This window comes from Pantoea sp. OXWO6B1, from assembly GCF_001641135.1.
GTDB classification, from domain to species: domain Bacteria; phylum Pseudomonadota; class Gammaproteobacteria; order Enterobacterales; family Enterobacteriaceae; genus Pantoea; species Pantoea allii.
Genome location: NZ_LWLR01000001.1, coordinates 368167 through 483509, shown reverse-complemented (window position 1 = coordinate 483509; position 115343 = coordinate 368167). Strand labels below are relative to the sequence as shown.

98 protein-coding genes, 3 tRNA genes, 3 rRNA genes, 1 pseudogene and 2 riboswitches (2 of these 107 only partly in view) are annotated in these 115343 nt (G+C 54.2%); of the genes and pseudogenes, 60 read left to right on the top strand and 45 right to left on the bottom strand.

The window, feature by feature from the left end; translation table 11 throughout:
* Nucleotides 1-69, top strand: the end of a protein-coding gene (locus A6A26_RS04595) for a bifunctional aspartate kinase/homoserine dehydrogenase II (protein WP_063877670.1). 2367 nt of this gene lie to the left of the window's left edge; 69 of the gene's 2436 nt are visible here — the last part of the coding sequence; its start codon lies beyond the left edge, outside the window; the stop codon is at nucleotides 67-69.
* A gap of 207 nt (nucleotides 70-276) precedes the next feature.
* Complete coding sequence (metF, locus tag A6A26_RS04590; RefSeq protein WP_063877669.1) at nucleotides 277-1173, top strand: methylenetetrahydrofolate reductase; 897 nt, start codon at nucleotides 277-279, stop codon at nucleotides 1171-1173.
* A gap of 152 nt (nucleotides 1174-1325) precedes the next feature.
* Here metF and A6A26_RS04585 read toward each other — a convergent pair whose 3' ends face one another.
* From A6A26_RS04585 to argE, 3 genes are all read right to left on the bottom strand, one after another.
* Nucleotides 1326-2963 carry a methyl-accepting chemotaxis protein gene (locus tag A6A26_RS04585; protein WP_063877668.1) on the bottom strand — a complete coding sequence of 546 codons (1638 nt, stop codon included), beginning with the start codon at nucleotides 2961-2963 and terminating at the stop codon, nucleotides 1326-1328.
* A 368-nt stretch (nucleotides 2964-3331) separates the two neighbouring features.
* Nucleotides 3332-5980 carry a phosphoenolpyruvate carboxylase gene (gene ppc, locus A6A26_RS04580; RefSeq protein ID WP_063877667.1) on the bottom strand — a complete coding sequence of 883 codons (2649 nt, stop codon included), beginning with the start codon at nucleotides 5978-5980 and terminating at the stop codon, nucleotides 3332-3334.
* 350 nt (nucleotides 5981-6330) lie between these two features.
* Entirely contained in the window at nucleotides 6331-7479 is a 1149-nt protein-coding gene (gene argE / locus A6A26_RS04575) for an acetylornithine deacetylase (RefSeq protein ID WP_063877666.1), read from the bottom strand.
* 168 nt (nucleotides 7480-7647) lie between these two features.
* Here argE and argC point away from each other — a divergent pair, with 168 nt between their 5' ends.
* The 5 genes from argC (at nucleotide 7648) to oxyR (ending at nucleotide 13429) form a co-directional block, all read left to right on the top strand.
* Nucleotides 7648-8652, top strand: a complete 1005-nt coding sequence (gene argC / locus A6A26_RS04570; protein WP_063877665.1) for an N-acetyl-gamma-glutamyl-phosphate reductase — start codon at nucleotides 7648-7650, stop codon at nucleotides 8650-8652.
* 14 nt (nucleotides 8653-8666) lie between these two features.
* Nucleotides 8667-9443, top strand: a complete 777-nt coding sequence (argB, locus tag A6A26_RS04565; protein ID WP_063877664.1) for an acetylglutamate kinase — start codon at nucleotides 8667-8669, stop codon at nucleotides 9441-9443.
* Between the two features lie 24 nt (nucleotides 9444-9467).
* The gene (locus A6A26_RS04560) at nucleotides 9468-10685 is read left to right on the top strand and encodes an argininosuccinate synthase (protein ID WP_063877663.1); all 1218 of its coding nucleotides are present in this window, start codon (nucleotides 9468-9470) and stop codon (nucleotides 10683-10685) included.
* Nucleotides 10686-10774: 89 nt separating this feature from the next.
* A complete protein-coding gene (argH, locus tag A6A26_RS04555) occupies nucleotides 10775-12148 on the top strand; it encodes an argininosuccinate lyase (RefSeq protein WP_063877662.1) in 1374 nt (457 codons plus the stop codon).
* A gap of 363 nt (nucleotides 12149-12511) precedes the next feature.
* Nucleotides 12512-13429, top strand: a complete 918-nt coding sequence (gene oxyR / locus A6A26_RS04550) for a DNA-binding transcriptional regulator OxyR (RefSeq protein WP_063877661.1) — start codon at nucleotides 12512-12514, stop codon at nucleotides 13427-13429.
* Here oxyR and sthA read toward each other — a convergent pair.
* Entirely contained in the window at nucleotides 13412-14812 is a 1401-nt protein-coding gene (sthA, locus tag A6A26_RS04545) for a Si-specific NAD(P)(+) transhydrogenase (protein WP_063877660.1), read from the bottom strand. The two genes, oxyR and sthA, sit on opposite strands and share 18 nt — an antisense overlap.
* Nucleotides 14813-15005: 193 nt before the next feature.
* Between sthA and fabR the strand changes: the two genes are divergently transcribed.
* Nucleotides 15006-15653, top strand: a complete 648-nt coding sequence (gene fabR / locus A6A26_RS04540; protein WP_063877659.1) for an HTH-type transcriptional repressor FabR — start codon at nucleotides 15006-15008, stop codon at nucleotides 15651-15653.
* Between the two features lie 14 nt (nucleotides 15654-15667).
* Entirely contained in the window at nucleotides 15668-16021 is a 354-nt protein-coding gene (locus A6A26_RS04535; RefSeq protein WP_063877658.1) for a YijD family membrane protein, read from the top strand.
* A gap of 34 nt (nucleotides 16022-16055) precedes the next feature.
* Here A6A26_RS04535 and trmA read toward each other — a convergent pair whose 3' ends face one another.
* Nucleotides 16056-17159, bottom strand: a complete 1104-nt coding sequence (trmA, locus tag A6A26_RS04530; RefSeq protein WP_063877657.1) for a tRNA (uridine(54)-C5)-methyltransferase TrmA — start codon at nucleotides 17157-17159, stop codon at nucleotides 16056-16058.
* A gap of 121 nt (nucleotides 17160-17280) precedes the next feature.
* A riboswitch (cobalamin riboswitch) is annotated at nucleotides 17281-17464 on the top strand.
* Between the two features lie 65 nt (nucleotides 17465-17529).
* Between trmA and btuB the strand changes: the two genes are divergently transcribed.
* From btuB to A6A26_RS04485, 8 genes are all read left to right on the top strand, one after another.
* Nucleotides 17530-19416 (top strand): TonB-dependent vitamin B12 receptor BtuB, encoded by a 1887-nt coding sequence (gene btuB, locus A6A26_RS04525; RefSeq protein WP_063877656.1) that lies wholly within the window; start codon nucleotides 17530-17532, stop codon nucleotides 19414-19416.
* Nucleotides 19361-20212 carry a glutamate racemase gene (gene murI / locus A6A26_RS04520; RefSeq protein WP_063877655.1) on the top strand — a complete coding sequence of 284 codons (852 nt, stop codon included), beginning with the start codon at nucleotides 19361-19363 and terminating at the stop codon, nucleotides 20210-20212. The genes btuB and murI overlap by 56 nt, the downstream gene beginning before the upstream one ends.
* A gap of 396 nt (nucleotides 20213-20608) precedes the next feature.
* Nucleotides 20609-22148, top strand: a 16S ribosomal RNA gene (locus A6A26_RS04510).
* Nucleotides 22149-22238: 90 nt separating this feature from the next.
* Nucleotides 22239-22313, top strand: a tRNA-Glu gene (locus A6A26_RS04505).
* Between the two features lie 210 nt (nucleotides 22314-22523).
* Nucleotides 22524-25430: ribosomal RNA gene (locus A6A26_RS04500) — 23S ribosomal RNA — on the top strand.
* Between the two features lie 208 nt (nucleotides 25431-25638).
* Nucleotides 25639-25754, top strand: a 5S ribosomal RNA gene (gene rrf, locus A6A26_RS04495).
* The 16S, 23S and 5S rRNA genes sit together here with 3 tRNA genes alongside, the layout of an rRNA operon.
* 235 nt (nucleotides 25755-25989) lie before the next feature.
* Nucleotides 25990-26066, top strand: a tRNA-Asp gene (locus tag A6A26_RS04490).
* 8 nt (nucleotides 26067-26074) lie between these two features.
* Nucleotides 26075-26150: transfer RNA gene (locus A6A26_RS04485), tRNA-Trp, on the top strand.
* 107 nt (nucleotides 26151-26257) lie between these two features.
* Here the strand turns inward: A6A26_RS04485 and hdfR are convergent.
* Nucleotides 26258-27082, bottom strand: a complete 825-nt coding sequence (gene hdfR, locus A6A26_RS04480) for an HTH-type transcriptional regulator HdfR (RefSeq protein ID WP_063877653.1) — start codon at nucleotides 27080-27082, stop codon at nucleotides 26258-26260.
* Nucleotides 27083-27203: 121 nt separating this feature from the next.
* Between hdfR and A6A26_RS04475 the strand changes: the two genes are divergently transcribed.
* Nucleotides 27204-27542 (top strand): MaoP family protein, encoded by a 339-nt coding sequence (locus A6A26_RS04475; protein WP_063877652.1) that lies wholly within the window; start codon nucleotides 27204-27206, stop codon nucleotides 27540-27542.
* A gap of 23 nt (nucleotides 27543-27565) precedes the next feature.
* On the opposite strand, the gene A6A26_RS04470 is transcribed toward A6A26_RS04475, so the two are convergent.
* Entirely contained in the window at nucleotides 27566-29086 is a 1521-nt protein-coding gene (locus A6A26_RS04470; RefSeq protein ID WP_063877651.1) for a YifB family Mg chelatase-like AAA ATPase, read from the bottom strand.
* A gap of 329 nt (nucleotides 29087-29415) precedes the next feature.
* Here A6A26_RS04470 and ilvL point away from each other — a divergent pair, with 329 nt between their 5' ends.
* From ilvL to ilvA, 6 genes are all read left to right on the top strand, one after another.
* A complete protein-coding gene (gene ilvL / locus A6A26_RS24610) occupies nucleotides 29416-29514 on the top strand; it encodes an ilv operon leader peptide (RefSeq protein ID WP_071785161.1) in 99 nt (32 codons plus the stop codon).
* Between the two features lie 150 nt (nucleotides 29515-29664).
* The gene (gene ilvG / locus A6A26_RS04465) at nucleotides 29665-31311 is read left to right on the top strand and encodes an acetolactate synthase 2 catalytic subunit (protein WP_063877650.1); all 1647 of its coding nucleotides are present in this window, start codon (nucleotides 29665-29667) and stop codon (nucleotides 31309-31311) included.
* Entirely contained in the window at nucleotides 31308-31565 is a 258-nt protein-coding gene (gene ilvM / locus A6A26_RS04460; protein ID WP_063877649.1) for an acetolactate synthase 2 small subunit, read from the top strand. Before ilvG ends, ilvM begins: the two co-directional genes overlap by 4 nt.
* An 18-nt stretch (nucleotides 31566-31583) precedes the next feature.
* Nucleotides 31584-32513 (top strand): branched-chain amino acid transaminase, encoded by a 930-nt coding sequence (locus tag A6A26_RS04455; protein WP_063877648.1) that lies wholly within the window; start codon nucleotides 31584-31586, stop codon nucleotides 32511-32513.
* Nucleotides 32514-32572: 59 nt separating this feature from the next.
* Nucleotides 32573-34423, top strand: coding sequence for a dihydroxy-acid dehydratase (gene ilvD / locus A6A26_RS04450; RefSeq protein WP_063877647.1), 1851 nt, complete (start codon nucleotides 32573-32575; stop codon nucleotides 34421-34423).
* Between the two features lies 1 nt (nucleotide 34424).
* Nucleotides 34425-35972 carry a threonine ammonia-lyase, biosynthetic gene (gene ilvA / locus A6A26_RS04445; RefSeq protein WP_063877646.1) on the top strand — a complete coding sequence of 516 codons (1548 nt, stop codon included), beginning with the start codon at nucleotides 34425-34427 and terminating at the stop codon, nucleotides 35970-35972.
* Here ilvA and ilvY read toward each other — a convergent pair whose 3' ends face one another.
* A complete protein-coding gene (gene ilvY / locus A6A26_RS04440) occupies nucleotides 35973-36854 on the bottom strand; it encodes an HTH-type transcriptional activator IlvY (protein ID WP_063877645.1) in 882 nt (293 codons plus the stop codon).
* A 161-nt stretch (nucleotides 36855-37015) separates the two neighbouring features.
* On the opposite strand from ilvY, the gene ilvC reads away from it, so the two are divergent.
* Nucleotides 37016-38491, top strand: coding sequence for a ketol-acid reductoisomerase (gene ilvC, locus A6A26_RS04435; RefSeq protein ID WP_063877644.1), 1476 nt, complete (start codon nucleotides 37016-37018; stop codon nucleotides 38489-38491).
* A gap of 74 nt (nucleotides 38492-38565) precedes the next feature.
* On the opposite strand, the gene A6A26_RS04430 is transcribed toward ilvC, so the two are convergent.
* Nucleotides 38566-39831 carry an MFS transporter gene (locus A6A26_RS04430; protein ID WP_063877643.1) on the bottom strand — a complete coding sequence of 422 codons (1266 nt, stop codon included), beginning with the start codon at nucleotides 39829-39831 and terminating at the stop codon, nucleotides 38566-38568.
* Between the two features lie 117 nt (nucleotides 39832-39948).
* Between A6A26_RS04430 and A6A26_RS04425 the strand changes: the two genes are divergently transcribed.
* Entirely contained in the window at nucleotides 39949-40902 is a 954-nt protein-coding gene (locus tag A6A26_RS04425; RefSeq protein WP_371558873.1) for a LysR family transcriptional regulator, read from the top strand.
* A gap of 61 nt (nucleotides 40903-40963) precedes the next feature.
* On the opposite strand, the gene A6A26_RS04420 is transcribed toward A6A26_RS04425, so the two are convergent.
* The 3 genes from A6A26_RS04420 to A6A26_RS04410 form a co-directional block, all read right to left on the bottom strand.
* Nucleotides 40964-42295, bottom strand: coding sequence for an MFS transporter (locus tag A6A26_RS04420; RefSeq protein WP_063877642.1), 1332 nt, complete (start codon nucleotides 42293-42295; stop codon nucleotides 40964-40966).
* Between the two features lie 277 nt (nucleotides 42296-42572).
* On the bottom strand, nucleotides 42573-43592 hold the full coding sequence (gene yhjD, locus A6A26_RS04415; protein WP_172823883.1) for an inner membrane protein YhjD: 1020 nt from the start codon (nucleotides 43590-43592) through the stop codon (nucleotides 42573-42575).
* A 38-nt stretch (nucleotides 43593-43630) separates the two neighbouring features.
* Nucleotides 43631-44530 carry a LysR family transcriptional regulator gene (locus tag A6A26_RS04410; RefSeq protein ID WP_063877640.1) on the bottom strand — a complete coding sequence of 300 codons (900 nt, stop codon included), beginning with the start codon at nucleotides 44528-44530 and terminating at the stop codon, nucleotides 43631-43633.
* 115 nt (nucleotides 44531-44645) lie between these two features.
* Here A6A26_RS04410 and A6A26_RS04405 point away from each other — a divergent pair, with 115 nt between their 5' ends.
* The 3 genes from A6A26_RS04405 (at nucleotide 44646) to A6A26_RS04395 (ending at nucleotide 46994) form a co-directional block, all read left to right on the top strand.
* Entirely contained in the window at nucleotides 44646-45404 is a 759-nt protein-coding gene (locus A6A26_RS04405) for an SDR family NAD(P)-dependent oxidoreductase (RefSeq protein ID WP_063877639.1), read from the top strand.
* Nucleotides 45405-45604: 200 nt separating this feature from the next.
* Nucleotides 45605-46258, top strand: a complete 654-nt coding sequence (locus A6A26_RS25190) for a hypothetical protein (RefSeq protein ID WP_082875152.1) — start codon at nucleotides 45605-45607, stop codon at nucleotides 46256-46258.
* A 1-nt stretch (nucleotide 46259) separates the two neighbouring features.
* Nucleotides 46260-46994 (top strand): Fic/DOC family protein, encoded by a 735-nt coding sequence (locus A6A26_RS04395; protein WP_063877638.1) that lies wholly within the window; start codon nucleotides 46260-46262, stop codon nucleotides 46992-46994.
* 78 nt (nucleotides 46995-47072) lie between these two features.
* On the opposite strand, the gene A6A26_RS04390 is transcribed toward A6A26_RS04395, so the two are convergent.
* Nucleotides 47073-47921: a PhzF family phenazine biosynthesis protein gene (locus A6A26_RS04390; RefSeq protein ID WP_063877637.1), complete on the bottom strand. Its 849-nt coding sequence runs from the start codon at nucleotides 47919-47921 to the stop codon at nucleotides 47073-47075.
* A gap of 105 nt (nucleotides 47922-48026) precedes the next feature.
* Between A6A26_RS04390 and A6A26_RS04385 the strand changes: the two genes are divergently transcribed.
* Complete coding sequence (locus A6A26_RS04385) at nucleotides 48027-48650, top strand: glutathione S-transferase family protein (RefSeq protein WP_063877636.1); 624 nt, start codon at nucleotides 48027-48029, stop codon at nucleotides 48648-48650.
* On the opposite strand, the gene A6A26_RS04380 is transcribed toward A6A26_RS04385, so the two are convergent.
* Nucleotides 48617-50107, bottom strand: coding sequence for an aminotransferase-like domain-containing protein (locus A6A26_RS04380; protein WP_063877635.1), 1491 nt, complete (start codon nucleotides 50105-50107; stop codon nucleotides 48617-48619). The two genes, A6A26_RS04385 and A6A26_RS04380, sit on opposite strands and share 34 nt — an antisense overlap.
* Before the next feature lie 135 nt (nucleotides 50108-50242).
* Between A6A26_RS04380 and A6A26_RS04375 the strand changes: the two genes are divergently transcribed.
* Nucleotides 50243-50830, top strand: coding sequence for a LysE family translocator (locus A6A26_RS04375; RefSeq protein ID WP_063877634.1), 588 nt, complete (start codon nucleotides 50243-50245; stop codon nucleotides 50828-50830).
* Here A6A26_RS04375 and A6A26_RS04370 read toward each other — a convergent pair.
* The 3 genes from A6A26_RS04370 to A6A26_RS04360 form a co-directional block, all read right to left on the bottom strand.
* Nucleotides 50827-53220 carry a phosphoketolase family protein gene (locus tag A6A26_RS04370; RefSeq protein WP_063877633.1) on the bottom strand — a complete coding sequence of 798 codons (2394 nt, stop codon included), beginning with the start codon at nucleotides 53218-53220 and terminating at the stop codon, nucleotides 50827-50829. The two genes, A6A26_RS04375 and A6A26_RS04370, sit on opposite strands and share 4 nt — an antisense overlap.
* A 115-nt stretch (nucleotides 53221-53335) precedes the next feature.
* Nucleotides 53336-54949, bottom strand: a complete 1614-nt coding sequence (gene mqo / locus A6A26_RS04365; RefSeq protein WP_063877632.1) for a malate dehydrogenase (quinone) — start codon at nucleotides 54947-54949, stop codon at nucleotides 53336-53338.
* A 625-nt stretch (nucleotides 54950-55574) separates the two neighbouring features.
* A complete protein-coding gene (locus A6A26_RS04360) occupies nucleotides 55575-55817 on the bottom strand; it encodes a DUF1158 family protein (RefSeq protein WP_063877631.1) in 243 nt (80 codons plus the stop codon).
* Nucleotides 55818-56122: 305 nt separating this feature from the next.
* Here A6A26_RS04360 and mntP point away from each other — a divergent pair, with 305 nt between their 5' ends.
* The 5 genes and pseudogenes from mntP to A6A26_RS04340 all read left to right on the top strand — a co-directional run bounded on the left by mntP (nucleotide 56123) and on the right by A6A26_RS04340 (nucleotide 59898).
* Nucleotides 56123-56695 carry a manganese efflux pump MntP gene (gene mntP, locus A6A26_RS04355; protein WP_063881056.1) on the top strand — a complete coding sequence of 191 codons (573 nt, stop codon included), beginning with the start codon at nucleotides 56123-56125 and terminating at the stop codon, nucleotides 56693-56695.
* A 109-nt stretch (nucleotides 56696-56804) separates the two neighbouring features.
* The gene (gene azuC / locus A6A26_RS26230) at nucleotides 56805-56882 is read left to right on the top strand and encodes a stress response protein AzuC (RefSeq protein WP_112900613.1); all 78 of its coding nucleotides are present in this window, start codon (nucleotides 56805-56807) and stop codon (nucleotides 56880-56882) included.
* Nucleotides 56883-57158: 276 nt separating this feature from the next.
* Nucleotides 57159-57520: pseudogene (locus A6A26_RS04350) on the top strand (fumarylacetoacetate hydrolase family protein); the annotation flags it as partial.
* 73 nt (nucleotides 57521-57593) lie between these two features.
* Nucleotides 57594-58514: an alpha/beta fold hydrolase gene (locus A6A26_RS04345; protein WP_241568215.1), complete on the top strand. Its 921-nt coding sequence runs from the start codon at nucleotides 57594-57596 to the stop codon at nucleotides 58512-58514.
* Nucleotides 58507-59898 carry a hypothetical protein gene (locus A6A26_RS04340; RefSeq protein ID WP_063877629.1) on the top strand — a complete coding sequence of 464 codons (1392 nt, stop codon included), beginning with the start codon at nucleotides 58507-58509 and terminating at the stop codon, nucleotides 59896-59898. Before A6A26_RS04345 ends, A6A26_RS04340 begins: the two co-directional genes overlap by 8 nt.
* A 1-nt stretch (nucleotide 59899) precedes the next feature.
* On the opposite strand, the gene A6A26_RS04335 is transcribed toward A6A26_RS04340, so the two are convergent.
* A complete protein-coding gene (locus A6A26_RS04335) occupies nucleotides 59900-61249 on the bottom strand; it encodes an MFS transporter (RefSeq protein WP_063877628.1) in 1350 nt (449 codons plus the stop codon).
* A gap of 168 nt (nucleotides 61250-61417) precedes the next feature.
* Nucleotides 61418-62320: a GntR family transcriptional regulator gene (locus tag A6A26_RS04330; RefSeq protein ID WP_063877627.1), complete on the bottom strand. Its 903-nt coding sequence runs from the start codon at nucleotides 62318-62320 to the stop codon at nucleotides 61418-61420.
* A gap of 161 nt (nucleotides 62321-62481) precedes the next feature.
* Here A6A26_RS04330 and A6A26_RS04325 point away from each other — a divergent pair, with 161 nt between their 5' ends.
* Nucleotides 62482-63510 (top strand): zinc-binding alcohol dehydrogenase family protein, encoded by a 1029-nt coding sequence (locus A6A26_RS04325; RefSeq protein WP_063877626.1) that lies wholly within the window; start codon nucleotides 62482-62484, stop codon nucleotides 63508-63510.
* 15 nt (nucleotides 63511-63525) lie between these two features.
* On the opposite strand, the gene A6A26_RS04320 is transcribed toward A6A26_RS04325, so the two are convergent.
* On the bottom strand, nucleotides 63526-64443 hold the full coding sequence (locus A6A26_RS04320; protein WP_063881055.1) for a nucleoside hydrolase: 918 nt from the start codon (nucleotides 64441-64443) through the stop codon (nucleotides 63526-63528).
* Nucleotides 64444-64679: 236 nt separating this feature from the next.
* Nucleotides 64680-64756: riboswitch (Fluoride riboswitch) on the top strand.
* A gap of 92 nt (nucleotides 64757-64848) precedes the next feature.
* Here A6A26_RS04320 and crcB point away from each other — a divergent pair.
* A complete protein-coding gene (gene crcB / locus A6A26_RS04315) occupies nucleotides 64849-65226 on the top strand; it encodes a fluoride efflux transporter CrcB (RefSeq protein ID WP_063877625.1) in 378 nt (125 codons plus the stop codon).
* A gap of 42 nt (nucleotides 65227-65268) precedes the next feature.
* Here the strand turns inward: crcB and A6A26_RS04310 are convergent, their stop codons facing one another.
* On the bottom strand, nucleotides 65269-65874 hold the full coding sequence (locus A6A26_RS04310) for an alpha/beta hydrolase (protein WP_063877624.1): 606 nt from the start codon (nucleotides 65872-65874) through the stop codon (nucleotides 65269-65271).
* A 198-nt stretch (nucleotides 65875-66072) separates the two neighbouring features.
* Between A6A26_RS04310 and A6A26_RS04305 the strand changes: the two genes are divergently transcribed.
* Complete coding sequence (locus A6A26_RS04305; RefSeq protein WP_063877623.1) at nucleotides 66073-67197, top strand: GNAT family N-acetyltransferase; 1125 nt, start codon at nucleotides 66073-66075, stop codon at nucleotides 67195-67197.
* On the opposite strand, the gene A6A26_RS04300 is transcribed toward A6A26_RS04305, so the two are convergent.
* Nucleotides 67194-69026 carry an ABC transporter ATP-binding protein gene (locus tag A6A26_RS04300; RefSeq protein WP_063877622.1) on the bottom strand — a complete coding sequence of 611 codons (1833 nt, stop codon included), beginning with the start codon at nucleotides 69024-69026 and terminating at the stop codon, nucleotides 67194-67196. The genes A6A26_RS04305 and A6A26_RS04300 overlap by 4 nt on opposite strands.
* A 71-nt stretch (nucleotides 69027-69097) precedes the next feature.
* Between A6A26_RS04300 and A6A26_RS04295 the strand changes: the two genes are divergently transcribed.
* The 8 genes from A6A26_RS04295 to A6A26_RS04260 all read left to right on the top strand — a co-directional run bounded on the left by A6A26_RS04295 (nucleotide 69098) and on the right by A6A26_RS04260 (nucleotide 78675).
* A complete protein-coding gene (locus A6A26_RS04295; RefSeq protein WP_063877621.1) occupies nucleotides 69098-69601 on the top strand; it encodes a GNAT family N-acetyltransferase in 504 nt (167 codons plus the stop codon).
* Between the two features lie 151 nt (nucleotides 69602-69752).
* Nucleotides 69753-70919, top strand: coding sequence for an HD-GYP domain-containing protein (locus tag A6A26_RS04290; RefSeq protein ID WP_063877620.1), 1167 nt, complete (start codon nucleotides 69753-69755; stop codon nucleotides 70917-70919).
* 109 nt (nucleotides 70920-71028) lie between these two features.
* Nucleotides 71029-71118 (top strand): K(+)-transporting ATPase subunit F, encoded by a 90-nt coding sequence (kdpF, locus tag A6A26_RS04285; protein ID WP_015699348.1) that lies wholly within the window; start codon nucleotides 71029-71031, stop codon nucleotides 71116-71118.
* Nucleotides 71118-72806 carry a potassium-transporting ATPase subunit KdpA gene (gene kdpA / locus A6A26_RS04280; RefSeq protein WP_063877619.1) on the top strand — a complete coding sequence of 563 codons (1689 nt, stop codon included), beginning with the start codon at nucleotides 71118-71120 and terminating at the stop codon, nucleotides 72804-72806. The genes kdpF and kdpA overlap by 1 nt, the downstream gene beginning before the upstream one ends.
* The gene (gene kdpB / locus A6A26_RS04275; RefSeq protein WP_063877618.1) at nucleotides 72803-74848 is read left to right on the top strand and encodes a potassium-transporting ATPase subunit KdpB; all 2046 of its coding nucleotides are present in this window, start codon (nucleotides 72803-72805) and stop codon (nucleotides 74846-74848) included. Before kdpA ends, kdpB begins: the two co-directional genes overlap by 4 nt.
* A gap of 10 nt (nucleotides 74849-74858) precedes the next feature.
* Nucleotides 74859-75428, top strand: coding sequence for a potassium-transporting ATPase subunit KdpC (gene kdpC / locus A6A26_RS04270; RefSeq protein ID WP_063877617.1), 570 nt, complete (start codon nucleotides 74859-74861; stop codon nucleotides 75426-75428).
* A 13-nt stretch (nucleotides 75429-75441) separates the two neighbouring features.
* Nucleotides 75442-78117, top strand: a complete 2676-nt coding sequence (gene kdpD, locus A6A26_RS04265) for a two-component system sensor histidine kinase KdpD (protein ID WP_063877616.1) — start codon at nucleotides 75442-75444, stop codon at nucleotides 78115-78117.
* 54 nt (nucleotides 78118-78171) lie between these two features.
* Nucleotides 78172-78675: a TIGR00645 family protein gene (locus A6A26_RS04260; RefSeq protein ID WP_063881054.1), complete on the top strand. Its 504-nt coding sequence runs from the start codon at nucleotides 78172-78174 to the stop codon at nucleotides 78673-78675.
* A gap of 62 nt (nucleotides 78676-78737) precedes the next feature.
* On the opposite strand, the gene A6A26_RS04255 is transcribed toward A6A26_RS04260, so the two are convergent.
* Entirely contained in the window at nucleotides 78738-79670 is a 933-nt protein-coding gene (locus A6A26_RS04255) for a LysR family transcriptional regulator (RefSeq protein ID WP_063877615.1), read from the bottom strand.
* Nucleotides 79671-79763: 93 nt separating this feature from the next.
* Here A6A26_RS04255 and A6A26_RS04250 point away from each other — a divergent pair, with 93 nt between their 5' ends.
* The 4 genes from A6A26_RS04250 to A6A26_RS04235 all read left to right on the top strand — a co-directional run bounded on the left by A6A26_RS04250 (nucleotide 79764) and on the right by A6A26_RS04235 (nucleotide 83855).
* On the top strand, nucleotides 79764-80972 hold the full coding sequence (locus tag A6A26_RS04250) for an MFS transporter (RefSeq protein ID WP_063877614.1): 1209 nt from the start codon (nucleotides 79764-79766) through the stop codon (nucleotides 80970-80972).
* A 61-nt stretch (nucleotides 80973-81033) separates the two neighbouring features.
* On the top strand, nucleotides 81034-82377 hold the full coding sequence (locus tag A6A26_RS04245; protein ID WP_063877613.1) for a cation:proton antiporter: 1344 nt from the start codon (nucleotides 81034-81036) through the stop codon (nucleotides 82375-82377).
* 30 nt (nucleotides 82378-82407) lie between these two features.
* Entirely contained in the window at nucleotides 82408-82746 is a 339-nt protein-coding gene (locus A6A26_RS04240; RefSeq protein WP_063877612.1) for a hypothetical protein, read from the top strand.
* A gap of 170 nt (nucleotides 82747-82916) precedes the next feature.
* The gene (locus A6A26_RS04235; RefSeq protein ID WP_063877611.1) at nucleotides 82917-83855 is read left to right on the top strand and encodes an alpha/beta hydrolase; all 939 of its coding nucleotides are present in this window, start codon (nucleotides 82917-82919) and stop codon (nucleotides 83853-83855) included.
* Between the two features lie 119 nt (nucleotides 83856-83974).
* On the opposite strand, the gene A6A26_RS04230 is transcribed toward A6A26_RS04235, so the two are convergent.
* The 7 genes from A6A26_RS04230 to A6A26_RS04200 all read right to left on the bottom strand — a co-directional run bounded on the left by A6A26_RS04230 (nucleotide 83975) and on the right by A6A26_RS04200 (nucleotide 91060).
* Nucleotides 83975-85054, bottom strand: a complete 1080-nt coding sequence (locus A6A26_RS04230) for a porin (protein WP_063877610.1) — start codon at nucleotides 85052-85054, stop codon at nucleotides 83975-83977.
* 211 nt (nucleotides 85055-85265) lie between these two features.
* Nucleotides 85266-86012 (bottom strand): glycerophosphodiester phosphodiesterase family protein, encoded by a 747-nt coding sequence (locus tag A6A26_RS04225; protein WP_063877609.1) that lies wholly within the window; start codon nucleotides 86010-86012, stop codon nucleotides 85266-85268.
* A 37-nt stretch (nucleotides 86013-86049) separates the two neighbouring features.
* Nucleotides 86050-87153, bottom strand: coding sequence for an extracellular solute-binding protein (locus tag A6A26_RS04220; RefSeq protein WP_063877608.1), 1104 nt, complete (start codon nucleotides 87151-87153; stop codon nucleotides 86050-86052).
* Nucleotides 87154-87184: 31 nt separating this feature from the next.
* Entirely contained in the window at nucleotides 87185-88021 is an 837-nt protein-coding gene (locus tag A6A26_RS04215) for an ABC transporter permease (protein ID WP_063877607.1), read from the bottom strand.
* Nucleotides 88021-88887 (bottom strand): ABC transporter permease, encoded by an 867-nt coding sequence (locus A6A26_RS04210; RefSeq protein WP_063877606.1) that lies wholly within the window; start codon nucleotides 88885-88887, stop codon nucleotides 88021-88023. Before A6A26_RS04210 ends, A6A26_RS04215 begins: the two co-directional genes overlap by 1 nt.
* On the bottom strand, nucleotides 88884-89993 hold the full coding sequence (locus A6A26_RS04205) for an ABC transporter ATP-binding protein (protein WP_063877605.1): 1110 nt from the start codon (nucleotides 89991-89993) through the stop codon (nucleotides 88884-88886). Before A6A26_RS04205 ends, A6A26_RS04210 begins: the two co-directional genes overlap by 4 nt.
* Before the next feature lie 293 nt (nucleotides 89994-90286).
* Complete coding sequence (locus A6A26_RS04200; protein WP_063877604.1) at nucleotides 90287-91060, bottom strand: inositol monophosphatase family protein; 774 nt, start codon at nucleotides 91058-91060, stop codon at nucleotides 90287-90289.
* A 304-nt stretch (nucleotides 91061-91364) separates the two neighbouring features.
* Between A6A26_RS04200 and A6A26_RS04195 the strand changes: the two genes are divergently transcribed.
* Complete coding sequence (locus tag A6A26_RS04195) at nucleotides 91365-92495, top strand: ROK family transcriptional regulator (protein WP_063881053.1); 1131 nt, start codon at nucleotides 91365-91367, stop codon at nucleotides 92493-92495.
* Between the two features lie 69 nt (nucleotides 92496-92564).
* Here A6A26_RS04195 and gorA read toward each other — a convergent pair whose 3' ends face one another.
* On the bottom strand, nucleotides 92565-93917 hold the full coding sequence (gene gorA, locus A6A26_RS04190) for a glutathione-disulfide reductase (protein ID WP_063877603.1): 1353 nt from the start codon (nucleotides 93915-93917) through the stop codon (nucleotides 92565-92567).
* Nucleotides 93918-94041: 124 nt separating this feature from the next.
* Here gorA and rnz point away from each other — a divergent pair, with 124 nt between their 5' ends.
* Nucleotides 94042-94953 (top strand): ribonuclease Z, encoded by a 912-nt coding sequence (rnz, locus tag A6A26_RS04185; RefSeq protein ID WP_063877602.1) that lies wholly within the window; start codon nucleotides 94042-94044, stop codon nucleotides 94951-94953.
* A 3-nt stretch (nucleotides 94954-94956) separates the two neighbouring features.
* Here the strand turns inward: rnz and A6A26_RS04180 are convergent, their stop codons facing one another.
* Nucleotides 94957-95772, bottom strand: a complete 816-nt coding sequence (locus tag A6A26_RS04180) for a CPBP family intramembrane glutamic endopeptidase (RefSeq protein WP_063877601.1) — start codon at nucleotides 95770-95772, stop codon at nucleotides 94957-94959.
* Between the two features lie 62 nt (nucleotides 95773-95834).
* Nucleotides 95835-96677 (bottom strand): 23S rRNA (adenine(2030)-N(6))-methyltransferase RlmJ, encoded by an 843-nt coding sequence (locus A6A26_RS04175; RefSeq protein ID WP_063877600.1) that lies wholly within the window; start codon nucleotides 96675-96677, stop codon nucleotides 95835-95837.
* Nucleotides 96678-97050: 373 nt separating this feature from the next.
* Here A6A26_RS04175 and prlC point away from each other — a divergent pair, with 373 nt between their 5' ends.
* Nucleotides 97051-99093, top strand: coding sequence for an oligopeptidase A (gene prlC / locus A6A26_RS04170; protein WP_063877599.1), 2043 nt, complete (start codon nucleotides 97051-97053; stop codon nucleotides 99091-99093).
* 7 nt (nucleotides 99094-99100) lie between these two features.
* Nucleotides 99101-99853, top strand: coding sequence for a 16S rRNA (guanine(1516)-N(2))-methyltransferase RsmJ (gene rsmJ / locus A6A26_RS04165; protein WP_063877598.1), 753 nt, complete (start codon nucleotides 99101-99103; stop codon nucleotides 99851-99853).
* Nucleotides 99854-99907: 54 nt separating this feature from the next.
* Here rsmJ and uspA read toward each other — a convergent pair whose 3' ends face one another.
* On the bottom strand, nucleotides 99908-100345 hold the full coding sequence (gene uspA, locus A6A26_RS04160) for a universal stress protein UspA (protein WP_063877597.1): 438 nt from the start codon (nucleotides 100343-100345) through the stop codon (nucleotides 99908-99910).
* A gap of 423 nt (nucleotides 100346-100768) precedes the next feature.
* On the opposite strand from uspA, the gene uspB reads away from it, so the two are divergent.
* Entirely contained in the window at nucleotides 100769-101104 is a 336-nt protein-coding gene (gene uspB / locus A6A26_RS04155; protein WP_063877596.1) for a universal stress protein UspB, read from the top strand.
* A gap of 36 nt (nucleotides 101105-101140) precedes the next feature.
* Here uspB and pitA read toward each other — a convergent pair whose 3' ends face one another.
* Nucleotides 101141-102643: an inorganic phosphate transporter PitA gene (pitA, locus tag A6A26_RS04150; RefSeq protein WP_063877595.1), complete on the bottom strand. Its 1503-nt coding sequence runs from the start codon at nucleotides 102641-102643 to the stop codon at nucleotides 101141-101143.
* A 241-nt stretch (nucleotides 102644-102884) separates the two neighbouring features.
* Here pitA and A6A26_RS04145 point away from each other — a divergent pair, with 241 nt between their 5' ends.
* Nucleotides 102885-104069: a BaiN/RdsA family NAD(P)/FAD-dependent oxidoreductase gene (locus A6A26_RS04145; protein ID WP_063877594.1), complete on the top strand. Its 1185-nt coding sequence runs from the start codon at nucleotides 102885-102887 to the stop codon at nucleotides 104067-104069.
* A gap of 211 nt (nucleotides 104070-104280) precedes the next feature.
* On the opposite strand, the gene A6A26_RS04140 is transcribed toward A6A26_RS04145, so the two are convergent.
* The 10 genes from A6A26_RS04140 to A6A26_RS04095 all read right to left on the bottom strand — a co-directional run bounded on the left by A6A26_RS04140 (nucleotide 104281) and on the right by A6A26_RS04095 (nucleotide 113490).
* Nucleotides 104281-104505, bottom strand: a complete 225-nt coding sequence (locus A6A26_RS04140) for an Imm74 family immunity protein (RefSeq protein ID WP_063877593.1) — start codon at nucleotides 104503-104505, stop codon at nucleotides 104281-104283.
* Nucleotide 104506: 1 nt separating this feature from the next.
* Nucleotides 104507-105100, bottom strand: a complete 594-nt coding sequence (locus A6A26_RS04135; protein WP_082875151.1) for a DcrB-related protein — start codon at nucleotides 105098-105100, stop codon at nucleotides 104507-104509.
* A 137-nt stretch (nucleotides 105101-105237) separates the two neighbouring features.
* A complete protein-coding gene (locus tag A6A26_RS04130; protein ID WP_063877592.1) occupies nucleotides 105238-106488 on the bottom strand; it encodes a D-amino acid dehydrogenase in 1251 nt (416 codons plus the stop codon).
* A gap of 73 nt (nucleotides 106489-106561) precedes the next feature.
* Nucleotides 106562-107512, bottom strand: coding sequence for an ABC transporter ATP-binding protein (locus A6A26_RS04125; protein WP_063877591.1), 951 nt, complete (start codon nucleotides 107510-107512; stop codon nucleotides 106562-106564).
* Nucleotides 107505-108491: an ABC transporter ATP-binding protein gene (locus A6A26_RS04120; protein WP_063877590.1), complete on the bottom strand. Its 987-nt coding sequence runs from the start codon at nucleotides 108489-108491 to the stop codon at nucleotides 107505-107507. Before A6A26_RS04120 ends, A6A26_RS04125 begins: the two co-directional genes overlap by 8 nt.
* Entirely contained in the window at nucleotides 108491-109384 is an 894-nt protein-coding gene (gene ddpC / locus A6A26_RS04115; protein ID WP_063877589.1) for a D,D-dipeptide ABC transporter permease, read from the bottom strand. The genes A6A26_RS04120 and ddpC overlap by 1 nt, the downstream gene beginning before the upstream one ends.
* 3 nt (nucleotides 109385-109387) lie before the next feature.
* The gene (locus A6A26_RS04110; RefSeq protein ID WP_063881052.1) at nucleotides 109388-110404 is read right to left on the bottom strand and encodes an ABC transporter permease; all 1017 of its coding nucleotides are present in this window, start codon (nucleotides 110402-110404) and stop codon (nucleotides 109388-109390) included.
* Between the two features lie 54 nt (nucleotides 110405-110458).
* Nucleotides 110459-112024: an ABC transporter substrate-binding protein gene (locus A6A26_RS04105; protein WP_063877588.1), complete on the bottom strand. Its 1566-nt coding sequence runs from the start codon at nucleotides 112022-112024 to the stop codon at nucleotides 110459-110461.
* Nucleotides 112021-112605 (bottom strand): D-alanyl-D-alanine dipeptidase, encoded by a 585-nt coding sequence (gene ddpX / locus A6A26_RS04100; RefSeq protein ID WP_063877587.1) that lies wholly within the window; start codon nucleotides 112603-112605, stop codon nucleotides 112021-112023. Before ddpX ends, A6A26_RS04105 begins: the two co-directional genes overlap by 4 nt.
* A gap of 18 nt (nucleotides 112606-112623) precedes the next feature.
* On the bottom strand, nucleotides 112624-113490 hold the full coding sequence (locus tag A6A26_RS04095; RefSeq protein WP_063877586.1) for a MurR/RpiR family transcriptional regulator: 867 nt from the start codon (nucleotides 113488-113490) through the stop codon (nucleotides 112624-112626).
* Nucleotides 113491-114103: 613 nt separating this feature from the next.
* Here A6A26_RS04095 and A6A26_RS25945 point away from each other — a divergent pair.
* The 3 genes from A6A26_RS25945 to A6A26_RS04080 form a co-directional block, all read left to right on the top strand.
* The gene (locus A6A26_RS25945; RefSeq protein ID WP_074180982.1) at nucleotides 114104-114301 is read left to right on the top strand and encodes a hypothetical protein; all 198 of its coding nucleotides are present in this window, start codon (nucleotides 114104-114106) and stop codon (nucleotides 114299-114301) included.
* Between the two features lies 1 nt (nucleotide 114302).
* Nucleotides 114303-115124, top strand: coding sequence for a hypothetical protein (locus A6A26_RS04085; RefSeq protein ID WP_063877584.1), 822 nt, complete (start codon nucleotides 114303-114305; stop codon nucleotides 115122-115124).
* Nucleotides 115125-115242: 118 nt separating this feature from the next.
* Nucleotides 115243-115343, top strand: the start of a protein-coding gene (locus tag A6A26_RS04080; RefSeq protein WP_063877583.1) for an SDR family oxidoreductase. Its footprint extends 580 nt past the window's final position; the window shows 101 of its 681 coding nt (coding positions 1-101); the start codon lies at nucleotides 115243-115245; its stop codon lies beyond the right edge, outside the window.

The following is a 115343-nucleotide window of genomic DNA, read 5'->3' as shown; positions in this document are numbered from 1 at the left end:
GGTGCGGGCCGTGATGTCACTGCCGGCGCTATCCAGTCTGATATTAATCGCCTCGCACACCTGCTCTGACCCCACTTTTCTTCAGGCGCTTCGGCGCCTGCCCTGCAATGAATCCTCCTACATGAAGCCTTTTCACGTTGCGTGAAGATTTGTCACCTGCAGTGATGATTTATATGTTGACGCTAATGCGGGAATCGTTCATTTTGAATGTCTGGACGTCTAAACGTATAGATGTGTTCGGGTGAATAGTTAACCGATGTGGTCGGAGGTAGCAGGATGAGTTTCTTTCATGCCAATCAGCGCGAGGCACTCAATCAGAGCCTGGCAGAGCTAAATGGTCGGATTAATGTCTCTTTTGAGTTTTTTCCGCCGCGTACCAGCGAAATGGAAGAAACGCTGTGGAACTCCATTCATCGCCTGAGCAGCCTGAAACCCAAATTTGTCTCTGTGACCTATGGTGCGAACTCGGGTGAGCGCGACCGCACGCACAGCATTATCAAAGGCATTAAAGATCGTACCGGCCTGGAAGCGGCACCGCATCTGACCTGTGTTGATGCCAGCCGGGATGAGCTACGTGGTATTGCTCAGGATTACTGGAACAACGGCATTCGCCATATTGTCGCGCTGCGTGGTGATCTGCCTCCGGGCAGCGGCAAGCCGGACATGTATGGCTCCGATCTGGTGTCTCTGCTCAAAGACGTGGGGGAGTTTGATATATCCGTTGCAGCCTACCCGGAAGTCCATCCGGAAGCGAAGAGTGCACAGGCCGACCTGATCAACCTGAAACGCAAAATCGATGCTGGCGCTAACCGTGCCATCACCCAGTTCTTTTTTGATGTTGAAAGCTACCTGCGTTTCCGTGACCGCTGCGTTTCCACTGGTATTGATGTTGAGATCGTGCCGGGCATTCTGCCCGTCTCTAACTTCAAACAATTGCAGCGCTTCGCCACCATGACTAACGTGCGTGTGCCGGGCTGGATGAATGCGATGTTTGCAGGGCTGGATGACGATCCTGAAACGCGCAAAATGGTGGGGGCGAATATCGCCATGGACATGGTGAAAATTCTGTCACGCGAAGGCGTAAAAGATTTCCATTTCTATACTCTGAACCGGGCAGAAATGAGCTATGCCATATGTCATACGTTAGGTGTGCGTCCTACACTGGCGGCCTGATAGTGGCAGACGCATACAAAACGACGCGGGTGCGTCGGTTTAGAAAGGCAGCAACAGAGAGATAAACCGCATTAAGGTATGAATAAAAGACGGGCAGAACCGATGGCCGCCCGCGTTTTATGCATAGTGTCTCCCACCGCGAGTGCCGTGCATTAAAAATGCGTCCAGCCCTCATCAGTCAATGGCTGATTCGATTTTGGCAATGTTGGTGTTTTACTCGTTTGCGGGACATGAACTCGCTTCTGATCGTAGTTGAGGCGGAAAACAGAAACCGCCTGCAACAGCTGTTTGGCCTGTTCCCTGAGGCTGTTAGCGGCCGATGCGGACTCTTCAACCAGTGCGGCGTTCTGCTGCGTCGTACTGTCCATCTCGGTTACGGCAATGCCTACTTGTTCCACACCTCTGGCCTGCTCAGCGCTGGCAGATGTAATTTCTTCTACGGTGTCACTGAGATGCCCAACGGCAGTCACAATGCTCTGCATCGTTGCGGAGGCATTGGCAACCAGCTCATCGCCCTGTCCTACACTGCGAGCATTAGCCTCAATTAACTGACGAATCTCGCCAGCTGCGGTGCTGCTACGTTGAGCCAGCGTCCGGACTTCGCTTGCCACCACGGCAAAGCCCTTGCCATGCTCACCTGCTCGCGCAGCTTCAACCGCAGCGTTTAAGGCAAGAATATTGGTTTGAAAAGCGATACTGTCAATAACCGTGGTAATTTCAGCGATTTTTCCCGAGCTGTCTTTGATTGTTCGCATCGTGCCAGTGATAGCTTCTGTCGCTTCGTTGCCTTTGTGCGCGACATTACGGACGTTAGTCGCAAGCTGGCTTGCCTGTTGCGCGTTGCTGGCATTGTTTTTCACCGTCATTCCCAGCTCCGTCATCGTGGCGGCGGTCTGTTCCAGCGCGCTGGCCTGTTCTTCTGTTCGCTGCGAAAGATCGGCATTGCCCTGGGCTATCTGGTTACTGGCAGAGGCAACGCTCTCCGCATTGGATCTGACCAGACTGACGGTTTGAACCAGTGCATCCTGCATATCACGTATCGCCGACAGCAGCTTGCCTGTCTCATCGTTGTGAGTCACCAGTACGGGCTCACTAAGGTCACCGCGTGCCACGCGCTGTGCGGCAACCAGCGCCATATTAATCGGCCGTGTAATGCTGCGGGTGATGAGCCAGGCGGATAACCCGGCCAGTACCAGAGCAATCGCACCGGCACCCGTCAGTAACCTCAGCGCGTCGGTCCTGTCTTCATGGGACGTTTGTTCAGCAACGCGCATCCGCGTTTCCTGATGCTGTTTTAACGCCTGCAACGACGCCATATATTCATTCTGAATCGTGTCTCCAGAGTCCGACAGCAGCTTCTCCGCTTGCTCTTTTTTACCCTGTTGGGCAAGCGCGACAACCTTGTCCATAAAAGGCTGATAAAGCGCAGCGTGGGACTGCAGCTGTGTAAAAAGTTGTCTGCCGGAGGCTGAAGCGACTTCTTTATCAAGCCGTTGAATAAGACTGTTGGCTTTGTTCCTTTGTGACTGATAGCTGGCGATGGTCTTTTCTACCTGCGCGGGATCATCCTGCTGGAGCACCGCAATGCGCGCAAGACGGCTCATGTCCTGTGTATAAAAGCCCAGTAAAGCAGAGGCCGAGGCTTTTGAGTACAACCCTCCGGCGATCTCGCTGTTTGCATCTCCCAGCGAACTTGTTTTCGTAATGCCAATCAGGACCATGAAGATGACGAGCATGCCCATGAAGCCAAATGCTGCCACGAGCCTTATACCTATTCTGATGTTATTCATAATTTTTTCCTGATATTAATCGCCAGCATGGAGAAGCTACGACACCTGTTCAGCCCTCAACAGAGAGGGCTGTAAAGAATGTTTTGGTATTTATTCATCGAACGGGTGTTTTTTAACCCGTAGAAAGAGTAACGACCTCAAAGCAGGAAGGTTTATATTTGAGTTGTAATTAAATTGTAATAATTGCTGAGTTAAAATCTCAGGTAAGAACGTTCTGTTGATACTGAAAGGTGGCCTGGGCTTCGCGGGGCATATCAGAGAAGTAAGGTGAACACGAACGTAAGAGTAACCTGCAGTGTGGTTTGCCCGTTTAAGGCCATCGTAAAAAAGGGCGGTCACGCAGCAACCGCAACCGCCCTGGCGGGTTTTTAGCCCGTATTACGCATACCCGCCGCGACGCCGGCAATGGTCACCATTAACGCCTGCTCGACGCGGGCATCGGGCTCATCGCCGCGCGCTTCCTGCGCACGTGAACGGTGTAGCAGCTCAGCCTGCAGCACGTTGAGGGGATCGGTATACACGTTGCGCAGGGCAATGGATTCGGCAATCCACGGCTGATCCGCCATCAGGTGGGAATCGTTAGCGATGGTGAGTACCGCTTTAATATCCGCATCTAACTGTTCACGTAGCTGTTTACCCAGCGGCCACAGCGATTTATCCACCAGGCGCTGGTCGTAATATTCCGCCAGCCACAGGTCGGCTTTGGAGAACACCATTTCCAGCATACCGAGACGGGTGGAGAAAAACGGCCAGTCGCGGCACATCGCTTCCAGCTGATCCTGATGACCTGCCAGCATTGCCTGCTGCAGTGCAGCACCCGCACCCAGCCATGCCGGGAGCATCAGACGGTTTTGTGTCCAGGCGAAGATCCACGGGATGGCGCGCAGAGATTCCACACCGCCGGTAGGGCGGCGTTTGGCCGGGCGTGAACCCAGTGGCAGCTTGCCCAGTTCCTGCTCTGGCGTCGCTGAACGGAAGTAGGGCACGAAGTCGGGATTTTCGCGCACATAGCCCCGGTACATGGCACAGGAATCGGCGGAAAGCTGATTCATAATGCTACGCCACTCCGGTTTAGGTTCCGGTGGTGGCATCAGGTTAGCTTCCAGTATCGCACCGGTATAGAGCGACAGGCTGGCGATGGTCACTTCCGGCAGGCCGTACTTAAAGCGAATCATTTCGCCCTGCTCGGTAACGCGCAGGCCGCCTTTCAGGCTGCCTGGCGGTTGAGACAGCAGCGCAGCATGTGCCGGCGCGCCACCGCGACCAATAGTGCCGCCACGTCCGTGGAACAGCGTCAGGGAAACCCCGGCTTTCTCACAGGTTTTAATCAGCGCGTCCTGCGCCTGGTACTGTGCCCAACTGGCGGCCATCACCCCGGCATCTTTTGCTGAGTCTGAATAGCCAATCATGACCATCTGTTTGCCCTGGATAAAACCGCGATACCAGTCAATGTTAAGCAGCTTGCTCATCACGTCATTGGCATTATTCAGGTCATCAAGCGTTTCGAACAGCGGGGCGACCGGCATAGCAAAAGGAATGCCGGCTTCTTTCAGTAACAGATGCACTGCCAGCACGTCTGACGGCGTTTTGGCCATCGAAATCACATAGGCAGCGATAGAACCCTGCGGTGCTTCGGCGACGACTTTGCAGGTTTCCAGCACTTCGCGAGTTTCATCACTGGGTTCCCAGCTACGCGGCAGCAACGGGCGTTTAGAGTTCAGCTCACGGATAAGAAATGCCTGCTTGTCGGCTTCTGACCAGCTTTCATAATCTCCCAGCCCCAGATAGCGGGTAATTTCCGCAATCGCTTCGGTATGACGGGTGCTTTCCTGACGAACGTCCATACGGACCAGCGGCACACCAAAGCATTTCACCCGGCGCAGCGTATCCAGCAGCTGACCGTTGGCAATGATGCTCATGCCACACTGCTGCAGGGACTGATAGATCGCGTACAGTGGCTCCCAAAGCTGAGCGTTAGAAACCAGTAAGTCAGCAGGGCGCGGTAAACGTTCGCCTTTGAGGCGGCGCTCCAGGTAAGCCTGTGTGGTCATCAACTGGCTACGCAGACGCTTTAAAATCACCCGATATGGTTCCAGTGCTTCAGGATCGCCACTGAGATCGGCCACTTCCTGACTGCATTCAGACATCGACAGTTCTGAAATTAAGACGCCAATGTCACGCAGGAACAGGTCAGTGGCTTTCCAGCGGCTGAGCTGCATCACATGGCGGGTAATGGATGCGGTAACATTTGGGTTGCCGTCACGGTCACCGCCCATCCAGGAGGTGAACTGCACTGGCACGAAATCCACCGGCAGCTTAATGCCAAATGTCTCTTCGACCTGCTCATTCAGCTCACGTAAAAACGCAGGTACGCCTTCCCACAGGCTGTTTTCAACCACGGCAAAGCCCCATTTGGCTTCATCCACGGGCGTTGGGCGATATTTACGGATCTCATCCGTATGCCAGGCCTGAGCAACCAACTGGCGCAGGCGGCGCATAATCTGGTTACGTTCGTAATCAGAAATATCGCTGTGGTCGAGTTGTTCAAGACAGCTGTTTACCTCACCCAGTTTATGAATCAGCGTACGACGGGTGATTTCGGTAGGATGGGCGGTCAGCACCAACTCCAGTGACAGTGATTCAATCGCGGCGTGAATGGCACTTTCACTGAGATTGTTTTGTTTGAGCGTTTCAAAGGTCTTTTTCAACAGTTCGGGATGGTTTGCGCCGTCGCCGCTGCGGGAAATGGTTTGATACTGCTCCGCCACGTTAGTGAGGTTAAGGAACTGACTGAATGCACGTGCCACGGGCAATAACTCGTCGTTTGACAGGTTTTGCAGTGTGTTCAGCAACTCCTTACGATGAGTGTCATTGCCTGCACGGGATGATTTAGAGAGCTTACGGATGGTTTCCACCTGGTCCAGGATATTCTCTCCCAGCGCATCCTTGATCGTATCCCCGAGCAGTTTGCCGAGCATACTGACATTACTTCGCATTGCGGAATATTGTTCGTTCATGTGACCCTGACACCCTTATCGTCTTGATAAACCTCTATACCCGGCCTTTTCAGGCAGCACAAAAGCCAGCAACGTTGTCCTCTCGGCTCTGACCGAGGTTCTTCAGTTGCTGCCTGTCGCAAGCTGAATAAAGTGGGATGATTGCCCTGCGGGTATAACATCGTCTTTTATCTAGCCACGTAATCTTCCGTTCGTCAATTGACTTAAAGTGAAGGAAACGTGCAGCTAACTGCCGGAAATTCATGGAATTTGATGGGGGAGAAGTGGGATAAGTTATTCTTATTATTAAATCCCGCAGAATGGCGGGGCATTTTGCTGTTAATTCAGTGAAATGCCCCGATTGATGACAATTAGTGACAGAAATGCTGCACAACCTGGCTTATCAGTGCGCGTGTTGGCTTAATAAATGCGGTATCGATAAATTCATCTGGCTGATGGGCCTGATTGATCGAACCCGGGCCCAGCACCAGCGTCGGACAGAGTTGCTGAATAAAAGGCGCTTCGGTGCAGTAATTGACCACTTCCGTCTGGATACCCAGCAGTGTTTCGACGACCTTGACCAGTTTATGGTCAGCAGGGCACTCGTAGCCGGGGATCGGTGGATGCAGCTCTTCAATGGTAATCCGTCCCGGCCAGCGTTCGCTAACGGGAGCCAGTGCCTCATTTAACAGGCCCTCGAGATCGCTCAGGGTCAGTCCCGGTAGCGGTCGGATATCCATATGCAACTCGCAGCAGGCACAAATACGGTTTGCCGCATCGCCGCCGTGAATATGACCAAAGTTCATGGTTGGGTAGGGGATCGCAAAGCCATCGTGGTGATAACGTGATTTGAGCGTATTACGCAACTGCATAAGTTCGGTGATCGACTCATGCATCAGCTCAATGGCATTGACGCCGCGTCCGGGATCGCTCGAATGGCCTGATTGCCCCTGAATACGAATCGCATTAGAAATGTGGCCTTTGTGCGCCCGTACCGGCTTCAGCGAGGTCGGCTCACCAATGATGGCGCAGTCGGGACGGAGCTGTGTGGATTCTGCAAAGTATTTTGCGCCCGCCATCGTCGTTTCTTCATCTGCGGTCGCCAAAATATAGAGCGGCTTACTCAGGGTTGTCACATCCACATCACGGAGTGTGTCCAGAATAAACGCAAAGAAGCCTTTCATATCGGCGGTGCCCAGACCGTACAGCTTATTGTCGTGCTCGGTCAGGGTAAAAGGATCGCGGGTCCAGCGACCATCATCAAACGGAACCGTATCGGTATGTCCGGCAAGCAGCAGGCCGCCCGCACCGCTTCCCGTACGGGCCAGCATATTAAATTTATGACGCGTTCCCGGTACGGGCTGCACGTCCACAGTAAAACCCAGGTCGCGGAACCAGCCCGCCAGTAAATTGATTAAAGTTTCATTGCTCTGATCGAGCGCGGCATCGGTTGCGCTGATTGACGGCGTTGCGATCAACTGGCGGTATAGTTCGATAAAAGGCGGTAATTTTGTCTTCACTGTTGACGGTCCTTGAGTTAGGATGTATCAATATTCATGCATTAATAGTGAATAAAAATACATTAACGTCGTGTGCATGTGAACCTTAAATCGCTGCAAACGACATCGTGGGCAACGGGGCAAGGCCGCGACCCGGAACGTGTGACTGTAATAAAGGTATACAGCCTGATGTTGAATACGCTGATCGTTGGTGCCAGTGGTTATGCTGGCGTAGAGCTTGCCACCTTCCTTAATCGCCATCCACATATCAACATAACCGCTTTGGCGGTGTCTGCGCAAAGTCCCGATGCGGGTAAGCGCCTGTCTGATCTTCATCCACAGCTGAAAGGCGTGGTGGATTTGCCACTGCAGCCGTTGAGCAATGCCGCCGAATGGGCAGACAAAGTGGATGTGGTGTTTCTGGCGACCGCCCACGAAGTCAGTCACGATCTGGCCCCTGAATTTCTCAAAGCTGGCTGTGTGGTGTTCGATCTGTCAGGCGCGTTTCGCGTCAACGATGGCGACTTTTACACGCAGTTTTATGGCTTCACTCACCAGCATGGTGACTGGCTGGATAAAGCCGTTTACGGACTTGCAGAGTTCCAGCAGGAAAAAATCAAAGAAGCCCAACTGGTGGCCGTGCCGGGCTGCTACCCAACCGCCTCCCAGCTGGCGCTGAAGCCCGTGTTAGATGCGGGTTTGCTGAATGACGCGCAGTGGCCGGTGATTAACGCCACCAGCGGCGTGAGTGGTGCGGGACGTAAAGCCAACATCGGCACCAGCTTCTGCGAAGTCAGCCTGCAACCTTACGGTATTTTTAATCATCGTCATTATCCTGAAATTGTGGCGCACCTGGGCACACCGGTGATTTTTACGCCGCATTTGGGCAGTTTCCCGCGTGGGATTCTGGCGACGGTCACCTGCCGTTTGAAGGCTGGTGTAAGCCGTGATGATGTGGCTGAAGCTTTTCACAATGCCTACCACGATAAGCCGCTGGTACGCGTTTACGAACAGGGCGTGCCGGCACTGAAGGCAGTGGTCGGACTGCCGTACTGCGATATCGGTTTTGCCGTTCAGGGCGAACATCTGATTGTCGTGGCTGCAGAAGATAACCTGCTCAAAGGGGCGGCCTCCCAGGCGGTGCAGTGCCTTAATATTCGTTTCGGTTTCCCTGAAACGCAGTCACTGATTTAACGGACGAGTAAACCATGACCAATCCATTGATTATCAAGCTGGGCGGCGTGCTGTTAGACAGCGAAGAAGCGCTGGCCCGTTTATTTGACGCGTTGCTGGCCTATCGCTCAGCGCATCAGCGCCCACTGATCGTCGTTCACGGCGGCGGCTGCCTGGTTGATGAACTGATGAAAAAACTGGCGCTGCCAGTGCAAAAAAAGAACGGCTTACGCGTGACGCCTGCCGACCAGATTGACATCATTACCGGTGCGCTGGCGGGTACGGCAAACAAAACCCTGCTGGCATGGGCAAAAAAATATGGCATTCATGCGGTTGGCCTTTGCCTGGGTGATGCGGGCCTGGTGAATGTGACGCAGCTGGATGAAGCGCTGGGCCATGTCGGTCATGCCACACCGGGTAATCCTGCGTTGGTCAACACGCTGCTGGCTGCGGGATATATGCCTGTGGTCAGCTCAATCGGCATCACCGATGACGGCCAGTTAATGAACGTCAATGCCGATCAGGCCGCAACGGCGCTGGCATCTACGCTGGGTGCTGATTTAGTCTTGTTATCGGATGTCAGTGGCATTCTTGACGGTAAAGGCCAGCGCATTGAAGAAATGACCGCTGACAAAGCAGAGCAGCTGATTGCGCAGGGCATCATTACCGATGGCATGATTGTGAAAGTGAACGCCGCGCTGGATGCTGCGCGCACACTGGGCCGCCCGGTCGATATCGCCAGTTGGCGTCATGCCGAGCAACTGCCTGACCTTTTCAACGGTGTGTCCATTGGCACCCGGATTCTCGCTTAACGACTCAGATTCAAGGATTACGAAATGCAAACGCAAAACATCAAAAAAATCGTTCTGGCTTACTCTGGTGGTCTGGATACTTCCGCCATTATTCCATGGCTGAAAGAAAACTATGGCGGCTGTGAAGTGGTCGCGTTTGTGGCTGATATCGGTCAGGAACGTAGCGATCTGGAAGGCGTTGAGAAGAAAGCGCTGCAGTCGGGTGCATCAGAATGTCACGTTGTTGATCTGCGTGAAGAGTTTATCAGCGAGTACGTTTATCCGGTGCTGCAGACCGGTGCGCTGTATGAAGGAACTTACCTGCTGGGCACCTCAATGGCGCGTCCTATCATTGCTAAAGCGCAGGTTGAGCTGGCGCTGAAAGTGGGTGCGGACGCCCTGTGCCACGGTGCGACCGGTAAAGGCAATGACCAGGTCCGTTTTGAAACCACCTATACCGCACTGGCTCCCCAGCTGAAAGTCGTTGCGCCATGGCGTGAGTGGAACCTGCGTTCACGTGAAGCGCTGCTGGATTATCTGAAAGAGCGCAATATCCCTACCACCGCCTCGCTGGAAAAAATCTACAGCCGTGATGAAAATGCCTGGCATATTTCTACCGAAGGTGGCGTGCTGGAAAGCCCGTCTAATGCACCAAACAAAGATTGCTGGGTCTGGACCGTTGATCCACTGGAAGCCCCCGATCAGCCAGAAGACGTGACCGTGACCGTTGAAAAAGGCCGCGTAGTCGCGGTGAACGGCGAGAAACTGAGTCCGTTCCAGTGCCTGGAAAAACTGAACGTGCTGGGCGCTAAACACGGTGTGGGTCGTATTGATATCGTTGAGAACCGTCTGGTGGGCATTAAATCACGCGGCTGTTACGAAACCCCGGGCGGCACCATTATGGTTAACGCGCTGCGTGCGGTTGAACAGCTGGTTCTGGATCGTGACAGCTTTAAATGGCGTGAGCAACTGGGCCATGAAATGTCGTATGTGGTTTACGATGGTCGCTGGTTTGCACCGCTGCGTAAGTCTATTCAGGCGGCGGCAGAGTCGTTGGCAGAAGAGGTGAACGGCGAAGTGGTACTGCAACTCTACAAAGGCCAGGCTACCGCGACCCAGAAACGTTCAGCCAACAGCCTGTATTCTGAAGAGTTCGCGACCTTCGGCGAAGATGAAGTGTACGATCATCGTCATGCAGGCGGCTTTATCCGTCTGTTCTCGCTCTCTTCACGCATCCGCGCACTGAACGAGCAGAAGAAGTAATAAGCAGGCGAGGATCGCCTCGCCTCTCGGTATGACATCAGGGGCGGCTATTATGCCGCCCCTGGTTTAACGACTTGAAGGAGATTCACATGGCACTTTGGGGTGGACGCTTTACCCAGGCAGCAGATCAACGTTTCAAACAGTTCAACGACTCGCTGCGCTTTGATTATCGCCTGGCTGAGCAGGACATCATTGGCTCTGTGGCCTGGTCCAAAGCGCTGGTGACCGTCAACGTACTGACCCGTGATGAGCAGCAGCAGCTGGAAGCGGCGCTCAACGCGTTACTGGAAGAAGTACGTGCTAATCCTGAGCAAATTCTGCAAAGCGATGCCGAAGATATTCACAGCTGGGTTGAAGGCCAGTTGATCGATAAAGTCGGCGCGTTAGGCAAAAAACTGCATACCGGTCGGAGTCGTAATGACCAGGTGGCGACTGACCTGAAACTGTGGTGTAAAGAGCAGGTTGCCGCGTTATTGGGCGCTACGCGTGAACTGCAGCAGGCGCTGGTGGCCACCGCGGAAGTGAACCAGGATGCGGTGATGCCGGGCTATACGCATCTGCAGCGTGCGCAGCCGGTGACCTTTGCTCACTGGTGCCTCGCCTATGTTGAAATGCTGGCGCGCGATGAAAGCCGTTTGCAGGATACGCTAAAGCGCCTTGACGTCAGTCCGCTGGGTTGTGGCGCGCTGGCCGGAACCGCTTATGATATTGACCGTGAGCAGTTAGCTGGCTGGTTAGGCTTTGCCTCTGCCACCCGTAACAGCCTGGATACGGTGTCCGATCGCGACCATGTTCTGGAGCTGCTCTCTGATGCGTCAATCGGTATGGTACATCTGTCGCGCTTTGCGGAAGACATGATTTTCTTCAACACGGGCGAAGCTGGCTTTATCGAACTCGCGGATAAAGTCACCTCAGGTTCATCCCTGATGCCACAGAAGAAAAATCCCGATGCGCTGGAGCTGATCCGCGGCAAGTGTGGTCGTGTTCAGGGCGCATTAACCGGCATGATGATGACGCTGAAAGGTCTGCCACTTGCCTACAACAAAGACATGCAGGAAGACAAAGAAGGGCTCTTTGATGCGCTTGATACCTGGCTGGACTGCCTGCATATGTCGGTACTGGTCCTCGATGGCCTGCAGGTAAAACGTCCACGCTGCAAGGAAGCGGCAGAGCAGGGCTATGCCAACTCAACCGAACTGGCTGATTACCTGGTTGCCAAAGGCGTGCCTTTCCGTGAAGCGCACCATATTGTGGGTGAAACGGTCGTTGAGGCAATTAAGCAGGGCGTAGCACTGGAAGCACTGACGCTGGCGCAGTTGAAGCAGTTCAGCACTGCGATTGAAGACGATGTTTATCCTGTTCTGGCCCTGAAATCCTGTCTGGATAAGCGTAATGCGCAGGGTGGCGTTTCGCCCGAACAGGTTGCCCGTGCTATTGCAGAAGCCAAAACGCGTTTAGCGTAAACGGCAGGCAAAAAAAGAGCGGGCATCAAATGCCCGCCAACCTCTAGCTTCAAAAACTACTTTTATTTTAGGCACATCATCAGAACAGCGGCGCTCCCGGCCGATGCTCAGATTCGTTACGTTCACCCTCTGCCTGTTATATGAAAGCCAGATAAGGCTTTCTGTCTTTTTGCGTTTTGCAGAAGGTTTCACGCGCGTTGAAAACAGGGATAAGCACTGCCTTCAACGTTCAGAAATACATTTCCCTGGGTGGCCATGATTCTGAATTTGATGCGGGCATTATTCCCATCCGCTCTTGATAGGGCCAATCGTTGGTTGCTATTCTATCTATCGCCACGAGCTATCGTGGAATGGAGGGTAATAATGAATATCCGTGATCTTGAATATCTGGTTTCGCTTGCTGAACATCGTCATTTCCGACGTGCTGCGGATGCCTGCCATGTCAGTCAGCCCACGTTGAGCGGACAGATCCGTAAATTAGAAGACGAATTAGGTGTCATGCTGCTGGAACGCACCAGCCGCAAAGTGCTGTTTACTCAGGCTGGCCTGTTGCTGGTCGACCAGGCACGTACCGTTCTGCGTGAAGTCAAAGTGCTGAAAGAGATGGCCAGTCAGCAAGGTGAAGCGATGTCAGGGCCACTGCATATTGGGCTTATCCCCACGACCGGTCCTTATTTGCTCCCGCAAATCATTCCTATGCTGCATCAGACCTTTCCAAAGCTGGAAATGTATCTGCATGAAGCGCAAACGCAGCAGCTGCTGGCTCAACTCGACAGCGGTAAACTGGATTGCGCGATTCTGGCGCTGGTCAAAGAGAGCGAAGCCTTTATTGAAGTTCCGCTGTTTGATGAGCCGATGAAGCTGGCGGTCTATGAGGATCATCCATGGCGTGATCGTGACCGCGTACCGATGTCCGATCTGGCCGGCGAAAAACTGCTGATGCTGGAAGACGGTCACTGCCTGCGCGATCAGGCGATGGGCTTTTGCTTTGAAGCGGGCGCGGACGAAGATACGCATTTCCGTGCCACCAGTCTGGAAACATTGCGCAATATGGTCGCGGCGGGAAGCGGGATTACGCTACTGCCAGCATTAGCCGTGCCCCAGCAGCGCATTCGCGACGGTGTTTGTTACCTGCCGTGTTACAAGCCAGTACCACAACGTACTATCGCGCTGGTGTACCGTCCCGGTTCACCCCTGCGCAGTCGTTATGAACAACTGGCAGAGGCAATCCGAACGCACATGCAAGGCTATTTCGACACGACGTTAAAACAGGCGGTTTAAGCCGTTTAATGCAGCAACGCGGTAGGCTTCGGCCATAGTCGGATAGTTAAAGGTGGTATTCACAAAGTACTCAATTGTGTTGCCACCATTTTTTTGTTCCATAATCGCCTGGCCGATGTGAATGATCTCCGCCGCACGTTCCCCAAAGCAGTGAATCCCTAAGATTTCTTTGGTGTCGCGATGGAACAGAATCTTCAGGCTGCCCACATTCATCCCGACGATTTGCGCACGCGCCAGATGCTTGAACTGTGCCCGACCGACTTCGTAGGGGACTTTCATCGCGGTCAACTGCTGCTCGGTTTTACCTACAGAGCTGATTTCCGGAATGGTATAAATACCGGTCGGGATGTCTTCTATCAGATGCGCCGAGGCTTCACCTTTCATGATCGCCTGCGCGGCAATACGGCCCTGATCGTAAGCGGCTGACGCCAGGCTTGGATAACCAATCACGTCGCCCACTGCATAGATGTGCGGCTGTGCTGTCTGGTACATGCTGTTCACTTTCAGCAGGCCACGTCCGTCCGCTTCCAGACCGACATTTTCCAGCGACAGTGAGTCGGTATTACCGGTACGACCGTTCGCGTAAAGCAGGCAGTCCGCTTTCACTTTCTTGCCCGATTTAAGGTGCATGATCACGCCGTCATCAACGCCTTCAATCTTCTCAAACTCTTCGTTGTGACGAATCACCACACCGCTGTTCCAGAAGTGATAAGACAGCGAATCGGACATCTCCTGATCAAGAAACGCCAGCAACCGGTCACGGGTGTTAATCAGATCAACTTTGACATTGAGCCCACGGAAAATTGACGCATATTCGCAGCCAATCACGCCAGCGCCATAAATAATGACGTGGCCGGGTTCATGATGCAGGTTGAGAATCGAATCGGAGTCGTAAATGCGTGGATGCGTAAAGTCGACGTCATGGGGATGATAAGGGCGTGAACCGCAGGCAATAATAAATTTCTCGGCGGTCAGTTTTTCGCGTGTCCCGTCGTGATGTTCCACCTCAACAGTATTGGCATCAACAAAGTGGGCATCGCCCTGAAAAAGTTCACAGCGGTTGCGCTCATAAAAGCCCTGACGCATCGCCGTTTGCTGGCTGATCACGCTTTCTGTGTGATTGAGGATATCGGCAAAGGATGAGCGAAGCAGTCGGGTATGGTCGCTGTAGAGGGGATTCTGGTTGAATTCGATGATGCGGCTAACGGCGTGACGGAGGGCTTTTGAGGGAATGGTTCCCCAGTGAGTACAGCCGCCGCCAATGTTGTGATAGCGTTCGATAACCGCGATGCGTGCGCCTTGCTTGACCAGTCCCATCGCCGCACCTTCGCCGCCCGGTCCTGAGCCAATCACTATGACATCGTAATCGTAAGACTTTTGCATACCGATACGTCCTATTATTTATACATTTTTACAACGAGATTCTAACATCTCGCCGCGCACTTCTAAATTCTAACAGCGATTTTCATCACGTTTTGCCTTTCAGTGGTGTTTAACAAGCCGTCACAAAGTTTGCCCGACTGTACGCTGAATATTTTGTTATAGTGCTGTTTCAGAACCTCACAAGGCAGACAGAATGGGCGTCAGAGCGCAACAAAAAGAACGTACACGGCGTACACTCATCGAAGCCGCTTTCAGCCAGCTCAGCGCCGAACGCAGTTTTGCCAGCCTGAGTTTACGTGAGGTCGCCCGTGAAGCCGGTATCGCACCCACCTCTTTTTATCGGCATTTTAAAGATGTTGATGAGCTGGGTCTGACGATGGTCGACGAAAGTGGGCTGATGTTGCGCCAGCTGATGCGCCAGGCGCGCCAGCGTATCGCCAAAGGCGGCAGCATCATTAAAACCTCCATCGCGACGTTCATGGAGTTCATTGAGAATAACCCTAACGCGTTTCGTCTGCTGCTGCGTGAGCGTTCCGGAACCTCTGCTGCCTTTCGCGCGGCCGTGGCACGTGAAATTCAACATTTTATTGCTGAACTGGCTGATTATCTTGAGGTCGAAAATCGCATGCCGCGCAGTTTTACCGAAGCGCAGGCTGAAGCGATGGTCACTATCGTTTTCAGCGCGGGTGCCGAAGCGGTGGACATCGATATTGAACAGCGACGTAAGCTGGAAGATCGTTTGGTACTGCAGTTACGTATGATCGCCAAAGGCGCTTATTACTGGTATCGCCGGGAGCAAGAACGTCTGGCGGTAACCCTGGATAAACCTGAAGAGTTATGAATAAGGACCCCGACATGACCCACCCAAGCTCCCGTGATAAAGGCACGATGTTGCTGGCTTTTATTACCGGCCTTGCTATGAACGGCTCGTTCTCCGTGCTGTTTAGTGCTTTTGTCCCTTTTTCTATTTTCCCACTGATTGCGCTGGGGCTGTCGGCCTGGTGCCTGCATCAGCGCTATCTGAACAAAAGCATGCCGGATGGCGTACCAGGCCTGGCAGCCGCTTTTTTCCTGCTGGGCATTCTGGTGTATAGCGCGCTGGTCAGGGCTGAATACCCTGAAATCGGTTCTAATTTTATCCCGACCATCCTGATGGTCGGGCTGGTGTTCTGGATTGCCCTGCGTTACAAGCGCAACCGCAATCGGTAATAACGAAAACGGGAACCATCAGGTTCCCGTTTTTTTACGCTTTACGCGTCAGCAGCACGCCGCATTCCATATGATGGGTGTACGGGAACTGGTCGAACAGCGCCAGTCGTGTCACATCATGCGTTTGCGCCAGCACCAGCAGATTGTCACACAGGGTTTGCGGATTGCAGGAAATGTAGAGGATGGCGGGGTAAGCCTGCACCATCTTAACGGTTTCGTCATCCAGCCCACTGCGCGGCGGATCGACAAAGATCGTCTCGCAGTCATAGCTGTTCAGGTCGATCCCTTCCAGCCGGTTGAAGCGGCGCACCCCGTTCATCGCCTGCGTAAACTCTTCGGCCGCCATTCGAATAATCTGGACGTTATCAATCTGGTTCGCCGCAATATTATATTGTGCTGAAGCCACAGAAGGTTTGGCGATTTCCGTTGCCAGGACGCGACGAAAATTTCTGGCCAGCGCCAGCGAGAAGTTGCCATTCCCACAGTAGAGCTCCAGTAAATCCCCACGAGAACCCGTGGTGACGTCCAGTGCCCATTCCAGCATTTGAATGTTCATGGCGGCGTTGGGTTGAGTAAAGCTGTTTTCTACCTGACGATAAATCATCTCTTTACCGGCCACCGGCAAACGCTCATCCACATAATCCCGATCGAGACAGATTTTGGTCTTGGTCGCGCGGCCAATCAGCTGGACATCTATACCTTCAGCCCGTAATTGATCGCGTAATGTGCTGGCGGCCTGCTGCCACTCATCATCCAGCTTGCGATGGTAGAGCAGGGAAATCACGATTTGATCACTCATCGTGGACAGATAGTCGATCTGAAACAGCTTGTGGCGCAGCAGACGGTTATCCCGCATGGCCGCCATCATCTTTGGCATCACCAGGTTGATCAATTCACTGGCAGCAGGAAACTGATCGACGCGTATGCGCTGCTTAGTCTCCTGATCGAAGATAATGTGGTAGAGGTCATCGCCATCGTGCCAGATACGGAATTCTGCACGCATGCGGTAGTGACTGACGGGTGAACGAAACACCTCCACGGCGGGCGCAGCGTACGGCGTCATCATCGTTTCTAACCGACTGACTTTTTCCGCCAGCTGCGCGTCATACTGTTCAACAGGGAGATGTTCGGGTGTCATGTTTAATCCTGGTTAAGAGCTTACTTGCCGGGCGATTGTAGGCATTCACCTGCCGATGTCCAGTCTTGTGCGCTGGCGCAGAGATACGATGTGTGGAGGTCTGGACTTGCCCATGCGCTCTTCGTAGACTGCTGGCACCGGCCTCAGCCTTGAGTTAATAGGGAATCCAGTGTGAATCTGGAGCTGACGCGCAGCGGTAAGGAATGTCAGGGTGATTGCAATTGCAGACACTGTCCTGCGGGATGGGAAGTCATCACCTGCTATGGTTCCCAGCCCGAAGACCTGCCGGTGTGACGTCGCCACTCGTACAGTCATCGCGTGCTATCGATTGTATGCCTGCGGCATCCTTTTTCTTTTGGATGCGATAAAAATGAGTAAAACAAAAGCCTCGCTGTTTGCCTTCAGCGCAACGGCGATTTCCCTCTGGGCGCAAAACGGTGTTGCGCAGGGAAGTGATGACACGCAAATCGTGACCGCCAACCGTTTTCAACAAGCGGTTTCGTCGGTGCTGGCGTCTACCTCAGTGGTGACACGGGATGAGATTGAACTGTGGCAAGCGAAAAACCTTGTCGAGGTCCTTCGTCGCCTGCCAGGCGTTGATATCGCGCAAAGTGGCGGTATTGGGCAGAGCGCTTCAATGTATGTGCGCGGCTCCGAAGCCCGCCAGACATTGATTCTGGTTGATGGCGTCCCTTTTGCTAAGCCTGGTATTACAGGGGTGGCAGACTTCAATCAGATTCCGGTCTCCATTATCCAGCGCGTGGAGTTTATTCGTGGGCCACGATCGTCAGTATACGGAGCGGATGCCATTGGCGGTGTGGTTAACGTCATTACCCAAAATCCAGAGAATCATAATGAACTTTCAGCAGGGATGGGTTCGAAGGGATACCAGGAGTACAGCGGAAGCGTAAACCAGAATGTGACCGATCAAACTCGTCTTACCGTCGCAGGGTCTTACCAGGCGACAAATGGCTATAATATTCAGCCAGATTCGACATCGCCAACTGATCGCGATCGTGATGGCTGGCGCAACAAAGCTTTCTGGGCAGGTGTTGAGCACACGTTTAATGGCCTGTTTTCCGGCTTCTTTCGGGGTTATGGTTACGCTGCGAATGCTGACTACGATGCCGGTTTTCCAGGCGGAACGGATGAGCAGCAAATTTATAACCATTCCTTCGATACCGGCTTGCGCTTCAATAAAGGTGATTATTCATCACAGCTGGTGGCCAGTGACCAAAAGTACAAAATTTATAACTATGTCGGTGCTGACGGACGTTACGCAGATTCTAATACGCTGGATGATATGGAGCAGCGTAACCTGCAGTGGGGGAACGCTTTCGCGATAGGTTATGGCACGGTAAGTGCTGGCCTGGACTGGCAGCGTCAAACGTTGAGTTCGGTCGGGCAGCTTTTTTCTGGTCAACCCAGAGATACGGACAGCTATAAGCAAGATAACACCGGCGCTTATCTGACGACGCAGCAGCAGTTGGGCACGGTTACCCTTGAAGGCGCTTTACGGGGAGACGATAACCAGGATTATGGTCGTCATGGTACGTGGCAAACGGCGGCGGGATGGGAATTTGTACCAGGCTACAAGGCTTCGCTCTCCTACGGTACAGGCTTCCAGGCACCCACTCTGGGTCAGCTGTATGGCCAAAAACATTTTGGCATTAGCGCTAATCCCGATCTCCAGCCAGAGAAGTCAAAGCAGTGGGAAGCCGCGCTTGAAGGGTTAAGCGGACCGGTTAACTGGCGCGTTGCGGCTTATCGTAATAGCGTCACGGACTTGATTGACTATGCTTCAGATCCGGTGACATTCCAGGGCGGCTATTTCAATCAAAAAGCGGTCACGCTAAAAGGTATCGAAGCAACGGCTGACTTCGATACTGGCTTCCTGCACCATCAAATAACCTTAGGCTACCTTGATGCCCGGCGGGATGCCGATGACGAAGTCCTGGCTCGCCGTGCTCGCCAACAGATGAAATATCAGTTAGGCATCACGGTTTATGAAGCTGATATTGATGTCATTTACCAGTATTTTGGCAAGCGTTATGACAATAACACCAGCCAGTACGCAAGCGAGCAACGTCGTTTACCGAGTTACAGCACAGTTGATCTCGCGGTATCGTATCCGGTCACATCACATCTGACCGTTCGTGGTAGAATCGCCAACCTGTTCGATAAAGATTACGAGACAGCGTATGGCTATCAGACTCCAGGAAGAGAGTATTACCTCAACGGAAGCTACAGCTTCTGACCTGCGTCCTACTGTGCTGGTGTTTGACTCCGGCGTAGGGGGGCTTTCTGTCTATGATGAGGTTCGGCAGTTACTGCCGAACCTGCATTATCTTTATGCGTTCGATAATGCCGGTTTTCCTTATGGAGAAAAAACCGAGACCTTTATTGTCGAACGTGTGGTCGCGATTGTTGATGCCATTACTCGCCGGCATCCCATTTCCCTGGTCATTATCGCCTGTAATACCGCCAGCACCGTAACCTTGCCCGCATTACGTGAGCGCTTTGCCTTCCCGGTCGTTGGTGTTGTTCCGGCTATTAAACCTGCAGCACGTCTTACGCGTAATGGTGTGGTGGGGCTGCTTGCAACCCGCGCGACGGTTCGGCGTTCGTACACGCATGAACTGGTGTCGCAGTTTGCCAGCACCTGCAAGATTGAAATGCTGGGTTCAGCCGAACTGGTTGAGCTTGCCGAGGCCAAGCTCCATGGTAATGATGTGTCGCTGGATGAAGTCAGGCGCATCGTGCAACCCTGGTTACGCATGGCCGAGCCGCCGGACACGGTGGTATTAGGATGCACGCACTTTCCTTTACTGCGCGATGAGCTGCAGCACATCCTGCCGGAAGGCACGCGTTTAATTGATTCCGGGGCAGCCATTGCCAGACGTACGGCCTGGTTACTGGAAAATGAAGCACCTGAAGTCCGATCGTCACAGCAAAACGTGGCGTTTTGTACCGAGCTTGATGGTGAGGCCGTACAATTATCACCGGTTTTGCAGCGTTATGGCTTCCCATTGCTTGAAAAACTGGCGCTTTAGCGGCTTTTCGCTGAAAAAAACAGCACTCGGAAAATTAATTGAAATTAGCCCTTGTCAGCCGAAAAGAACTCCCTATAATGCGCCTCCACTGACACGGCACAACGGAATACGAAGCGCCGGGTTAAGTAGGGTTCAGAACGATTCGAACCGGTCAGTTAAGCAAAAATAAGTGCTTGACTGATAAAGCGGAAAGCGTAATATATGCAGCCCGCGCCACAGAGAAGTGTGGCACTGCTCTTTAACAATTTATCAGACAATCTGTGTGGGCACTCGCAGGATTGATATCAGCGTCTCCGGACGTAAAAAATATCAAGTCTCACGAGTGAACACATAATGAAATTCATTATGACGTTTTACAGATGAGCACCGCTGAACTGGTTTCAGCAAATCAAACTTAAATTGAAGAGTTTGATCATGGCTCAGATTGAACGCTGGCGGCAGGCCTAACACATGCAAGTCGGACGGTAGCACAGAGAGCTTGCTCTCGGGTGACGAGTGGCGGACGGGTGAGTAATGTCTGGGGATCTGCCCGATAGAGGGGGATAACCACTGGAAACGGTGGCTAATACCGCATGACGTCGCAAGACCAAAGAGGGGGACCTTCGGGCCTCTCACTATCGGATGAACCCAGATGGGATTAGCTAGTAGGCGGGGTAACGGCCCACCTAGGCGACGATCCCTAGCTGGTCTGAGAGGATGACCAGCCACACTGGAACTGAGACACGGTCCAGACTCCTACGGGAGGCAGCAGTGGGGAATATTGCACAATGGGCGCAAGCCTGATGCAGCCATGCCGCGTGTATGAAGAAGGCCTTCGGGTTGTAAAGTACTTTCAGCGGGGAGGAAGGCATTGTGGTTAATAACCGCAGTGATTGACGTTACCCGCAGAAGAAGCACCGGCTAACTCCGTGCCAGCAGCCGCGGTAATACGGAGGGTGCAAGCGTTAATCGGAATTACTGGGCGTAAAGCGCACGCAGGCGGTCTGTTAAGTCAGATGTGAAATCCCCGGGCTTAACCTGGGAACTGCATTTGAAACTGGCAGGCTTGAGTCTCGTAGAGGGGGGTAGAATTCCAGGTGTAGCGGTGAAATGCGTAGAGATCTGGAGGAATACCGGTGGCGAAGGCGGCCCCCTGGACGAAGACTGACGCTCAGGTGCGAAAGCGTGGGGAGCAAACAGGATTAGATACCCTGGTAGTCCACGCCGTAAACGATGTCGACTTGGAGGTTGTTCCCTTGAGGAGTGGCTTCCGGAGCTAACGCGTTAAGTCGACCGCCTGGGGAGTACGGCCGCAAGGTTAAAACTCAAATGAATTGACGGGGGCCCGCACAAGCGGTGGAGCATGTGGTTTAATTCGATGCAACGCGAAGAACCTTACCTACTCTTGACATCCACGGAATTCGGCAGAGATGCCTTAGTGCCTTCGGGAACCGTGAGACAGGTGCTGCATGGCTGTCGTCAGCTCGTGTTGTGAAATGTTGGGTTAAGTCCCGCAACGAGCGCAACCCTTATCCTTTGTTGCCAGCGATTCGGTCGGGAACTCAAAGGAGACTGCCGGTGATAAACCGGAGGAAGGTGGGGATGACGTCAAGTCATCATGGCCCTTACGAGTAGGGCTACACACGTGCTACAATGGCGCATACAAAGAGAAGCGACCTCGCGAGAGCAAGCGGACCTCACAAAGTGCGTCGTAGTCCGGATCGGAGTCTGCAACTCGACTCCGTGAAGTCGGAATCGCTAGTAATCGTGGATCAGAATGCCACGGTGAATACGTTCCCGGGCCTTGTACACACCGCCCGTCACACCATGGGAGTGGGTTGCAAAAGAAGTAGGTAGCTTAACCTCCGGGAGGGCGCTTACCACTTTGTGATTCATGACTGGGGTGAAGTCGTAACAAGGTAACCGTAGGGGAACCTGCGGTTGGATCACCTCCTTACCTGAAGATACCTTCCCGCGAAGTGCTCACACAGATTGTCTGATAGAAAGTTAAAGAAGCAAGACGGCTGCGAAGTCGAGACACGTCCGTGTCCCCTTCGTCTAGCGGTTAGGACTCCGCCCTTTCACGGCGGCAACAGGGGTTCGAATCCCCTAGGGGACGCCACTTGCTTGGTGACAGGTGAAAGGTGTTGCCCACATATCTTAAAGATGACTTACGAGTCGTGTTTAAGATATTGCTCTTTAACAATCCGGAACAAGCTGAAAATTTGAAACGACGCATTGTCGTGTTCCTCCGTAATAAGGAACACAGGACAACGCGTTCGAGTCTCTCAAAAGCTCATGACACGCAGCGTAAAACGCCTGTGGGTTGTGAGGTTAAGCGACTAAGCGTACACGGTGGATGCCCTGGCAGTCAGAGGCGATGAAGGGCGTGCTAATCTGCGATAAGCGCCGGTAAGGTGATATGAACCGCAATAACCGGCGATACCCGAATGGGGAAACCCAGTGTGACTCGTCACACTATCATGCAGTGAATACATAGCTGCATGAGGCGAACCGGGGGAACTGAAACATCTAAGTACCCCGAGGAAAAGAAATCAACCGAGATTCCCCCAGTAGCGGCGAGCGAACGGGGAGGAGCCCAGAACCATCATCAGCTTGTGCATCAGTGGAAGCGTCTGGAAAGTCGCAGGGTACAGGGTGATACTCCCGTACACAAAGGTGCACAGGCTGTGAGTTCGATGAGTAAGGCGGGACACGTGGTATCCTGTCTGAATATGGGGGGACCATCCTCCAAGGCTAAATACTCCTGACTGACCGATAGTGAACCAGTACCGTGAGGGAAAGGCGAAAAGAACCCCGGCGAGGGGAGTGAAACAGAACCTGAAACCGTGTACGTACAAGCAGTGGGAGCCTTCTTTATGGGGGTGACTGCGTACCTTTTGTATAATGGGTCAGCGACTTATATTCTGTAGCAAGGTTAACCGTATAGGGGAGCCGCAGGGAAACCGAGTCTTAACTGGGCGTTAAGTTGCAGGGTATAGACCCGAAACCCGGTGATCTAGCCATGGGCAGGTTGAAGGTTGGGTAACACTAACTGGAGGACCGAACCGACTAATGTTGAAAAATTAGCGGATGACCTGTGGCTGGGGGTGAAAGGCCAATCAAACCGGGAGATAGCTGGTTCTCCCCGAAAGCTATTTAGGTAGCGCCTCGTGAACTCATCTCCGGGGGTAGAGCACTGTTTCGGCTAGGGGGCCATCCCGGCTTACCAACCCGATGCAAACTGCGAATACCGGAGAATGTTATCACGGGAGACACACGGCGGGTGCTAACGTCCGTCGTGAAGAGGGAAACAACCCAGACCGCCAGCTAAGGTCCCAAAGTCATGGTTAAGTGGGAAACGATGTGGGAAGGCACAGACAGCCAGGATGTTGGCTTAGAAGCAGCCATCATTTAAAGAAAGCGTAATAGCTCACTGGTCGAGTCGGCCTGCGCGGAAGATGTAACGGGGCTAAACCATGCACCGAAGCTGCGGCAGCGACACTATGTGTTGTTGGGTAGGGGAGCGTTCTGTAAGCCGTTGAAGGTGTGCTGTGAGGCATGCTGGAGGTATCAGAAGTGCGAATGCTGACATAAGTAACGATAAACAAGGTGAAAAACCTTGTCGCCGGAAGACCAAGGGTTCCTGTTCAACGTTAATCGGAGCAGGGTGAGTCGACCCCTAAGGCGAGGCCGAAAGGCGTAGTCGATGGGAAACAGGTTAATATTCCTGTACTTGGTGTTACTGCGAAGGGGGGACGGAGAAGGCTATATCAGCCGGGCGACGGTTGTCCCGGTTTAAGCGTGTAGGTGTGTGTTCCAGGCAAATCCGGTTCACTTTACACTGAGGCGTGACGACGAGGCACTACGGTGCTGAAGTGATAAATGCCCTGCTTCCAGGAAAAGCCTCTAAGCATCAGGTAACACAAAATCGTACCCCAAACCGACACAGGTGGTCAGGTAGAGAATACCAAGGCGCTTGAGAGAACTCGGGTGAAGGAACTAGGCAAAATGGTGCCGTAACTTCGGGAGAAGGCACGCTGGCGCGTAGGTGAAGGGACCTGCTCCCCGAGCCGAAGCCAGTCGAAGATACCAGCTGGCTGCAACTGTTTATTAAAAACACAGCACTGTGCAAACACGAAAGTGGACGTATACGGTGTGACGCCTGCCCGGTGCCGGAAGGTTAATTGATGGGGTTAAGCGCAAGCTGAAGCTCTTGATCGAAGCCCCGGTAAACGGCGGCCGTAACTATAACGGTCCTAAGGTAGCGAAATTCCTTGTCGGGTAAGTTCCGACCTGCACGAATGGCGTAATGATGGCCAGGCTGTCTCCACCCGAGACTCAGTGAAATTGAAATCGCTGTGAAGATGCAGTGTACCCGCGGCAAGACGGAAAGACCCCGTGAACCTTTACTACAGCTTGACACTGAACACTGAGCCTTGATGTGTAGGATAGGTGGGAGGCTTTGAAGCGTGGACGCCAGTCTGCGTGGAGCCAACCTTGAAATACCACCCTTTAATGTTTGATGTTCTAACGTAGGCCCGTGATCCGGGCTGCGGACAGTGTCTGGTGGGTAGTTTGACTGGGGCGGTCTCCTCCTAAAGAGTAACGGAGGAGCACGAAGGTTGGCTAATCCTGGTCGGACATCAGGAGGTTAGTGCAATGGCATAAGCCAGCTTGACTGCGAGAGTGACGGCTCGAGCAGGTGCGAAAGCAGGTCATAGTGATCCGGTGGTTCTGAATGGAAGGGCCATCGCTCAACGGATAAAAGGTACTCCGGGGATAACAGGCTGATACCGCCCAAGAGTTCATATCGACGGCGGTGTTTGGCACCTCGATGTCGGCTCATCACATCCTGGGGCTGAAGTAGGTCCCAAGGGTACGGCTGTTCGCCGTTTAAAGTGGTACGCGAGCTGGGTTTAGAACGTCGTGAGACAGTTCGGTCCCTATCTGCCGTGGGCGCTGGAGAATTGAGGGGGGTTGCTCCTAGTACGAGAGGACCGGAGTGAACGCACCGCTGGTGTCCGGGTTGTCACGCCAGTGGCACTGCCCGGTAGCTAAGTGCGGAAAAGATAAGTGCTGAAAGCATCTAAGCACGAAACTTGCCCCGAGATGAGTTCTCCCTGACCCTTTAAGGGTCCTGAAGGGACGTTGAAGACGACGACGTTGATAGGCCGGGTGTGTAAGCGCAGCGATGCGTTGAGCTTACCGGTACTAATGACCCGTGAGGCTTAACCTTACAACGCCAGAGGCGTTTTGGTTGAGAGACGATTAAATTTTCAGCATTGTTTACCGGAAAAGAATTTGCGGAAACGACAGATTTTGCGGCATGAGAAGGCGCAGAGCGATGACGTCAGCGGGAGCATACTGAAGTATGTGACCGTTGCGGCAGAGCGAATGCAACGCGTTCATGGCGTAAAAGAGTCGTTTCGTGCACAAAGAATTTGCCTGGCGGCTGTAGCGCGGTGGTCCCACCTGACCCCATGCCGAACTCAGAAGTGAAACGCCGTAGCGCCGATGGTAGTGTGGGGTCTCCCCATGCGAGAGTAGGGAACTGCCAGGCATCAAATTGAAAACCTGCACGTTACTTCGGGCAGTTCTCTACTCAAAGAGAGTAGGACAAAAGCGAATGCTTTTGAACGCTGCAGAGCAGCGGCCCGAAGGGTGAATCACCGCGTGATTCATCAACTGCCAGGCATCAAATTAAGACCAGTACGCTGGTCGTGACCTTACCGGTGACGCGGAAGGGCGAAACACCTGATATCAGAACGTTTTTCTGACGTCAGTACAGAATCGGTGGAGCGGTAGTTCAGTTGGTTAGAATACCTGCCTGTCACGCAGGGGGTCGCGGGTTCGAGCCCCGTCCGTTCCGCCACCCTTTTTAGGGGCGTAGTTCAATTGGTAGAGCACCGGTCTCCAAAACCGGGTGTTGGGGGTTCGAGTCCCTCCGCCCCTGCCAGAAAGAGAAAAATCCTTTGCTTCGGCAAAGGATTTTTTTTTGCCTGAAGAAAACTAAAAAAGAAAATCAGCCAGCAGAAACTGGCTTAATCCTCTCCCCTCATACCTTTAGTTCGGCACGACAGGAAACTTTAGCAACTGACGAATGTACGTTTGCTGATCGCTGTTTTGTAACCACACCGCATAAAGGGGGCGCACTGCGACAGAAGTATCAGGCATCACCATCAGATCGCTGTACAGGCTTTGCCAGAAATCGGGCAGGAACGCGCAGGCTCCCGTGGTATGCAACAATTCCCGCGTAACCTGCGCTGATGTCGTTGTTAACACCGGCACATCATCTCCGCCGGAGAGATAGCTTTGATGCTGATGAAAGTCTGCTCCCCATTCCACTTTAATGTAGTCATATTTCTCACGCTTTTCCGTCTGCCGTGAGCGAAAAAGCGCCAGTGAAATATGACCGATCTGCTGGCTGGTTAATTCATCCATCTTCGGTGCTTCAGTCGTAATCAATAAGTCCAGCTGACGCTCATGTAGCTGCTTAACCAACAAATGACGCTGTGCCACACGCGCTTCCAGATGCAGGCTCTCACGGTTCTCATAGAGCGTCTTAAGCCAGGGGGTTAAGTAGGCCTCCCATAGCGAGGCACTGGCACCGATAGACAGCTCATGGTGCTGCTGCGTATGTGACACTTCTTTCTTGGCCATCAGCCATGTATTCATCAGACTTTCGGCATAGGGCAGCAGGCGCTCTCCTGCAGAAGTCAGACGTATATTGTTGCGATGTCGGGTAAAAAGATTAACCCCTAGCTGGTTTTCTAACTGGCGGATGCGAAAACTGACAGCAGACTGCGTTAAGTAAAGTGCTTCTGCAGCGCGCCCGAAATGGCGAGTTCTGCTCACTTCCAGGAAAGTTTTCAGTAATTCCGTATCCACATCGTTCTCCCAAAATTTGTTTGTCGTATAGATTTAAATGTTTTGTTTTACACTCTGTCAAGCCTATCTAATACTCCGCGCCATAAATCGCACGGCCATAAGAGAAACAGGAGCGTGTAACATGGCGGAAAGCTTCTCAACGGAAAATCGTTTCTTTGATAACAAACATTACCCACGCGGTTTTTCGCGTCATGGTGACTTTACGATTAAAGAAGCACAGCTACTTGAACGCCACGGTGTTGCTTTTAATGAGTTGGATCTTGCTAAACGCGAGCCGACGACAGAAGAAGAACGTTTGTTCATTGAGGTTTGTCGTGGCGTGCGTGAGCCGCAAACGGAAGCAGAACGTGTATGGTCCAAATACATGACACGTATCAAGCGTCCTAAGCGTTTTCACACGCTGTCAGGCGGTAAGCCACAGATGGACACCGTTGAAGACTACACCGAAAGCGACGATTGATGAGAAGGGGCGAAAGCCCCTTTTTACTGCATGCTTTTATGAAGATAGATCATCAGCCGGTCAATGCTACGATAACTGACGGCTTCCTGAAGATGGTGACGCGTAATCGTCTCTTCACCCGCTAAATCGGCCACGGTTCGAGCCACTTTCAGAATACGTTGCCACGCCCGTACCGATAAGCCCAACTGATTTAAAACCGACTCAAGCCATTTGGCATCCGGCGGGGTAATCTCACACCACTGTAGTACATCCGGATTCGCCAACTGGGCATTGATCTTTCCTGAGCGCGCCATTTGTATCTGACGTGCGGCGAGTACCCGTTCACGCACCTCCGCAGAGCTTTCCCCGGCATGACGTTGCTGACTCAACATTCCGGCAGGAAGTAAGGGCACTTCCAGAGACAGATCAAAGCGGTCGAGGAAAGGACCAGAAAGCTTGCCGAGATAGCGCAGAATCTGCTGCGGCGACGTACGGTTATGCTGGCCTTGATAGTGCCCGGTTGGGCTGGGATTCATCGCGGCGATTAACTGAAAGCGTGCGGGATAAACAACTTTTGCCCTGGCCCGTGAAATCGCCACCTCACCGGATTCAATGGGTTCACGTAATGCATCCAGAACGCTGCGCTGGAATTCAGGCAATTCATCCAGAAACAGCACGCCATTATGGGCCAGCGAGATCTCCCCTGGACGGGGTAACGCACCGCCACCGATGAGAGCATACAGTGAAGCACTATGATGTGGCGCTCTGAAAGGCCGCTTACGCCATTGCTGATGCCAGGGTCCGGCATTGCTCAGGCTGGCAATGGCTGCGCACTCTAAGGCTTCCTGATCGCTTAACGGCGGCATGATGCCGGGTAAGCGCGTGGCGAGCATGGTTTTGCCTGTTCCTGGCGGCCCAATCAGCATCAGGTTATGTCCCCCTGCGGCGGTAATTTCCAGGGCGCGCCGACCCTGTTCCTGACCCACAATATCGCGGAGATCGTCTGTGATGATTTCATCGTGTTCCGTATGGGCGGCTGCAACAGCTAACTCACACTTACCGTGTAAAAAGGCACAGACTTCGATCAAGTGCGCAGCGACTAAGGTCGCACCTTTGCGGATCAAACCCGCATCAGCCTGGTTTTCTGCCGAAAGGATGAGTTGTCGGTTGCCCTCAATCGCCGCCAACGCCGCCGGAATGGCACCCTGAACGCCGCACAGGGCACCGTTAAGGGCCAGTTCACCCAGAAACTCGTGCTGGTCGAGCTTGTCCGCAGGAAGCTGTTCAGAGGCCACCAGAATGGCGATAGCCATGGGCAAATCATAACGACCGCCTTCTTTAGGTAAATCTGCCGGGCCTAAGTTGATGGTGATGCGCCGGGCAGGGAAGTCAAAACCGCTGTTTATGATGGCGCTACGAACGCGCTCACGCGCTTCTTTGACGGTGGTTTCGGGTAAACCCACCAGTGTCAGTGCAGGCAACCCGTTACTGATATGCACTTCAATCGTAACCAGCGGTGCTTCAACACCGATGGCTGCCCGCGTCAGCACCTTTGATAATGACATCGCCGCTCCCAAATACGGCAATTCTGCATGCGGGATTCAGGTACGGCGAAGGGTAAAACAGCGAAATGTACCTTCCCTCGCAAACTTTTTCTTCGTCATACATTGGATTTCTTATTTTGCAGAAGCGTGCTGTGAAACGACGAGGATGCGATCAGCGTCATTTTTTGTCAGCAGCAGCACCTGATGAAATACTCTTTTAATAACAAATTGATAACGAAAGAGTGCAGCCTGACGGAATAAAAAACCTGATAAAAAATGTTGTATTTAGCCTGCTAACTATGATAACTCTGTAGGCATTACTTCGAACGAGTGAAATAATCGAATACGTTATGAAAGCCCTTCTACTAGTGATTAGCCTTGTCGTGATTAGCGTGGTGGTGATTATTAACCCACTGTGCGGGGCAACGCTTGGAGCAAGAAAGGCTTAAAAATCAAGCCAGAACTCTAAAAAACCCCCCGCACCGAAAGGTCCGGGGGTTTTTTTTTGACCTGGCAAAAACTTAGTAAATCTGCAAGGAACAAACAATGAACAGTAGCATAAAATTCTGTTGTTCCCCTAAGGACACAGGAGAATAGCGATGACAGGTGCACAATGGGTAGTTCAGGCTTTACGCGCACAGGGCGTTGATATCGTATTTGGTTATCCTGGCGGTGCAATCATGCCAGTATACGATGCGCTATACGACGGCGGCGTGGAACACCTGTTGTGCCGTCATGAGCAGGGCGCCGTCATGGCCGCTATCGGCTATGCCCGTTCAACCGGCAAAACGGGCGTTTGCATTGCAACATCCGGTCCCGGCGCGACGAATCTGATTACCGGGCTTGCCGACGCCATGATGGACTCCGTTCCGGTTGTCGCGCTAACCGGTCAGGTCTCTTCCGCGTTTATCGGTACAGATGCCTTTCAGGAAATCGATGTTCTTGGCCTGTCATTAGCCTGCACGAAACACAGTTTTATGGTTGAGTCGCTGGACGAGTTGCCTTCCGTCATGGCTGAAGCCTTTGCTATCGCTCAGTCCGGTCGCCCCGGCCCGGTTTTAGTGGATATTCCAAAAGATATCCAGATGGCAAAAGGCGAGCCTTCACCACAGTTGATGCCGGTCGAGGAAGTTATGTCGATGCCGCATCAGGCGATAGTGGAAGCACGGGCGATGATGGCTCAGGCCAAAAAGCCGATGTTATACGTGGGCGGCGGCGTGGGAATGGCGCAGGCAGTACCGGCACTGCGCGCCCTGGCGCAGGAAACCGGCATACCCGCGGTCGCCACGCTGAAAGGGCTGGGAAGTATTGATGCAGACAGCGATTTATATCTGGGTATGCTGGGCATGCACGGCACCAAGGCTGCGAATCTGGCTGTACAATCTTGTGATCTGTTAATTGCGGTTGGCGCACGTTTTGATGACCGTGTAACAGGCAAGCTGGACACCTTTGCACCGCTGGCAAGTGTGATTCACCTTGATGTCGACCCGGCAGAACTGAACAAGCTGCGCCGTGCGCATGTCTCGCTGCAAGGCGATCTTAACCACGTTCTGCCCGCCCTGAGCCAGCCTTTAGAGATTCAGGCATGGCGTGACGAAGTGACCGCACTGAAGGCACAGCATGCATGGCGCTACGATCATCCCGGCGAAGCGATCTATGCGCCGTTGTTATTGAAACAACTGTCCGACCGCAAGCCTGCCAACACCGTGATCACGACCGACGTCGGTCAGCACCAGATGTGGGCGGCCCAGCATATCTCCTGTGACGCGCCTGAAGATTTCATCACCTCCAGCGGATTAGGAACCATGGGCTTTGGCCTGCCCGCGGCGATCGGTGCGCAGGTTGCGCGTCCCAACGATACGGTGATCTGCGTCTCGGGCGATGGCTCAATCATGATGAACATCCAGGAGCTGGGTACGATCAAACGCGGTAAGCTGCCGGTAAAAATCTTACTGCTGGATAACCAACGCCTGGGTATGGTCCGCCAGTGGCAGCAGCTGTTTTTTGATGGCCGCTACAGCGAAACCATCCTGACCGATAACCCCGACTTTCTTACCCTGGCCAGCGCGTTTGATATCCCCGGCCAGCGCATCACCCGTAAAGATCAGGTCGACGCCGCGCTCGATGCTCTGCTGAGCAGTGAAGGCCCTTACTTCCTGCATGTTTCAATCGATGAGCATGAAAACGTCTGGCCATTGGTACCGCCTGGTGCCAGCAACGCCAACATGATGGAGAAAACCGTATGAACCAGCATCAATTGTCTATCGAAGCGCGCTTTCGACCTGAAATATTGGAACGTATTTTACGTGTTGTACGCCATCGTGGCTTTCAGGTGTGTTCCATGAACATGGCCACTGTCGCTAACACTGAAAACATTAATATCGAAATGACCGTTGCCAGCCAGCGCTCTGTCGATTTACTGTCTTCCCAGCTAAGAAAACTGATGGATGTCGCCTGCGTCCAGATTCAACAACAGACATCACAACAAATACGCGCGTAGTCGCTATAGGAAATAATAATGAGCACGAAGAAAGCAGACTTTATTTGGTTCAACGGCGAAATGGTTAAGTGGGAAGAGGCAAAAGTCAGCGTGATGTCTCACGCGTTGCACTACGGCACATCGGTATTTGAAGGCGTTCGCTGCTATGACTCCCATAAAGGGCCGGTTGTATTCCGTCACCGCGAGCACATGCAGCGCCTGCACGATTCCGCCAAAATCTACCGTTTCCCAATCAAACACAGCGTTGATGAACTGATGGAAGCCTGCCGTGAAGTCATTCGCGTCAACAACCTGAAAAGCGCCTATATCCGTCCGCTGGCTTTCGTCGGTGATGTGGGACTGGGCGTGAACCCGCCGGATGGCTTTACGACCGACGTGATCATTGCGGCCTTCCCGTGGGGCGCTTATCTGGGTGCTGAAGCGCTGGAAAACGGCATCGACGCCATGGTTTCCTCATGGAACCGTGTTGCGCCAAACACGCTGCCAACCGCGGCGAAAGCAGGCGGCAACTACCTTTCCTCACTGTTAGTGGGCAGCGAAGCACGTCGCCATGGCTACCAGGAAGGGATCGCGCTGGATACCAATGGCCTGATCTCAGAAGGGGCAGGCGAAAACCTGTTCGAAGTGAAAGACGGTGTGCTGTTCACCCCGCCGTTTACCTCATCTGCACTGCCGGGCATCACCCGCGATGCCATCATTACGCTGGCGCGGGATATGGGCATCGAAGTGCGTGAACAGGCACTGTCTCGTGAATCGCTCTACCTGGCCGACGAAGTCTTTATGTCCGGCACCGCAGCAGAAATCACCCCAGTACGCAGCGTGGATCGTATTCAGGTCGGTGCAGGCAAATGTGGACCGGTGACCAAACGCGTTCAGCAGGCCTTCTTCGGCCTGTTCACCGGCGAGACTGAAGACAAATGGGGCTGGCTGGACCCGGTTAACGCATAACCAGACCTGCGCGGATGTCGCTGGATGTCCGCGAACTTATTTTCACTGGAGTAAAGAGCATGCCTAAGTACCGTTCCGCTACCACCACCCACGGCCGCAACATGGCCGGTGCCCGTGCCCTCTGGCGCGCAACAGGAATGACCGACGATGATTTCGGCAAACCGATTATCGCCGTCGTGAACTCCTTCACCCAGTTTGTACCGGGCCACGTTCACCTGCGTGATCTGGGTAAGCTGGTTGCCGAGCAAATCGAAGCGGCTGGTGGCGTGGCCAAAGAGTTCAATACGATCGCGGTGGATGACGGTATTGCCATGGGCCATGGCGGCATGCTGTATTCTCTGCCTTCCCGGGAACTGATTGCTGACTCCGTCGAGTACATGGTGAATGCACACTGTGCCGATGCCATGGTCTGCATCTCAAACTGCGACAAAATCACCCCAGGCATGTTGATGGCGTCACTGCGCCTGAACATTCCGGTTATCTTTGTGTCCGGTGGCCCGATGGAAGCCGGTAAGACCAAGCTGTCCGATCAGATCATCAAGTTAGATCTGGTTGATGCGATGATTCAGGGCGCCAACCCGAACGTCAGCGATGCCGACAGCGAGCAGATCGAACGTTCCGCCTGTCCGACCTGCGGTTCCTGTTCGGGCATGTTCACTGCGAACTCCATGAACTGCCTGACTGAAGCGCTGGGCCTGTCTCAACCGGGTAACGGTTCTCTGCTGGCCACCCACGCCGACCGTAAAACGCTGTTTATCAACGCCGGTAAGCGTATCGTTAGCCTGACTAAACGTTATTACGAGCAGGACGATGCCAACATGCTGCCGCGTAACATCGCTAACAAGGCCGCGTTTGAAAATGCCATGACGCTGGATATCGCCATGGGCGGCTCCACCAACACCGTGTTGCACTTGCTGGCTGCCGCGCAGGAAGGCGAGATCGACTTCAATATCTCTGATATCGATCGCCTGTCGCGCAAAGTGCCTCAGCTGTGCAAAGTCGCACCCAGTACCCCGAAATATCACATGGAAGATGTGCACCGTGCCGGTGGCGTGATCGGTATTCTCGGCGAGTTGGATCGTGCCGGACTTATCGACACCAGCGCACGCAACATCCTGCAGCAAAGCATGCGTGAAACGATCGATCAGTACGACATCATGCTGACCCAGGATCAGGCAGTGAAGGACATGTTCCGCGCGGGCCCGGCCGGTATTCGCACCACACAGGCGTTCTCACAGAATTGCCGTTGGGACACGCTGGATGATGACCGTGCTGAAGGCTGTATCCGTACGCGCGAAAACGCGTACTCGCAGGACGGCGGTCTGGCTGTGCTGTACGGCAACATCGCCGAAGATGGCTGTATCGTGAAAACGGCGGGCGTAGACAAAGAGATTCTGACCTTCAGCGGCCCGGCCAAAGTGTATGAGAGCCAGGATGATGCAGTCGAAGCTATTCTCGGCGGCAAAGTGGTTGCGGGTGACGTTGTGGTGATTCGCTACGAAGGGCCTAAAGGCGGACCGGGCATGCAGGAAATGTTGTATCCCACGACCTACCTGAAATCAATGGGGCTGGGTAAAAGCTGTGCGCTGATCACCGACGGTCGCTTCTCAGGCGGTACGTCCGGCCTGTCAATTGGCCACGCCTCACCGGAGGCCGCGAACGGCGGCACCATCGCTCTGGTCAAAGATGGCGATACGATTGAAATCGATATCCCGAACCGCGGTATCAAATTGGCCGTGCCGGATAATGAATTGCACGCGCGCCGTGAAGAACAGCAGGCTCGTGGCGACGACGCTTACACGCCGGTGAATCGTCAGCGTGAAGTGTCGTTTGCACTGCGTGCCTATGCATCGCTCGCCACCAGTGCCGACAAAGGTGCAGTGCGCGATAAGAGTAAGCTGGGAGGCTAAAATGGCTGAGGCTCAACCGCTACCCGAGGCGCCCTGCGGCGCCGAGTATTTGCGCGCTGTATTGCGTTCACCGGTCTACGAAGTGGCTCTGGTTACGCCGCTGCAGAAGATGGAAAAAATCTCTGCGCGCCTGGGCAACACCATTCTGGTAAAGCGAGAAGATCGCCAGCCGGTGCACAGTTTTAAAGTGCGCGGTGCTTACGCGATGATCGCCGGACTTAATGAAGAGCAGAAAGCCCGCGGTGTCGTCACCGCGTCTGCCGGTAACCATGCTCAGGGCGTGGCGTTATCTGCCACGAAGCTAGGGATTAAGTCACTGATCGTGATGCCGCTGGCTACCGCCGACATTAAGGTGGATGCCGTACGCGCATTTGGTGGAGAAGCCTTCCTGTTTGGTGCAAACTTTGACGAAGCCAAAGCCAAAGCCATCGAGTTAGCGTCGCAACAGGGTTACACCTTTGTGCCACCCTTTGACCATCCGGCGGTTATCGCCGGGCAGGGCACGCTGGCAATGGAGCTGCTGCAGCAGGACGCCCATCTTGATCGGGTCTTTGTCCCGGTGGGCGGTGGCGGTCTGGCGGCCGGCGTGGCGGTCCTCATCAAGCAGCTGATGCCGCAAATTAAAGTGATTGCCGTAGAGTCCGAAGATTCAGCCTGCCTGAAGGCGGCGCTGGATGCCGGTGAGCCGGTAGACTTACCGCGCGTGGGATTATTTGCCGAAGGCGTGGCGGTAAAACGCATCGGTGATGAAACCTTCCGTCTGTGCCAGGAATACCTTGACGATATCGTCACCGTGGACAGCGATGCTATCTGCGCGGCAATGAAAGACCTGTTTGAAGATGTGCGGGCCGTGGCAGAGCCTTCAGGCGCGCTGGCGCTGGCGGGCATGAAGAAATACGTTCAGCAGCATGACATCAAAGGCGAGCGTCTGGCGCACGTCTTGTCAGGTGCTAACGTCAACTTCCACGGCTTGCGCTACGTATCTGAACGCTGCGAACTGGGAGAACAGCGCGAAGCGCTTCTGGCCGTCACCATCCCGGAACAACAGGGCAGCTTCCTCAAGTTCTGTCAGACGCTGGGCGGTCGCTCTATTACTGAGTTCAACTACCGCTATGCCGATACCGATAAGGCCTGCATTTTCGTTGGCGTGCGCCTGACTCGTGGGATGGAAGAACGCGCTGAGATCATCAGCCAGTTAACGGAAAACGGTTATCAGGTGGTTGATCTCTCTGATGATGAAATGGCAAAGCTGCATGTGCGTTACATGGTCGGTGGGCGTCCTTCCAAGCCGCTGCGTGAGCGTTTGTTCAGCTTTGAATTCCCGGAAGCGCCCGGCGCGTTACTCAAATTTCTGCAAACGCTGGGTACGCACTGGAATATCTCGTTGTTTCATTACCGTAGCCACGGCACCGATTATGGCCGGGTGCTAACGGCATTTGAGCTGGGTAACGATGAGCCGCGTTTTGAAGAGCACCTTACCGACCTGGGTTATGATTTCCATGACGAAACCCATAACCCGGCTTTCCGTTTTTTTCTGGCGGGTCAGTAATTACAGCAGATGCCAGAATGCATTAATCAGCGGCTCACCGAGCCGCTTTTTTTGTACACAAACGCCCAGCTCCAGCGGCGCGACCGACTCCACATTTTCCAGGGGCAGCACCCGGTTTCGTACTGGCTCAGGGCTGTTCTCCAGCACCACATCCGGCAGCAAGGCAATGCCACAGCCGAGCGCCACCATCGAAACGATCGCTTCATGGCCCGCTACCGTAGCGTAAATCAACGGGTTGACGATGCGGTGACGACGGAACCACAGATCAATAGCCCGACGAACGGGCCCCTGCTCGGGCAGAATAAACGGAATCTGTGACCAGTCAGGTGCGGCTTCTGTTGCCTGAGTGCGCACCGGGCACGGCAGTGCAGGCGCAATCAGGCCCAGCGGAAGCAGCCCCAGCGTGGTGAAGTCTATGCTGGCAGGCAGCGATTCAGGGCGGCCGGCGATAGCCAGATCCGCATTGCCGGACTGCACCGTTTCAATCGCATCCGCCGCATCCCCGGTGGTCAGTTTGATTTCAACCTGCGGATGTTCGGCGCGAAAACGGTCCAGAATAGGCGGAAGATGGCTGTATGCGGCAGTCACCGAGCAAAACAGCCGTAGTTCACCACTGAGTGAGGGGCCGTTGAGATCCATGGCATGGCGCAATTGCTGATACTGCAGTAAGGTTTGTTGTGCAAACAGTTTGAGTCTTTCGCCCGCTTCGGTGAGCGCCACAGTGCGGTTATCGCGCAGAAACAAGGCGTGACCGACATCTTCTTCCAGCCGTTGGATCTGACGCGACAGCGTGGAAGGACTGACATGCATAGCGCGTGCGGTGCGGCCAAAATGGCAGCTTTCTGCCAAATGAAGAAACAATTTGAGATCGCGTAGATCCATGTGAGTCTCACCTCAGGACGACATTGCAATTATTGCAATGTAACGTTGTTAATATATCAATTTAAGCAACAGAAATCCTGTCATATGATGGGGTCATTCGCGGCGCTGAACCTGATGCCGTCATCAAACAAAAGCAAACACAACATTTAACCGGAGTTCGCATGGCTAATTACTTCAACACATTGAATCTGCGCAACCAGTTGGCGCAACTGGGCAAGTGTCGTTTTATGGGACGTGACGAATTCGCGGACGGTGCCAGCTTCCTGAAAGGCAAGAAGATTGTCATCGTTGGCTGCGGTGCTCAGGGTCTGAACCAGGGCCTGAACATGCGCGATTCGGGTCTGGATGTGTCCTATACGCTGCGTGCAGAAGCCATTGCTGAAAAACGTGCCTCATTCCGTAAAGCAACAGAAAATGGTTTTAAAGTTGGTACTTACGAAGAACTGATTCCACAGGCCGATCTGGTGGTTAACCTGACGCCGGACAAACAGCACTCTGCGGTCGTGCAGGCTGTTCAGCCGCTGATGAAAGATGGCGCAGCACTGGGCTATTCACACGGTTTCAACATCGTGGAAGTGGGCGAAACGATTCGTAAAGACATCACCGTCGTGATGGTTGCACCGAAGTGTCCGGGCACCGAAGTACGTGAAGAATACAAACGCGGTTTTGGTGTCCCTACGCTGATCGCGGTTCACCCGGAAAACGATCCTAAAGGCGAGGGCATGGCCATCGCTAAAGCCTGGGCTTCTGCAACTGGCGGCGATCGTGCTGGCGTGCTGGAGTCGTCCTTTGTTGCCGAAGTTAAATCTGACCTGATGGGCGAGCAGACCATCCTGTGTGGCATGCTGCAGGCCGGTTCTCTGCTGTGCTTCGACAAGCTGGTGGCAGAAGGGCACGATGCGGCGTACACCGAAAAACTGATTCAGTTTGGCTGGGAAACCATCACCGAATCCCTGAAGTTTGGTGGTATCACACTGATGATGGATCGTCTGTCTAACCCGGCAAAACTGCGTGCTTACGCGCTGTCTGAACAGCTGAAAACCATCATGGCACCGCTGTTCCAGAAACATATGGATGACATCATTTCTGGCGAGTTCTCTTCCGGCATGATGGCTGACTGGGCTAACGACGATAAGAAACTGCTGACCTGGCGCGAAGAGACCGGCAAAACCGCGTTTGAAACCGCACCACAGTTCGACGGCAAAATCGAAGAGCAGGAGTACTATGACAAAGGTGTTGTTATGGTCGCGATGGTAAAAGCGGGCGTTGAGCTGGCGTTTGAAACCATGGTTGATGCAGGCATCATCGAAGAGTCCGCGTACTACGAATCACTGCACGAGCTGCCGCTGATTGCGAACACTATTGCGCGTAAGCGTCTGTACGAAATGAACGTGGTAATCTCAGACACCGCTGAATACGGCAACTACCTGTTCTCCTTCGCGGCGGTGCCATTGCTGAAAGAGTTCATGACCACGCTGCAGCCAGGCGATCTGGGCAAAGCGATTGAAGGCACTCAGGTTGATAACGCCCAGTTGCGCGATGTTAACGAAGCCGTGCGTCAGCATCCTATCGAGCAGGTTGGCCGCAAACTGCGTGGCTACATGACCGATATGAAACGTATCGCGGTTGCGGGCTAAATCAGAGCGACACCGTTTTCAGCAAAACGTTAGACGTGAAAAGGGCGCAGCCATCTGGCTGCGCCCTTTTTCATTTAGCAGGAAGATCCTGCCGCAATCACAGGCGGCAGCAGGCTTTTGTAACCGAAGCACTGTCGCCCAGCGATAATTAACATCACGCCTGTGCATAACGCTAACAGCAGAATGATGCTGATAATGTCCAGCGGCATAAAATGTGGGGACAGCAGTGATACCAACGCCCCACTGGCGGGTATGGAACACAGATTCATGAGGCCGATCAGTCCCAGCGTTTTCCCCAAATGCGCCTCGGGAATAATCTGGCTGCGTAACGTACGCAGATAAACGCTGAATGCCCCATCGAACGCCATCAATAACGCATAACCAATCAGATACATAGCGTAATCCATCGACTGTGACATAACGGCACCCGAAAGGATCATCGCACAAAACGAAAAGGTGCCGAGTGCGGATAAACCAAAACGGTGTGAAAAGCGTGGAATAAAGAAAAACATCACGATACTCACCCCCGCGGCGGCGGTTTGAAGCGCGCCAAAGTAATGGTCGGCAAGATGAAATTCTTTAAGGATGACAGCAGCACTGACTACCAGTGCCGAACCGTAAACCAGATTGACAACCCAGGTCAGGGCACACAAATGCAGCAGGATTTTATTTTCTCTGAGCACCCTTAACGCTGTGCGGTTCGATTGCAGTAAGGTGCGTAACCGCAGTTTATCGGTTACGTGGGGATCACGAGTTTTCAAAAAAAGAACGTTGATGGCTGACAGGAAAAACAGCGCGGCGGCAATACTAAGAATACCGCGAATACCGCCCCAGGCCGAGATAGCGACCGCCAGCGCCGGACCAAGTACCATCGTAACCTGATCGATCCCCTGTAACAGGGAATGGGCTTTGGGTAGCGCCTCGGCTGACACATGCCGCGGCAGCAGCGCATCTGCGGCGACAAAGCTTAATACATAAGCGACAGACAGTAAGCTCATCATACCGGCCAGGATGGCAAAGGTAGAGTCTGGAAAAACCGCTAAAAGCATAAAAGCCAAAATCATCAATGCCATACGGGCAATATCGACGTTAAAAAAGATAAAGCGCGGTTTCAGTCGATCGGCCAGAAAACCTGAGAGAGGGAAAAACAGGACGCGGGGAATCCACTCGACCACAAACGCCAGAGAAGAAAGCGTTAGCGAACCGGTGGTTTTCAAAATCGCCAAAGGCACAGCAAACAATAAAAACTGATCGCACAACGCACCGGTGAAGCGAGAAAATATAAAACGCTTTAAACTAAAATCAGACTTGTCCACCGCTGTCGCACTCCCTAATCGCATTCGCGCATACCATTGAACCAGAAGCACACGCTCTTACTTGCTTATATCACTACGGTTTTGTCGCGCAGAGGCGAAGCCGCCGTAATGGCATCGAATAATTGAATATCATACTTTACAGTGCTAGCCTGGCTAGACGTAACAGGCGCAAAAGAGTTGTGCGTGAAGAACATAAATGAATTAACAGACGTTCTCCCGGGGCTGGTGGTCTTTGTTCAGGTAGTCGACAGGGGGAGTTTTTCTTCGGCTGCAAGAGCGCTGTCCATGACGCCATCTTCAGTGAGCCGTATGATAGACAGGCTGGAAAAAAGGTTAAATGTCTTACTCTTTACCCGCTCGACGCGCGCGCTCGCTGTGACCGAGGCGGGACAAGAAATATATCACCAGGCTTTATCAGTTATCGCCGCAACTAAATCCCTGTTTTCCCAGGCAGACAGTTACAGTGACGCGCCTAAAGGATTGCTGCGTATTACCGCGCCCACAACGCTTGGGAAAATTTTACTGACTCCTTTTCTGCCCGGCTTTCTGCGGCGCTATGCTGAAATCAATATTGAATTAAATCTGACTGACCATCTGGTTAACCTGACACACGAGTCGTACGACCTGGCACTGCGCGTAACGGACACACCACCTGTTAATATGGTGGCGCGTGCATTAATGCCTGTTGATTATGTTTTAGTGTGTGCCGAGCACTATGATCAGAAACTGCCGGATATGCCGGGCGAGCTCAAACAGCATAATATTTTCTTCCCAGACGACGCACAGTTTCGCGGGGAATGGCGTTTCTGGTTAAACGACACGCTGGAGAGCGTCATGCTTACGCCCCGGCTGATGATAAACAACAGCGATGCCATGATCGATGCGATATTGCAGGGCGTGGGCATTGCGTTAATCCCCACCTTTATCGCGAATGGCTATTTGCTCAATGGGCAGTTACGTCGCGTGTTACCGGACTGGCGGATTGAAAATACGCTCTCAATGACCACCTACGCCATCACCTTACCTAACCGTCTGCTGCCGCTAAAAACCCGTGTGTTTATCGACGATTTTGTGGCCTGGCTGAAAGCGAAATAGCGTGACCTGAAACCCATAAAAAAACCCGGCCTGCGCCGGGTTTAATCAATGCTGGCGGAATTTACACTTCATACAGCGTTTGATGCCGCGTTTCTTTGCAGGCAATCAGCGCCAGCAGCGTCAGAAACGCCATCGAGGCCAGATACAAACCGACGGCATACAAGCCGTAATGCGCATTCAGCCAGGTGGCGATATAAGGCGCAACCGAGGCGCCCAGAATCGACGACAGGTTATAAGAGAAGGATGCACCGGTATAACGCACTTCTGTCGGGAACAGCTCAGGCAGCAGCGCCCCCATCGGGCCAAAGGTCAGTCCCATAATGCTCAAGCCCAGCAGCAGGAAAGCCATCACCAGCGCCTGTGAGCCCGATCCCAACATCACCGGGAACAGAAACGAAAAGCCAATAATCATCAGCGTAATGACGATCATGGTCTTACGACGACCAAAGCGATCGGCCAGCAAGCCCGCAATCGGCACCATCACGCCAAACCCAATGACCGCCATCATCAGCATCCACAGCATACTGTTACGTGAGATCCCCAGGCCGGCAGGCGCGGCGGCGGTACCGTAACTCATGGAGTACACGGTCATGATGTAAAACAGCGTATAGGTGGCAAGCATGATGAAGGTGCCAAGTATCGTTGCCGTCAGATGTTTACTCAGGAGCGAAGCAATCGGGACACGCACCTGCTTCTTCTCTTTCTGCACTTTGGCAAACACCGGGCTTTCATGCAGCGATACGCGCACATACAGACCAATCAACACCAGCACGGCAGACAGGACAAACGGCACGCGCCAGCCCCACTGCATAAACTGCTCGTCGGTCAGCAGCCATGAGAGCAACAGAAAGGTGCCATTGGCAAAGAAGAAGCCGATGGGCGCACCGAGCTGCGGGAAGGAGCCATATAGCGCACGCTTTTTGGCGGGGGCATTCTCGGTGGCCAGCAGGGCTGCACCGCCCCATTCACCGCCCAGACCTAAACCCTGACCAAAGCGCGCCAGCGCCAACAGCAGCGGTGCCAGTACGCCAATGCTCTGGTAGCTGGGCAACAAACCGATGACCACGGTAGAGATGCCCATGGTCAGCAGTGAGGCAACTAACGTAGCTTTGCGGCCTACGCGATCGCCAAAGTGACCAAACAGGGCAGAGCCGATTGGGCGTGCGATGAACGCGATAGCAAAGGTGGCCAGCGACTGGAGTGTGGCAACGGTGGCATCACCCTGAGGAAAGAAGATATGAGGAAAAACGATCACGGCAGCCGTGGCATAAATATAGAAATCGAAGAATTCGATAGCGGTGCCGACCAGCGAGGCGACCACCACTTTACTTCGTGAGTTGACTGGCGTGGGATCGTTTTGCTGATCAAGCGGTTCAGAGACAGAGGCTTGCATAAATGTTTCTTATTTTTAATGACAGATAGGGAATCTTACGCACCTGTATAACGGCATTCAATGGCTGAAAACCGCGTGGTCAGTGGTGTTGCGCCGTCAAAAGTGGAAAATTTTTGTCATGTGTTAAATGTTGGGGAATGGCAGCGTGAAGTGGCGCAAAAATGGCGAGATACTCTGAGAAAGCGCTGAAGAAAAGTGACCCCCCAGTTATTCATCCTGTAAATTGACGAATAAATAACCGGAGGGCGGTGTTTTTCGCTGGTTTAGCGCCGTGATTTTATTTGCTGGTGGTCAGAGAACCTTTTTCCGACATGCGCGGATCGTCTTTGTACTTCGCGGTGGCGATCCACGCAGCGCAAAACAGCGTCAGGCGCGCAAAGAAATAAAAGAAAGCCATTAACCCCAGCACCGATCCAAACGCAGCGCCCGACGGCGAGCTGGCCAGTTTTGGCAAGGTCAGCGTCATCACAAATTTAATCACTTCAAAACCCACTGCCGCCAGCAGGGTACCGCGTAGCAGCGCCTTCTTACGGGGTTTATGGCGAGGCAGAATCCAGAAAATCCACAGGAACAACAGATAGTTCGCCATGACAGAAATGGAGGTCGCAATAATGGTGAGCGCAGGACGTAACCACTCAATGCCATCCAGCCCTAACGCACTCACAATCATGGCCTGGGCGGAGCCCGCGACAGAGGTCAGTGACAAGGTAATCACCAGCGCCAGCATCAGGCCGGTCAGGGATAAGAAGTCGCGAATGTAGCGTTTCCAGAACTTTTCTTGATCGTCGGGCTGTCGCTCCCAGACATCACGCGACTGGGCGCGAATGGCCTCTCGCAAATTGCCCATCCAGTTCAGTCCCGAATAAAGCGCCAGCAGCAAACCGGTGATACCGACGGTAGCACGCTGCTGGATAGCCGTATTCACCGTATTTTTCAGCGTCGTTGCCAGGGCAGGATCGCTGATGCTGCTGACGATTTTGTTGATGATATCGGTCAGCAGATCCTGATTCGATGCCAGCACAAAACCCACGGCTGCAAAAGACACCATTAAAATCGGGATTAACGATAAAAAAGAAAAATAGGTAATGGCAGCGCCAAACTGGCTGCCGAGACGATCGTTAAACCGCTCAAGTGCGCGGATAAAATGGGCCACAGCGGGTATCGCCTGAAACCAGGTGGCAAAACGTGAAACGCGCACGATGGAACGATCGACGGACTTGTTGCCCGTTTTGATGTCGATCAGGGGTTTGGGGGACTTTGCGTCTTTTGCGTTATCCTGCTCGTCTGTCATAGACATTCACTTCCTGTTAAACGTAAAAAACACATTATAGCCTGTCAGGTGACATACTCTTGAAGCACCTGACTTAACCACTCCATAAATACCCGAACGCGCCGTGCCACATTACGACGATGGGGATAAAGTAAATGAATCGGCATCGGCCTGGCCGGGAAGGCATGAAGCACCTCCACCAACTCACCGCTTTCCAGATATTTATGAATACCCACGGTCGGCACCTGAATAATGCCCAGCCCTGCGAGGCAGGCCGCGCGATAGGTTTCGGTGCTGTTAACGGTGACGACACCGCCGGTGTGCACGTAGTGGCACTGCTTCCCATCGAAGTATTCAAAGCCCTGAGCAGGCTGACCAAGCTGCTGGCTGTAATGCACCATGGCATGCTGCGACAGCTCTTCAAGCCGAATCGGCCGGCCAAAACGCGAAAGGTAGCCAGGGCTGGCGCAGTTAATCAAGGTATGTGTACCGATTCGGCGGGCGATAAGCCCCGAATCTTTCAGCTCGCCAACGCGAATCACACAGTCAAACCCTTCGCGGATAACGTCCACCTGGCGATCGTTGCTGCTGAGTTCAATTTCTACGCCGGGATAGTGCTGAAGAAATTCCGGCAGGCGGGGCAGGATAAGGTCGGTCGCCATCGCTGTGGACATATCCACCCGCAGCTTGCCGCTTAAGGTGGCGGGATCGTGCTGGAACAGGCTGTCCATATCACCAATCATCGCCAGCAAATCAAGACAGCGGTCGTAATACACTAAACCATCCTGAGTCAGCTGCACCCGCCGGGTGGTTCGGTGAAGCAGGCGCGTGCCCATCTGATTTTCCAGCGCCTGAATTTGCCGCGATACGCTTCCCTTCGGGAGCCCAAGACTTTCTGCTGCTGCAGTAAAACTGCCCATCTCTGCAACTCTGACGAAAACCTGCATTGCGTGAATTTTATCCATATGGCCTGCCGATTGTTGTTGTAAGTGGAACAGTGCTGCACGTTCTCAGGCGTTTATAGAACAATTATTAACGAATATCCTCAACCTGTGTTCAATTTTGCAACAGGAAACCAACATGAGTCGTAAAATCGTCTTGATTACGGGGGCTAATCGCGGTTTAGGCCGGAATGCAGCGGTAAAACTGGCAGCTAAAGGCCGGGATATTATTTTTACTTACCGCACTCATCAACATGAAGCGCAGGACGTGATCAGGGAAATTGAACGCGCAGGCGGCCGCGCGGTGGCGCTACAGCTGGATGTGGGCGACCTGAGCCAGTTTGATCGTTTCATTTCTGAGGTGAAAAATGCACTGCAGCAGCACTGGCAGCGTGAGACGTTTGATTATTTAGTGAACAATGCCGGACAGGGTCACTATAAACTTTTTAGTGAAACCACCGAGTCTGAATTTGATGCGCTGATGAATGTGCATTTCAAGGGGCCTTACTTCCTGACCCAGAAACTGTTGCCAGCGATCGCAGACGGCGGGCGCATTCTGAATATCTCCAGCGGATTAACGCGCCTGACTTATCCCGGCTCAGGAACCTATGCGTCGATGAAAGGTGCGATGGAAGTGCTCACTCGCTATCAGGCCAAAGAGTTGGGCGAGCGACGCATTCGCGTGAATATTCTGGCTCCGGGCGCCATTGAGACCGATTTTGGCGGTGGGCGCGTGCGCGATGATAAAGCCGTTAATGACACCATCGCGGCCTTTACCGCCCTGGGCCGGGTTGGTCTGCCTGACGATATCGGCGATGCCGTTTGTGCCATTCTCAGTGATGAAACCGGCTGGATCACCGCGCAGCGTATCGAAGCATCGGGCGGTCAGGCGCTGTGAAAAAAGTATTTGATGCCTGAGCATAAGGTTGAAGTATGAAAATCGATAAACCCACTTTATCAAGGCCATTGTATTCATTTTAAGCCATTGATTAATAATATAAGTCAAACGTATTCCTTTGTTTACCTTTTAAGCTAAATCTTGAGTGAAAAAGGAATACGTAATATAATATTAAACTAGTGATGCTATCAGGGGGATGTATGAACATTAGAGATCGTATCATTCAAAAAATTGACAGGTCGCCCGATGATGTTTTTTTACGTGATGAGTTTTCTACCCTTGGCGGACATTCACAAGTAAATAAGTTCTTGAATGAATTGGTGAGAATGGATGTTTTACATCGTCCAGGGAAAGGCATTTATGCTAAAAAGAATGCACTTAAAAAAAATGATAGCAATCGCCTTATTGAGTTGTTGAATACCATATTTAAGAAGCTCAGTATTCCTGTTAGTGACATTCAAATAAAAAAACAAAGTGGTGAGCGTTTCTTTTTGGTTAATCCGGTTTTGAATAATGTTTCACGAAAAATAGAGGTTGATGGAATACCTGTAAAATATAAGAAAACGAGTCAGGATCGATCTAGAAAGCTTTATGATGAGGTGCTTTTAAGTGTGGATGTTGATCTACTCCCTACGGTCAATGTTAAGCATTTTATTGAAAAGCTTGCCGTCAAATATCATATTAAACCTATCAGTAGTGGATTAGATGGTTTTGCTGAAACTATTACCAGACTCGCAGGAGATGATATAAAGCTGGATGTTATGGAAAAGACTCTAGTTAGTTTGAAAAAGAATAATTACATAACGGGGCCACAGATGGCTCGTCTTTTGACAAATTATCTCAAGGAAGAATAATATGTTTGATCCTTTTGGTGACTTCGAAACGGCAGGTTATCTTCGTAATGTCGAACGCATTAAAGATATAGACATTCTTAAACGTCAGGAGCATATTTTTTTTGAAGCAAATATTGAAGATGCAATGCGCTATCTGCAGTCAAAAAAAAGACTGATTACTTATCAGGATTTTTTGCATGTTCACCATATTCTTTTTGGCGATTTTTACCCATGGGCAGGTAAAGATCGGTTAAGACTCGGCGTAGGACGTCTGATAAGCAAGGGCAAGGTTGTACAATTTGAAGCATCTGAATTATGCCAAAAAGCGGTAGAATGGGGATTATCTATTGCTAATAAGCCTGCGCTACTTCGTCAGCAACCGGGGAAGGTCATGGGTATTTTTGCTTGGGGTCATCCTTTTCTTGACGGTAACGGCCGTACGATGTTGTTAATTCATACGGAATTGTGCCGCCGTGCTGGATTCCTTATTAAATGGCATGCGACAAATAAAAACGATTATTTGAATGCGCTTACCTCTGAACTGAATGAGCCTCAGCATAGCCCCTTAGACAATTATCTAAAACCCCTGATAAGCGAATTAGAACACTCGGATTTGCTGGAGTACTTGAAAAGCATCCCAGGCCTGGATGGAAGTGTAACGATAGACATCCAGGATATTGCTTATAAAGAAAATGATCATGTTGCTCAAAAAGTCTATGAGGACGTCAAACAGAGAAGAAATGATTTTTACTCCTGAATGTGCCTTAATAAAATTTATTCAAAGCAGGGGGCGACGATCAACTGCCGCCCAATGCCACCCTCTACGAATGTGTAGTTACAACTGAATCGTGCCTTCTATCACCGTCACGGTTTTGCCACCGATCCAGATCGTATCGCCCTGATATTCCACCGTCACGCGTCCCTCTCGGTTTACCCGGGTGCCCTGACGGACGCGGTAATCTTGCGTCTTGCCCTGAGCAGCGAAGTAGCGTGCCAGGCAGGCATTGGCGCTGCCGGTGATCGGGTCTTCGGTCAGGCTTCCGTGCTCAATCAGCAAACCACGAACCTCATAGTGCTCAGCTTCCCCTGCAGGCAGCGGACCAAATGGCATGATGCCGCTCACGTTAGCGTGATGGATGAGTCGCTGCAAATCGGCAATATCAGGCGTAATCGACAGGACTGCCTCTGCACTGACCATGGGGATCAGCAGCCAGCGAATGCCCATATCAACCACGACGGCCTCCTGGGCTGTATCGACGGCGTTACTGTTGAGTGCCGCACTAATGAGTGCATCATGGAAAGGCGTTAAGGTGGCCGTCGGGGCGGCAAAGGCCAGGGTGGTATCGTCGGCAATTTTTATCTTCACGTTGCCCACGCCGCATTCCTGAATAATCACCCCCGGCGTTTTTGTCTGGAAGCCCGCTTCCAGTAAAGCATGAGCGGTACCGAGCGTGGGATGACCGGCAAAAGGCAGCTCGCCCTCAACGGTGAAGATACGCACGCGGTAATCAGCCTGATTATCCTGCGGCGGCAGGACAAAGGTGGTTTCCGATAAGTTGGTCCAGCGTGCGATGGCCGCCATCTGGCTGTCGTCCAGGCCTTGTGCATCCATGATGACCGCCAGTGGATTACCGTTAAACGCGGTCGAGGTAAACACATCCACTTGTTTAAACGCAACGTTCATTGTCACTCCTTTTGAATAAGGTAAAGATGTTTTTTCTTGCCCGGGCAATTGCTTATGTCAGTTAACAGGGCTATGAATAAGTTAAGCAACTGGATGGAGCCTGCTATGTTAAAAATTCTTGGACGCGCCTCCTCAATCAACGTGCGCAAAGTACTCTGGCTGTGTGACGAACTGGACCTGCTCTACGAACGTGAAGAGTGGGGGGAAGGGTACAAATCCACGCACTCTCCCGAATTTATCGCGCTGAATCCCAATGCCATGATCCCGGTATTGATTGATCAAGACCTGATTATGTGGGAATCCAATGCCATCCTGCGCTATCTGGCGACCGCCTACGGTGGCGACTGGCTCTATCCCGACAATCCGCGTTCACGTGCGCCAGTGGATCAGTGGATGGACTGGCAATCGACAGAACTTAACACCTCATGGCGCTATGCGTTCATGTCGCTGGTGCGCAATTCACCGGCCCATCAGGACCCAAGGCTGTTGGCCGCTGCCTGCAAAGGCTGGTCCCACACCATGGGTATTCTCAATCAGCAGCTCGAACATACCGGTCGCTATGTTGCCGGACGGAACTTCAGTCTGGCGGATATACCGATTGGTCTGGCCGTCAACCGCTGGTTCGAAACGCCGCTTGATCATCCAGACCTGCCTGCCGTGCGCACCTATTACGAACGCCTGACCGAGCGCCATGGCTATACCATCTGGGGACGTAACGGCACGCCCTGATCCTGACCCGGCGGCAGGCCCGCGAGTTCGCAGGCCACCTTTCCGGCCCGGATGATGGCGCGAACGTAGCGCTGATCAAACGGATAACAGCATGAAAGGCGCAATGCATGGTTATAGCGCTCGCTCAGCGAATACAGCGCGCCGGGCGTAACGCAAATCTGCTCTTTCAACAGACGGGAAAACATCTCCGTCGTATCCACCTTGCCGGGCAGTTCGACCCAAAATACAAAGCCACCGCGCGGTAATGTGGCCTGGGTGCCCTGAGGGAAATGCTGCGCAATCAAGCCGCGCGCCTCATCCAGATTGCTGGCATAGCTGCGGCGCAGGCTGCGCAGATGATGGTCATAGCCCCCGTTGGCAAGGAACTCCGCCAGCGTTTCCGACAGCAGCGCCGATTCCGCCATCGATGACACGGCTTTCAGGCGTGCAATGGCATCGTGAAAGCGTCCGGCTGCAATCCAGCCGACGCGAAAATCGGGCGCCACGGTTTTGGTAAAGCTGGTGCAGTAGAGCACCCAGCCATGCTGATCGAACGACTTAACTGCAGGAGAGAGCGGCCAGTCAAACTGCAACTCATCATAAAGACCGTCTTCAATCAGTGGTACTTGGTAAGTATTCACTAACTTCGCGAGCCTTTTCTTGTTGGGCAATGACATACAAAATCCCAGCGGATTTTGCGCCGAAGGCATGGCGACCAGCGCCTGAAGACGGTTTTCCTGAAGCAGCATCTCAAGCGCGTCCAGTGACAGACCGCGCTGGGGATCGGTAGGAATTTCCAGCGCCTTCAGACCCAGGGACGCCAGCAGGGGAAACAGAAAGAAATAGGTAGGGGATTCCAGTCCGACGCAATCGCCTGGCTTCGTTACCGCCCTGAGTGCCAGTTGTAGCGCTTCCATACAGCCATGGGTGAGGGTGATATCGTCGGCGGTAAGCGATTGCCCGGCATGCAATGCACGACGCGCAATCTCCTCCCGTAAGCGCTCACTACCGGGCGGAAGCGCGTAGCGTCCAATAAGGTGTGGATCACGCCGCAGTAAAGATGCCGTAATGCGCGCCAGTCTGGCTGACGGAAACAGATCGCTGTCCTGCGGGCAGGCCAGCGATATATTGGTGTAATCAGGGTGATTTTGCGCGGCGAACACCTTATCAATCAAATCCAGCTTTTCATTACTGGGATCGCGGACCACCCGGGCAGAGTGCTGTGCATTTCGCGTCACCATCGGCAGCACGCCGCGCACGTAGTAGCCCGATTGCGGGCGCGCCTCAATCAGCCCACGGTTTTCCAGCAGTTGCCAGGCATTCAGTACGGTATTCACGCTCACCTGATGTGACTGTGCGACGCGCCGGATGGCGGGCAAACGCTTTCCCGGTTTTAATGTGCCTTTATGAATCGCCTCGGCAAAGCTGTCGGCCAACTGCTGGTAGAGCGTTTGATCGGATGGGGTTTCAGGGGACACAATTGCCTCCGGGCGCGACAGGTACAGTTGAAATCAGTTGTGATTGTACCCATCAAAATAGCGATTTCTTGTCTCTGTTACCATAACTTTTCTCATCGTAGCATGAGGGTTCTCTCGATTATCAGGAACGCCACTATGCTCGATCCCTCATTCTTCAGTTATGTCACCGTGATGTCGATTACACCGGGGCCGAATAACCTGTTGCTTGCCACGTCGGGTGTCAATTTTGGTATGCGCCGTACGCTACCGATGGTGTTTGGCATTCTGATCGGCTGTGCGCTGCAAACCGCGATTGCAGGGCTGGCGCTGGAACTTCTGCTGCACTGGATGGCCTCTGTGCGTTTGCCGCTGACGCTGGTGGGATGTGGTTATCTGCTATGGCTCTCCTGGAAAATATTCCGGGCGAATGCACCCGAAGCCCGGGTAAAGCCGCAGCCCATGACCTTAGTGGGCGGTGCCTGTTTTCAGGCTATCAATCCCAAAGCCTGGTTAATGGCCAGCAACGTGGCACTGCTGTACAGCGCCAGCAGTGGCGTGCTGACCGTGATGGGCGCTTTCATGCTGCTGAATCTGCCGTGCATTTTATTATGGGCCGCACTGGGTGACCGCCTGCGCGGTCACCTGCAAATTCACTGGAAACGTCAGTTGTTTAACAGCCTGATGGCACTGTCGCTGGTGGCAACCACGATCTGGATGTTGGTTGATGCCTTCAGGACCTTTTAATCCGGTGCGCCTGACGCGGTCGCTGAGGGCCACTTCCAGTTCTGTACTTCCGGGACATCTTCGCCATGAATCCGCACGTAGCGATGATGCCCGGCGAGTCGCTGCTCCAGGTCGTCGAGCAGCTCAGGGTGACGTTCGGCAAGCCCCGGGACGTGACGAATAGCGGCTTGGGCAAGATGATAGCGATCCAGCTCGTTAAGCACCGTCATATCGAAAGGTGTGGTCGTCGTGCCCTCTTCATTAAAGCCATGCACATGGAAATTACGATGGTTATTGCGCTGACAGGTCAGGCGATGAATCAAGCTGGGGTAACCGTGAAAGGCAAAAATCACGGGCTTGTCGGCGGTAAACAGTGCGTCGAAGTCCTCTTCTGACTTACCGTGCGGATGTTGTTTCTGGGTTTGCAGTGCCAGCAGGTCCACCACGTTTACCACCCGAATGCGCAGGTCAGGCAGGAAGGTGCGCAGTAAATCTACCGCCGCCAGGGTTTCCATGGTGGGGACATCGCCCGCACAGGCCATGACCACATCCGGCTCTGCGTTCTCGGGGGTTGTTCCGGCCCAGCGCCATTCACCCATCCCGGCCTCACAATGGGTGATGGCGCTGTCCATATCCAGCCACTGAGGCGAAGGCTGCTTGCCTGCCACAATCACGTTGATGCGGTCCCAGGTGCGCAGGCAGTGATCGCCCACCCACAGCAAGGTGTTGGCATCGGGTGGCAGGTAGATACGCACAATATCGGCTTTTTTATTGGCAACGTGGTCAATAAACCCCGGGTCCTGATGGCTGTAACCATTGTGATCCTGACGCCAGACATGGGAAGAGAGCAGATAGTTAAGGGAAGAAATGGGCTTACGCCAGCCCAGTTTGCGCGTCACCTTCAACCATTTGGCATGCTGGTTGAACATGGAGTCAATAATGTGGATAAAGGCCTCGTAGCAGTTAAATAAACCGTGCCTGCCCGTAAGCAGATAGCCTTCCAGCCAGCCCTGACACTGATGCTCACTCAGAATCTCCATCACTCGCCCATCAGCAGCTAACTGCTCGTCGTAAGGCTCAATGGTTTCGAGCCAGGTGCGGCTGGTGGTCTCAAAGACCGGTGTCAGCCGGTTAGAGGCCGTTTCATCCGGGCCAAACAGCCGAAAATTATCCTGGTTGCGCTGGAATATGACGTTAAGGTAGCGGCCAAACTGTTCTGTCGCCTGTCCTGCCTGTCCTGCCTGTGAGCCGGGCTGCTGCGTGTCGAAGGCAAATTCGCGAATGTCGGGCGTGGCAAGCTCACGGCGCAGTAAGCCGCCGTTTGCGAACGGGGACGCGCCCATGCGTTTTTCACCCTGAGGGGCCAGCGCCTGCAGTTCCGGCATCAGGCGTCCCTGTTCGTCAAACAGGTCTTCCGGGTGATAGCTGCGCATCCAGTTTTCCAGGATGTCCCGATGACCGTCATCTTCCCGACAGGCGGCAACCGGCACCTGATGTGCCCGCCAGAAATCTTCCACCTTCTTGCCGTCGACCGTTTTGGGGCCGGTCCAGCCTTTGGGACTGCGCAGAATAATCATCGGCCAGTGGGGAATCGCCTGCGTCGGCGAACCGCTGCGTGCCGCCTGTTGAAACGCCGCAATCTCAGAAAATGCGCGATCCAGCGTGTCGGCCATCAGCTTGTGCATTGTCTCGGGTTCATGACCGCAGACAAACAGGGGCTCATAGCCGTAGCCCCGAAACAGCTGGCGTAGGTCGTCGTCACTGGCGCGGCCCAGAATGGTCGGGTTGGCAATCTTATAGCCATTCAGGTGTAAGATTGGCAGCACGGCGCCGTCCCGTTGCGGGTTCAGAAATTTAATACCGTGCCAGCTGGAAGCCAGCGGACCGGTCTCTGCTTCGCCGTCGCCAATCACGCAGGGCGCAATCAGATCGGGATGATCAAAGACTGCACCAAACGCATGTGACAGGGAGTAGCCCAGTTCACCCCCTTCATTAATCGAGCCCGGGGTTTCTGGCGCGGCATGGCTGGGGATGCCACCCGGAAAGGAAAACTGTTTAAACAGTTTCTGCATGCCCGCGGCATCCTGACTGATATGCGGATAGATTTCGCTGTAGCTGCCTTCGAGCCAGGTGTTCGCCACCATGCCCGGACCGCCATGACCGGGGCCACAGATATAGATCAGGTTTAGATCGCGCTGACGAATGATGCGGTTTAAATGGGCATAGATAAAATTAAGCCCGGGCGTTGTGCCCCAGTGCCCCAGTAAACGCGGTTTAATATGCTGTGGTGTTAACGGCTCGCGTAATAATGGATTATCCATTAAATAAATCTGCCCGACAGACAAATAGTTAGCGGCGCGCCAGTAGCGGTCAAGCAAGGCGAGTTCGTGTTCAGTGTTCGGTTGGGCCATGACATGTCCTCCTGCATTAAGGCAGATTTAACCCTAATAGAGAATGTGGCAGTCAACCAGGCAAGCGGTAAACAAAAAGGCCTCGCAGTGCGAGGCCTTCTGTATCAAGGGCGGCTTATTTGCCGATAACAAAGGCGGTTTCACGGCCCTCATCGTTTGCGGCCACTGGCGTAACCGGCGTGTACTCAAGCTGCAGGATGCGGCTGGTTTCTGCCAGCACTTTTTCGGTCAGGGCCACATCACCATTCAGCCTGCGTCCCCAGGACGGCACCACGGCACGAATTTTATTTTGCCACTCCGGCGAAGCCATCTGCTCTGGATACACCTTATGCAGCAACTCCAGCATAATAGGTGCCGCAGTGGAGGCACCTGGCGAAGCACCCAGCAACGCAGAGACTGAGCCGTCTTCGGATGACACCACTTCCGTACCTAAACGCAGCACCGCGCCTTCTTTCTCATCTTTCTTGATGATCTGTACGCGCTGTCCGGCCGTCACCAGGCGCCAGTCTTCCTGTTTCGCCTGCGGCACATAAGCACGTAGCGCATCCATACGATCACGGTCACTTTGCAGTACCTGATCCATCAGATATTTCACCAGGTCAAAGCTTTTCAGCCCGACTTTAATCATCGGCATCACGTTGGTGCTGTTGAGCGAGGCAAACATATCCAGCAGCGAGCCCTGCTTCAGGAATTTGGTCGAGAAGGTCGCAAAAGGACCAAACAGCAGAACCTGCTTGCCGTTCAGCACGCGCGTATCGACGTGAGGCACAGACATCGGTGGTGCGCCCACGCTGGCTTTGCCGTACACCTTCGCCATGTGCTGTTTCACGACCTCGGGATTCTCGGTGACCAGGAAGGAACCGCCGACCGGGAAGCCCGCGTAACCGTTGGCCTCCGGAATACCGGCCTTCTGCAGCAGCGGCAGCGCCGCCCCGCCTGCGCCAATAAAAATCTTACCGGCCGTCAACGTGCGGCGCGTCCCGTCCGTCAGGCAGACAAGCGTCACCTGCCAACGACCATCGTTAAGGCGAGTGATTTCGCGGACTTCCTGATTCATGCGCAAACGGAAGTTGGCTTTTTTCTCCAGTGAGCTAATCAGCTGGCGCGTCACTTCACCAAAATCCACGTCGGTGCCCATGTCTGTCCAGGTCGCCGCCACTTTTTGACTGTCGGCCCGGCCTTTCATCACCAGTGGAATCCACTGCGCGATTTGCTGCGGATCTTCAGAGTAAGCCATGCCACGGAATAGCGTGCTTTTCTGTAAGGCATTAAAGCGCTTACGCAGAAACGCCACGTTGTCATCGCCCCAGACAAAGCTCATATGTGGCGTGCTGTGAATAAAGCTTTTTGGTGTGTGCAGATTGCCTTTCTGAACGTGGTAAGCCCAGAACTGACGGGAGATTTGGAATGACTCATTGATCGCCACCGCTTTCGCGATATCGATACTGCCATCGGCTTTCTGCGGCGTATAGTTCAACTCGGCCAGCGCCGCATGGCCTGTACCTGCATTGTTCCAGCCATTTGAGGACTCTTCGGCGACATGCCCCAACCGCTCCACCATTTCAATGGACCAGTCTGGTTCAAGATCCTGAAGCCAGGTTCCTAACGTAGCACTCATGACGCCTGCGCCAATAAGCAGTACATCAACGTCTTTACGCTCCTGCGCCCTGGTGGTGTCCTTTCCGCTAACACTCATTGTGAGCGCAAGATTTACAGCTGATTTGCACATGAGGCGACATCTCCTCTTCTGTTGACCTGAAGCTCAACAGTGTTGCAGGCGAAATAGTCACGCTTCTGATGAGCGCGTTGCGCTACTTCCGGGTTAAGACTCAGGTATGGGTTAAAGCGACGATAACGAGTTAACTGAACGTTATGCTTTGTTGCTCAAATATAACATTCTCGCATCCGATTTAAACATTTGTTTATTTTTTAAATGCAGAAATGATTCAGCATAAGAAATAATCATAATGGCAAGTCCGCCATAAGTGATTTTTCCTTGTAGATTAGCAGGTTAAATAAAATGAGATGTTGCGGGATTGCTTTGTAATGGTGCAGGCTGAAAATGTCACATGGCGGAAGGAATAATTTAAATTAATGAAAAATAGACTTTATTTAATTTTATTCCTGTCGATGAATTTGTACTTGCAGGCAAAACGGGCCTGTCTGTGTAAAACAAATGTTACATTTTTGTGACCTAAGGACGCGGCCTCGACGCCGCGATACCGTTACGTCCCGAGGTGAACGACATGCGGTTTTCATCCCACTTTCAGATTTTCTTCAGAAGAGAAAACAGCGCAGGGCCTTAAACCCCAGAACGCAGGTTCAGCTGGCCGATGTGCCGGGATGCGTCAGCTTCACACGCGGAACCAGCGCCGCCAGACAAAGCGGATCACAAAGAACTCAAGCGCGCCCAGTAACAAGAACCACAGGCAAAATACCAGGGTGTACAGCTGGCTAAGATCCTGCAAATGGAACATCTGCTGCAAATGCTGCGCTACCGTCAGGCTAAAAGCCGGTGCGGGCAGCAGCAGGGCAGACAGAAAGCCCAGCAGCAAAATGCCGCCGGGAAGGATTAAGGATTCGAAAGGGTTATTCATGAGCAGTGTTCCCTGTTTATCAGCCGGATATTTTCCGGTATTCCGTGCCAGGGTTCAATGACGGGATGTCTGTGCCTGTCATGGTTATGTCGAAACAGCGCAGAAAAGGCTTAAATGACATTAACTTAGCTGCATTCATAGCGGATGTTATGAGTTATAGCCTTGGCTATACTTAAATCCCTGATTTTATTGTCTTTTTATAACGATAATCGCGTGGTAGACTGCGCGCACTTTTTAAATTACCGAGCAATTTGTGTGATGGATTCAGCATGAAGTCGTGCTTTTTCATCCCAAGTGAACAAATCATGACCTTTATTGCCACCCTTATTCTTGCTCTTGGAATGTCAATGGACGCATTTGCCGCCGCGCTGGGCAAAGGTGCGGCCTTGCATCGCCCTGGCCTGAAAGAAGCCGTGCGGACCGGTCTGATTTTCGGTTGTATTGAAGCTCTGACGCCCCTTATCGGCTGGGCGCTGGGTCTGGCTGCCAGCCAGTATGTTGCCGCATGGGATCACTGGATCGCCTTTTTCCTGCTGGCCTTCCTGGGCGCGCGTATGATGATGGAAGGCTTCCGCAAAACCGCCGCCGAGCCGTGCGAAGCGCCGCAAAGTCATGGCTTTATGGTACTGGCCACCACCGCAGTCGCGACCAGCCTTGATGCTCTGGCAGTAGGGGTCGGACTGGCGTTTCTGCAGGTCAATATCGTCACCACGGCGCTGACTATCGGGGCCGCCACCACCGTAATGGCGACCACGGGTGTGCTGATTGGCCGTTTCATCGGGCCGGTTTTAGGCAAATGGGCTGAAGTCCTGGGCGGGCTGGTCCTGATCGCTATCGGTTCAACCATCCTTATTGAGCATTTGGCCCTGTTTCAGTAACGGGTGTAAACGTGAATTTTGTGATCTGGTTCAAAATTTATTGCTGATTAAAACAGCAGGCGCTATACTTTTCCTGTAGTTATTCAACAAAATTTTAACCGGATGATGTATGAAACGTTTTTTTAAGTACGTGTTCCACGCTTATGTTGAAACCTTTAAACACGTACCGCCCGGCGCGCTTAACTAAGCGCCCACCGAATACCCTCGATAGTCGCGGTCAGGGACAGACCGGTGATTATCACCCCCGTTTTCGCTTCCCCGCTTTGATTGCATAGCGCCGTAATGGCGACTTTTTCAGCTTTCGTTTATCCACACACTTCCTGCTGACATAACGTGATACATCTGGATATCCACTGTGCCAATCGATGTACGATTTTTATCGCGTTTTTTGCTACGCTGCGCACCGATTTCTTTTAAAACATAGGGTTATCACCCGTAGCCATGACGAGGCAGTAATGCAGCTATGCAGTTTATTTGGTTTACCGCTGGCAAGAACTGGCCGCAGACCGGGGGCTTCGGGCCCTGGATGACCACCGCCGACGACATTCCTGACCCACAGCAGTTAACCATTAAAACGGTGCTGAATGGTCGGGAAGTGCAAAACGATACCACCGCCAACATGGTGCATCCGGTCGCCAAAATTATTGAATACATTTCCGCCTTTAGTCCGCTGTCGCCAGGGGATGTCATTATTACCGGTTCACCATTACCGGTTCACCGGGCGGCGTGGGCAAAAAACGTACGCCGCCGCTGTTCATGTTTAGTGGTGATGTGATTGAAGTGGAGATCGAAAAAATCGGTCGCCTGCGTAACACCATTGCCTGACAGCATGCATTAACCGCCTGTCTCTGCGATTCCCGTCCTACACTCAATGGATACCCAGGAACAGGAGCAGCTGATGAGGCGTACCATCCAGTGTAAAAAGCGGCAGGGCATGGCGCTAGCCGCCGGGATTGGTTTAGGTGTCGCGGCGGTCGTATGGGGCACGAAACGCTGGCAGCAAATGAAGCAAACGCCACCCGTTTCACCACGCAGCCATCACGCAGGATTAGCGGGTTACTATCAACAGATCGGCGACTGGCGCATGTTTACCCGCGTGACGCCTGAGGAACCCCACGGCTTGCCTGTTGTACTAATCCACGGCCTGGTGATGTCGGGGCGCTCAATGGAGCCGCTCGCACTGGCGCTGGGACGGGATTATCACGTCCTGGTTCCCGACCTGCCGGGCTTCGGCGGCAGCGCATTGCCCGCATCGGCCCCTGTTCTGTCGGTTAATGAACTGGCCGATATCCTGTGGCAGTGGTTGCAGCACAACGGTTTTCAGCGAGCAATCTGGGTGGGCAGCGCTTTTGGCTGTCAGGTACTGGCGGCGCTGGCGGATAAATACCCTGAAGCGGTGGCGGGACTGGTGCTACAGGGGCCCACCGCCGATCGCCATGCGCGCAGCCTGGTACGTCAGATGTGGCGAGGCTGGCGTAACAGCCGGATGGAAGCGCATCGCTCGCCGGGCGCGCTGGCCCGGATCGACTGGGCCAAAGCCGGCTTGCCGCGCGCCGTTGGCACGATGCGAGCCATGCTGAACGATCCCATCGAACACCATCTTACCTATGTCACTGCACCAACCTTACTGCTGAGAGGCTCACGCGATCCGGTCTGCCCGGCGCGCTGGCTGGATGAGCTGGCGGGGCTGTTACCGCACAGCGAAAAAATCACCTTACGCGGCGGGACGCACAGACTGCACTACGTTTATCCGTGGAGTTTCTGCCACGCCATCCGGCCTTTTTTAGCGCGTATTCAGCAGGAGAGCCAGCATGAGTAAACCGCCCAAGGGCATCGCCCGGTTTGATTCAGCCGCCACAATGTTGCTGACCTTAGCGAATGCACTTCACGATCGGCCTTTTGCCAGCCCGAGCCAGTCACCGATGTTAGACCGCTTATTGCCTTCGTTTGATCGCTTACCGACCCGGTTGCGTGAGTGGGGCTATGCGGTCAGCGGTCTGGCCGAGGGCATCAGTCATAAACAGGCCAGCGAGCTGGATATAGAAGGTATCGCCGAATGGATGGTCAGCACCTATCCTCAACGCGACTATCCGGCTGCGTTTGTGGGTGCCACCAATGGTGCCCTGGTGCACCTGGCTGCGGCGATGGGAACGCCGTGGCTGCCGCAAACCTTTCTGTGTCCGGTACGCATGCAGCAGAACGACCCGGATGATGCCCAGTCAGGATTCGAGGAAGGTAAGGCCGTGGCGGCGGCACTGCTGGCGACCTGGCCGAAGCTGGCGGTACATCACATGCAAGATCCGAGTCAGGATCGCCTCCTGCTGGAGAAAATGCACGACTTCCGCCTTAAGCTGCGCGACATGCCGCTGGCCTTCAATGAGTTTCTGCTGGGCGGATTACCGGCGGGAGCAACGCTGTTCATTAATCACTGCACGCGACAGTGGCCGGTAACGCGCACCAGTGATCGCTCTTTTTTCCAGTTTGGCGCACCCGGCGGTGCAACCGAAAACGAGTATTTGCGCGGCGGGCCGAGAGTCGCCGAATACCTGGCGCGGGCAGGCGTGGATCGCGCGCGCTGGGAGCCACCTGCCATCACCGATCATGTCCCTGAGGCAGAGTGGGGGCTGGACGGCTACCTGATTTCTCCGCTGAAAAAACTGGCAGAAGCCCAGCGCTGGACGCTGATGGAGATTCGTTACGATGACCCGGAAGCGCTGAGCTTTGTGGTCGCCGAAATTTACCGTGACTGGTATCTGGCGGCGGGCATACTGCCAGCCCGGCTGACGGTAGACAGCTTTTTACTGATGGACCCCTGGTGCAGCATGCAGCAGCACGCGATTCCCTTCTGGCTGATGTTTCCGTCCGTGCCGTCGGCGGATGCACTGCAACGCTTTCTTGAGAAGCAGCCGCCTTTTAACCATATCGACATGATGCTCTATTCCCATGGCACTGACAGTATCGGCCTGGCGGACATCGATCGCTGGAAACAGCTGTTAACCTTCGCCAGGGAAGAGGGGGCATTCGTCGGGGTAGATGAAACGCGCTTCCCTCACGATTTTTCCACCTTTTCACGGTTCGATTCGGCGCTCCGGGAACGCGCACCGCTGCTGCCTGTCCCGCCGCCACTCAGTGTCGATAACGTGATTGCGGGGATTCAGCGTTACGGTGCGCGCCACGGCGTCACCCTCCAGGCGCTGACCTGAATCAGGTGCCGTCGGTAATGGGATTGCGCACCAGCAGCAGGTACGCCAGCGCACCGACCAGGGTGACACAGGCACAAATCATCAGCGCCAGGCTGAATGATTTAGTGGTATCCAGCACCCAACCGGTGATAACTGGCGCAAAAGAGGCAAAGATAAAGCTGGCAAAGTTTTGAATGCTGCCCACGGACGCCGTCATGCGGGCGGTGACGTTGGCATGGATCAAGCCCCAGCAGGAGGTACCGGCAAAGTGGATACAAAACAGCGCCATACCGATCAGCGTCACTGCGCTGGTGGTGTCGGTGGCGCGCGTCACGATGGCGGTAAAACCTGCCGACAGGATCATGCCGCTCACAATGCAGGCTTTACGGGTTTTTACCGCATCCCAACCGCGTCTGACCAGCGCATCAACCACATAGCCGTTTAGCAACATGCCTGCAGCACCAAACAGGAAAGGAATCGCCGCCAGTAAACCGGTGCTTTTCAAATCAAGATGATAGGTCGATTGCAGATAGCCCGGCAGCCAGGCAATGTACAGCCAGGCGGTATAGTTAATACCGCTGAAGCCAATCATCATGCCCCACATGGTGCGTTGTTTAAACAATCCGCGCCATTCGCGAAAACTGATCGGCTCTTTACGCGATGCCACGCTGCCTGCCTGCAGGTAGTGGATCTCTTCAGCGCTTAGCTGTTTGTTATCGCGATCGCGATAAACCAGGTACCAGCCGAGGGCAAGAAACACACCCAGAATACCGATGGTAACAAACATGCCACGCCAGCCCAGAACCAGCATCATGGCAGCCAGTATGGGCGGCGCGATGGATAAGCCAATCATGGAGGCGGCGTTAAACATCCCCATCGGCATACCGCGATCTTTAATGTTAAACCAGTCGTTGATGACCTTTACCCCACAAGGATTCATGGGGGCTTCACCAATGCCCAGCCCAATACGCACCAGCACAAACTGGGTAAAGTTATGCACCAGACCGGACGCGGCCTGGAACAGCGACCAGATAAACATTCCCAGGGCCAGCATAATGCGCGGCCCTTTACGATCCAGCAGGGCACCCGCGGGCAGCTGCGCCAGCCCATAAGCCAGCGAGAACGCCGACAGCAGCACGCCGATCTCGGTGGCGCTGAGTCCCATTTCACCCCGAATAGTCATGTTGGCCACAGACAGTGAGCTGCGATCCAGGTAGTTAATGATGGCAGCAAACAGCAGTAGCAGCATGGCGGTAATCTGGACTTTACGAATGCGCGGCGAGCGCACGATATCACTGCGCAACGGCACAAACGTCTCGCCGGGCGAGGTGTCGGGCGGATTCGCGTGATCAACAACCGATCTGTGTTCCATGGCAATCTCCCTGGACAGGCGATTTATCATTATGATGAGTAGCAATGTCGCCCAACGGCACAGGGCCGTCGGTGCGTTGCGCTGAGAGTAAGGGGAATAAAAGCGAGATGTTGTAAAGTTGTTTCAAAATCGTGCGGGAGCTAATGCTTTGTGGTTTTTAATCGGGTTTTAATTGTACTGATTAATGCTCCGCACCATTGAACGCTTGGCGGTCGCCAGATGGTTATGCAACGCGCACAGCGCATCCACATCCCGGCGGCCAATCAAGGCAGACAGAATCGCCATATGCTCTTCCAGCGCGACGATATTTCGCTGCTTAAGATCGCTTTCATCCCACTGATAATGCGAATGGAAAATCACCGAAATAATCTCCAGCGACTGATTAAAGAAGGGGTTATTGGCGGCCGACAGAATCAGCCAGTGCAGCTCTTTATCCAGTGCAGCAAAATGGCGATAGTTGCTGGCGATGGTTTCGCGCATCGATCGATGCCGATCCAGCAGATCTCGCGCCTGAATCCAGCGCTCATCCTCCCTGGGCAAATTCAGGAAGCGGGTAAGCGCATGGGTTTCCAGCATTTCACGTAGTTCAAATAACTTTTCAGCGTACTCTTGCGAAAACTTTTTCATCTGCCAGTGACCGCGTTTTACCGGCTCCAGCAGGTTATAGCGCATAAAATGCAGCAGGAATTCGCGAACCGCCACCGGGCTGACGTTGGCCTGCCTGGCCAGCTGTAATTCACTGAAGGTATCGCCGGGCTGCAGCAGCCGCTGATTGATCATATCAAAAAAGCGTTTTTCCACCTGGCTGGCCTGCTGCTCAATGGCGGGGGCAACGGCGCTGAGGCCGTCTTCTGCTTCAGGCTCGCGTACGATAACCCAGCTCTCATTCACTGTTTCCAGAACGCCACGCTCATGCAGATAGCGCAAAGCATGGCGCACCGTGGTACGGCTGATGTTGAACATCTCAGCCAGCGCGGCCTGGGGCGGAAGTGGCGACTGGATGTGGCCCTGGGCAATGCTCTCCAGCATATGGTTAATCACGTTATGGCGTAAATTCTGGCTACGGCTCATGAGCGGCTCCGGTTTTTTAAGCATTAAAAACCATTGAAGTCCCAAAAAAACCGTCACGCTTCACAGATTGAGCAAAGGAAAACCGTTATTGCGGCAAGATTCGCCATAACTGCGCTAACGCTAACGCTAACGCTAACGCTAACGCTAACGGGAGAATTACCATGACAACAATGAGAGCAGTAGTCATCACCGAACCACGCAACATGGTCTGGACCACGCGCGACGTCCCCCGTCCTGCGCCTGCGGAGGCGCTGATTAAACTCGTCAGTGCCGGCATTTGCGGCACCGATATCCACGCCTGGGCAGGAAACCAACCTTTTTTTAGCTATCCACGCGTACTCGGGCATGAACTCTGTGCAGACATTGTTGAAACGGGCAGCGCCGTGCAGGGTTTTGCCGTCGGTCAGCGGGTGGCGCTGATTCCTTACCTCTCCTGCTATGAGTGCGATGCCTGCCAAAGCGGTAAAACCAACTGCTGTGAAAACATTTCGGTGATTGGCGTGCATCAGGATGGCGGCTTTTGCGACTATCTCAGCGTGCCCGCCGCAAACCTGCTGGCGGTGGATGAGTTGGCACCCGAGGCGGCAGCATTGATCGAACCCTTTGCGATCAGCGCCCATGCGGTACGGCGTGCAGCGGTGGCACAGGGCGATCAGGTGCTGGTGGTGGGCGCCGGTCCCATTGGCCTGGGTGCAGCGGCTATCGCCGCAGCCAATGGCGCGCAGGTGATCGTGGCCGACACCAGTGATTACCGTCGCCAGCACGTCAGTCAGCAGCTCGGCCTCCTTGCGCTGAATCCGGCGGAAGCTGATTTTATTGCCGCACTGCGTGCCGGGTTTAACGGGCAACTGGCGTTAACCGTGATCGATGCCACAGGTAATCCGGCAGCGATGAACGCGGCGGTTAGCCTGATTCGTCACGGCGGCACGGTGGTTTATGTGGGCCTGCATAAAGGCGATTTGGTCATCCCTGACAGCGAATTCCACAAAAAAGAGAGCACGCTAATGGGCAGCCGGAATGCCACGCGCGAAGATTTTGACCGGGTGCGTGAACTCATGGCCGCAGGGAAACTGCGTGCAGAAATGATGCTCAACCGGCGTTTCGCCTTCTCGACGCTGGCAGAGCAGTTTGAGGAAGCGGTCATTAACAATCGTGAGTTGATTAAAGGCGTTATCGATTTTGATCGCTAACGGTGGCCGCCAGGTTTATCGACTGAGTGCCTGAAAAAAGTGTTGTCGCACCGCCTCCGCGTCGACGCCTAATGCGATGCGCTGCCGGGGAAGATCGCGGAAGGGATTATGCCGGGAAGCCAGCGTACTCTGTTGACGCACCGTCTGACCGCGGGCAATGCCTTCCGTAATGACCCGAAGCGGGCTTTCCACCAGCGTGAACGCGTCTGGCAGGCAGAGCCAGGAGAGGGTCAGCGTGTCGTGCAGCGCCATGCCAGAAAATCCTTCTTTCTCAAGACTGTAGGCCAGATAAGGGCGACAGATGGCACGCAGCACCGGCTGATTAAGCCGATCCACCTCTTCACTGTGGATCAATACTTTATGGGTCACATCAAGCGGGATCACCACGATCGGTAAGGCGGAGGAAAGAACCTGATCGGCGGCGTGCGGATCTTTCCAGATATTAAATTCGCTAAAGGGCGTCACATTTCCGCAGTGCCCGTCCGTGCCAAATGCGCCGCCCATCACGACTAACTCTTTTACCAACGGAATGATATCGGGTGCCTGATTGATTGCGCTGGCGATATTGGTCAGCGGACCAATGGCGACAAGGGTGACCGCACCTGGGTTGGCCCGCACGCTGTCGATAATAAACTGCACCGCACCGGGTGCCTCGTCGCTGAAGGGATTATCAAAGGCATCGCCCAGGCCATCTTCGCCGTGCAGTCGGGCGGGCGCACTGGGTGCCTGGGCCAGTGGACGGGAACAGCCACGGTAAACCGGCACATCAATCGCCATTTTCTGGCAAAACAGCCTGGCGTTTCTCACGGCCTGTCCGACGGCAACGTTGCCAAACACGGTGGTTATGCCCAGCAAATGTTGGGTGCGGGCGGCATAAGCCAGGGCAAAGGCATCGTCTACACCGATATCAGTATCAAAAATGACAGTTCGCACAGGACGCTCCAGAAGAGAGTTTACCCCTTCGCCGCTGGCGAAAGGCATTCAACGGCTCTACAACGCCGCTGCCGGATAAACATTTAAGCGCAAAACGGCAACCGGGGAAACCTGAATCATGCCCGCCTGGACCTTCTGCTTTGCGGCGGCACAAGGTGCTGCGCTGACGTCAGTTCACGTAACGATTCTCTCCGCTCAACCACGGTTGCCAGCCAGAAAAAGGCATCGTATGATGGCCCGCATAAGGTGATGGCGTTCCACCTTTCCCAACCGCCTGCAGGCGTAACCTGCGGCTGATGACGCCTGACATTATCCTTAATCCTTTCGCGGGAGTCGGTGTGTCAGGTGTATGCTTTTTTCTTGCCCTCCACCGTCTTCTGCGCCAATCCTGAAATGGAGTCTGTGATGTTAAAACCGCTATTCGCTGTGATTCTGGGCGGCAGTATTGGCTGTGTGTTGCGCTGGTGGTTCGCCATGCGGTTTAACGCGTTATTTCCCAATCTGCCGCCGGGCACGCTGTTAGTGAACCTGATTGGTGGATTTGTGATTGGCGGTGCCATGGCCTGGTTCGTCAGGCATCCCCAGCTCGACCCGGCCTGGAAATTATTAATTACCACCGGCTTATGTGGCGGACTCACCACGTTCTCGACGTTTTCGGCGGAGTTAATGACATTGTTGCAGTCTGGCAAATACCTGTGGGCAATGAGCAGTGCACTGGTCCATGTCATTGGCTCATTGCTGATGTGCTTTGCCGGTTTCGCGCTCGTTAACCTGTTGGGCTAACGCAGCGGCGAAACCGGCCTGCCTGCGGTGGTGAAAGCGTGTTTAGTCCTGTAAGCACTGGGCAATAAACCCGGCGGCATGCATTGCACCCTGGGCTGAGATGGTGTGGCCGGTCTGAGGTTCAAACACCGCTTCGACCGGGACGCCCACCGCTTTCAGGCGAGTCGCCGCCGACTCACTTTCACTGGCCGGTATCACCGTATCAGCCCGGCCGTGAATCAACAGGGCTGGCGTGTGAGCCTGTGGCGTGATCGGGCCGTCAAAGGCCAGTCGCCCCGAAAACGCCACCACGCCCGCCAGGGGATAACGCCCGGAAGCCAGCAGGTCCAGCGCCATAATTGACCCCTGGGAAAAGCCCACCAGGATGACGTTTTCCCAGCGGTCTGCCATCCCGTTCTGAGACATCAGATGACGGATAACGCTGTCAAAGGCCTCGCGGGCCTCACGCACCCGACCCGGACGATTTTCTGGCGTAATATCGGCCAGGCTGAACCACTGATAGCCCGCGCCATGTTCAAAGGCGTAAGGCGCATCCGGTGACGCAAAGGCGACATCCGGGAGCAGGGTGGTCCAGTAGTCGCCAATCGGGGCCAGATCGTCTCCGTTACTGCCCACGCCGTGTAGAAAGATCACCAATGCTTTAGCCATGCCCGTTCCTTCGCTGTTTTTTGTCAGATTCTGCAGGCATTTGAACAGGTGACGGGATTAACGTCAAAACCAAACTACGCTTCAGGTAGCGCGTGCGCCTGAGCAGGGTCTGCATGAAGCATTCCGTGCCCTCCTTCTTTCCCTGAAACCTAAAACCTGCTTGACTACTGTGTCACCGGTTGCCGTCTGGAGTTATGCATGTCGTTGTTTCACCTGAGTTCGCTTTCAGACATTCCTGCCGCTGAATGGGATGCCCTGTTGACCGATCAACAGCCCTTTTTACGTCACGCATTTTTACTGAGCCTGGAGGAAAGCGGCAGCGTCAGGCCAGAAAGGGGCTGGCAGTCCGATCATCTCCTCTGGCGTGAGGCAGGCGAGCTTCGCGCCGCTCTTCCCGGCTATCAAAAATTCCATTCTCAGGGTGAATACGTGTTCGATCACGCCTGGGCCGATGCCTGCCAGCGTGCCGGCATTCCTTACTACCCAAAATGGCTGGGCGCGATTCCTTTCAGCCCGGTTACTGGCGCACGCGTGCTTGGTGCACCGGACGCCGCCGCCCGGCTTCTTGCTGCGTTACCGGACGCGCTGGCGGAGCAGGGGTTAAATGGTGCGCATATCAACTTCACCGATCCGCAAGCGAACGCCTTGCTGGCGGCGCAACCTGACTGGCTGGCACGACTGGGCTGCCAGTATCACTGGCACAATCGGGGCTATCGCGACTTTCAGGACTTTCTGGATACGCTGATGTCGCGTAAACGCAAACAGTTGCGTAAAGAGCGCGAGCAGGTCGTACAGAGCGGTTTTGCATTTGACTGGTATCGCGGCGATCAACTGCGTGAGGATCAGTGGGATTTTGTCTATACCTGCTATGCCAATACGTATGCGGTGCGCGGTCAGCGTCCCTATCTGACCCGTGCCTTCTTCAGCCTGCTGGCTGAGAGGATGCCGGACAATATTCGCGTCGTGATCGCCCGTTTACAGCAGCAACCTGCGGCGATGGCCTTCTATCTTAAAGATGGCGAAAGCCTGTATGGCCGCTACTGGGGATGCCTGGCGGAATTTGACCGGCTCCACTTTGAAACCTGCTTTTATCAGGGGATGGATTTCGCCATAGCGGAAGGGCTGCAACGCTTTGATGCTGGCGCGCAGGGCGAGCACAAGCTGGTGCGGGGTTTTGAGCCTCAGATTACCCACTCCTGGCACTATCTGTGCCATCCCGGCCTGCGCGCCGCCGTAGAGGATTTTTTGCAGCAGGAGCGGCAAGGCGTCCACCTGTGGGCCGATGAAGCCCGTGACGCCTTGCCCTATCGACGCGGCGATTAATCTGCGCCCACAAATCCCCCCGTCTGGTGCTGCCACAGACGGGCATAAAGGCCGTTTTGTGCCAGTAGCTCATGATGGCTACCGATTTCCACAATCTGGCCTTTTTCCAGCACCACCAGACGATCCATTTTGGCGATGGTGGACAGACGGTGAGCAATGGCAATCACGGTTTTACCCTTCATCAAGGATTCCAGGCTTTCCTGAATCGCGGCTTCCACTTCCGAGTCGAGCGCGGACGTCGCTTCATCCATAATCAGGATCGGCGCATCTTTCAGCAGCACACGGGCGATGGCCACGCGCTGGCGCTGACCGCCTGACAGTTTCACGCCGCGTTCGCCCACATGGGCATCCAGGCCAAAACGGCCCTGTGAATCGGACAGCAACGGGATAAACTCATCGGCGCGGGCGCGCTGGATGGCTAACTGAAGCGCCTCTTCACTGGCATTTGGTCGTCCGTACAGCAGGTTTTCGCGGATGGAACGGTGCAGCAGTGAGGTATCCTGGGTGATCATCCCGATCTGGCTGCGCAGGCTCTCCTGCGTCACCTCAGCAATATTCTGACCGTCAATCAGGATACGACCGCCGTTGAGGTCGTACAGGCGCAGCAACAGGTTCACCAGGGTGGATTTACCCGCACCGGAAGGCCCAATCAGGCCAATCTTTTCACCGGGTTTGATGGTCAGATTCAGGCCATCAATGACCGGACGGCCCCCACCGTAGTCAAAACGGATGTCCTGAAAACGAATCTCACCTTGCGCCACCTTTAGCTGGGTTGCTTTGGGAGCGTCCTGCACGCTGAGCGGCTGTGAAATGGTGTTGAGTCCGTCCTGCACCATGCCGATGTTTTCAAAAATACCGTTGACGACCCACATCACCCAGCCGGACATGTTGACCAGGCGGATCACAAGGCCGGTTGCCAGGGCAATCGCCCCTACGCTAATCAGCGATTCGCTCCACAGCCACAGTGCCAGGCCAGAGGTTGAGACAATCAACATCCCGTTCAGCGTCGACAGCGTCAGATCCATGCTGGTCACCATCCGGTTAGCCTGCTGCGTCTTATCCGTCTGCTCCTGAATCGCTTCGCGGGCGTACTGACGTTCCAGATCGCTGTGCGCGAACAGCTTAATGGTGGCGATGTTGGTATAGCCGTCAACAATGGTGCCCATCAGCTTCGAGCGGGCCTCTGACGACACCACCGAACGGGATTTAACCCGTGGCACGAAATAGCGCAGCGCGGCAACGTAGGCCACAATCCAGATAATCAATGGAATCATCAGGCGCCAGTCGGCTTCTGCAAACAGTACCAGCGCCGTTGCGGCATAGATCAGCACATGCCAGATCGCATCCACCAGTTGCACCGCAGAGTCGCGCAGCGAGTTACCGGTTTGCAAAATACGTTGCGCAATCCGCCCGGCAAAGTCGTTCTGAAAAAAGTTCATGCTCTGCCGCAGGACATAATTATGATGCTGCCAGCGGATCATACTGGTCATGCCGGGGTTGATGCTCTGATGAACCAGCATATCGTGCAGCGCAATAAAAACCGGCCGCAGTATCAGCGCAACACAGCCCATCCACAACAACGTTTGCCAGTTATCCCGGAACAACGTGGCCGGCGTAGAGTGGTTCACCAAATCAATAATGCGGCTCAGATAACTGAACAGCGCTACCTCAATCAGCGCGCCGATTAATCCCACCACCAGCAACGCGGCAAAGCTCGGCCATACCTGGCGCAGATAGTAAAAATAAAACGGCCAAACCCGCGAGGGCGGCATGTCGGTCGGTGCATCCTGAAAAATATTGATAAAACGTTCGAAACGACGATACAACATAGAGTCACTCTTTCCGTTCGATAAGAGTTACAGCTTAGTGCATGTGTATGCCCGATTAAAAAGGATTAAATATGGATATCACTCTGCGCGGCCGTGAGCCGCACGATGCGGCGGCTTATCAACGTCTTTACGGTCATCCGGACGTTTATCCCTGGACGCTACAGTTGCCTTTTCCCAGCGTAGCCACCTGGGAGAAGAAGTTTGCAAAGATGGATGCGGAAGGCTTTATCAATTTTATCGCCGAAGTTGACGGTGAAATGGTGGGCGAACTCACGCTGTTCACTAATCATAATCCGCGTACCCGGCACTGCATCAGTTTCGGTATTGGCGTCAATCCTGCCTTTTCCGGTCGCGGCATCGGCGCGCATTTAATTCGTAACGCCATGGATTATGCCCGTAACTGGCTGGGCATCACCCGCATGGAGCTGGAAGTGTTCCACGATAATCATCGGGCGTTAGCGCTCTATGAACGACTGGGCTTTGAGCGTGAGGGCGTCCGTCGTCAGGCATCGCTGCGTGAAGGTAAACTTCACGATGTGGTGATGATGGCAATATTGCTCACTGAGAAAGCGTAACCACGCCCGTTTTCTTTTACCGGTGAACGGGAAAACTCTCTCTCTGGCGTCTAAAATTTGTGCTGCACCACAGTTCGCACAAAATGACCTGCATAAAACCGCGTGCCTGCCGATATCACGATATCACCCGCTGATACTCTGGAGGGAGATTGTGATTAAACTCATAACAATCGACGAACTGAAACCGGGTATGTTCGTCCACAAACTCGAAGTCTGGTGGTTTAAAGACAAACGCATTCGCAACCAGATGTTGATCACCGATCAACGTCAGGTTTTGATGTTTCGTCATGAAGGCATCGCGCGTTTATGGATCGATATGGAGAAATCGATTTCATTGACACCATCTGCGCCGAAAAAAGTCGATTCAGGCATCCGCGCGCCGTTCTCTCAGGAAATGGAGCAGGCACAGCATATCTTTGAACAGGGCAAGCCAAAGGTGCTGGCCATGTTCAACGAGGCACGCCTGGGCTATGGCCTGAATCTCAGCGATATGATTGCGATTGTCGATCAGATTGCCGGTTCCATCGAACGTGAGCCTTCGGCGCTGTTACGTGTGGCGCAGCTTAAAGATCATGACAATTACACCTATCTGCACTCTATGGCGGTATGTGGGCTCATGATCGCCTTTGGTAAAAAGCTGGGGCTGGATGCTCAGCAACTGCAACGGGTCGGCATGGGCGGATTACTGCATGATTTGGGTAAGGCGGCGGTGCCGCTCTCTATTCTCAATAAACCCGATAAGCTCAGCGACGATGAGTTTCAGGTGATGTGTGAACATCCGATTGCCGGTGCGCAGATGCTGATGGATGCCCATGCGGGCGACGATCTGGTCGATATAGCGCTGCATCATCATGAAAAATATGACGGCACTGGCTATCCCTATGGCCTGAAGGGCCATGAGATTAGCGTGTATTCCCGCATGACGACCATCTGCGACGTTTATGATGCGCTGACCTCAACGCGGCCCTACCGTAAAGGCTGGACGCCCGCCAAAACGCTGCAGATGATGTTGAGCTGGCAGGGGCATTTTGACACCACCTTACTGCACGCTTTTGTCAGTACCATCGGTCTGTATCCTGTCGGTTCGCTGGTCCGCCTGGCATCAGGCCGCATCGCGTTGGTGGTGAAGGGCGGCGATAAGTCATTACAGCGACCCAAGGTGCATGTTTTCTGGTCACTGCATGCGCAACGGGAAATTAAACCTGAGGTACTGGATCTGGGCGACAGTTTCTGTACTGACAGTATTGTCTGTGCCGAAGATAACGGTGGCTGGGACGGCGTGGATCTGAGGCGCATCTGGCAGCTGGAAGCCGCCTGATATTACGGCTATTTTTATACATTTTTTATATCCCCGACCCGCTTTTTAACCCTTTCTTTATGTGCCCAGGCGCAAGCTACTCAGCAAATCCAATCCTCTGGAGGTTGCTGTGAGCGCAGGCGTAATAACCGGCATTGTGCTGGTGGTGTTGTTACTGGGCTATCTGATTTATGCCCTGTTAAATGCGGAGGCCTTCTGATGGCGGCGAATGCGTTTTTACTGATAGCGGTTTATCTGCTGTTACTGATGGTGATGGCGCAGCCGCTGGGGCGCGGGCTGGCCGCGTTAGTCGCGGACAAGCCCCTGTTTACGCGTGCAGAAGCCTTTCTGTGGCGCATCTCAGGAACCCAACAAGGCGATATGCGCTGGCAGCAATACTTGCTGGCGATCCTGGTGTTCAATCTGCTGGGCATGGCTGTGCTGTTGGCCATGTTGATGTTTCAGGGACAGTTGCCCCTTAATCCGCAGCATCTGCCCGGACTGAGCTGGGATCTGGCGCTGAACACGTCCATCAGTTTTGTCACCAACACCAACTGGCAGTCTTATGCGGGCGAAAGCACCTTAAGCTATTTCAGTCAGATGGTCGGACTGACGGTGCAGAACTTCGTGTCCGCTGCCACCGGTATTGCCATCGCGTTTGCATTGATTCGTGGTTTTGCGAATCGATCTATCGCCACGCTGGGCAATGCCTGGCGTGATTTGACGCGCGTGACGCTCTACGTTCTGCTGCCGATTAGCCTGCTGATGGCGCTGTTTTTTGTCAGCCAGGGCAGCATCCAGAACTTCCTGCCTTATCACAACCTCACCAGTCTGGAAGGGGCACAGCAAACGCTGGCAATGGGGCCGGTTGCCTCTCAGGAAGCAATCAAAATGCTGGGGACCAACGGCGGCGGTTTCTTCAACGTCAACTCCGCCCATCCGTTTGAGAATCCCACCGCACTCACCAATTTTGTCCAGATGTTAAGTATCTTCCTTATTCCGGCGGCTCTCTGCTTTGCCTTTGGCGAAAGCGTCAAAGATCGTCGTCAGGGAAATATGTTGCTGTGGTCAATGACGTTGATGTTCGTGGTGGCCGCGGCGCTGGTGATGTGGGCCGAACTGCATGGTAATCCGCACTTCCTGACGCTCGGCGCTGACAGCGCTATCAATATGGAAGGCAAAGAGACGCGCTTCGGCATCCTTAACTCCAGCCTGTATGCGGTGATTACGACGGCGGCTTCCTGTGGCGCAGTGAACGCCATGCACGACTCGTTTACCGCACTGGGCGGCATGGTGCCCATGTTGCTGATGCAACTGGGCGAAGTGGTGTTTGGCGGAGTCGGTGCCGGTCTGTACGGCATGCTGCTGTTTGTCTTGCTGGCGGTGTTTATTGCCGGGTTGATGATTGGCCGCACGCCAGAGTTTCTCGGCAAGAAAATCGACGTGTGGGAAATGAAAATGACCGCCCTGGCGATTCTGGTCACCCCCGCGCTGGTGCTGATTGGCACGGCGATCGCGATGATGACCGATGCGGGACGCGCCGGCATGGCAAACCCGGGAACGCATGGCTTTAGTGAAGTGCTGTACGCCGTCTCGTCGGCTGCCAATAACAACGGTAGCGCCTTTGCGGGCCTGAGCGCAAATACGCCATTCTGGAACCTGCTGCTGGCGGTGTGCATGCTGCTGGGACGCTTCGGCATCATCATTCCGGTCATGGCAATTGCCGGTGCCATGGCGGTGAAAAAAGTGCAACCGGTCGGTAACGGTACGCTGCCTACGCACGGGCCTCTGTTTATCGCCCTGTTAATCGGTACCGTCTTGCTGGTCGGCGCGCTGACCTTTATTCCTGCTCTGGCGCTGGGTCCGGTGGCCGAGCATCTGCAACTTATTCAGGGACAATCATCATGAGTCGTCAACAACAGGTGTTTGACGCAGCGCTGTTACGTGCCTCAGCGATCGATGCCGTAAAAAAACTCGATCCCCGCGTGCAGTTTCGCAATCCGGTCATGTTTGTGGTTTACCTGGGCAGCATCCTGACTACGATTCTGGCCTTAATGATGTTTACCGGACACCAGAGCGGTAGCGCCAGTTTTACCGGTGCCATTGCCCTGTGGTTATGGTTCACCGTGCTGTTTGCCAACATGGCAGAAGCGCTGGCGGAAGGGCGCAGTAAAGCCCAGGCAAACAGCCTGAAAGGGGTTAAAAAGACCAGCTTCGCCAAAAAACTGTCTGCTGCGCACTACGGCGAAAAATGGCAGCAGGTTGCGGCTGACCAACTGCGCAAAGGTGATGCGGTGCTGGTGGAAGCCGGTGATGTCATCCCCTGTGATGGCGAGGTCGTTGAAGGGGGCGCATCGGTGGACGAAAGCGCGATCACCGGCGAATCGGCACCGGTGATCCGTGAGTCGGGGGGGGATTTTGCCTCGGTGACTGGCGGGACACGCATTCTGTCCGACTGGCTGGTCATCACCTGTAGCGCCAACCCAGGGGAAACCTTCCTGGACCGGATGATCGCCATGGTCGAAGGCGCGCAGCGCCGTAAAACCCCGAACGAGATTGCCCTGACTATTCTGCTGGTGTCGCTCACCATCGTGTTTCTGTTAGCCACTGTGACGCTGTGGCCTTTTTCAGCCTGGGGCGGCACGCCGGTTACCATCACGGTGCTGGTGGCGTTGCTGGTGTGCCTGATCCCAACCACCATTGGCGGCCTGCTGTCCGCCATCGGTGTGGCCGGGATGAGCCGTATGCTGGGCGCTAACGTGATTGCCACCAGTGGCCGGGCAGTCGAAGCCGCAGGGGACGTAGATGTGCTGATGCTGGATAAAACCGGCACCATCACCCTGGGTAACCGTCAGGCAACGCAGTTTTTACCGGCACCCGGCGTAACGGAAGAGCAGCTGGCAGATGCTGCGCAACTGGCGTCACTGGCGGATGAAACCCCGGAAGGGCGCAGTATTGTGGTACTGGCAAAGCAAAAGTTTAACCTGCGTGAACGCGATCTGAGCAGCATGGGCGCCAGCTTTATTCCCTTCTCTGCCCAAACCCGCATGAGCGGCGTCAACGTACAGGACCGTCTGATCCGTAAAGGTGCGGTCGATGCGGTGCGCCGTCATATTGAAGCCAGCCACGGTGCCTTTCCGGCAGAAGTAAACGCCCGGGTTGAAGAGGTGGCGCGGGCCGGTGGCACACCGCTGGTGGTGGCCGAGGGCGCAAAAGTGCTGGGCGTGGTTGCGCTGAAAGACATTGTGAAAGGCGGTATCAAAGAGCGTTTCGCAGAACTGCGCAAGATGGGCATTAAGACCGTGATGATCACCGGTGATAACCCACTAACGGCGGCCGCCATTGCGGCAGAGGCGGGCGTGGATGACTTTTTGTCAGAAGCGACGCCGGAAGCCAAGCTGGCGCTGATTCGTCAGTATCAGGCGGAAGGGCGCCTGGTCGCGATGACCGGCGACGGCACCAATGATGCGCCGGCACTGGCACAGGCGGATGTGGCGGTTGCCATGAACTCCGGTACTCAGGCGGCTAAAGAAGCGGGGAACATGGTCGATCTGGACTCGAACCCCACCAAACTGCTGGAAGTGGTACACATTGGTAAACAGATGCTGATGACGCGCGGTTCTCTGACCACCTTCAGTATCGCCAATGACGTCGCCAAATATTTCGCCATCATCCCGGCGGCGTTTGCGGCGACCTATCCACAGTTAAATATGCTCAATGTGATGCATCTGCACTCACCCGCATCAGCCATCCTGTCGGCCGTTATCTTTAACGCCCTGGTGATTGTGTTCCTGATCCCTTTAGCGCTTAAAGGTGTCAGCTATCGCCCCTTGAGTGCCGCGTCGCTGTTGCGCCGTAATTTACTGATTTATGGATTAGGTGGGCTGCTGGTGCCGTTTGTGGGCATCAAGGCGATTGATATGTTGCTCGTGCTGTCTGGTATGGCCTGAGGAGAATAAAATGAGTCAGTTACGTCCGGCGGTTTTCCTGCTTTTGTTGCTAACGATTGTGTGCGGCGTGGTTTATCCTTTGCTCACCACTGGCCTGTCGCAGTGGCTGTTTCCCTGGCAGGCCAACGGGTCGTTGTTAAAAGTGGATGGCGAAGAACGGGGTTCTGCGCTGATTGGTCAGAATTTTAGCCAACCCGGTAATTTCTGGGGGCGGCCTTCTGCAACCGGTGATAAACCTTACAATCCGCTGGCATCCAGCGGCAGTAATCTGGCCGCCAGCAATCCGGCGCTGGATAAAGCGGTGGCAGAACGCGTAGCGGCGTTACGGGCGGCGAATCCGCAGGCCAACGGCGCGGTACCCGTGGAACTGGTTACCACATCCGCCAGTGGGCTGGACCCGGAGATTTCGCCTGAAGCCGCGCTGTGGCAGGCCCCGCGCATTGCGGCGGCACGTCAGTTACCGCTGGCGAAAGTTGACGCACTGGTAGACAGCATGACGCAACGTCCGCTGTTGCCCTTCATCGGTGAACCTACTGTGAACGTGCTGCAGCTTAACCTGGCGCTGAATGACCTCAAATAAGTCTAAGGAAGCTATGAACCACGAACCGCTGCGCCCCGATCCGGATGCCCTGCTGCAGGCCAGCAGTGACAGCCATCGCGGCAAACTGAAAATCTATTTTGGTGCCTGCGCGGGCGTAGGGAAAACCTATGCCATGTTGCAGGAAGCGCAGCGGCTGCGTGCCCAGGGACTGGATGTGCTGGTGGGCGTGGTGGAAACGCACGACCGCCCGGAAACGGCCCAGCTTCTTAATGGACTGGTGCTGTTGCCGCGCCGCGCCACTGGCCGTTCGCGGCACGCAGAGTTCGACCTTGATGCCGCGCTGGCACGCCATCCGGCGGTCATTCTGATGGATGAGCTGGCGCACACCAACGTGAAAGGATCACGTCATCCCAAACGCTGGCAGGATATTGAAGAACTGCTGGAGGCCGGCATTGATGTCCTGACTACAGTGAACGTTCAGCATCTGGAAAGCCTGAATGATGTTGTCGGTGGCGTCACCGGCATTCAGGTACGCGAAACCGTACCCGATCCCTTTTTCGACGGTGCCGACGAAGTGGTGCTGGTCGACCTTCCCCCCGACGACCTCCGCCAACGCCTGAAAGAGGGCAAGGTGTACATTGGCGATCGTGCCGAACGGGCCATCGAAAATTTCTTTCGTAAAGGCAATCTGTTTGCCCTGCGTGAGCTGGCGCTGCGCCGCACGGCCGATCGGGTAGATGACCAGATGCGCGCCTGGCGTGACAGCCAGGGACGGGATCGTGTCTGGCATACGCGTGATGCCATTCTGCTGTGTATTGGTGATGACACCGGCAGTGAAAAACTGGTGCGGACGGCGGCGCGGCTGGCCGCCAGACTGGGCAGCGAGTGGCATGCGGTTTACGTGGAAACGCCTCGCCTCAACCGGCTGCCGGAAGCGCGGCGTCGGGCTATTTTACGCACGCTGAAGCTGGCGCAGGATATGGGGGCCGAAACGGCGACGCTCTCCGACCCGGATGAGGCGCAGGCGGTCCTGCGTTACGCACGTGAACACAACCTCGGTAAGATCGTGACGGGGCGACGCCCTGTGCGGCGCTGGCGTCGTGACAGCTTTGCCGAACGTCTGGGGCAACTGGGGCCCGATCTGGATCTGCTGGTGGTGGCGCTGAATGAGCCGATTCAGGATGCGCCCCATCCGTTAGCCGAGGATCGGGTTAACAGCGATAAATGGCGGCTGCAGCTGCGCGGCGTTTTGATGGCGCTGGTGCTGTGTATTCTGGTCACCGCCGCAGGGCAGTCGGTGCTGATCAGCTTCGATCCGGCCAACTGCGTGATGATCTACCTGCTGGCGGTGGTGATCGTCGCGTTGCGCTATGGGCGCTGGCCGTCGGTCATTGCCACGGTGATGAACATCATTGCCTTTGACCTGTTTTTCGTCGCGCCAACCGGCACGGTCGCGGTGTCGGATCTGCAATATTTAGTGACCTTTGGCGTCATGCTGGCGGTGGGGGTGATTGTGGGTAATCTGACGGCCGGTGTCCGCTATCAGGCGCGGGTTGCGCGTTACCGTGAGCAGCGCACGCGGCATCTGTACGAAATGGCTAAGTCACTGGGAAGCGGCCTGACGCCCGAAGATATCGCCGCAACCAGCCAGCGGGTGCTGGAGGCGACGTTACAGGCGCGCTGCCTGCTGCTGTTGCCCGATGAACAGGGTGAACTGCAAACCCTGGGCAATGCGCTGCCGGGCAATGAACCGGATCGGGCAATTGCGAAATGGAGCTTCAGTAAGGGCCAGCCTGCTGGTGCAGGCACGGATACCTTACCGGCGGTGCCTTACCAAATTCTTCCGTTAAAAGTGGGCGATTTGTGTCGCGGATTGCTGGTCGTTGAACCGCAAAATGTGCGTCAGCTGATGGTGCCGGAACAGCAGCGGCTGCTGGAAACCTTCACCGTCCTGATTGCCAACGCCCTGGAGCGGATGGCGCTGTCGCAAAGTGAGGCGGCTTCGCGACTGTCTGCGGAACGGGAACAGCTGCGTAATGCCTTGTTGTCAGCCCTGTCCCATGATTTACGCACGCCGCTGACGGTGCTGTTTGGTCAGGCCGAAATGCTGATGCTGGACCTGGCCAGTGATGACTCAAAGTATGTACCGCAGGCCAGCCAGATTCGTGAACAAACCCTGAGTACCATTCGCCTGGTCAGTAACATGCTGGATATGGCGCGTATCCAGTCGGGTGGTCTGAATTTGCGCGAAGAGTGGCTGGCGCTGGAAGAGGTGATTGGCGGCGCGCTCAGCAGCATGGCTCCGTCGCTCAAAGGACGGGAGGTTGAGCTCGATCTGCCTACGGATATCGTTTTGATTAAAGGCGACAGCACGCTCCTGGAGCGGGTATTTACCAACCTGATTGAAAACAGCCTGAAGTACGCAGGCAACTGCGCGCCTCGTGGCATTCGGGCCTGGTGTGAAAATACGCGGCTGGAAATCGCCATCTGGGATGGTGGCCCAGGCATAGCCGACAATGACCTGACGCGAATTTTCGACAAATTTTCGCGCGGTGATAAAGAATCGGCGGTGCCGGGCGTCGGCCTGGGGCTGGCGATCTGTAAAACGATTATCGAGAGCCATGGCGGCCAGATCTGGGCGGAAAATCGCCCGGAAGGCGGTGCCTGCTTCCGCCTCTCTTTACCGCTGCCACCGGTTCCTGAAATTTCTCCTGAAGGCTTGAAATAACTTCACAGATGATCGGTTATAATGCGCGACCTTACTGATTATGATTGGGAAATTATGGAACGTTTTACCGAAAACCTGATGTATGCATCGCGCTGGTTGTTGGCTCCGGTTTACATTGGACTTTCGCTGGGATTGCTGGCGCTCACCGTCAAATTTTTCCAGGAAATTTTTCACCTGTTGCCCAACATTTTTAGCATCGCAGAAAACGATCTGATTTTGCTGCTGCTGTCGCTGGTGGATATGACGCTGGTGGGCGGGCTGCTGGTGATGGTCATGCTGTCAGGCTATGAAAACTTTGTGTCCAAACTCGACATTGACGAGGGCAAAGAGAAGCTGAGCTGGCTGGGTAAAATGGATTCCGGCTCGCTGAAAAATAAAGTCGCGGCCTCGATTGTGGCGATTTCCTCCATCCACCTGCTGCGGGTATTTATGGATGCGCGCAATGTCGAAAATGAAAAGCTGATGTGGTACGTCATCATCCATCTGACCTTTGTCCTGTCGGCCTTCGTGATGGGCTGGCTGGACAACATGTCGCGAGCGGAAAAGAAAAACGTCTGACCAACCGCAACATCGCCGAACGCCGTCCGGTTATACGGCTTCCCTTGTGGGGGAAGCCCGGTTCAGCCTGACGCGGGGCGCGCGCCCGTCAGGTGCGGAAATACCGCTTTGATCATGGCAAAAAACGCGGTCAGCCTGGCAGGATAGTAGCTCGCCCAGGGATAGGTCAGCCACACCGGCAACGGGGGAGCCTGCCATTCCGGCATCAACTGAACCAGATTGCCCTGCGCCAAATCCTCCTGTATGACCCATGTCGACATAATAGCCGCACCCAGGCCCGCCAGGGCGGCCTTGCGCACGGCATACAGGCTGTCGCTACTGAGCACGGGAACGATGGGCAGATTCACCGGTTCATCCCTGTCCTGATTCTGTAACGCTATCTCGTTACGGTAGAAGCTGGTCAACGCCAGCCAGGGCAAATCCCCCAGCTGTTCCACCTGCCTGACCGGCGGATGCTGCAAGAGTAGCGCGGGCGCGGCAACGACAATGCGTGGCACTTCAGCCAGCAGCACAGCCACCACAGAAGGATCGGTCGGTGCGCCAACCTGAATCGCACAGTCCACGTTCTCGGCGACGAAGTCTGGCGTCCTGTCGTTCAGCATCCATTCAATGCGTAAACGGGGATAGCGGCGCATAAAAGTCACCAGCGGTGCGACCAGTTGATCCTGACCGAATGCATGAGGCGCCCGCACCCGCAATATCCCGACCGGATCACTGCCCGCGCCGGTCAGTTCATCCTCCAGCGCGTGCCAGGTCGCCATGAGCTGCCGGGCCTGAGCATAGCAACGTTCCCCATCATCGGTGAGCTTCAGCGCATGCGTGGTGCGCAGAATCAGCTTCAGCCCAAGCCCCTGCTCAAGAGACTGCAAGCGGCGGCTGATTGTCGGTTGCGTAATGCCCAGTTGTAACGCGGCTGCGGTCAAACTGCCGCTCTCGACAATGCGAATAAAAGTGTGCATCAATTCGATACGATCGCTGTTATTGAAATTGCTCATGCGTCCCACGTATAACCGTTTTGTCTTTTATGAGTCTACCGCGTATGTCAAAAACAGGCTTTACTTGTCACACTATTTTTTGAGGATGCCACCATGTCAGCGGTAAACAATATCACCCCACCTGCCACCGAACGTCTGCCCGCGCCCCTGGTCTTTACGCTGGCTGCCGGCGCGGGCCTGAGCGTCGCCTCGATTTACTACAGTCAGCCGATGCTGGATATCATCAGTAAGCAGTTCCAGATCAGCGTCGGTACTGTTGGCATGGTGCCGATGTTAACGCAGGCCGGTTATGCCTTAGGCATTCTGCTGCTGGCCCCGCTTGGCGATCGCCACGATCGGCGCACCATCATTTTAGTTAAGGGATTGCTGCTGGTGATGGCGCTGCTGTTATGTGGGTTCTCCGGCGGCATCAGCGCGCTGCTCATCGCCAGCTTTGTGACCGGGCTGACGGCGACCGTGGCGCAGGACATTGTTCCGGCCTCGGCCGCGCTGGCTCCGGCACAACGTCGGGGTAAAATCGTTGGCACGGTAATGACGGGGTTACTGGTGGGGATTTTATTATCCCGGGTCGTGAGCGGCGTGGTGGCGGAGTATTTTGGCTGGCGCACGATGTACATGATAGCGGCCATGGCCGTATTGCTGATCAGCCTGACCTTGTGGCGCGTGCTGCCACGCTTTACGCCTGGCACGTCAGTGAGCTATCCGCGTCTGCTTTTATCGCTGGTGCAGCTGTGGCGTGAACATCAAACCCTGCGACGAGCCGCGCTGGCTCAGGGGCTGCTCTCTGTGAGCTTCAGCGCCTTCTGGTCCACACTGGCGATCATGCTCAGCGAACGTTTTCACTTTGACAGTGCTATCGCCGGTGCCTTTGGCCTGGCGGGGGCAGCAGGTGCACTGGCCGCGCCGCTGGCAGGTAACGTCGCCGATCGTATCGGCCCGGCGCGCGTCACCCAGTTTGGTGCCGCTCTGGTCACGTTCTCTTTCGCCCTGATGTTTTTGCTGCCGCTGCTGCCGCTCCCCGGTCAGCTGGTATTAATCATTATCTGCACCATTGGCTTTGATTTAGGCGTGCAAGCCACGCTGGTCGCGCATCAAACCCTGATTTATGGCCTGGTGCCCGACGCGCGTAGCCGACTGAATGCCCTGCTGTTTACCATCGTGTTTATCGGCATGGCGAGCGGTGCGGCGCTGGGCAGCCTGGCGCTTGCTCACTGGGGCTGGAATGGCGTTGTGGTCTTGTCGACGCTGGCCGCGGCTGTCAGCCTGATCGTGCGTCTCGCCAGTCGCCACCTCAAGGACTGATCCTTCCGCCCGTCAGCAAATGTGCCAGGCTTAGTCATAAACTCAATTAAAACGGTGCGTTATGAACTTTATTGCCTGGACAGCTGCGACGGGCTGTCTTCTGTTATTAATGTCGCTGGCATCAGGGTGGATACACCGTGGCCCGGTGACCTCTTTTGGTCTTTTCTTGTTAGCCGGGATAGCCTGCGGGCCGTGGGTATTTGATGTTATCGAAATCGATATCCTTCGCCATGCGGAACTCGTCACGCACATTACTGAAATCACCATGGCCGCGTCGTTGTTCATTACCGGCCTAAAGCTGCGCCTGCCGCTTAAGGCCCGGAGCTGGCGCGCTGGCGGCTTACTGGCGTTCCCGGCGATGTTGATGACGGTCGCTGCCATGACGCTGCTGTCTCACTGGCTGGTGGGGCTGTCGTGGCCCATTGCCCTGGCGTTTGGCGCGATTGTTGCGCCCACCGATCCTGTGCTGGCGAGTCTGATCTCCGTGAGCGATGCTCAGGATGATGATGCCCTGCGCGTAGCCATTTCCAGTGAGGCGGGCATGAACGATGGTTCCGCACTGCCCTTACTGATTCTGGCGCTGCTGCTGTTTAACGGCGAAAGCCTGGGCACGGGCATGGTGGCGCACTGGGCTGCTGTCGATGTCGTGTGGGCCATTGGCGGCGGCATCCTGTTGGGATTTGGACTGGGTCGCCTGGTCGGTCTGCTGGCCACCCGGCTGCGCAATGCCCACGGCGATGTGGCACCCAATGACTTCCTCGCGCTGGCGCTGATCGCGCTCAGCTATGCACTGGCCGAATGGGTCGGTGCCTCGGGCTTTCTGGCCACCTTTGCGGCTGGTCTGGGCCTGCGCCGTGCGGAGCTGGGCGTCTTTAAACGCTACCAACCAGACGATATGCCCGATGACGATCGGCTGCTGCCTGCCGAGGCGCTGGTGAATCCCAACAAACGGTTACAGCAACGTAGCAGTGGCATGGTGAAATCGGTCGGTTTAGTGGTAGGCGATGCGCTCTCTTTTGGCGATACTATCGAACGCCTGTTGGCTGCCATGATGATGGTGGTACTTGGCGTGACCATGGCGCACCACTGGAACATGCAGGGCGTCCTGCTTGGGCTGTTGCTGTTTGCGGTGGTGCGACCGCTTGCCGTCTGGCTGGTGACCCTGCGCACTGGCATGCCGGTTCCTCAGCGGTTGCTGATTGGCTGGCTGGGTATCCGTGGTATTGGTAGTCTTAACTATATTGCGTTTGCCTGGGTCCATGGCATGGTCGGGGCAGAGGCAAAGATAATGGTTGATATGGCGCTGACGCTGGTGGTGTGCAGCATCGTGGTCCACGGTATTTCTGTGACGCCGCTGCTCAACTGGCGCCAGGCGCGACTGGAGGCGAAACAGCGCCAGTCATGAGAGTGAGTTAACTGATAACAGGAGTAGATGATGAAGATATCTCAGATACTGTTGCTGAGCATGCTGGCTTCTGGCAGTGCACTGGCGGCAGAGAACAGTGAAGAAAGCGTGTATGCCAGCCAGCTGTGCCATATTGTCAGCAGTGAAAAAAGCGTTTCGACAGCTGACCAGTATGTCGAAAAAATGAAAGCCAGCGTGGCAGGATCGCAGTCCTCCTCTGCCGTCAGTAAGCCTGAATTTGACGAAGAGCTGGCAAACGAAGTGGCGAGTGCATGGCTACAACTGGGCGATGAAGAACGCGCCAAACTGCGTACCAATTCACAGCAGTGTGAGCAAACGGTAATGACGCAGTTTCAGCAAGAAGATTAACCGTCGTTAAATCGTCAATAAACGCGCTAAAATGGCGCGTTTTTTAATGGATTTTCACTACCGATTGCGTACATAATCGCCAGCGTCTTAACCAAATGTGCGATACATAATAACAACGCAGCGGGCCGAAAAGGTCGGCTAACTTTTATAGCATTGATTTAACAGGCATCATGATTACGCGTCGACGCTTTATTTTCGGCACAGGAGCGCTTGCGCTCTCACTGGCTACCAGCAAACTGTTTGCCCGCGATGATATTATTCCCCTCTGGCCGGACGAACCGCCCGGCGGCGGCGGTCCGTCTGGCACCCTGCATGTTGATGCATGGGGTTCATGGTCCAATATTGTCAGCCCGGCGATTCAACGTTTCAGGCCAGAAAATCCCAACGGCGAAGCGGTATTAATCGCGGCCGGTGGCGGTTATCGCTGGATTGGCATGGGCCGCGAAGCCTGGCCCGTCGCGCACTGGTTAAATGCCAATGGTTATACCGCCTACGTGCTGAGCTATCGTTTGCCGCGCGAGAAATGGCAGGCGGGTAATCTTGCGCCCTTGCAGGATGCACAGCGTGCCCTGCGCCTGATACGATCGTTTGAACGTAAAGTGCATGTCTTAGGCTTTTCAGCCGGTGGACATTTACTGGGCATGGCGGCGGCACGCCCGGAGTTTCAGTCATACACGCCCGTTGACAGGCTGGATCAGGAAGTGCCAAAAGCCGACAGCGTAGGGCTGATCTATCCGGTGATTACGCTGGAAGCGCCGTATCAACATACCAATACTCACCTGATGATGGTGGGCAACGACGCCAGCCCGCAGGAAGAAGCCAGTTGGTCCGTACAAAACTACGTGACGAATCTGTATCCGCCCACATTTCTGGCCCAGGCCGGCGACGATCACACCTCAAAACCCTTTAATACCCAGTTAATGCGTGACACCTGCCGTCGCAATCGTGTGCCAGTACAGCTGATCCAGCTTTCCAGCGGTGGACATGGTTTTGGACTAGGTAAAGCCGGCACGCCTGCCGCCCTGTGGGATCAGGCTTACGTGAAATGGCTGGAAAACCTGGGTCAGGGCACGTCACCCGTCAGGCACGCTGCCACCTCCGCCCTTTAGCCATTTTCTCTGCGGACTGACGTAAAAAAAAAGCCGGCATTCGCCGGCCTCGCGACAGTAGCGATTCTCAGGATTGAAGCGATACAGGTTAAAGCACGTGTGCAGGCAGGGGCCGCCTGTTAAAACTGATAAGTCAGGCCCATACCGATACTGTTTTTTGTCGTAATGCCGGTTGCACGGGTAAAGTCATTTTCTTTCAGCAAGTTAATGCGGTAATCCACATAGGTCAGCATGTTCTTGTTGAAATAGTAGTAGGTGCCCACCGCAATATATTTCTGCATAGTCTGGCTGCCACCGGCAAAATTCCCCGCGCCCTGCAGGTTTTCGCCACGCTGTGTCACAAACCCAACAGAGGGACGCAAGCCGTTCAGGAACTGGTATTGCGCAATCGCCTCAAAGTTATGGGTTTTATCGGCGACCTGTGCCAGCTGTCCATAAGGCGTCACATCGTTGGCTTCACCGTACATGGCGGCCAGATAGATTTGGTTGGCATCATATTTCGCCGCCGTTACCCAGGCGGTCGCCTCGTCTCCCTGGCCGTCAGCTTGCTGAGTCAGGGTACGTTTTGCTTTCATGCCCGCGGCGGCAATGCTCAAGCCATCGGTGATGCTGTAGGTCAGACCGGCACCGTAGCCATCCCCGTTCGCCAGTTTGGCGGTTGAACGATCATTTTTCCCTTGGTACTGCAGGGTTAACTTTAATCCGCCCCAGTCCGGGGAGTGCCAGGTCGCAAGACCGGTCGAGCGTTTTGACAGGAAGTTATCGTTGGTGGTCATGGTGCCAGAACCGTAGATTGGCGCCATGTCTGTGTAGGCAGAGGCAATATACAGTGCGCCAAAGCTGCGACCATAATCGAATGAACCGAAGTCATCCAGCTTCAGACCGGCAAACCCCAACCGCGTGGCATTACCTGTTTGGGCGTCGGTGGCGCCTTCACTGTGATTCAACTGGAAATTATATTCCCATTGACCATAGCCGGTAAGCTTATCGTTGATTTGCGTCTGACCTTTAAAGCCCAGACGTGCATAAGAGTTGTCACCATCTTCCGCGATATTATCGGAAAACACATGGCGCGCATCGACTTTACCGTAGAGGTCGAGTTTATTACCGTCTTTATTATAAATTTCGGCGGAGCATGCAGAAAATGAAACCAGAAAACATATTGCATACGGCGCGACTGTTTTTATTTTGTTGTGCATATCATCTACCCTTATCTAGTCATTGAAGCGTGAGGATGTAACCGCGCAGGGCGGCATTTATTTCAACGTCACATTCGTTTTGTCGAATAGCGAAACAATAAAATCAATTATCTGGCCATAAATAATATGGCCATTTTTTATAATGCTTTTCCCTGGTGCCAGCCCTTCAGGCAGGTAATGCCCTGATGGTTTTTTATTAAAATACTTTTTATTAAAATGCTAAGTCGGGTATATCGCTTAACACCGTTTGCGCGCCCGCGTCGATATATTTGCGGGCCAGTGCCGGGTCATTAATGGTGGCAATCGCGAACTCAATCCCTGAATGGGACAGGCGCTGCAGGTCATCGTCCGTGGCGAAGTCGCCCAGGAAATGCAGGATCTGGCAATCTGTTCTGGCGAGCAGCGCTGCAGGATCTTTCGGCGGCACGCACACCGCCAGTCCACGTGGGACGTCCGGCATAATCTTTGCGGCAACCTGTAACGAGAGTTCAGAGAAGCTGCTAATAAATAACTTCTTCTCGCCTGCGGGCCACAGCGACTTCAACTGGGTAATCGCAATCTCCGCCGTTTCAATTTCCTGTCCTGAGGTCGGCTTAATTTCCAGCTGCAGCCCGATGCCTTTATCCAGCACAAAGCCCACTGTTTCAGCCAGCGTGGGCACTTTGACGCCTTTAAAGATGTGACCGTAACGCACGCCAGCATCCAGCGAGCGGATCTCATCCAGCGTTAAGTTCGCCACATAGCCTTTACCATTGGTGGTCCGGTCGACAGCATCATCATGAATAATGACCGGGTGCATATCTTTGGTCAGTTTGACATCCACCTCTATCCACGTTGCCCCGTGTTCAACGGCGGCCTGAAACGAAGGCAGCGTGTTTTCTGGCGCTAACAGGGGCGCGCCACGGTGGGCAATCAGGTGCGAGTTCACCACGCGCACAGGATGTTTTTTCTTCGACATTCTTCGCTTTACCTTCTGTTATGGGTGTATCGCCGATCTACTTGAGTAAGACCTGATTAGAAAATTCTGTTCTGACTTCATCACCCAGCGGCTTAGGCATGAACTGGGTACCATGAATGCGCTCTTTGCTGTTGATTAGCCCGGCATCGCGATTCACTTCTTTATTTTGCGGCGTGATGCCATAAACCTGCTGAAACAGCCGTTGGGTGGTGGGCAGCGTCAGCCAGTGTATAAACAGCAAGGCTGCTGCTTTGTGTTGTGCGTTTTTAGGAATGGCCACCATATTTCCGCCGCCGGGCATGCCGAAGTCAGGAATATAAAGTTTGATGGTTTTAGGGACTTCACCGTGGTTTTCTAAGCCCACCAGATAATCTTCCCAGGCCGGCACCAGCAGAAACTCGCCGCTGACCAGTCGGGTAACGCTGTCGGCGTTAGACGCGGTAATGATGTAATTGGGACGTTGCTGTTTGAACCAGTTCCAGGCGGGCTGGAGCGCCGTCAGGCTTTTTACATCGGCATCGCCTTTGGTAAAATCAAAACCCGGCACCAGCGTGCGAGTGACTGACTCAATAAACGCCGGACCCGACCCACCGTTTTCGACGTTAAAACCAAATTCCTGTGGATGACTTTGCAGGAAGGCCGTTATCTGCGGCAGGGTTCTGGGCAGCTCGCTTTCTTTCATGCGACGGGAATCATAAGCCAGGCCCGTCTGGTTGCCCCAAAACGCCACGCCATAGCCTTTGCTGTCGGTTCCCTCAATCGAATAATTTAGGGTTTTACCTTCAGGAAGTAATGTATTAATCGGACCAAAAAATGTCTGCTGTGGTGATACCGTACCGAAGGCGCCACCGCCAATGGAAAACAGATCGATATCGCCCGCTTCACGTCCACGGTCAGCCATGAGTTTATTAATATTGCCCTGCAGTGGGCCTTCAGAGAGCGTGACCTTAATGCCATACTGTTTTTCAAACAGGCTGACCTGTTCTTTTAAACGATCCTGGTAATACCAGTGATACCAGGTTAATGTCCCTTCTTTCTTAGCCTGCTCGACAATCTGTTGCCAGTTCATCGTGGTCAGATCCTGAGCCTGGCTACAGAAAGCCCCGGCCAGCAATAACATTGCGGCAAATAGTCTGAACATAATAGTCCCCAATAACGAGTGATAATGGCTGTCAGCCTTTTCCTGCAAAGGAGGCAACAGGGTTTTTAGTCAGTAATTTTTCTGCTATCAACATTAAAATGACATTTGGCACAACCAGCATTAAAGAAATAACCGCCGCATTGGGTCGGATAAAGTTGTAACCCAGATAGGAATACAGAATGGTCGGCACGGTAATAAAATCGGGTGAGCCGACAATAAAACTTATCGCGAATTCTTCTATTGATAACGTAAAGACAATAATTAATGCGGCAAATATTCCGGGCCGGATGGTGGGTAAACAAGCCACAATAAAACGATTAATAACAGAGGCGCCCATATCGCGTGCCGCATCGAGCGTGTCCTGGCGTATTTGAGAGAAAGAGAGGGTCAGAATTCGCACGGCGTAGGGCATTAATATAATGGTATGTCCCAGCAAAATGCCGCCAAATCGGGTGTGGATGCCCGCGACGTTCAACAGCATGGAAAAAAACAGCGCGACGACAAACCCTGGTACGATCAGCGGCAGTAAAATTGCATTCTGTAACAGGTGCTTGCCGGAGAATGACATTCTGCCGAACGCCCACGCCGCAGGCAGGGCCAGCACCAGGGTGCAGATGGACACGGTTGCCGCCAGTAGATAGCTGTTCCTGAGTGCCTGAGGTAGCGCGGTCGTGGTCCATACCTCGACCCAACGGCCCAGCGAGAGAACGGGCGGCAGGGCATCTGGCCATGCCCAGGGATGGGTTTTGTCGACGAGTGACCACAGTACGGTCAACATAAAGGGAATAACCAGCCACAGCATAAACAGGGCGGTGATCAGGATCATCATGATGACCCGCAGCGGGGACAAGGTCTCTCTGGCTTGCATTATTTGTTTTCTCCGGCTTGTTGTAGCCATTTCGCCAGACCGGCAAGCACGACCGCACCGACAAAAGCCGCCAGCATTAAAATAACCGCGACAACCGCCGCAAGATTCCAGCCCTGGGCGCTGATTTCGGGGAAACGCAGCATGTATTGCGACAGGGAAAAGACGCTGGTCGGCCCTGCAACCACCTGAAATGAAAAGTCACCCAATGCGCCGATGAAAATCAGCACCAGCGACACCTGAACGGATTTAATGGATAAAGGCAGAATGATCTGTAACAGCCGGGCAGCGTTGCCGGCACCCAAATCTCGCGCGGCATCAAAGAGTTCATCACCAATGGCGCGCAGGCTGCCGGTAATAATCAGCAAGGCATAGGGAAGCTGTTTCCAGACCTGCAAAATAATCACGCCAATTCCCCAGCGGTCATTCTGCATCCTGATGGGGTGAGAGATGATCCCCAGTTTAAGTAACCCCAGGTTAATAAAGCCCTGCCAGGAGATCAGATTGATGAACAACAGCGCGGCGACCAGTCCGTGCACCATCAGCGGGGCTTTGAGCAAACCGCCCATCAGCATTGAGCCGGGAAAGGGCTTTCTCAGCCACAGCGCTAACGGGAGCGCCAGCGCGACGGACAGAACGGCACTGATGACGCCAATCTTGAGTGAATAGCCTGTCGCGCGCCACAGCTGACTGTCGTTCAGGATGGTTTGCCAGTACTGAAGCGTGAAGTGGGCCGGAGCGCCAAAATTAAACAGGCCAACGGACTGCGCCAACGCCATGATGACAATCAGCACCAGCGTGAGCACCACCGGCGCGACGGCAGGCAGAACCAGCAGCCAACACAGCCTGTTCCGGTTGCGCGTTTTCATGAACAGCTTTCCTGTAAAAAACGGATTCTGTCAGGCGCAATGGAGAAGTTAACCCGGTCACCTTCCTGTATGTGGTTTTTGCCGACCAACTGGATACACCACTGATATTCCGTTTCTTCATGCCCAATCGGATGGACCTGGAGTTCAGAAATATTGCCAAGAAAACTCACTGCACCGATCTCGAAAGCGCGGGTGTTTTTCCCCGTGCTGTGTTCGCTCAGCAGGGCATCCTCAGGACGCCAGAAGGTATAGACAGAGTCTGAGACGGGCGGCTGGTGACTGTGTATTTCCATTTCGCCCATGACACACGCAATACGATAAATACCCGTGCTGCTGTCCCCGTCCAGTACGCGGGCTTTCATGAAGTTAGCCTGACCGACAAACCCCGCGACAAAGCGGTTTACTGGCGAATAATAGATATCGTCAGGGGTGCCGGTTTGCTCAATCTTTCCCGCATTCATGACCACCACGACGTCAGACATCGACAGGGCTTCGGCACGATCGTGCGTGACATAGATAGCGGTAAAGCCATGTGAACGCTGTAGCTGTCGGATCTCCAACCGAACGCTGTCGCGTAATTTGGCATCCAGGTTCGACAGTGGCTCATCAAACAGAACGATTTCCGGCCGTACCGCCAGCGCTCTGGCCAGCGCAACGCGCTGCTGCTGACCGCCGGAGAGCTGGGCAGGCAGCTTAGGCAAATGCGCATTGAGCGATACCTGAGAGGCGGTTTGCGCCACGCGCTGCTGGATGTCCGTTTTTGCCATCTTCATCTGCTTCAGGCCAAAACCGATATTTTCAGCAACGGAAAGGTGAGGAAAAAGCGCATAGGACTGAAAGCACATCGCCGTGTCGCGATGTTCAGGCTTAACATGATGCATGTCCTGTTGATGGATCAGCACGTCGCCACTATCAAGACTGTGAAAGCCGGCAATAACTTTAAGCAGCGTGGTTTTGCCACATCCAGATGGGCCAAGCAGGGAGACAAACTGCCCTTTTTTGGCCTGAAGTGAAATGCCGTTCAGTGCGACAAAATCGTCGAACGTCAGCATGGCATTATGGATCTCGAGTGTGTTCACGTATGGCTGCCCCGTCTTAGTCTGCATGTGTGCCTTGCAATTAATGCGATGTGCATAATAATTGTCGGATGTTAATTTAAGCAATTTCAGGCAGGTTAAGAATTCGTTAAGTTTTTAAAACCCATATTTAACATTGAGATAGGTTAATACTTTGAGTTCTTACATTTAACGTGCTAACTATTTTAATGCGTAGTGGATAATATTGAGCGCAGAGGCAGTGAGGTGTGGCTGAGCGGCAAAATTAAAAAAAGAGGGCAGGACAGCGCCGAAACGCTGTCCTGAACGTGCAGTGATGAGATAAGCCGTGGGCAGTCTGTTTTTCAGGCGGGGGTAAAGCGGGGATGGGGGATAAACTGGGCAGAAAGGCGGTTCATTTCTGCGGTTCCGACACTGACATGCGTCATGCTTTTTTCCTGTGTACCGGCAAGGTGCGCTTCCAGGCCTGCCGCTTTACAGAGCGCATAACCCGCAGAAACGTCCCACATGCTGCTAAAACATTCCTGATAACCGTCCACATAACCGAGCACGCTAAAGGTTAAACCGACCGTGGCGCAACGATAGCGCACCACATTCCAGCCATCATCCCGGTAGGCTTTCTCAATGCAGAGCTGGTGGGTAAAATCCCATGAAGGACTGTCGCCAATGGCGACGGTTTTAAGCGCCTCAGCGATCACGGGCCGTTCAAAAGGCTCGCCATTCAGATAAACGCCCGCCTCTTTACCGCCGCTCACCATGATATTTAATGCTGGATGGATGATGACGCCGATTAGCGGCTCGCCGTTATGCACATAACCAATAGAAATGCCCCACAATGACGAGCCGCGTAAAAAATTGCTCGTACCGTCAATGGGATCGACTGACCAGTAGCTGGCGCTGAGTTCGCCTCCCTGTTCTTCACCGATAACACGATCCTGGGGGAAATGCTGTTCCAGACGCTGGCGTATACGATTTTCTACTTCCCGGTCTGCCTCACTGAAGACATCCTGTGGCCTTTTTTCGCAGATCGCTAATTCACTCAGCTGCCTGAAATAATCCAGGGCCAGTAGTGCAGCTTCTTGTGCGATGCGTTCAGCAACTTTTAAGCGCGTATCCATTGTTTACCTGATGCAAAGAGAAAGAAGAAGGGGGTGTGCGACCCATCCGTTTATGTAGCATGAGTATAAATACGCCACATAAGGCATCGCCTTTAATATAATGCTTACTGCATGATATTAGAGTGTCTCTCTGTTATGTTTCACTATTATGACGATTTTATGATCGAGGCATGTCGGTCAGAATCAGCCGCTATTCAGCACATTTTATTAAAACGTAAAGGCCATTCCCTTTACTATTCGTGATGCATAAAAGCATGCTAGGGTGTTAACAGAACCCATTATTAAATACGGTGAGGACAATGCTGTGGTTCATGGAAATTCAGGTCATCATGAAGTAGAACTTAATCGCAGTGAAAAACTTATTCTTGAACTTGTCCGCCGTAATGATGGGATTTCTCGCTCCTCTCTGGTTTCACAAACGATTCTGAATCAGTCTTCTGTGCACCGCATTGTTGATACGCTGACCGAAAATGGTTTTCTCAGCCTGGGGGAATCGCCGTCCCAGGGAAGAGGCAAGCCCAGCCCGTCATTATCGCTTAATGCGGACGCACGTTACGGTTATGGAATTTCAATTAATTCGGACAGCGTTGCCGCCAGCCTGATTAATTTTCGTGGCGGTATCACTGAATACAGCGTGCTGGATACGCATCCCCGCGATCCGGCCCGTACCTTACTGGATATCAAACATCACTATCTGGATACCTTAAAGCAACAGGGTATTTCGCCAGAAAAAGTGTGCGGTGTGGGATACAGCATGGCGGGCTTTCTTTATGACTCGCGTAAATATTTTAATCCGCCTGAACCGTTAAAAAGCTGGATGGGCATCGATCTGCGTCGTGAAATTACGGGGTTATTTGACCGCCCGGTATGGATTGAAAATAACGCCACCACGGCGGCGCACGCTGAGGCTTTTTTAGGTGCCGGGCTGAAATACGATACGTTTGGCTACCTCTCCTTTAATTACGGTTTTGGCGGCGGCATCGTGATCAACGGTAAACCGTTTCAGGGGGCTTTTGGTAATGCGGGGGAGATCAGCCGTATTTTTACGCCGGAAGAGGGCAAGCTGCGTCCTGCATTGGGGATCTTGATCGATCGACTACGCAGCGGCGGCATTGAAATTAAAGATATTCGCGATCTCAATCATCAATTCGATCCGGCATGGCCGATCGCTCAGCAATGGGTGGAAGAGGTAACGCCAAACCTGCATCGGGCAATGGATGCGTTGAATGCGGTCATCGATCCCGGCGCCATCATATTAGGCGGGGAAATCCCGCGTAAGCTGGGCGAGATGTTTTTAGCCATGCCACGGGTCAGTTCGGGTACACGCTGGGACATTTCTGCGGAATATCCGGATATCCTGCTGAGCGAGATCGAAGGGGACAGTTCGGCGCTGGGCGCGGCGTTAACGCCGTTGCGGGAAACCTATTTTAATTAAGGCCCTGACTCACTGCCCGTTTTGGATCAGTGAGTCAGGGTAAGTCGCGAACGAATCAGGATTGCCCTGTTAACGCATCGTCACAAACTCTTCCGCTGCGGTCGGGTGAATCGCCACGGTATTATCGAAGTCTTTTTTGGTTGCGCCCATTTTCAACGCCACTGCAAAGCCCTGCAGCATCTCGTCCATTCCACCACCAATGCCGTGAATACCGACAATCTTCTCCTCCGGGCCGACACAGACTAATTTCATGCGGCACGGCTGGCGATGTTGGGTGACTGCGGTGTACATCGCGGTAAAGGACGACTTGTAGACTTTAACCTGATCATCACCGTACTGTTCGCGCGCCTGCGGTTCCGTCAGGCCCACGGTGCCGATCGGCGGATGGCTGAACACCACGGTAGGAATGTTACTGTAATCCAGATGCTCATCCGGTTTGTTATTAAATAAACGCTCAGACAGGCGACGACCTGCTGCCACGGCCACCGGGGTCAGCTCAACGGCACCGGTGTTATCGCCTACGGCATAAACGCCTGACACATTGGTGTTCTGGAATTTATCGACCTTGATATAGCCTTTCTCATCCAGCGCAACGCCTGCCGCCTGGATATTCAGGCTGTCGGTTTCCGGCACACGACCAATGGCCCAAACCAGGCAATCGACGGTGTAGTCGCTGCCATCTTCCAGCTGTAACGTCAGACTGCCGTCGGCATTTTTTACCACCGCTTTTGGCGTCGCCTGAGTGTGCAGCGTCGGGCCTTCCGCGTTCATGACTTCAACCAGCGTCTCGGTGATCAACGGATCAAAGCTGCGCAGCGGGGCATGTTTACGAACGAATAAATGGGTTTCGGAGCCGAGTGCGTTCACCACGCCCGCCAGTTCCACGGCGATATAACCGGCGCCAATCACCGCGGTGCGTTTTGGCAGCGCGTCCAGTTCAAAGAAACCGTCTGAATCAATTCCGTATTCCGCACCGGGGATAGAGGGATGGCCTGGACGTCCACCGGTGGCGATCAAAATATGGTCCGCCGTAATGGTTTCGCCATTGACTTCAACGGTATGCGCATCAATAAAACGGGCAAAGCCGTGGATGACATCGACCTTATTTTTCCCCAGCACATTGTCGTATGATTGGTGAATACGGTCGATATAGGCGCTACGGTTTTTGACCAGCGTGCCCCAGTCGAAGCGGTTTACCGTGGTGTCAAAACCATAATCGGGGCCGTAAAGATGAATCGCCTCGGCGATTTGCGCGGCATGCCACATGACTTTTTTCGGCACACAGCCCACGTTGACGCAGGTTCCGCCCAGTGCTTTGGCTTCTATCAGGGCACATTTCTGGCCATAGCTTGCTGCACGGTTAATCGAGGCAATACCGCCGCTGCCGCCGCCGATGGCGAGATAGTCATAATGTCGGGTCATTGAAGTATCATCCGGTTACATGGAAATTGACATAGAGTGTAACGCCGCAGGGCAGGGTGTCGCAAAAATTGCGCCTATGATTGTAACAGGCCATTGTTTTCCACTACTTACAGAGAAGCATAGCATGCACCTGACTTTTCTTGGCACGGGCGGTGGCGCGCCGAGCTTGCAGCGTAACGTCACTGCCATTGCCTTTACCCATGCAGACAGTGGCGACACCTGGCTGTTTGACTGCGGTGAAGGGACACAGCTTCAGTTTATGCGCTCCGATCTTAAACCCGGCAAGCTCGATAAAATCTTTATTACGCATCTGCACGGTGACCATATTTTTGGTCTGCCCGGCCTGCTTACCAGCCGTTCAATGGCGGGACTTACCACGCCGATGACGGTTTATGGCCCCAAAGGCCTGAAAGCCTTTGTCGATAACGCTCTGTCTCTGTCCAGCTCGTACACCGACTATCCGCTGGAGGTGATTGAAATCGAGGCGGGCGAGGTGCTGGATGATGGCGAGTTTCGTGTTACGGCCTGGCCGATGAATCACACCATTGCCTGCTTTGGCTATCGTATTGAACAGCGAGACAAGCCCGGCTTTCTGGATGCCGCACGTCTGAAGGCAGAAGGTGTGCCGCGTGGCCCGTGGTATCAACAGCTAAAGCTGGGGGACAGCATCACGCTGGAGGATGGTCGCACGGTTCATGGTGCTGAGTATTTGGGGCCGCCCACCAAAGGCAAAACGCTGGCGATTTTTGGCGATACCGCACCTACCGAGGTGGCGTTACAGCTGGCCGCGAATGTGGATGTGATGGTACACGAAACCACGCTGGAGGATGCACTGGCTGAAAAAGCCAACGGACGCGGTCACTCAACCACCGTGCAGGCCGCAAAAGTGGCAAAGCAGGCCGGTGCAAAACGGATGATCGCCACCCATTTCAGTTCGCGCTATCTTGCCAGAGATATGGCCCGTTTACTGGCCGAGTGCCAGGCCATCTTCCCTGAAACGGAGATGGCCCAGGACCTGGCGGTATTCATGCTGTGATGGTCAGTGCGCCAGTGCCGGATAGGTAAAAAACAGCAGGTGGACCATATTGAGCGCAAAATGGCACGCCGTTGCCAGCCATAAGCGACCGCTCCAGTGCCAGACCAGGCCATAAATCAGCCCGGCCAGCCCGGCAAAGACCATCAGCAGCACGCCGCCGGGCGCATGCGCCAGGCCAAACAGCAAGGCGGTGACCAGCAGGGCAACTGTGCTGCCCCATTTCTGGCGCAGGCGCTGTTGCAGGTAGCCGCGGAAAAACGCTTCTTCAGCCAGCGACACAAAAAACAGGTTTGCCAGGGTAAAGGCCCCAAGCCAGTCAGGAACGTGTCGCTCAAACGCCAGGCCACCCAGCCATACCGCGCTGACTAACAGCAGCGGAATCGCCGCTACGGGCAGCAGCCATAACACAGGCGTGCGCGGTGGGTGCGCCTCGGCTTTAAACAGCGTTGGCATACAGGCCAGCAGCAAGAAAGGAATCAGGGCTTTATCGAAATTAAATGAAAAAGAGAAGGGCAGGCTGTGCGCGCCAGCCCGAACGGCATCAATCTGGCGTGGGTTGTTGAAGCCAGGAATAAGATGCAGCATTAGCGCGAGGGCAATCAACACCAGAAGCGCCTCGCTGATGCTCTGCCACACTTGGCTCCGACGGTCGTAAATACGAAACGCGACCAGTGCGGCAACAGCAGCAAAAACGAGGGTAACAGGCCAGTCGAGAACGTTCTGGTAAACCCCCAGCGCCGTTGCCAGTGCCAGTAATAACAGCGAGAGGCGTTTCGCCGGTTGCAGGGCAGCCAGTGCTCCTGCCAGGATGATCCACATAAAAATGACCTGAGGTATAACGCCGCCGCACCAGAAGCGGTGGCGCTAATCTGAGAAGGGCGTTATTCCGGTACGATCTGGTTTACGCTGAAATGGCCTGTACCGGTTGGCACCAGTTTCTGGTGCAACCACGGCAGCAATGTATTCATCTGATCGGCCAGTTTCCACGGTGGATTGATCACAATCATCCCGGAAGCCGTCATACCGCGCTGATCGCTGTCAGGACGCACGGCCAGCTCAATTTGCAGGATATTACGAATGTTGGTTGCCTGCAGATCGCGCAGCATATGTTTGATTTGCTGACGCATAACCACCGGATACCACAGGGCAAAAACGCCCGTGCCAAAGCGCTTGTGGCCTTCCTGAATGCCTTTGACGACCGCCTGATAGTCGCTCTTCATTTCGTACGGGGGATCGATCAGTACCAGACCACGACGTGACAACGGCGGCAGCTTTGACTTTAACTGCTGATAACCATCGGCCTTTTCAACGCGCGCGCGGCTGTCTTTACTGAATTCGGTTCGCAGCAGGGGGTAATCACTGGAGTGCAGTTCGGTAAGCTGAAGCTTATCCTCTGGACGCAGCAAATGACGGGCGATCAGCGGCGAGCCCGGATAGTAACGCAGCGTACCGCTCCGGTTCAGGGCATGAATGGCGTCAAAATAGGGTTGCAGCAATGCGGGCGCATCCGGCTGCTGCCAGACGCGGCCAATGCCTTCCAGATATTCGCCGGTACGCTCTGCATGCTCGCCGCTCAGTTGATAACGGCCTGCACCGGCATGGGTATCAAGATAGAGAAAGGGTTTTTCTTTCTCTTTCAGGGCGGTGATGATGAGGCTTTGTACGGTGTGCTTAAGCACATCGGCATGGTTGCCGGCGTGAAAACTGTGGCGATAACTCAGCATAAAAAAGGGGATGTCCGCGGTTGAAGCTAAAAATGATAACGTTGGCCCGATTATAACGACAGACAGGAATAATTGCTGGCATTTCGCGCGCAGCCGTGGTCCGCGCGTCCTGCCTGCGCTGTTCAGTCCGCTTTACACGCTAATCAGGAGGCTGACACAGGCTGTTAACATCTGTTAACCATGCCGCGACAGGAAAGTGATAGCCTGCGTTGTCCTCAGCTATGCTTGATCTCATCGTCTGTAGGATCATAATCCGCGCCATTGTTTACATCACGACAAGTCGCGCCATTGATTTTCGCGGTATCCGACCGCATGTTAATTGAATTGCGTTGCGCGACCCATCGCGCCCCACACATTGTTAAAGGACTGCGCTATGACCAATCCGTTACTCACCTCGTTCACACTTCCCCCGTTTTCAGCGATTAAGCCTGAACATGTGGTGCCCGCCGTGACCGACGTTTTGAATGAATGCCGTGCAATGGTGGAAAAAGTAGTGGCGCAAGGCGCACCTTACACCTGGGACAATCTGGTACAGCCGCTGGCGGAGACCGACGATCGCCTGAGCCGAATTTTTTCGCCGGTCAGCCATCTGAACTCGGTCAAAAACAGCCCGGAACTGCGCGAAGCCTATGAACAAACGTTGCCGCTGCTTTCTGAATACAGCACCTGGGTTGGCCAGCACGAAGGTCTTTATCAGGCCTACCGCAATCTGAAAGAAGGCAGTCACTATGCTTCGCTGGATCAGGCAAAGCAGAAAGCCGTCGATAACGCCCTGCGTGATTTTGAGCTTTCCGGTATTGGTCTGGAAAAAGACAAGCAGAAACGCTACGGCGAAATTGCGGCCCGCCTTTCCGAGCTGGGTTCGGCCTACAGTAACAACGTGCTTGATGCCACAATGGGCTGGAGCAAGCTGATTACGGACGAAAGCGAGCTGGCCGGCATGCCGGAAAGCGCGCTGGCCGCAGCCAAAGCCCAGGCGGAAGCCAAAGGGCAGGAAGGCTGGTTGCTGACGCTGGATATCCCGAGCTATCTGCCGGTGATGACCTACTGCGATAATGCCGCTCTGCGTGAAGAGATGTACCGCGCCTATTCGACCCGCGCCTCCGATCAAGGCCCTAACGCGGGTAAATGGGATAATGGTCCGATTATGGCGGAAGAGCTGGCGCTGCGACACGAGCTGGCGCAACTGCTGGGCTTCGACTCCTTCGCGGATAAATCCCTGGCCACCAAGATGGCACAGAGCCCGGCACAGGTGATCGATTTCCTGAACGATCTGGCCGACCGCGCCCGTCCACAGGGTGAGAAAGAGCTGGCTCAGCTGCGCGCTTTTGCGCAAAAAGCGTTTGGCGTAGAAACCATGAACCCATGGGATCTCAGCTACTACGGCGAAAAGCAGAAGCAGCATCTTTATACCATCAGCGATGAGCAGTTGCGCCCTTACTTCCCCGAATCTCGTGCAGTGTCCGGCCTGTTTGAAGTGGTGAAGCGCATTTACGGTATTACCGCCAAAGAGCGCACTGACGTCGATGTTTACCATCCGGATGTCCGCTTCTTTGATTTGTTCGATGAAAGCGGCGAGCTGCGCGGCAGTTTCTACCTCGACCTCTATGCTCGCGAGCACAAACGCGGCGGTGCATGGATGGACGACTGCGTTGGGCAAATGCGTAAAGCGGACGGCAGCCTGCAAAAACCGGTGGCTTACCTCACCTGTAACTTCAATCGTCCGGTAAGTGGTAAGCCTGCGCTGTTTACGCATGACGAAGTGATCACGCTGTTCCATGAGTTCGGTCACGGCCTGCACCATATGCTGACGCGCATTGAAGCGGCAGGCGTTTCCGGCATCAACGGTGTGCCCTGGGATGCTGTTGAGCTGCCAAGCCAGTTCATGGAAAACTGGTGCTGGGAGCCAGAAGCGCTGGCGTTTATTTCGGGTCACTACGAAACCGGTGAGCCGCTGCCCAAAGCGCTACTGGATAAAATGCTGGCGGCGAAAAACTACCAGGCGGCGCTGTTTATTCTGCGTCAGCTGGAGTTCGGCCTGTTCGACTTCCGCCTGCATACCGAGTTCAACCCGGAAAAAGGTGCACAGATTCTGGAAACCCTGCGCGAGGTGAAAAGCAAAGTGGCCGTCGTGCCCAGCCCGGAATGGGGCCGCTTCCCTCATGCCTTCAGCCATATCTTTGCCGGAGGTTATGCGGCAGGCTATTACAGCTACCTGTGGGCCGACGTGCTGGCGGCGGATGCCTATTCGCGCTTTGAAGAAGAAGGGATTTTCAACCGGGAAACCGGGCAGTCCTTCCTCGACAACATTCTGACGCGCGGCGGTTCAGAAGAGCCGATGGAACTGTTTAAACGCTTCCGCGGTCGTGAACCACAGCTGGATGCCATGCTGGAACACTACGGTATTCAGGGATAAGCCGTACGTGAACATCTGTTTGCTTGATGAGACAGGCGCCGGTGACGGCGCCTTAACTGTTTTAGCCGGGCGCTGGCAACTGACACACTGTGAAGACGCGACGCTGGCGCTGGTCAAAACCGCCACACATCTTGAACTGCGTAAACGGGATGAGCCCAAACTGGGCGGTATCTTCGTGGATTTTGTCTCTGGCGCGATGGCGCACCGTCGCCGTTTTGGCGGCGGCCGCGGGGAAGCGGTAGCCAAAGCGGTCGGGATCAAAGGCGATTATCTGCCCGATGTCGTGGATGCCACCGCCGGATTAGGCCGGGATGCTTTTGTGCTGGCCGCGCTCGGTTGCCGGGTACGGATGCTGGAGCGTCATCCGGTGGTCGCCGCACTGCTGGATGATGGGCTGACGCGCGGTTATCAGGATGCAGAGATTGGCGGCTGGCTGCGTGAGCGCCTGACGCTGATTCATGCCTCCAGCGTTCAGGCCTTAACCGATATCACCCCGCAGCCGGATGTGGTTTATCTCGACCCGATGTATCCCCATCGGCAAAAAAGCGCCATGGTGAAAAAAGAGATGCGGGTCTTTCAGTCGCTGGTTGGGGCGGATGAGGACGCTGATGCTCTGTTGGCACCGGCTCGCCGTCTGGCAAAGAAACGTATCGTGGTGAAACGCCCGGATTACGCGCCACCGCTGGCAGGGGTTGTTACGCAGTCTGCGGTGCTTACCAAAAGTCACCGCTTCGATATCTATCCGCCACTGGCTGAGTAGCGGGGTTTGTGAAGCCGGTGGGCACGTCAGCCGCACCGGCTTAACGCAGGCGAATTATTCTTCCTCTTCGTCGCGCAGTGGCACAATCAGCATGTCGATATGCACCGTATTGATCAACTGGCGGGCAGACGACATCAGTTTGCTCCAGAAGTCCTGATGATGACCGCACACCACCATGTCCACATCGTATTTCTTAATCGCATCCACCAGCACCTGACCGAGATCGCCACTGCCGCTCAGGGTTTCGGTGATAGGATAGCCCGCGGCATCCGACAGGCTTTTAAGCGCCTGATGTGTCTCTTCAGAAATCCGCTTTTGCATATCGCCCAGGTTGACATCAATCAGGCCGGTATAGAGATCAGAGTAATTTACATCGACATGAATCAACGAAATTTTTGCGTCGTAAGGACGCGCGAGCGAGACAGCTTTATCGACTAACAACTGGCTTTCTGGCGAAAGATCGACTGCAATCAGGATATGTTTGTAAGCCATGATATAACTCCTTCCACGAGATTCAGAATGGCAGCGGTTTCCAGACGCGTCATAGCTGCGAAATCCATTGCGCGAACGGGCGATGCGCGCCACCGAAATGGTTAACGTACAGCACAGGCGATAATGTTGTTATACCTGAAAGTATAGTCATCTGTGTTAACAAATGCGTCTGAAGCCGTCTGGGTTGTGAATAAGATCAATGATGAACGATTTTTACTCGTATAAAACGAAAATCCTTGCTGGTAAAAAATTGAACATTGCTCCTAAACTGAAAAAGCAGCCTTCGTCACATTGCTGCATCTGTTCAGATATTTCAAAAATAAAACTACAAATCATTTAATGGGGTTGTTGGCTAATTCTGCAGGGACTGTTCAGCAGGGTGCGCGTTTAGCACTTTTCTGCAGTACCGGTAAGGAGGGGTAGATGATCAGCACTATCGCGCTTTTTTGGGCTCTCTGTGTGGTATGTATTGTGAATATGGCGCGCTATTTCTCTTCGTTGCGTGCGCTGTTGGTGGTTTTGCGTGGCTGCGATCCGTTGCTGTATCAGTACGTTGACGGCGCAGGGTTTTTCACCGCCCATGGTCAGCCCGGCAAGCAGGTCAGGCTGGTGCGTTATATCTGGGCAAGACGCTATCTTGATCATCATGATGACGAATTTATTCGCCGCTGTGAGCGGGTGAGAGGCTTGTTTATGTTGGCCAGTTCGCTGTGCGGATTAGTGGTGATCAGCCTGATTGCGCTGGCCATCTGGCATTAAAAAGGGCGACCGAAGTCGCCCTGATTTGCCGCTGTCTCAGATGAGCTTGAGCGCAATCCAGTAGAGCGAACCCGACAACAAAATACAGACCGGCAGCGTAAATACCCACGCCATGGCGATGTTTTTGATGGTTTTGCTCTGCAATCCACCGCCGTCTACCAACATCGTACCGGCAACGGAAGAGGACAGGATATGCGTGGTGGAGACCGGCATGCCGGTGTAGCTGGCAATGCCTATCGATACGGCGGCTGTTACCTGCGCGGACATGCCCTGCGCATAGGTCATGCCTTTCTTACCAATTTTTTCACCGATGGTGGTGGCAACACGACGCCAGCCAATCATGGTGCCGATGCCTAAAGCCAGCGCCACCGCCATGATAATCCATACCGGCGCGTACTCAACGGTGTTCAGTAGATCGCCTTTGAGCTTGCCAAGGAAGCGTTTATCGTCAGCGGAGGTTTCCGGCAGCTTCGCCGCTTTATCGGCGGTATCGGAAATACACAGCAACAGGCGGCGCATCTGACTACGCTGATCGACGGACAGATCGCCATAGCTTTGCAGATTGTTCAGCAACACCTGAGCACGCTGCACGGCCTGCAGCGCACGCGCGCTGTCGCAATGAAACTCGGTTGACGTTGCCGGGGCGACTTCTTCTGGCGTGGGCAGTTTAGGCGGAGCCATCTGGATGATATGGGTCAATGACGCCTGATGCTGTTGGTAATATTGCTCAAGGTGGTTAACCGCATCGCGCGTGCGCGTGATGTCGTAACCCGATGAATTCATATTGACCACAAAGCCTGCTGGCGCAACGCCAATCAGAACCAGCATGATCAGGCCAATCCCCTTTTGCCCGTCGTTTGCACCGTGTGAATAGCTGACGCCAATGGCGGAGATAATCAGGGCGGTACGCGTCCAGAAAGGCGGCTTTTTCTTGCCATCAATTTTCTCCCGGTCTGCGGGCGTCATATGAATACGCGCACGCTTCTTGGTGTTACTCCAGTAACGGCGAAGAAGAAAGATTAAGCTGCCCGCAATCACCAGGCCGACGATGGGAGAAAGGATCAGAGACAGGAAGATATTCAGCACTTTAGGAATGTTAAGCGCATCGACGACCGAGGTGCCGTTCATTAATGCATTGGTCAGGCCGATGCCGATAATCGCGCCGATTAAGGTGTGGGAACTGGAAGCCGGAAGCCCCAAATACCAGGTGCCCAGGTTCCAGATAATCGCCGCCAGCAGCATGGAAAACACCATGGCGAGACCGTGAGCCGAGCCGACATTCAGCAGCAGATCGGTAGGCAGCATATGCACGATAGCGTAAGCCACGCTTAATCCGCCGAGCAATACACCAAAGAAGTTGAAAACCCCCGCCATCAAAACGGCAAGCTGAGCACGCATGGCACGTGTGTAGATGACCGTCGCAACCGCGTTGGCCGTATCATGAAAGCCGTTAATTGCTTCGTAAAACAATACAAACAGCAGAGCAAGTATCAGTAACAGGCCGGTGCTAAGATCTAGACCAGCAAACAGATGTAGCATAGACGTTACGCCATTTTGGAGGACATGAACGCGGCGCATTATCCGCGACAACATGCGGTCTGGGAAAGGAAAATATAGTCATGATTTGGACTAAAAATGTCAATTAACCCGGTTAACAGGTACAAAGTCTATATAAATTAACCAGTTACATTGTGACATATTTACGGCAAAATTTTGACACTGGCATCCACAGGAGCAGATCACTACAATCTGCCCCTCTCTTACCAGGTGGGCAATTGCAGTGGAACAGTTTGACGTTATCGTAATTGGGGCAGGCGCTGCCGGGCTTTTTTGTGCTGCGCAGGCAGGACAGCGTGGTCGCCGTGTATTACTGCTGGATAACGGCAAGAAGCCGGGCCGCAAGATTTTGATGTCCGGCGGCGGGCGCTGCAATTTCACCAATCTCTACACTGAACCCGCCGCCTATCTGTCGAATAATCCCCACTTTTGTAAGTCGGCCCTTGCGCGCTATACCCAATGGGATTTTATCGATCTGGTGAATCGTCACGGCATTGCCTGGCATGAGAAAACCCTGGGACAGCTGTTCTGCGATGATTCTGCCCAGCAGATGGTGGATTTATTAATGGCCGAGTGTGACAACGGTGGCGTCACCGTTCGCCTGCGCAGCGACATTCTGAGCGTATCCCGGGATGACGCGGGCTACCATCTGCAGCTCAACGGCAGCGCGGTGCAGGCAGAGAAGCTGGTGATTGCCAGCGGCGGGCTTTCCATGCCGGGCCTTGGCGCATCGCCGTTCGGCTATAAAATTGCTGAGCAGTTTGGGCTTAGTGTGTTGCCAACGCGCGCGGCGTTGGTGCCTTTTACCCTGCACAAACCGCTATTAGACCAACTGCAGACGCTGTCTGGCGTCGCGCTGGATACGACCATTGCGGCAAAGGACGGCACGCTATTTAAAGAGGCGATGCTGTTCACCCATCGCGGTCTGTCCGGCCCGGCAGTGTTGCAGATTTCCAGCTACTGGCAGCCCGGCGAGTTCCTCACGGTGGATCTCTCTCCGGCCACCCGTCTGGATGATTTTTTGACGATTCAGCGAGAGGCGCATCCGAATCTGAGCCTGAAAAACAGCCTGGCCAAAATTCTGCCTAAGCGCCTGGTCGAAGTCTTGCAGGAAATGAAAGTCGTGCCGGATGTCACGCTGAAGCAACTCAATAGCAAACAGCAGACAGAACTGGTGCAGACGCTGCACGGCTGGCAGGTGCAGCCAAACGGCACGGAAGGTTACCGCACCGCCGAAGTCACCCTCGGCGGCGTTGACACGACTCAGCTTTCATCCAAAACCATGGAAGCGCGCGACGTACCGGGGCTCTATTTCATCGGCGAGGTGGTCGATGTGACCGGCTGGCTGGGGGGATACAATTTCCAGTGGGCCTGGAGTTCGGCCTGGGCTTGCGCCCAGGCTCTGTAACTGTTCTGGAATAATATACCTTTGTACATAAGAGCCAGATTGCATAAAAAGTTTGTACACTGATTAGACTCTGCCATGTCGCCAATGATGGGGTCATGGGTCATTTCAGGATTTCGAAAACTGGAGTGACCTGTTCCCTGGAATATCCCTGGTCGTCTGACTTATTTTGTTTTTTCTTTTCAGGGGGACGTTAAATTCAGGGCCTGGTAAATTATTCGAATTCCAGCTTCATATATGAGTCTTTTGTTTCTCTTAACGCTTCATCAATGTATTTCTGACGGATTGCTTCAGTGACCGGTTCATTTTCATAGGGAGGCTCGAATTTCATCGTGCTTTTGTAAGCGACGAATCCACCCACAATCATTTCACCCTCGGCCTTGATTATCTGGCCATCCATATCAAGGTACACATGCGAACTGGTGCCTGAGACTTTCATATCAGTTATCCCTCACAAAAATGACTTTTTCGGACTGAGTCATCGGATCAATTGTCGTAATTTTAGTGACGTTATCATTGCCCATTAAGCGCGGTAACCCAACCAAAGCTGAAGAAGATTTCATGACTGTCGGCGGGATCTTGCTGCCCCGTGCGGGCGAACCGAGTGCATCGTCCGGAAACGTAATGCTGTCATAAATCCGGCTATGGTAATCGTCAAACGCATCCGGGCAGGTGCCAATGAAACAGAGGAGCTTTTTCCCCGTACTGTTTTCAGATGTCAGCACCACCCTTTGCTTCTGAAAGATAATTCTTTCCCCGGCTTTGAAACTGTAAAACAGTTCCAGAGCCTGCCTTCCGCTTAACTCAGTAAGCCGGGCATGGTTGAGTGAGAGGTCCTGCAGAGTAGCCTGCAGTTCGGATGACAGCCTCTGGGATACTGACTGAAGCGTGTCTTCTGCAGCCGCTGTTGCACGTGAAATCACGAAGGTGAATTCATTGGCATTCGTATGGCTGAGCGTAAAGAGGTTCATGGTGCGATCGCGAAATACATCGGGCACCGTAATGTTGCAGTCCTGCAAAGTATATTCAGACATGTAAAGTCTCTCTGGTCCGTGAGTACGGACCAGAATATCAACGTTTACAACAATGATCTCTATGTGATCCTGCCTGAAAATTAATCTTTTTTAGTACTTCCTGCTTTAGAACATCCGGATTATTTGCACCGTATGGCTCAGGCATAGCGCGACACGGCATAGTCCGCATGGGCAATCGCCGGCGGTTTGCCTGAAATCACATCACTCAACAGCTGGCCGGAGCCGCAGGCCATCGTCCAGCCCAGCGTGCCGTGCCCGGTATTCAGCCACAGGTTGGTGAAATGCGTCGGGCCAACGATGGGCGTGCCGTCCGGCGTCATTGGGCGTAATCCGGTCCAGAAGGTTGCCTGACTCACCTGTCCGCCCTGTGGAAAGAGATCGTTGACGACCATCTCCAGCGTTTGCCGCCGGGCGGGCAGCAGGGTTTTGCTGTATCCCACGATTTCCGCCATACCGCCCACGCGAATACGATTATCAAAACGCGTAATGGCAATTTTATAGGTTTCATCCAGCACCGTGGATACCGGCGCGCCGGACGCATCGACAATCGGAATCGTCAGTGAATAGCCTTTTAGTGGGTAAACCGGAACAGACAGCAGCGGCCGGAGCAATTGCGTGGAGTATGAACCCAAAGCCATGACGTATCCGTCCGCCGTCAGCGTTTCAGCGCCACAGACAATCCCGCTTATCCTGTCTCCCTGTGTCAGCAGCGCATCGACGTTGGTGTGATAACGGAAGTCGACGCCAGCCTCGCGCGCCCTCGCCGCAAGCTGCTGGGTAAATAACTGGCAATCTCCAGTTTCGTCATTAGGCAGTCGCAGCCCGCCGGTCAGCTTATGCTTAACCGCCGCCAGCGCCGGTTCAACCTCGGCCAGTTGTGAGGCTTCCAGCAGTTGATAAGGAACGCCGGCGTCTTGCAACACGGCGATATCGCGTGCCGCATTGTCAAACTGCTGAGCGGTGCGAAACAGCTGCAGCGTGCCTCCCTGACGTCCTTCATATTCAATGCCCGTGCTGGCCCGCAGTGCTCTGATGCAGTCGCGGCTGTACTCTGCCAGCCTGACCATCCTGGCCTTATTTTCGGCATAGCTTTGCGGATTGCAGTTTTTCAGCATTTGCATCATCCAGGCGAGCTGAAAGCGGGAGCCGTCCGGACGCACGGAAAGGGGCGCGTGGCGTTGCACCATCCACTTCACCGCCTTTAAGGGGACACCCGGCGCGGCCCAGGGCGCGGCGTAGCCAGGGGAGATCTGCCCGGCATTGGCGGCGCTGGTGCCTAATGCCGGACCGGCTTCTTTTTCAATCACGGTTACCTGATGCCCGGCCTGCTGCAGATACCAGGCGGTTGTCACGCCCACGACACCACTACCGAGTACAATAATTTTCATCTTGATATTTATCCTGAACGCGTTATCGCTCAACCACGCGGGCATTGTCCGCGCGGTCTGTGTTCGGTATGGCTTAGGCCTGGATGGGGATTTGCGCCTGCCAACATCTCACCGCACTGCCTTTTTCCTGTAATAACAGTGGCTGGGGCGCCTCGCAGCCGCGTGTTGCCTGTGGACAGCGATCGCGAAAATAGCATCCCGTCGGCAGGTGACGGTTACCCGGTAGCTCGGTGTTGACCGGCGCGCCGTCCAGCGCCGCGCCGATGCGCGGTACCGACTCCATCAGTAACTGGGTATAAGGATGCTGGGGCGCATCCAGAACGCGCTGTGTTTCGCCCAGCTCCACAATCTGCCCCAGATACATGACCGCGACGCGATCGCTCATATGGCGCACCACCGACACGTTATGCGATATCAGGATGTAGGTGAGGTTTTGCTGTTTTTGCAGGTCCACCAGCAGATTCAGAATCTGCGCCTGAACAGAAATATCCAGCGCGGAGGTCGGTTCATCCAGGACGATAATATCGGGTTCGGATGACAGGGCCCGGGCGATGGCGATGCGCTGACGCTGCCCGCCGGAAAACGCATGCGGCGGCCGGTCCAGGTATTCGGGACGAATACCGACCTGGTTTGCCAGTGATTCCGCCAACGCCCGCCGCGCTTTTTCTGATGGGCGCGACTGAATCCAGACCGGCTCGGTGATGATGCGCCACACGGGCAGGCGAGGATCAAGGGAAGAGAGGGGGTCCTGAAACACCATCTGCATACGACGTCCCCGATGACCGGCTGGGGCCGTTGCCAGTTCAAGCTGGCCTGAGGTTGGACTCAGCATGCCCATCAACAGTTTCGCCAGGGTGCTTTTCCCACAGCCGGATTCGCCAACAATCCCCAGTGTTTCGCCCTGTCGGACCTGAATATCCAGGCCATTCAGCGCATGAACCCGTTCCGTCACTTTGCCGCGCCAGTTCTTTTTGGCAGGGAAGGTGACATGCACGTTTTGCAGCGTAAGCAGAGCATCAGACATGACGCGTCTCCTGTTGTGGATACCAGCACGCGACCTGCTGGGCGGTGTCGCCTGTGGCATGAAGTCGCGGCGGGTTGCTGCAGCGTTCTCCCGCCGCAAAACAGCGCTCGCGAAAGGCACAGCCTGCGGGCAAGCAGGCCAGATTGGGTACGGTTCCGGAAATCGATGCCAGCGGCGCACGCGGTTCAATCGCGTCCGGCGAGCAGGCCAGCAGGCCGATGGAATAGGGATGGCACGGTGAACGCAGGACGGTGTCAGTCACGCCGCTTTCAATGACGGCCCCGGCATACATGACGTAAATCCGATCGCACAGTTGGGAAACCACGGCCATATCATGGCTGATAAACAGCACGGCGGTGCCGGTCGCTTCGGCTTTTTGTTTCAGCAGGCGCAGCACCTGGCGCTGAACGGTAACATCCAGCGCGGTTGTGGGTTCATCCGCAATCAGCAGGTCAGGCTCACAGGAAAAGGCCAGGGCAATCATGACGCGCTGACGCATTCCGCCTGAAAGTTCAAAAGGATAGCGCTCCATGACGTTCTTCGCGTCCGCGATTTGCATATCGCCCAGTAGCGTGAGCGCGCGGGCTTTTGCTTCACGGGCAGACAGAGGACGATGCTGACGAATCACATCCACCATCTGTTTGCCGATGCGGCGGGTCGGATTCAGGGCGGTCATGGGCTCCTGAAAAATCATGGCAACGCGATTGCCGCGCAGCTTGCGCATGTCGACTTCACTGGCGGCAAGCACATCCTGCCCAGCCAGCTCCAGCTTGCCGCTCTTGATGTGATAGCTGTGTTCTGGAATCAGCCGCATCGCCAGCATGGCGGTGACGGATTTCCCCGAACCCGATTCGCCAACCACGCCGACAATTTCGCCACGATTGATGTGCATCGATACGCTGTTCAGCACGTTCACCTCTCCCTGAAAAACCGGGAAACTCAGCCGTAGATCCTCAATCGTCAGGATTCTCTCTTGCATCAGTTACGTCCTCCCGCTTTCGGATCCAGCAGGTCCTGGATGCCATCGCCAAACAGATTGAATCCCACCGCCGTGATTAAAATGGCGGCCCCGGGAAAGGTGCAGTACCACCACTGATCCAGAACGTAGTTGCGGCCGTTAGCCACCATCGCGCCCCATTCCGCTGTGGGTTGCTGAGCGCCCAGGCCAATAAAACCCAACGTAGCCGCCATCAAAATCGCGCTGCCAATATCCAGCGAGGCCTGCACCACCAGCGGCGGCAGGGCATTGCGCAGGATATGCCAGCTAATCAGGTGCCAGCGCGAGGCACCAAAGGTTTTTGCCGCTTCCACGAAGGTATGCTGCCTGACGATTAACGTTTGACCCCGCGCCAGCCGGACATAAAAGGGGATGCGCACAATGGCGATAGCCAGCATGGCGTTAAACAGGCTCGGCCCCAACGCCGCAGCCAGCGCCATGGTCAGTACCAGCGAAGGAATCGACAGCATGATGTCCATCAGGCGCATAATCATCGCATCGCTGCGACCGCCTAACACACCGGACAGGCAGCCCAGTAACGAACCGCTTATGCCTGCCAGCAGCACGACAGCCAGGCCTGCCGCCACCGACTGTTGGCTGCCGACCAGTACCCGGCTGAACAAGTCCCTGCCCACTTCATCAGTACCGAACCAGTGCGCGGCACTGGGTGCCTGGAGGCGATCGGTCAAACTGATGGCATTGGGATCGTGGGGGACAATCCAGGGTGAAAACACCATTAACCCCAGCATCAGAATGATGATGGCGGCACCCAGCAGCGTCAGTGGGCTTTTGCTCAGCATCCACAGGCGGCGTTTCCAGGCGAACAGGCCGGGTTTGACCTGACGCACGGCAGGCTGTTCTTGCGTTATCATCATGTTCTACGCTCCCCGACCCATGCGCGGGTCAATCCACAGATAAAGAAGATCCACGAACAGGTTTACCAATACGTACGCAAAGGAAACCACGATGGCAAAGCCCATCACCGCCGGGAAATCGAGCGCCTGAATAGAGGACACCACATAAGCGCCCATGCCGGGCCAGGCAAACACGGTTTCGGTTAATACCGCGCCATACAGCAGGTCGCCTAATGCCAGCCCCAGGACCGTCACGGAGGGAATCAGGGCATTGGGCAGGGCATAACGCACGACGATCGTCCATTTCGGCAGGCCGCTGGCCAGCGCGGTGCGAATATAGTCTTCGCTCAGTTGTTCCAGCATGGCCGAGCGAATCTGGCGCGCCACGATTCCCAGATGAACAAAGGCCAGGGTGGTGGCAGGCAGAATCAGATGCTGAAGCGCATTAAAAAAGACCTCGATGTTGCCTTCCAGCAGGGCATCAACCAAATAGAAACCGGTGATGCGCGTGGGGGGATCGAGCCAGTCATCCAGCCGTCCGCCACCGGGCAGCAGGTTTAACTTGCCATAAAACAGCACAATCGCCCCCAGGCCCAGCCAGAACGCCGGGGTTGAAATCCCGGTCAGCGCCAGCAGGCGCACCAGATGATCGAGCCAGCGGTTACGATACACCGCAGAGAGCACGCCCAACGGCACGCCAACGAGCAGGGCGATCAACAGGGCGCAACTGGCCAGCTCCAGTGTTGCGGGAAAAAACGCCCGTAAATCCTCTAACACAGGGCGGCCTGTCCGGATAGAGGTTCCCAGATCGCCATGTAAGAGCTGTTCCACATAACGAATAAATTGTTGCCATAACGGTAAATTCAGACCCAACTGCTGACGGATATGCTGGACGATTTCATCACTGGCGCGGTCACCTGCCAGAAGCCTGGCGGGGTCCCCGGGAATAAGATGCGAAATAATAAACGTAATGACGCAGACGCCGGCGACCACCAACAGCAGTCCCCAGCTACGCTGTCTTACTAAACTCCAGTAACTCATCATGTCTTCCTCAGCAGGGCCGGGCAGGCCCTGCATGAACGGGCGTGAGGGGTGTTATTCTTTGTGCATGGTGGCGATATTAAAGATTTGCTCCAGCATCGGGTTAAACACGTAGCCTTTAACCGATTTATTCATCGCCACCTGATAATTCTTCTGGAATAAATAAACGTAAGCCGCATCCTTAATCACGATATTTTGCGCTTGCTGGTAGTCGGTCGTCCGTTCAGCCTGATTCGGGGTCGATACCGCTTTTTTCAGCAGCGCATCCACGTCCGGGTTGGAATAAAACGAGCGGTTACCTGGCAGCCCTTTTTTGTCAGATTCAAACCAGTAATTCATAAACATATAGGGGTCGGCGAAGTCTGGGCTCCAGTTACCAATTGCAATGTCATAGTCCGCCTTGCCGATGCGCTCGCGCATGGTGGCGTTAGCCAGTTTTTCCAGCTTTACCTTGATCCCAATAGCCTGCAGGTTGGCCTGCATTGACAGGGCAATCGGCTCCCAGTTTGGGTCGCTGTCAGAATAGAGAAACGACAGCGACTGTGGCTTACTGGCAACCTTGTCCAGTTCAGCTTTGGCTTTTGCGATATTGAAGCTGTACTGCATGGCCTTCGCGTCGTAACCCCACATGCCTTCCGGGATCGGTCCACGCATCTGTTTTCCGTTGCCACCCAGAATGCCTTGCACCATCCCCTGATAATCGGTGGCCCAGGATATCGCCCGGCGCAAATCTGGCTGATTGAGCGGCGCTTTGCTGTTGTTCAGGTAGAGATAGGTGACCCGCAGGGCGGGATAATCCATCACGGCCACATCATTTTGCTTTTTCAGCGCGGCAAACTGGTCCACCGGCAAGGCATCAGCAATATCCACATCCCCTTTGGCCAACTGCAGGCGTCGGGCTGAGCTTTCACTGATGATCTTCACCGACACCCGTTTAAACGCCGGTTTTGGCCCGGCAAAGTGTGGGTTAGGCACCAGCACAAGTTGCTGACCTTTCTGCCAGCGCTGCAACATATAAGCGCCCGAGCCTGCAGTATGTTCCGCCAGGTAACTGCGCGCGTCGTCAGTCGCGTTAGCCTTGAGCACGGCCGGGTTAATGATGGAGGCACCGTCGTTAGCGAGGGTGTACAGGAAAGGCGCAAAAGGCGTACTCAGGGTGAAGCGCACGGTTAGCGGATCTACCACTTCGACTTTAAGATCGGCCGGGAAGGCTTCGGAAGGGCCCTGTTTGATACGCAGCAGGCGCTCAAACGACAGCTTAACGGCCTCAGCATTCACGGCTGAACCGTCCGCAAACGCAGCGCCTGGGCGTAATTTAAACGTCCATACCTTACCCTCCTCGCTGCTCTGCCAGCTTTCCGCCAGATCGCCTTCAACGTCTGTAGAACCCTTACCGCCTTCGGTTTTGTATTTGATCAATCGCTGATAGGCAGGGTAGGTAATGGTCCAGTCGTTATTATCGATGGTGACGGCAGGATCAAGCGTCTGAGGATCGGCAGCTTTACCAATCACTAACATATCTTTGGGTACCGCCGCCAAAACGGACGTCGTTGTGGCGGCCAGGGTGATGGCGAGTAACAAAGGGCGAAAATAGCCGGGGGCTGTGTGCGTCATTTTCATGGTAATACTCCGTCAGTCTGGGCTGGGGATATGCAGGTGAAAACATCGTTGAGAAGCGGGTAACGGGCCGCTTCCGGTAATTCGAAATGCCACCATTCCGTGGCAATGCCAGTAAAGCCGCCGCCAAACATCACGGCATTAAGCAGCAGTCTGTTGCGTTGGGCAGCAAGCGGTACGTCGGGATGATAAGGATGGGATAGCGCCTGCATGTCATCGAACCCGGTGCCCATATCCAGCGTCTGTCCTGTCGCATCGACCAGCGTGACGTCAATGGCGGTGCCACGGCTGTGGTTGGAGCCTTGCGATAACGGCACGACATAATTCTGGTCAGGGCAGGCGTGCCACAGCAGCTCCTGCGCTTTTTGCGGGCGATAGGCATCCAGCACCAGCAGGGTGAATCCGGCCACTTTTGCAATCGCCATGCTTTTCTCCAGCGCTTTCACGGCATCAGGGTGCAGCAGGCAGCGGGCGACGCTGTAGATAGGCTGGCCCGTGATGTTGTCGGCGGTGGCATATTTGAGGTCGATACTGAGCTCAGGAAAGGCTGCTGCAATATCGACCAACTCTGTTTCCTGCATCATGCGGTGATCCCTGTTTTATTAATGTTCAAATTGACCAAATTCCTGCTGTAACAGTCGGTTTTGTGCCAGTCGCTGAGAAAGCGCGGGGCCAAGGCGTTCAACAACGGCGGAAAGCAGCAGGTTAAACAGGCAACTCAGGGGCGCGAGTGAGTCCCAAAAATTGGCGGTGTCCGTTTTGACCTGAAGCAAATCCACCGGGTAATCACGTGCCCAGGGACACCAGATATCGGTGACGAGTGCCGTTGCAACCTTGCGCTCGGTGGCAACCCGGCAAAACTGTCTTGCCACGGTGGAATAGGCGCGCGTATCCGTCAGAATCACATAAGGTTTGGCAGACTCAGAATTCAGCGACTCCAGCCAACTGCCTGAGCTGCCATCGGCGTAGGTCACGCGCGGGCGTAAATATTCCAGATGACTGAAAAAGGTGTTAGCGATACCGCGGGTAGACTGAATACCCAGCACGATGACCGTTTCGGCATCCGCGATTTGCTGGCTGATATGGCGAAACGTATCTGTCTGAGCCAGTTGATAGACATAGCGGATAGCATCTAACTCCATTTGTAGCGACTGACTGGAGGGATCGGGCAGCGTGCGTTGCTGTTCCCATGAGTCAAGACGATCAATAACGCCCCATTGCTTGTAGGGTGTGTTAGGCACATCGCGCAGCAGGTTTTTCACATCATCAAGATTTTTAAAACCCAGCTTGCGCAGGTAACGCCCTACGGTAATACCGCTGGTCCCGGTTGACTGGGCAATGCTGTCGGCCGTTTCAAACGGTATTTGCTCGGGATGACTTAACAGCCACGAACTAATCCGCTTTTCGCTTGGCGTTTGCAGGCTAAAAGCGGCCTCAATCTTTTTGAACAGGTCTGCGTTAGCGCTCATCTCGTCCTCAATGTTACCTGGCTGTCATTGATCGCCATGTTGTTAGTTAAGTAACAAGCACAATGCATGCCATCTTTCTGAGGTGCATAAAAACAGGCCGCACGTCAGATGATTCAGTGAAGGGGTTTGCGAGAAGTTGATATCCCGTTCATCAGGTAAGCGCAATTGGGGTGCAACATATTTAAAACCTGCATCACACTAGTGCAACAATATCGCCAGGATATGTGATGCAGGTGGATAAACCGACGCGGCCCTTTTCACCGTAACGCAGAGCCGGTGAGGTTGAGGCCGCACGGGACGGTGACCGCTGACTGACCGTAGAGAAGGCAAATCGGCAGGGCACTACGCTGAAACCGCCAGGATTCTCATGAATATGTTGAGATAAGCACGCCTCAGGATTATCAGAAACGGGCCTGCCACAATCATCGAAATAAGGGTGAAATATGGAGTTTCTCAGCAGGATTTTATCAATGTGGCACAAATGACTGGCCGCAATAATTATGCTTTTTTACCGCTTCGTTAATCATCTTTTAGGAATGTTTACCGACTATAAAATGGCAGTAAACACGATTCGGTCACATACTTGTTCTTTTAACTCGTTAAGTGACACACCATGATTAGCTTTGTTCGTTCTTTGTTCGCCAGCCCGGATAAATTCCTCCAGATAATGAGCCGCCAGGACATAAACGACTCCATTGCGGATGGTGAACGCATAATTATCGATGAAAACGGCAATGCTGCCGTCAATATTCTCAGTGATGAAGTGAAAGACGATTTCAATCGACACGTCAATACCTTAAAAGGAGTCTGAGGTGGGAACCGCAATTTTTATGGTATTGATGGTGAGTGGTTACTGGTATACCAGCCGGGATCTGTCCAGCCGTTTTAAAATGCGCCGTTCTTCAGGCTGGGATGTCTATTTTCTGGTCGCACTTTACGGTTGTATTTTTGTGCTTCAGGGCGTTTTCGTCACCGCCTTTATCTGGTTTATCTTGTTTATTATTTCAACCGTTTCTAATTTCCTGTATGTGTTTCCCGGCGATCATCTGCAGCTGCAAATGAAGTTTATGAACTGGAGTTTTCTGGGTATCCAGGCACCTGTGGTGATTATGCTGGCCTTTGCCATCCTGTTTTGCCTTTATCGATCAAACTGGGCGGGCAGTGCGCAACTGAACGTTTCAGGCCGAAAAGATCTCTATCAAAAACTCTCTCGATCTAATGGTGTCGAACAGATGCTGTTTCAGTGTATGGAAGAGGGGGAGCTAGCGTGGATCACCTTAAAATCCCGACGGATTTATATCGGTATGGTGCATGCCGCCACCTTTGAATACGAAAGCACAGCCAATATCGTGCTTATTCCGATGCTGAGCGGCTACCGCGACAGCCATACGCTGAAGCTGTCGGTGGAACACAATTACAGCAGCTGGTATGCCGAGCATGGCATTACGCTGGATTCTGAGCCGAAGAATGCGATGGCATTCCGCAAAGTCATTATGGTGGACCAGATTGAAAGCTTCTCGCTATTCGATCCCGCCAGCGCTACCGCCCTCTCAATAGGGGAAGACCATCCGCAGAGCGTCGAGAAGAGTCGTGAAGGTGACAAGTCATCACCGCCAGATCAGCAAATCGAATAACACAGGGAGAATGCTCGGCGTCAGTATTGCTGTGTTAATCCAAAAAAGCATTCAGGATGCAGTGTGTTAGTCGATCAACATCTACTCTGATTACTGACTTCATCAACGAGGAAACCGTATGGCTTATCAAGGGAAAATCTTAGTGATTGGCGCATCACGTGGCATAGGACTGGCCGTCGTAAAGGCGTTTGCCGCCCATGACTGGCAGGTGACGGCGAC

What these genes read in the sequence shown, in the direction of transcription:
- A6A26_RS04255 (WP_063877615.1), bottom strand. Translation starts at nt 79,670, where the DNA reads ATGAGCAATTTCAATAACAGCGATCGTATCGAATTGATGCACACTTTT.
- A6A26_RS04125 (WP_063877591.1), bottom strand. Translation starts at nt 107,512, where the DNA reads ATGTCTGATGCTCTGCTTACGCTGCAAAACGTGCATGTCACCTTCCCT.
- A6A26_RS04200 (WP_063877604.1), bottom strand. Translation starts at nt 91,060, where the DNA reads ATGGATACGCGCTTAAAAGTTGCTGAACGCATCGCACAAGAAGCTGCA.
- A6A26_RS04310 (WP_063877624.1), bottom strand. Translation starts at nt 65,874, where the DNA reads ATGGCTAAAGCATTGGTGATCTTTCTACACGGCGTGGGCAGTAACGGA.
- murI (WP_063877655.1), top strand. Translation starts at nt 19,361, where the DNA reads ATGGCTATCAGACTCCAGGAAGAGAGTATTACCTCAACGGAAGCTACA.
- A6A26_RS04335 (WP_063877628.1), bottom strand. Translation starts at nt 61,249, where the DNA reads ATGGAACACAGATCGGTTGTTGATCACGCGAATCCGCCCGACACCTCG.
- A6A26_RS04340 (WP_063877629.1), top strand. Translation starts at nt 58,507, where the DNA reads ATGAGTAAACCGCCCAAGGGCATCGCCCGGTTTGATTCAGCCGCCACA.
- ilvY (WP_063877645.1), bottom strand. Translation starts at nt 36,854, where the DNA reads ATGGATCTACGCGATCTCAAATTGTTTCTTCATTTGGCAGAAAGCTGC.
- mntP (WP_063881056.1), top strand. Translation starts at nt 56,123, where the DNA reads ATGACCTTTATTGCCACCCTTATTCTTGCTCTTGGAATGTCAATGGAC.
- pitA (WP_063877595.1), bottom strand. Translation starts at nt 102,643, where the DNA reads ATGCTACATCTGTTTGCTGGTCTAGATCTTAGCACCGGCCTGTTACTG.
- A6A26_RS04175 (WP_063877600.1), bottom strand. Translation starts at nt 96,677, where the DNA reads ATGCTGAGTTATCGCCACAGTTTTCACGCCGGCAACCATGCCGATGTG.
- A6A26_RS25945 (WP_074180982.1), top strand. Translation starts at nt 114,104, where the DNA reads ATGATTAGCTTTGTTCGTTCTTTGTTCGCCAGCCCGGATAAATTCCTC.
- A6A26_RS04250 (WP_063877614.1), top strand. Translation starts at nt 79,764, where the DNA reads ATGTCAGCGGTAAACAATATCACCCCACCTGCCACCGAACGTCTGCCC.
- A6A26_RS04135 (WP_082875151.1), bottom strand. Translation starts at nt 105,100, where the DNA reads ATGTCTGAATATACTTTGCAGGACTGCAACATTACGGTGCCCGATGTA.
- yhjD (WP_172823883.1), bottom strand. Translation starts at nt 43,592, where the DNA reads ATGTCTATGACAGACGAGCAGGATAACGCAAAAGACGCAAAGTCCCCC.
- A6A26_RS04330 (WP_063877627.1), bottom strand. Translation starts at nt 62,320, where the DNA reads ATGAGCCGTAGCCAGAATTTACGCCATAACGTGATTAACCATATGCTG.
- ilvA (WP_063877646.1), top strand. Translation starts at nt 34,425, where the DNA reads ATGGCTGAGGCTCAACCGCTACCCGAGGCGCCCTGCGGCGCCGAGTAT.
- A6A26_RS04405 (WP_063877639.1), top strand. Translation starts at nt 44,646, where the DNA reads ATGAGTCGTAAAATCGTCTTGATTACGGGGGCTAATCGCGGTTTAGGC.
- A6A26_RS04245 (WP_063877613.1), top strand. Translation starts at nt 81,034, where the DNA reads ATGAACTTTATTGCCTGGACAGCTGCGACGGGCTGTCTTCTGTTATTA.
- A6A26_RS04105 (WP_063877588.1), bottom strand. Translation starts at nt 112,024, where the DNA reads ATGAAAATGACGCACACAGCCCCCGGCTATTTTCGCCCTTTGTTACTC.
- oxyR (WP_063877661.1), top strand. Translation starts at nt 12,512, where the DNA reads ATGAATATCCGTGATCTTGAATATCTGGTTTCGCTTGCTGAACATCGT.
- A6A26_RS04345 (WP_241568215.1), top strand. Translation starts at nt 57,594, where the DNA reads ATGAGGCGTACCATCCAGTGTAAAAAGCGGCAGGGCATGGCGCTAGCC.
- ddpX (WP_063877587.1), bottom strand. Translation starts at nt 112,605, where the DNA reads ATGATGCAGGAAACAGAGTTGGTCGATATTGCAGCAGCCTTTCCTGAG.
- A6A26_RS04120 (WP_063877590.1), bottom strand. Translation starts at nt 108,491, where the DNA reads ATGCAAGAGAGAATCCTGACGATTGAGGATCTACGGCTGAGTTTCCCG.
- metF (WP_063877669.1), top strand. Translation starts at nt 277, where the DNA reads ATGAGTTTCTTTCATGCCAATCAGCGCGAGGCACTCAATCAGAGCCTG.
- ilvM (WP_063877649.1), top strand. Translation starts at nt 31,308, where the DNA reads ATGAACCAGCATCAATTGTCTATCGAAGCGCGCTTTCGACCTGAAATA.
- A6A26_RS04095 (WP_063877586.1), bottom strand. Translation starts at nt 113,490, where the DNA reads ATGAGCGCTAACGCAGACCTGTTCAAAAAGATTGAGGCCGCTTTTAGC.
- A6A26_RS04325 (WP_063877626.1), top strand. Translation starts at nt 62,482, where the DNA reads ATGACAACAATGAGAGCAGTAGTCATCACCGAACCACGCAACATGGTC.
- ppc (WP_063877667.1), bottom strand. Translation starts at nt 5,980, where the DNA reads ATGAACGAACAATATTCCGCAATGCGAAGTAATGTCAGTATGCTCGGC.
- A6A26_RS04370 (WP_063877633.1), bottom strand. Translation starts at nt 53,220, where the DNA reads ATGGCCCAACCGAACACTGAACACGAACTCGCCTTGCTTGACCGCTAC.
- A6A26_RS04535 (WP_063877658.1), top strand. Translation starts at nt 15,668, where the DNA reads ATGACCCACCCAAGCTCCCGTGATAAAGGCACGATGTTGCTGGCTTTT.
- A6A26_RS25190 (WP_082875152.1), top strand. Translation starts at nt 45,605, where the DNA reads ATGAACATTAGAGATCGTATCATTCAAAAAATTGACAGGTCGCCCGAT.
- A6A26_RS04260 (WP_063881054.1), top strand. Translation starts at nt 78,172, where the DNA reads ATGGAACGTTTTACCGAAAACCTGATGTATGCATCGCGCTGGTTGTTG.
- A6A26_RS04295 (WP_063877621.1), top strand. Translation starts at nt 69,098, where the DNA reads ATGGATATCACTCTGCGCGGCCGTGAGCCGCACGATGCGGCGGCTTAT.
- prlC (WP_063877599.1), top strand. Translation starts at nt 97,051, where the DNA reads ATGACCAATCCGTTACTCACCTCGTTCACACTTCCCCCGTTTTCAGCG.
- uspA (WP_063877597.1), bottom strand. Translation starts at nt 100,345, where the DNA reads ATGGCTTACAAACATATCCTGATTGCAGTCGATCTTTCGCCAGAAAGC.
- A6A26_RS04110 (WP_063881052.1), bottom strand. Translation starts at nt 110,404, where the DNA reads ATGAGTTACTGGAGTTTAGTAAGACAGCGTAGCTGGGGACTGCTGTTG.
- argH (WP_063877662.1), top strand. Translation starts at nt 10,775, where the DNA reads ATGGCACTTTGGGGTGGACGCTTTACCCAGGCAGCAGATCAACGTTTC.
- rnz (WP_063877602.1), top strand. Translation starts at nt 94,042, where the DNA reads ATGCACCTGACTTTTCTTGGCACGGGCGGTGGCGCGCCGAGCTTGCAG.
- trmA (WP_063877657.1), bottom strand. Translation starts at nt 17,159, where the DNA reads ATGACACCCGAACATCTCCCTGTTGAACAGTATGACGCGCAGCTGGCG.
- A6A26_RS04210 (WP_063877606.1), bottom strand. Translation starts at nt 88,887, where the DNA reads ATGAAAACGCGCAACCGGAACAGGCTGTGTTGGCTGCTGGTTCTGCCT.
- kdpA (WP_063877619.1), top strand. Translation starts at nt 71,118, where the DNA reads ATGGCGGCGAATGCGTTTTTACTGATAGCGGTTTATCTGCTGTTACTG.
- A6A26_RS04230 (WP_063877610.1), bottom strand. Translation starts at nt 85,054, where the DNA reads ATGCACAACAAAATAAAAACAGTCGCGCCGTATGCAATATGTTTTCTG.
- A6A26_RS04375 (WP_063877634.1), top strand. Translation starts at nt 50,243, where the DNA reads ATGCTCGATCCCTCATTCTTCAGTTATGTCACCGTGATGTCGATTACA.
- kdpD (WP_063877616.1), top strand. Translation starts at nt 75,442, where the DNA reads ATGAACCACGAACCGCTGCGCCCCGATCCGGATGCCCTGCTGCAGGCC.
- kdpC (WP_063877617.1), top strand. Translation starts at nt 74,859, where the DNA reads ATGAGTCAGTTACGTCCGGCGGTTTTCCTGCTTTTGTTGCTAACGATT.
- crcB (WP_063877625.1), top strand. Translation starts at nt 64,849, where the DNA reads ATGTTAAAACCGCTATTCGCTGTGATTCTGGGCGGCAGTATTGGCTGT.
- A6A26_RS04300 (WP_063877622.1), bottom strand. Translation starts at nt 69,026, where the DNA reads ATGTTGTATCGTCGTTTCGAACGTTTTATCAATATTTTTCAGGATGCA.
- azuC (WP_112900613.1), top strand. Translation starts at nt 56,805, where the DNA reads ATGAAACGTTTTTTTAAGTACGTGTTCCACGCTTATGTTGAAACCTTT.
- gorA (WP_063877603.1), bottom strand. Translation starts at nt 93,917, where the DNA reads ATGACCCGACATTATGACTATCTCGCCATCGGCGGCGGCAGCGGCGGT.
- A6A26_RS04180 (WP_063877601.1), bottom strand. Translation starts at nt 95,772, where the DNA reads ATGTGGATCATCCTGGCAGGAGCACTGGCTGCCCTGCAACCGGCGAAA.
- A6A26_RS04470 (WP_063877651.1), bottom strand. Translation starts at nt 29,086, where the DNA reads ATGTCATTATCAAAGGTGCTGACGCGGGCAGCCATCGGTGTTGAAGCA.
- A6A26_RS04560 (WP_063877663.1), top strand. Translation starts at nt 9,468, where the DNA reads ATGCAAACGCAAAACATCAAAAAAATCGTTCTGGCTTACTCTGGTGGT.
- ddpC (WP_063877589.1), bottom strand. Translation starts at nt 109,384, where the DNA reads ATGATGATAACGCAAGAACAGCCTGCCGTGCGTCAGGTCAAACCCGGC.
- A6A26_RS04215 (WP_063877607.1), bottom strand. Translation starts at nt 88,021, where the DNA reads ATGCAAGCCAGAGAGACCTTGTCCCCGCTGCGGGTCATCATGATGATC.
- A6A26_RS04360 (WP_063877631.1), bottom strand. Translation starts at nt 55,817, where the DNA reads ATGAATAACCCTTTCGAATCCTTAATCCTTCCCGGCGGCATTTTGCTG.
- A6A26_RS04235 (WP_063877611.1), top strand. Translation starts at nt 82,917, where the DNA reads ATGATTACGCGTCGACGCTTTATTTTCGGCACAGGAGCGCTTGCGCTC.
- ilvG (WP_063877650.1), top strand. Translation starts at nt 29,665, where the DNA reads ATGACAGGTGCACAATGGGTAGTTCAGGCTTTACGCGCACAGGGCGTT.
- uspB (WP_063877596.1), top strand. Translation starts at nt 100,769, where the DNA reads ATGATCAGCACTATCGCGCTTTTTTGGGCTCTCTGTGTGGTATGTATT.
- A6A26_RS04205 (WP_063877605.1), bottom strand. Translation starts at nt 89,993, where the DNA reads ATGCAGACTAAGACGGGGCAGCCATACGTGAACACACTCGAGATCCAT.
- A6A26_RS04395 (WP_063877638.1), top strand. Translation starts at nt 46,260, where the DNA reads ATGTTTGATCCTTTTGGTGACTTCGAAACGGCAGGTTATCTTCGTAAT.
- A6A26_RS04240 (WP_063877612.1), top strand. Translation starts at nt 82,408, where the DNA reads ATGAAGATATCTCAGATACTGTTGCTGAGCATGCTGGCTTCTGGCAGT.
- A6A26_RS04475 (WP_063877652.1), top strand. Translation starts at nt 27,204, where the DNA reads ATGGCGGAAAGCTTCTCAACGGAAAATCGTTTCTTTGATAACAAACAT.
- btuB (WP_063877656.1), top strand. Translation starts at nt 17,530, where the DNA reads ATGAGTAAAACAAAAGCCTCGCTGTTTGCCTTCAGCGCAACGGCGATT.
- argB (WP_063877664.1), top strand. Translation starts at nt 8,667, where the DNA reads ATGACCAATCCATTGATTATCAAGCTGGGCGGCGTGCTGTTAGACAGC.
- A6A26_RS04410 (WP_063877640.1), bottom strand. Translation starts at nt 44,530, where the DNA reads ATGGATAAAATTCACGCAATGCAGGTTTTCGTCAGAGTTGCAGAGATG.
- A6A26_RS04390 (WP_063877637.1), bottom strand. Translation starts at nt 47,921, where the DNA reads ATGAACGTTGCGTTTAAACAAGTGGATGTGTTTACCTCGACCGCGTTT.
- A6A26_RS04140 (WP_063877593.1), bottom strand. Translation starts at nt 104,505, where the DNA reads ATGAAAGTCTCAGGCACCAGTTCGCATGTGTACCTTGATATGGATGGC.
- A6A26_RS04585 (WP_063877668.1), bottom strand. Translation starts at nt 2,963, where the DNA reads ATGAATAACATCAGAATAGGTATAAGGCTCGTGGCAGCATTTGGCTTC.
- ilvD (WP_063877647.1), top strand. Translation starts at nt 32,573, where the DNA reads ATGCCTAAGTACCGTTCCGCTACCACCACCCACGGCCGCAACATGGCC.
- sthA (WP_063877660.1), bottom strand. Translation starts at nt 14,812, where the DNA reads ATGCAAAAGTCTTACGATTACGATGTCATAGTGATTGGCTCAGGACCG.
- A6A26_RS04385 (WP_063877636.1), top strand. Translation starts at nt 48,027, where the DNA reads ATGTTAAAAATTCTTGGACGCGCCTCCTCAATCAACGTGCGCAAAGTA.
- mqo (WP_063877632.1), bottom strand. Translation starts at nt 54,949, where the DNA reads ATGTGCAAATCAGCTGTAAATCTTGCGCTCACAATGAGTGTTAGCGGA.
- kdpB (WP_063877618.1), top strand. Translation starts at nt 72,803, where the DNA reads ATGAGTCGTCAACAACAGGTGTTTGACGCAGCGCTGTTACGTGCCTCA.
- A6A26_RS04130 (WP_063877592.1), bottom strand. Translation starts at nt 106,488, where the DNA reads ATGAAAATTATTGTACTCGGTAGTGGTGTCGTGGGCGTGACAACCGCC.
- ilvL (WP_071785161.1), top strand. Translation starts at nt 29,416, where the DNA reads ATGAAAGCCCTTCTACTAGTGATTAGCCTTGTCGTGATTAGCGTGGTG.
- A6A26_RS04225 (WP_063877609.1), bottom strand. Translation starts at nt 86,012, where the DNA reads ATGTCGAAGAAAAAACATCCTGTGCGCGTGGTGAACTCGCACCTGATT.
- A6A26_RS04455 (WP_063877648.1), top strand. Translation starts at nt 31,584, where the DNA reads ATGAGCACGAAGAAAGCAGACTTTATTTGGTTCAACGGCGAAATGGTT.
- fabR (WP_063877659.1), top strand. Translation starts at nt 15,006, where the DNA reads ATGGGCGTCAGAGCGCAACAAAAAGAACGTACACGGCGTACACTCATC.
- A6A26_RS04430 (WP_063877643.1), bottom strand. Translation starts at nt 39,831, where the DNA reads ATGCGATTAGGGAGTGCGACAGCGGTGGACAAGTCTGATTTTAGTTTA.
- A6A26_RS04305 (WP_063877623.1), top strand. Translation starts at nt 66,073, where the DNA reads ATGTCGTTGTTTCACCTGAGTTCGCTTTCAGACATTCCTGCCGCTGAA.
- A6A26_RS04420 (WP_063877642.1), bottom strand. Translation starts at nt 42,295, where the DNA reads ATGCAAGCCTCTGTCTCTGAACCGCTTGATCAGCAAAACGATCCCACG.
- A6A26_RS04220 (WP_063877608.1), bottom strand. Translation starts at nt 87,153, where the DNA reads ATGTTCAGACTATTTGCCGCAATGTTATTGCTGGCCGGGGCTTTCTGT.
- ilvC (WP_063877644.1), top strand. Translation starts at nt 37,016, where the DNA reads ATGGCTAATTACTTCAACACATTGAATCTGCGCAACCAGTTGGCGCAA.
- argC (WP_063877665.1), top strand. Translation starts at nt 7,648, where the DNA reads ATGTTGAATACGCTGATCGTTGGTGCCAGTGGTTATGCTGGCGTAGAG.